The organism is Salipiger marinus, assembly GCF_035481585.1.
GTDB lineage: Bacteria > Pseudomonadota > Alphaproteobacteria > Rhodobacterales > Rhodobacteraceae > Salipiger > Salipiger marinus.
In genome coordinates this window covers 1-108,864 of sequence record NZ_JAYKSL010000009.1, presented here as the reverse complement: position 1 = coordinate 108,864, position 108,864 = coordinate 1, and the positions used below count along the sequence as shown (strand labels likewise).

Annotated in this window: 96 protein-coding genes and 1 tRNA gene; 42 read left to right on the top strand and 55 right to left on the bottom strand. The window is 68.6% G+C overall.

Going from position 1 to position 108,864, the window contains the following annotated elements:
• Positions 1–25 precede the first annotated feature (25 nt).
• Both argC and VK682_RS13590 read right to left on the bottom strand, forming a co-directional pair.
• The gene (argC, locus tag VK682_RS13595; RefSeq protein WP_230795209.1) at positions 26–943 is read right to left on the bottom strand and encodes an N-acetyl-gamma-glutamyl-phosphate reductase; all 918 of its coding nucleotides are present in this window, start codon (positions 941–943) and stop codon (positions 26–28) included.
• Positions 944–1,008: 65 nt separating this feature from the next.
• Positions 1,009–1,782, bottom strand: a complete 774-nt coding sequence (locus VK682_RS13590; RefSeq protein ID WP_089846778.1) for a ZIP family metal transporter — start codon at positions 1,780–1,782, stop codon at positions 1,009–1,011.
• A gap of 124 nt (positions 1,783–1,906) precedes the next feature.
• Here VK682_RS13590 and VK682_RS13585 point away from each other — a divergent pair, with 124 nt between their 5' ends.
• Positions 1,907–3,073 (top strand): alpha-hydroxy acid oxidase, encoded by a 1,167-nt coding sequence (locus VK682_RS13585; RefSeq protein ID WP_089846776.1) that lies wholly within the window; start codon positions 1,907–1,909, stop codon positions 3,071–3,073.
• A 24-nt stretch (positions 3,074–3,097) separates the two neighbouring features.
• On the opposite strand, the gene VK682_RS13580 is transcribed toward VK682_RS13585, so the two are convergent.
• On the bottom strand, positions 3,098–4,237 hold the full coding sequence (locus tag VK682_RS13580; protein WP_230795210.1) for an MFS transporter: 1,140 nt from the start codon (positions 4,235–4,237) through the stop codon (positions 3,098–3,100).
• 168 nt (positions 4,238–4,405) lie between these two features.
• Here VK682_RS13580 and VK682_RS13575 point away from each other — a divergent pair, with 168 nt between their 5' ends.
• Complete coding sequence (locus tag VK682_RS13575; RefSeq protein ID WP_089846772.1) at positions 4,406–5,020, top strand: 50S ribosomal protein L25/general stress protein Ctc; 615 nt, start codon at positions 4,406–4,408, stop codon at positions 5,018–5,020.
• Between the two features lie 57 nt (positions 5,021–5,077).
• On the opposite strand, the gene hmuQ is transcribed toward VK682_RS13575, so the two are convergent.
• Positions 5,078–5,389 (bottom strand): heme-degrading protein HmuQ, encoded by a 312-nt coding sequence (gene hmuQ, locus VK682_RS13570; protein ID WP_089846770.1) that lies wholly within the window; start codon positions 5,387–5,389, stop codon positions 5,078–5,080.
• A gap of 77 nt (positions 5,390–5,466) precedes the next feature.
• Between hmuQ and pth the strand changes: the two genes are divergently transcribed.
• Complete coding sequence (pth, locus tag VK682_RS13565) at positions 5,467–6,171, top strand: aminoacyl-tRNA hydrolase (protein ID WP_230795213.1); 705 nt, start codon at positions 5,467–5,469, stop codon at positions 6,169–6,171.
• Positions 6,172–6,196: 25 nt separating this feature from the next.
• Positions 6,197–6,568, top strand: coding sequence for a DUF2237 family protein (locus VK682_RS13560; RefSeq protein WP_230795214.1), 372 nt, complete (start codon positions 6,197–6,199; stop codon positions 6,566–6,568).
• A 99-nt stretch (positions 6,569–6,667) separates the two neighbouring features.
• Here the strand turns inward: VK682_RS13560 and trpB are convergent, their stop codons facing one another.
• The 4 genes from trpB to VK682_RS13540 all read right to left on the bottom strand — a co-directional run bounded on the left by trpB (position 6,668) and on the right by VK682_RS13540 (position 10,356).
• Entirely contained in the window at positions 6,668–7,888 is a 1,221-nt protein-coding gene (gene trpB / locus VK682_RS13555; protein WP_089846764.1) for a tryptophan synthase subunit beta, read from the bottom strand.
• 125 nt (positions 7,889–8,013) lie between these two features.
• The gene (locus tag VK682_RS13550) at positions 8,014–9,333 is read right to left on the bottom strand and encodes an MATE family efflux transporter (protein WP_230795215.1); all 1,320 of its coding nucleotides are present in this window, start codon (positions 9,331–9,333) and stop codon (positions 8,014–8,016) included.
• A gap of 91 nt (positions 9,334–9,424) precedes the next feature.
• Positions 9,425–9,934: a PaaI family thioesterase gene (locus tag VK682_RS13545; protein WP_089846759.1), complete on the bottom strand. Its 510-nt coding sequence runs from the start codon at positions 9,932–9,934 to the stop codon at positions 9,425–9,427.
• The gene (locus VK682_RS13540; protein ID WP_230795216.1) at positions 9,931–10,356 is read right to left on the bottom strand and encodes a PaaI family thioesterase; all 426 of its coding nucleotides are present in this window, start codon (positions 10,354–10,356) and stop codon (positions 9,931–9,933) included. The genes VK682_RS13545 and VK682_RS13540 overlap by 4 nt, the downstream gene beginning before the upstream one ends.
• Positions 10,357–10,477: 121 nt before the next feature.
• Between VK682_RS13540 and VK682_RS13535 the strand changes: the two genes are divergently transcribed.
• From VK682_RS13535 to trhA, 9 genes are all read left to right on the top strand, one after another.
• A complete protein-coding gene (locus VK682_RS13535; RefSeq protein ID WP_230795217.1) occupies positions 10,478–10,867 on the top strand; it encodes a MerR family transcriptional regulator in 390 nt (129 codons plus the stop codon).
• A gap of 234 nt (positions 10,868–11,101) precedes the next feature.
• Positions 11,102–11,509: a MerR family transcriptional regulator gene (locus VK682_RS13530; RefSeq protein ID WP_089846753.1), complete on the top strand. Its 408-nt coding sequence runs from the start codon at positions 11,102–11,104 to the stop codon at positions 11,507–11,509.
• Positions 11,510–11,569: 60 nt separating this feature from the next.
• Positions 11,570–13,351 (top strand): acyl-CoA dehydrogenase C-terminal domain-containing protein, encoded by a 1,782-nt coding sequence (locus VK682_RS13525; RefSeq protein WP_230795218.1) that lies wholly within the window; start codon positions 11,570–11,572, stop codon positions 13,349–13,351.
• A gap of 50 nt (positions 13,352–13,401) precedes the next feature.
• Positions 13,402–13,614, top strand: coding sequence for a hypothetical protein (locus VK682_RS13520; RefSeq protein ID WP_089846749.1), 213 nt, complete (start codon positions 13,402–13,404; stop codon positions 13,612–13,614).
• A 430-nt stretch (positions 13,615–14,044) separates the two neighbouring features.
• A complete protein-coding gene (locus VK682_RS13515) occupies positions 14,045–14,683 on the top strand; it encodes a glutathione S-transferase family protein (RefSeq protein WP_230795220.1) in 639 nt (212 codons plus the stop codon).
• Positions 14,684–14,851: 168 nt separating this feature from the next.
• Positions 14,852–16,063, top strand: coding sequence for an acetyl-CoA C-acetyltransferase (locus VK682_RS13510; RefSeq protein ID WP_230795221.1), 1,212 nt, complete (start codon positions 14,852–14,854; stop codon positions 16,061–16,063).
• A 2-nt stretch (positions 16,064–16,065) separates the two neighbouring features.
• A complete protein-coding gene (locus VK682_RS13505; RefSeq protein ID WP_089846743.1) occupies positions 16,066–16,491 on the top strand; it encodes a hypothetical protein in 426 nt (141 codons plus the stop codon).
• The gene (locus VK682_RS13500) at positions 16,488–18,677 is read left to right on the top strand and encodes an FAD-dependent oxidoreductase (protein ID WP_230795223.1); all 2,190 of its coding nucleotides are present in this window, start codon (positions 16,488–16,490) and stop codon (positions 18,675–18,677) included. Before VK682_RS13505 ends, VK682_RS13500 begins: the two co-directional genes overlap by 4 nt.
• A 114-nt stretch (positions 18,678–18,791) precedes the next feature.
• Positions 18,792–19,439 (top strand): PAQR family membrane homeostasis protein TrhA, encoded by a 648-nt coding sequence (trhA, locus tag VK682_RS13495; protein WP_230795224.1) that lies wholly within the window; start codon positions 18,792–18,794, stop codon positions 19,437–19,439.
• A 102-nt stretch (positions 19,440–19,541) separates the two neighbouring features.
• Here the strand turns inward: trhA and VK682_RS13490 are convergent, their stop codons facing one another.
• Positions 19,542–20,651: a CaiB/BaiF CoA transferase family protein gene (locus VK682_RS13490; RefSeq protein ID WP_230795225.1), complete on the bottom strand. Its 1,110-nt coding sequence runs from the start codon at positions 20,649–20,651 to the stop codon at positions 19,542–19,544.
• The gene (locus VK682_RS13485) at positions 20,651–21,871 is read right to left on the bottom strand and encodes an acyl-CoA dehydrogenase (RefSeq protein ID WP_230795226.1); all 1,221 of its coding nucleotides are present in this window, start codon (positions 21,869–21,871) and stop codon (positions 20,651–20,653) included. Before VK682_RS13485 ends, VK682_RS13490 begins: the two co-directional genes overlap by 1 nt.
• A 116-nt stretch (positions 21,872–21,987) precedes the next feature.
• Here VK682_RS13485 and VK682_RS13480 point away from each other — a divergent pair, with 116 nt between their 5' ends.
• The gene (locus tag VK682_RS13480) at positions 21,988–22,878 is read left to right on the top strand and encodes a LysR substrate-binding domain-containing protein (RefSeq protein ID WP_230795227.1); all 891 of its coding nucleotides are present in this window, start codon (positions 21,988–21,990) and stop codon (positions 22,876–22,878) included.
• Positions 22,879–23,325: 447 nt separating this feature from the next.
• Here the strand turns inward: VK682_RS13480 and VK682_RS13475 are convergent, their stop codons facing one another.
• Complete coding sequence (locus VK682_RS13475; protein ID WP_230795228.1) at positions 23,326–25,467, bottom strand: hypothetical protein; 2,142 nt, start codon at positions 25,465–25,467, stop codon at positions 23,326–23,328.
• Positions 25,468–25,606: 139 nt separating this feature from the next.
• Here VK682_RS13475 and VK682_RS13470 point away from each other — a divergent pair, with 139 nt between their 5' ends.
• On the top strand, positions 25,607–26,296 hold the full coding sequence (locus VK682_RS13470; RefSeq protein WP_230795229.1) for a thiamine diphosphokinase: 690 nt from the start codon (positions 25,607–25,609) through the stop codon (positions 26,294–26,296).
• On the opposite strand, the gene VK682_RS13465 is transcribed toward VK682_RS13470, so the two are convergent.
• Positions 26,217–27,158, bottom strand: coding sequence for a DMT family transporter (locus VK682_RS13465; protein WP_230795231.1), 942 nt, complete (start codon positions 27,156–27,158; stop codon positions 26,217–26,219). The genes VK682_RS13470 and VK682_RS13465 overlap by 80 nt on opposite strands.
• A gap of 191 nt (positions 27,159–27,349) precedes the next feature.
• Here VK682_RS13465 and secG point away from each other — a divergent pair, with 191 nt between their 5' ends.
• Both secG and VK682_RS13455 read left to right on the top strand, forming a co-directional pair.
• Positions 27,350–27,733: a preprotein translocase subunit SecG gene (gene secG, locus VK682_RS13460; protein ID WP_230795232.1), complete on the top strand. Its 384-nt coding sequence runs from the start codon at positions 27,350–27,352 to the stop codon at positions 27,731–27,733.
• Positions 27,734–27,904: 171 nt separating this feature from the next.
• Positions 27,905–29,548: a CTP synthase gene (locus tag VK682_RS13455; RefSeq protein WP_230795233.1), complete on the top strand. Its 1,644-nt coding sequence runs from the start codon at positions 27,905–27,907 to the stop codon at positions 29,546–29,548.
• 19 nt (positions 29,549–29,567) lie between these two features.
• On the opposite strand, the gene VK682_RS13450 is transcribed toward VK682_RS13455, so the two are convergent.
• On the bottom strand, positions 29,568–32,414 hold the full coding sequence (locus VK682_RS13450) for an FAD-binding and (Fe-S)-binding domain-containing protein (protein WP_230795234.1): 2,847 nt from the start codon (positions 32,412–32,414) through the stop codon (positions 29,568–29,570).
• Between the two features lie 71 nt (positions 32,415–32,485).
• On the opposite strand from VK682_RS13450, the gene VK682_RS13445 reads away from it, so the two are divergent.
• Genes VK682_RS13445 through VK682_RS13435 form a run of 3 tightly spaced genes read left to right on the top strand, consistent with a single transcriptional unit; the run spans position 32,486 to position 35,828 of the window.
• Entirely contained in the window at positions 32,486–33,403 is a 918-nt protein-coding gene (locus VK682_RS13445) for a LysR family transcriptional regulator (protein ID WP_230795235.1), read from the top strand.
• 16 nt (positions 33,404–33,419) lie between these two features.
• Positions 33,420–35,066, top strand: coding sequence for a gamma-glutamyltransferase (ggt, locus tag VK682_RS13440; protein ID WP_230795236.1), 1,647 nt, complete (start codon positions 33,420–33,422; stop codon positions 35,064–35,066).
• 30 nt (positions 35,067–35,096) lie between these two features.
• Positions 35,097–35,828, top strand: a complete 732-nt coding sequence (locus VK682_RS13435) for an SDR family NAD(P)-dependent oxidoreductase (protein ID WP_089846720.1) — start codon at positions 35,097–35,099, stop codon at positions 35,826–35,828.
• A gap of 40 nt (positions 35,829–35,868) precedes the next feature.
• Here VK682_RS13435 and VK682_RS13430 read toward each other — a convergent pair whose 3' ends face one another.
• Complete coding sequence (locus VK682_RS13430; protein WP_230795237.1) at positions 35,869–36,804, bottom strand: 2-hydroxyacid dehydrogenase; 936 nt, start codon at positions 36,802–36,804, stop codon at positions 35,869–35,871.
• 38 nt (positions 36,805–36,842) lie between these two features.
• Between VK682_RS13430 and VK682_RS13425 the strand changes: the two genes are divergently transcribed.
• Positions 36,843–37,757: a LysR family transcriptional regulator gene (locus tag VK682_RS13425; protein ID WP_089846715.1), complete on the top strand. Its 915-nt coding sequence runs from the start codon at positions 36,843–36,845 to the stop codon at positions 37,755–37,757.
• A 2-nt stretch (positions 37,758–37,759) separates the two neighbouring features.
• On the opposite strand, the gene VK682_RS13420 is transcribed toward VK682_RS13425, so the two are convergent.
• From VK682_RS13420 to VK682_RS13360, 13 genes are all read right to left on the bottom strand, one after another.
• A complete protein-coding gene (locus VK682_RS13420) occupies positions 37,760–38,437 on the bottom strand; it encodes an RraA family protein (RefSeq protein WP_089846713.1) in 678 nt (225 codons plus the stop codon).
• A 9-nt stretch (positions 38,438–38,446) separates the two neighbouring features.
• Complete coding sequence (locus tag VK682_RS13415; protein WP_089846711.1) at positions 38,447–39,730, bottom strand: TRAP transporter large permease; 1,284 nt, start codon at positions 39,728–39,730, stop codon at positions 38,447–38,449.
• Positions 39,731–39,732: 2 nt separating this feature from the next.
• The gene (locus tag VK682_RS13410; RefSeq protein WP_230795239.1) at positions 39,733–40,296 is read right to left on the bottom strand and encodes a TRAP transporter small permease; all 564 of its coding nucleotides are present in this window, start codon (positions 40,294–40,296) and stop codon (positions 39,733–39,735) included.
• Entirely contained in the window at positions 40,293–41,294 is a 1,002-nt protein-coding gene (locus tag VK682_RS13405; RefSeq protein ID WP_230795240.1) for a TRAP transporter substrate-binding protein, read from the bottom strand. Before VK682_RS13405 ends, VK682_RS13410 begins: the two co-directional genes overlap by 4 nt.
• A gap of 52 nt (positions 41,295–41,346) precedes the next feature.
• Positions 41,347–42,156: a creatininase family protein gene (locus VK682_RS13400; RefSeq protein WP_230795241.1), complete on the bottom strand. Its 810-nt coding sequence runs from the start codon at positions 42,154–42,156 to the stop codon at positions 41,347–41,349.
• Positions 42,157–42,259: 103 nt separating this feature from the next.
• A complete protein-coding gene (locus tag VK682_RS13395; RefSeq protein WP_324782058.1) occupies positions 42,260–43,576 on the bottom strand; it encodes an NAD(P)/FAD-dependent oxidoreductase in 1,317 nt (438 codons plus the stop codon).
• Complete coding sequence (locus tag VK682_RS13390; RefSeq protein WP_230795243.1) at positions 43,573–44,286, bottom strand: SDR family NAD(P)-dependent oxidoreductase; 714 nt, start codon at positions 44,284–44,286, stop codon at positions 43,573–43,575. The genes VK682_RS13395 and VK682_RS13390 overlap by 4 nt, the downstream gene beginning before the upstream one ends.
• On the bottom strand, positions 44,283–45,284 hold the full coding sequence (locus VK682_RS13385) for an ABC transporter ATP-binding protein (RefSeq protein WP_230795244.1): 1,002 nt from the start codon (positions 45,282–45,284) through the stop codon (positions 44,283–44,285). Before VK682_RS13385 ends, VK682_RS13390 begins: the two co-directional genes overlap by 4 nt.
• On the bottom strand, positions 45,284–47,143 hold the full coding sequence (locus VK682_RS13380) for a dipeptide/oligopeptide/nickel ABC transporter permease/ATP-binding protein (protein WP_230795245.1): 1,860 nt from the start codon (positions 47,141–47,143) through the stop codon (positions 45,284–45,286). Before VK682_RS13380 ends, VK682_RS13385 begins: the two co-directional genes overlap by 1 nt.
• Positions 47,140–48,099, bottom strand: a complete 960-nt coding sequence (locus VK682_RS13375; protein WP_324782057.1) for an ABC transporter permease — start codon at positions 48,097–48,099, stop codon at positions 47,140–47,142. Before VK682_RS13375 ends, VK682_RS13380 begins: the two co-directional genes overlap by 4 nt.
• Before the next feature lie 12 nt (positions 48,100–48,111).
• Complete coding sequence (locus tag VK682_RS13370; RefSeq protein ID WP_324782056.1) at positions 48,112–49,644, bottom strand: ABC transporter substrate-binding protein; 1,533 nt, start codon at positions 49,642–49,644, stop codon at positions 48,112–48,114.
• Positions 49,645–49,710: 66 nt separating this feature from the next.
• On the bottom strand, positions 49,711–51,303 hold the full coding sequence (locus VK682_RS13365; protein ID WP_324782055.1) for a hydantoinase B/oxoprolinase family protein: 1,593 nt from the start codon (positions 51,301–51,303) through the stop codon (positions 49,711–49,713).
• Positions 51,300–53,399, bottom strand: a complete 2,100-nt coding sequence (locus VK682_RS13360; RefSeq protein ID WP_230795249.1) for a hydantoinase/oxoprolinase family protein — start codon at positions 53,397–53,399, stop codon at positions 51,300–51,302. Before VK682_RS13360 ends, VK682_RS13365 begins: the two co-directional genes overlap by 4 nt.
• A gap of 116 nt (positions 53,400–53,515) precedes the next feature.
• On the opposite strand from VK682_RS13360, the gene VK682_RS13355 reads away from it, so the two are divergent.
• The 3 genes from VK682_RS13355 (at position 53,516) to VK682_RS13345 (ending at position 60,647) form a co-directional block, all read left to right on the top strand.
• The gene (locus VK682_RS13355; RefSeq protein WP_230795250.1) at positions 53,516–54,190 is read left to right on the top strand and encodes a GntR family transcriptional regulator; all 675 of its coding nucleotides are present in this window, start codon (positions 53,516–53,518) and stop codon (positions 54,188–54,190) included.
• Positions 54,191–54,660: 470 nt separating this feature from the next.
• A complete protein-coding gene (locus tag VK682_RS13350; RefSeq protein ID WP_230795251.1) occupies positions 54,661–56,391 on the top strand; it encodes an autotransporter assembly complex protein TamA in 1,731 nt (576 codons plus the stop codon).
• Complete coding sequence (locus tag VK682_RS13345; protein WP_324782054.1) at positions 56,388–60,647, top strand: translocation/assembly module TamB domain-containing protein; 4,260 nt, start codon at positions 56,388–56,390, stop codon at positions 60,645–60,647. The genes VK682_RS13350 and VK682_RS13345 overlap by 4 nt, the downstream gene beginning before the upstream one ends.
• A 41-nt stretch (positions 60,648–60,688) precedes the next feature.
• Here the strand turns inward: VK682_RS13345 and VK682_RS13340 are convergent, their stop codons facing one another.
• The 19 genes from VK682_RS13340 to VK682_RS13250 form a co-directional block, all read right to left on the bottom strand.
• Entirely contained in the window at positions 60,689–61,660 is a 972-nt protein-coding gene (locus VK682_RS13340; protein ID WP_230795253.1) for a ketopantoate reductase family protein, read from the bottom strand.
• Entirely contained in the window at positions 61,657–62,289 is a 633-nt protein-coding gene (ureG, locus tag VK682_RS13335; RefSeq protein ID WP_089846685.1) for an urease accessory protein UreG, read from the bottom strand. The genes VK682_RS13340 and ureG overlap by 4 nt, the downstream gene beginning before the upstream one ends.
• A gap of 10 nt (positions 62,290–62,299) precedes the next feature.
• Entirely contained in the window at positions 62,300–62,926 is a 627-nt protein-coding gene (locus VK682_RS13330; protein ID WP_324782082.1) for an urease accessory protein UreF, read from the bottom strand.
• Entirely contained in the window at positions 62,916–63,482 is a 567-nt protein-coding gene (locus VK682_RS13325; protein ID WP_089846681.1) for an urease accessory protein UreE, read from the bottom strand. The genes VK682_RS13330 and VK682_RS13325 overlap by 11 nt, the downstream gene beginning before the upstream one ends.
• 130 nt (positions 63,483–63,612) lie before the next feature.
• Positions 63,613–63,837 (bottom strand): DUF1127 domain-containing protein, encoded by a 225-nt coding sequence (locus tag VK682_RS13320; protein WP_324782053.1) that lies wholly within the window; start codon positions 63,835–63,837, stop codon positions 63,613–63,615.
• A 203-nt stretch (positions 63,838–64,040) separates the two neighbouring features.
• The gene (ureC, locus tag VK682_RS13315) at positions 64,041–65,789 is read right to left on the bottom strand and encodes an urease subunit alpha (protein WP_089846677.1); all 1,749 of its coding nucleotides are present in this window, start codon (positions 65,787–65,789) and stop codon (positions 64,041–64,043) included.
• A 30-nt stretch (positions 65,790–65,819) separates the two neighbouring features.
• Positions 65,820–66,194: a lysozyme inhibitor LprI family protein gene (locus VK682_RS13310; protein WP_324782052.1), complete on the bottom strand. Its 375-nt coding sequence runs from the start codon at positions 66,192–66,194 to the stop codon at positions 65,820–65,822.
• Complete coding sequence (locus VK682_RS13305) at positions 66,194–66,814, bottom strand: hypothetical protein (RefSeq protein ID WP_324782051.1); 621 nt, start codon at positions 66,812–66,814, stop codon at positions 66,194–66,196. Before VK682_RS13305 ends, VK682_RS13310 begins: the two co-directional genes overlap by 1 nt.
• Before the next feature lies 1 nt (position 66,815).
• Positions 66,816–67,121, bottom strand: a complete 306-nt coding sequence (locus tag VK682_RS13300; protein ID WP_131821809.1) for an antifreeze protein — start codon at positions 67,119–67,121, stop codon at positions 66,816–66,818.
• A gap of 88 nt (positions 67,122–67,209) precedes the next feature.
• Positions 67,210–67,515, bottom strand: a complete 306-nt coding sequence (locus tag VK682_RS13295; RefSeq protein ID WP_089846669.1) for an urease subunit beta — start codon at positions 67,513–67,515, stop codon at positions 67,210–67,212.
• Positions 67,516–67,572: 57 nt separating this feature from the next.
• Positions 67,573–67,875 (bottom strand): urease subunit gamma, encoded by a 303-nt coding sequence (locus VK682_RS13290; protein WP_089846667.1) that lies wholly within the window; start codon positions 67,873–67,875, stop codon positions 67,573–67,575.
• A gap of 3 nt (positions 67,876–67,878) precedes the next feature.
• Positions 67,879–68,691, bottom strand: coding sequence for an urease accessory protein UreD (locus VK682_RS13285; protein WP_165616802.1), 813 nt, complete (start codon positions 68,689–68,691; stop codon positions 67,879–67,881).
• Between the two features lie 168 nt (positions 68,692–68,859).
• Positions 68,860–69,351, bottom strand: a complete 492-nt coding sequence (gene tsaA / locus VK682_RS13280) for a tRNA (N6-threonylcarbamoyladenosine(37)-N6)-methyltransferase TrmO (protein ID WP_230795260.1) — start codon at positions 69,349–69,351, stop codon at positions 68,860–68,862.
• Positions 69,352–69,373: 22 nt separating this feature from the next.
• Entirely contained in the window at positions 69,374–69,997 is a 624-nt protein-coding gene (locus VK682_RS13275; protein WP_230795261.1) for a 2-dehydro-3-deoxy-6-phosphogalactonate aldolase, read from the bottom strand.
• Positions 69,998–69,999: 2 nt separating this feature from the next.
• A complete protein-coding gene (locus VK682_RS13270) occupies positions 70,000–70,902 on the bottom strand; it encodes a 2-dehydro-3-deoxygalactonokinase (protein ID WP_230795262.1) in 903 nt (300 codons plus the stop codon).
• Positions 70,903–71,061: 159 nt separating this feature from the next.
• Complete coding sequence (locus VK682_RS13265; protein WP_089846661.1) at positions 71,062–71,817, bottom strand: sulfite exporter TauE/SafE family protein; 756 nt, start codon at positions 71,815–71,817, stop codon at positions 71,062–71,064.
• A gap of 77 nt (positions 71,818–71,894) precedes the next feature.
• Complete coding sequence (locus VK682_RS13260; protein ID WP_324782050.1) at positions 71,895–72,773, bottom strand: transglutaminase family protein; 879 nt, start codon at positions 72,771–72,773, stop codon at positions 71,895–71,897.
• A 3-nt stretch (positions 72,774–72,776) separates the two neighbouring features.
• On the bottom strand, positions 72,777–75,185 hold the full coding sequence (locus tag VK682_RS13255; protein ID WP_089846657.1) for a circularly permuted type 2 ATP-grasp protein: 2,409 nt from the start codon (positions 75,183–75,185) through the stop codon (positions 72,777–72,779).
• Positions 75,186–75,189: 4 nt separating this feature from the next.
• Complete coding sequence (locus tag VK682_RS13250; protein WP_230795264.1) at positions 75,190–78,618, bottom strand: transglutaminase family protein; 3,429 nt, start codon at positions 78,616–78,618, stop codon at positions 75,190–75,192.
• 194 nt (positions 78,619–78,812) lie between these two features.
• On the opposite strand from VK682_RS13250, the gene VK682_RS13245 reads away from it, so the two are divergent.
• Both VK682_RS13245 and VK682_RS13240 read left to right on the top strand, forming a co-directional pair.
• The gene (locus VK682_RS13245; RefSeq protein ID WP_324782049.1) at positions 78,813–81,953 is read left to right on the top strand and encodes a chemotaxis protein CheB; all 3,141 of its coding nucleotides are present in this window, start codon (positions 78,813–78,815) and stop codon (positions 81,951–81,953) included.
• Between the two features lie 102 nt (positions 81,954–82,055).
• Complete coding sequence (locus tag VK682_RS13240; protein ID WP_230795266.1) at positions 82,056–82,727, top strand: hypothetical protein; 672 nt, start codon at positions 82,056–82,058, stop codon at positions 82,725–82,727.
• Positions 82,728–82,815: 88 nt separating this feature from the next.
• Here VK682_RS13240 and VK682_RS13235 read toward each other — a convergent pair.
• A tRNA-Leu gene (locus VK682_RS13235) sits at positions 82,816–82,901 on the bottom strand.
• A 172-nt stretch (positions 82,902–83,073) separates the two neighbouring features.
• Between VK682_RS13235 and lipB the strand changes: the two genes are divergently transcribed.
• Entirely contained in the window at positions 83,074–83,760 is a 687-nt protein-coding gene (lipB, locus tag VK682_RS13230; protein ID WP_230795267.1) for a lipoyl(octanoyl) transferase LipB, read from the top strand.
• A 98-nt stretch (positions 83,761–83,858) separates the two neighbouring features.
• On the opposite strand, the gene VK682_RS13225 is transcribed toward lipB, so the two are convergent.
• Positions 83,859–84,062, bottom strand: a complete 204-nt coding sequence (locus tag VK682_RS13225; protein ID WP_324782048.1) for a hypothetical protein — start codon at positions 84,060–84,062, stop codon at positions 83,859–83,861.
• Between the two features lie 262 nt (positions 84,063–84,324).
• Here VK682_RS13225 and ctaD point away from each other — a divergent pair, with 262 nt between their 5' ends.
• The 3 genes from ctaD to VK682_RS13210 all read left to right on the top strand — a co-directional run bounded on the left by ctaD (position 84,325) and on the right by VK682_RS13210 (position 87,524).
• Positions 84,325–85,998, top strand: coding sequence for a cytochrome c oxidase subunit I (gene ctaD, locus VK682_RS13220; protein WP_324782047.1), 1,674 nt, complete (start codon positions 84,325–84,327; stop codon positions 85,996–85,998).
• Positions 85,999–86,114: 116 nt separating this feature from the next.
• Positions 86,115–86,612, top strand: a complete 498-nt coding sequence (locus tag VK682_RS13215; RefSeq protein ID WP_089846644.1) for a DUF2244 domain-containing protein — start codon at positions 86,115–86,117, stop codon at positions 86,610–86,612.
• 18 nt (positions 86,613–86,630) lie between these two features.
• Entirely contained in the window at positions 86,631–87,524 is an 894-nt protein-coding gene (locus VK682_RS13210) for a hypothetical protein (protein WP_324782046.1), read from the top strand.
• A 5-nt stretch (positions 87,525–87,529) separates the two neighbouring features.
• Here the strand turns inward: VK682_RS13210 and VK682_RS13205 are convergent, their stop codons facing one another.
• On the bottom strand, positions 87,530–87,991 hold the full coding sequence (locus VK682_RS13205) for a GatB/YqeY domain-containing protein (protein ID WP_089846639.1): 462 nt from the start codon (positions 87,989–87,991) through the stop codon (positions 87,530–87,532).
• 195 nt (positions 87,992–88,186) lie between these two features.
• Between VK682_RS13205 and carA the strand changes: the two genes are divergently transcribed.
• Complete coding sequence (carA, locus tag VK682_RS13200; RefSeq protein WP_089846637.1) at positions 88,187–89,338, top strand: glutamine-hydrolyzing carbamoyl-phosphate synthase small subunit; 1,152 nt, start codon at positions 88,187–88,189, stop codon at positions 89,336–89,338.
• 116 nt (positions 89,339–89,454) lie between these two features.
• Positions 89,455–91,332 (top strand): glycosyltransferase family 2 protein, encoded by a 1,878-nt coding sequence (locus VK682_RS13195; RefSeq protein ID WP_230795271.1) that lies wholly within the window; start codon positions 89,455–89,457, stop codon positions 91,330–91,332.
• A 7-nt stretch (positions 91,333–91,339) separates the two neighbouring features.
• On the opposite strand, the gene VK682_RS13190 is transcribed toward VK682_RS13195, so the two are convergent.
• The gene (locus tag VK682_RS13190) at positions 91,340–91,984 is read right to left on the bottom strand and encodes a GntR family transcriptional regulator (RefSeq protein ID WP_230795272.1); all 645 of its coding nucleotides are present in this window, start codon (positions 91,982–91,984) and stop codon (positions 91,340–91,342) included.
• Positions 91,985–92,088: 104 nt separating this feature from the next.
• Between VK682_RS13190 and VK682_RS13185 the strand changes: the two genes are divergently transcribed.
• Positions 92,089–92,733 carry a pyrimidine 5'-nucleotidase gene (locus VK682_RS13185; protein WP_230795273.1) on the top strand — a complete coding sequence of 215 codons (645 nt, stop codon included), beginning with the start codon at positions 92,089–92,091 and terminating at the stop codon, positions 92,731–92,733.
• A 139-nt stretch (positions 92,734–92,872) separates the two neighbouring features.
• Complete coding sequence (locus tag VK682_RS13180; RefSeq protein ID WP_230795274.1) at positions 92,873–94,066, top strand: UbiH/UbiF family hydroxylase; 1,194 nt, start codon at positions 92,873–92,875, stop codon at positions 94,064–94,066.
• 154 nt (positions 94,067–94,220) lie between these two features.
• On the opposite strand, the gene VK682_RS13175 is transcribed toward VK682_RS13180, so the two are convergent.
• The 3 genes from VK682_RS13175 to VK682_RS13165 form a co-directional block, all read right to left on the bottom strand.
• Complete coding sequence (locus VK682_RS13175) at positions 94,221–95,351, bottom strand: aminotransferase class V-fold PLP-dependent enzyme (RefSeq protein WP_324782045.1); 1,131 nt, start codon at positions 95,349–95,351, stop codon at positions 94,221–94,223.
• Positions 95,352–95,463: 112 nt separating this feature from the next.
• Entirely contained in the window at positions 95,464–95,925 is a 462-nt protein-coding gene (locus VK682_RS13170; protein ID WP_165616800.1) for an Lrp/AsnC family transcriptional regulator, read from the bottom strand.
• Complete coding sequence (locus VK682_RS13165; protein ID WP_089846627.1) at positions 95,922–96,377, bottom strand: Lrp/AsnC family transcriptional regulator; 456 nt, start codon at positions 96,375–96,377, stop codon at positions 95,922–95,924. Before VK682_RS13165 ends, VK682_RS13170 begins: the two co-directional genes overlap by 4 nt.
• 127 nt (positions 96,378–96,504) lie before the next feature.
• On the opposite strand from VK682_RS13165, the gene ilvC reads away from it, so the two are divergent.
• Positions 96,505–97,527, top strand: a complete 1,023-nt coding sequence (gene ilvC / locus VK682_RS13160; RefSeq protein ID WP_089846625.1) for a ketol-acid reductoisomerase — start codon at positions 96,505–96,507, stop codon at positions 97,525–97,527.
• Between the two features lie 72 nt (positions 97,528–97,599).
• Here the strand turns inward: ilvC and VK682_RS13155 are convergent, their stop codons facing one another.
• Together VK682_RS13155 and VK682_RS13150 are read right to left on the bottom strand one after the other, a co-directional pair.
• Positions 97,600–97,764 (bottom strand): hypothetical protein, encoded by a 165-nt coding sequence (locus VK682_RS13155; RefSeq protein ID WP_230795277.1) that lies wholly within the window; start codon positions 97,762–97,764, stop codon positions 97,600–97,602.
• A 253-nt stretch (positions 97,765–98,017) separates the two neighbouring features.
• The gene (locus VK682_RS13150) at positions 98,018–99,832 is read right to left on the bottom strand and encodes a serine protease (RefSeq protein WP_230795278.1); all 1,815 of its coding nucleotides are present in this window, start codon (positions 99,830–99,832) and stop codon (positions 98,018–98,020) included.
• Positions 99,833–99,995: 163 nt separating this feature from the next.
• Between VK682_RS13150 and VK682_RS13145 the strand changes: the two genes are divergently transcribed.
• The 7 genes from VK682_RS13145 to VK682_RS13115 form a co-directional block, all read left to right on the top strand.
• Positions 99,996–100,943 (top strand): glycine--tRNA ligase subunit alpha, encoded by a 948-nt coding sequence (locus tag VK682_RS13145; protein ID WP_089846620.1) that lies wholly within the window; start codon positions 99,996–99,998, stop codon positions 100,941–100,943.
• Positions 100,940–101,455: a DUF6446 family protein gene (locus tag VK682_RS13140; protein WP_230795280.1), complete on the top strand. Its 516-nt coding sequence runs from the start codon at positions 100,940–100,942 to the stop codon at positions 101,453–101,455. Before VK682_RS13145 ends, VK682_RS13140 begins: the two co-directional genes overlap by 4 nt.
• A gap of 69 nt (positions 101,456–101,524) precedes the next feature.
• Positions 101,525–103,705 carry a glycine--tRNA ligase subunit beta gene (gene glyS, locus VK682_RS13135; RefSeq protein WP_230795281.1) on the top strand — a complete coding sequence of 727 codons (2,181 nt, stop codon included), beginning with the start codon at positions 101,525–101,527 and terminating at the stop codon, positions 103,703–103,705.
• A 114-nt stretch (positions 103,706–103,819) separates the two neighbouring features.
• Positions 103,820–106,387 (top strand): putative PEP-binding protein, encoded by a 2,568-nt coding sequence (locus VK682_RS13130; protein ID WP_230795282.1) that lies wholly within the window; start codon positions 103,820–103,822, stop codon positions 106,385–106,387.
• Between the two features lie 162 nt (positions 106,388–106,549).
• Positions 106,550–107,185: a cell wall hydrolase gene (locus VK682_RS13125; RefSeq protein ID WP_230795284.1), complete on the top strand. Its 636-nt coding sequence runs from the start codon at positions 106,550–106,552 to the stop codon at positions 107,183–107,185.
• A gap of 93 nt (positions 107,186–107,278) precedes the next feature.
• Positions 107,279–108,211 carry a dihydroneopterin aldolase gene (locus tag VK682_RS13120; RefSeq protein WP_230795285.1) on the top strand — a complete coding sequence of 311 codons (933 nt, stop codon included), beginning with the start codon at positions 107,279–107,281 and terminating at the stop codon, positions 108,209–108,211.
• 52 nt (positions 108,212–108,263) lie between these two features.
• Positions 108,264–108,864 (top strand): dihydropteroate synthase (locus VK682_RS13115; RefSeq protein WP_324782044.1); only part of this gene is annotated, 601 nt, incomplete at its 3' end.

Genomic DNA, 108,864 nt, shown 5'->3' with positions numbered 1-108,864 from the left:
AGGCCCCCCCCCCCCCCCGCCGCTGTCAAAGCCCGGCGCCCTCGTCGACGCCCAGCATGATGTTGAGGTTCTGCACGGCGGCGCCAGAGGCGCCCTTGCCCAGATTGTCCAGCACCGCCAGCAGCACCGCCGACCCGGTCTCCGGATTGCCATGCACCGACAGATCCAGCCGGTTGGTGCCGTTCAGCCGCTGCGGCATCACGCGCGGCTCGTTCTCGGAGGCCGCGACCACCGACACGAAACGCTCGCCCTCATAGGCCGCGCGCAGCGCCGCCTCGGCGCGGGCGAAACCGTCGGGTCCAAGGGCGGGCAGATGCAGCGCCACCGCCATGCCCTGCGCATAGGCGCCGACCGAAGGCACGAAACTTGGCAGCGCCGTCAGCAGCCCGTGCTTGAGGATCTCCGGCAGGTGCTTGTGGCCCTGCGCCGCGGCATAAAGGAACGACCCCGACGCCTCGCCGGATTCATACTCCGCGATCATCGACTTGCCGCCGCCGGTATAGCCCGACACCCCGGAAATCGACAGCGGCTGACCCGCGTCGATGACCCCCGCCGCCACCAATGGCCGGATCAGCGCGATGGCGCAGGTGGACCAGCAGCCGGGGTTCGACACATATTGCGCCCCGGCAATCGCCGCGCGCTGGCCCTGCGCCATTTCGGCAAAGCCGAAGACCCAGCCTTCGGCGACGCGATGCGCGGTGGAGGCATCGATGATCCGGGTGCCATGCGCCCGGGCCAGGTCCACGGTCTCGCGCGCGGCATCGTCGGGCAGGCACAGGATGGCGACCTCGGCCTCGGCCAGCGCCTCGGCGCGCGCGCCCGCATCCTTGCGGCGCGCAGGGTCAACCTGCACCAGCGCGATGTCGGCGCGGCCTTCCAGCCGCTCGCGGATCTGCAGGCCGGTGGTGCCTGCCTCGCCGTCGATAAAAACCTTGTGTGCCATGGGCTTTGCTCCTTGGACCGGGACGCGCCCCGCATAGCAGAGCGCGCACCCGTTGGGAACCGCGCTTAGCCCAGTGTCACGTCCAGAAACATCATCAGGATCAGGCCAAAGATCAGCCCCGTGGTCGCCCGCATCTGATGGCCGTTGCGATGGGTTTCGGGCACGATCTCGTGGCTGATGATATAGAGCATCGCCCCCGCCGCGAAGGTCAGCCCCCAAGGCAGCAGCGCCGCGCTGACCGAAACCGCGATCACCCCCACAAACGCCCCCAGCACCTCGACCATTCCGGTCAGCGCGGTGTAGGCCAGCGCCTTGCGCCGGGAATAGCCCAGACCCACCAGCGCCACCGCCACGGCCAGCCCTTCGGGAATGTCCTGCAGCGAAATCCCGGTCATCACCGATATGCCATTGGCCCGGTCCAGCCCGAAGGCCACGCCGATGGACAGGCCCTCGGGGAAGTTGTGGATGGCGATGGCCAGCACGAAAAGCCAGATCCGCGCAAGCTTTGCCTGATCGGCGCCCCCTTCGGGGCCGGTGCGGAAATGTTCGTGCGGGATCGACGCGTTCAGCCAGCCGACAAAGGCCGCCCCCAGTGCAATGCCCGCCGCCGCGATCCCCGCCGCGATCCAGACCGAGCCGCTGCGCGCCTCAGCCACCTCGATCCCCGGCAGGATCAGCGAGAAATAGGCCGCCGACAGCATCACCCCCGCCGCAAAGCCCAGCATCATGTCCTGCGTGCCCTGCGACATGCGCCGCCCCACCACGGCGGGCAGCGCGCCCAATGTCGTGGCCAGCGCCGCCACCGCGCCGCCGCCTGTGCCCCAGAGGATGTCCAGCATGCCGCCTCCTGCCTGTTTTGCCGCAGCAGACTCCGCTTACGCCGCAGGGGCAAGCGCGGATCATTGCGTCACCGCGCCTCAGGCGGTAAGGAATCCTGACCACATTGCGGAGGACGGACCAAACATGCCCGTAATCACCGAAATCGCGGACCTCAAGCGCCTCTACCGGCGCCGGGTGCCGAAGATGTTCTACGACTACTGCGAATCGGGCAGCTGGACCGAACAGACCTTCCGCGAGAACTGCTCGGATTTCAGCAAGCTTTACCTGCGGCAGCGGGTGGCGATGGACATGACCGGGCGGTCCACCAAAAGCCGGATGATCGGGCAGGACGTGGCGATGCCGGTGGCGCTGGCCCCCGTGGGCATGACGGGGATGCAGCATGCCGATGGCGAGATCCTCGCCGCCCGTGCCGCCGCCCGGTTCGGCGTGCCCTACTGCCTGTCCACCATGTCGATCTGTTCGATCGAGGATGTGGCCGAAAACACCGACAAGCCGTTCTGGATGCAGGTCTACACGCTGAAGGACGACGATTACATGAAGCGCCTGTTCGACCGGGCGAAGGCGGCAAAATGTTCTGCCGCCGTGATCACGGTCGACCTGCAGATTCTGGGCCAGCGCCACAAGGATCTGAAGAACGGCCTGTCCGCCCCGCCCAAGCTGACGCCGAAATCCGTGGCCAACATGATGACCAAGGTGCCATGGGGCCTGGAGATGCTGCAGACCAAGCGGCGGTTCTTCGGCAATATCGTGGGCCATGCCAAGGGCGTGAACGATCCGTCCTCGCTGACCACATGGACCGCGCAAAGCTTCGATCAGGCGCTGGACTGGGACCGCATCCGCGAATTCCGCCGCATGTGGGACGGCCCGCTGATCATCAAGGGCATCATCGACCCGCGCGACGCGCTGGAGGCCTGCAATGTGGGCGCCGATGCCATCGTGGTCAGCAACCATGGCGGGCGGCAGCTGGACGGGGCGCTGAGCTCGATCCGGGCGCTGGCGCCGATCATGGACGCGGTCGGCGACCGCATCGAGGTGCATCTTGATAGCGGCGTGCGCTCGGGGCAGGATGTGCTGAAAGCGGTGGCCATGGGGGCCAAGGGCTGCTGGATCGGGCGCGCCTATATCTACGGGCTGGGCGCCATGGGCGAGGCGGGCGTGACCCGCGCGCTGGAGGTGATCCACAAGGAGCTTGATACCTCCATGGCGCTGTGCGGGCGCACCCAGCTTGACACGGTCGACCGCGACATTCTGATGATCCCCAAGGGGTTTTCCGGCGACTGGGAGGATTGAGCCGGAACCAGTGGTGGCGCGGCCCTAGCGCCGCGCCATCACAGGCAGCAGGACCAGCGGCAGCACCAGCAGCAGCAGCGCCACCGCACCAAAGGCCACGCGCAGGCCAAAGAGTTCCGACAGGCCGCCCATCAGCGGCGGGCCAAGGAAGAACCCGGCATAGCCCACCACCGTCGCGCGCGAAATCGCCCGCGCCCGGGCCGCCGGCTGCAGCCGCACCCCCAGCCACGCATAGGCCATGGGCGCCAGCACCGACACGCCAAGCCCCAGCACCGCAAAGCCCGCCCAGCCCATCAGCGCCGTGGGCGCCAGCGCCGCCAGCACGGCCCCCGCTGCCGCAAGCGTGGCGCCTGCGGCCATGACCCGGCCCACATCCAGCCGCTGCACCAGCCCCTGCCCGGTCAGCCGCCCGATGCCCATGGTCAGCCCCAGCAGCGTCGGCGCCAGCGCGCCGCCCACGGCATCGGCGCCCAGATTGCGCTCCAGATGCAGCGCCGACCAAGCCTCTGTCGCCTGTTCGGACAGAAAGCCCACGCAGATCACCAGACCGGCGGGCAGCACCAGCAGCCATGGCACGGCGGCGGATCCGGCGGGGGCCATCTCGGGCTCGGCGGCGGCCTTGGCGCCGCGCGTCGCCAGCGCCAGCAGCAGCGTGACCGCCCCCGCGCCCAGAAAGATCGCCCAGACCGGCAGGCCCGCGCCGCGCGCGATCCCCGCCGCCAGCGCCGCCCCGGCATAGACCAGCGAATAGCTGGCATGGGCAAGGTTCATCAGCGGACGGCCCGACCGCGCCTCCAGCCCCGCCAGATGCGTGTTCATCGCCACGTCCAGCGTGCCCGCCGCTGCAGCACAGACCAGCATCGCCGCCGCGAACTGCGCGGTGGATCCCGCCAGCCCCGGCAGCGAGAACCCCAGCCCCAGCAGCAGCGCAAAGACCGGCATGGCCTGACGGCCCAGCCGGGCCTCGGCCTGCGGCGCCAGCCACATGGCGGCCACCGCGCCGAAGGTCGCCACCAGCATGGCCGCCCCCAGCGCCCCGTCCGACATGCCCGCCTGCAGCTTCAGCGCGGGCACCACCCCCGCAAAGGCACCCCAGCACACGCCGATGGCGGCAAAGGCGGCAACGGGGCGGCGGATCAGGCGAAGGTCATGCAGCAGGGTCATGGCGCCGACCTTGCACGCCGCGCGCCCCGCGTCCAGAACCCGCGCCCCCGCCCGGCACAGATTCCGCGCGCGGGCTCTTGCCCGACGCGGCGTTTCGGTCTAAGGGGCAGCCTTCATCGCGGGGTGACAGCCTTGGAGGCACCCTGCCCTTATCTGTGGAGAAATAATATGGCTGGTGAGATTCCTGATCTCGAAGCCCTGGAACGGTCGGGGACGGGCAAGGGCGCCGCTCGGCAGGCCCGTCGTGACGGCATGGTTCCGGGGATTGTCTTTGGTGGCGAAAAAGAGCCGCTTGCGATCCAGATCCCGTTCAACGCGCTGCTGAAGCGCCTGAAGGCCGGTCGGTTCAAGTCGACGCTCTTCAACCTGAAGGTCGAAGGCCATGACGACGTGCGCGTGATCTGCCGCGACGTGCAGCGCGACGTGGTGAAGGATCTGCCGACCCATGTCGACCTGATGCGCCTGCGCCGCACCACGCGGATCAACCTGTTCATCCACGTCGATTTCATCAACGAGGACAAGAGCCCCGGCCTGAAGCGCGGCGGCGTGCTGACCGTGGTTCGCCCCGAGGTGGAACTCAACGTGCTGGCAGCCGAGATTCCGGACCACATCACCGTGGATCTGGATGGCCGCAAGATGGGCGACGTCATCCACATCAGCGACGTGACCCTGCCCGAAGGCGTGACGCCCACCGTGGAGCGTGACTTCGTGATCGCCAACATCTCCGCCCCGCGCGGCCTGCTGGCCGATGACGCGGACGAAGAAGAGGCCGCCGAGGAATAATCTTCCCGGTCCGGACGATGTGCACGGCCCCGCCTTGGCGGGGCCGTTTGCATTTGGTCACTCCAGAACCTGCACCGCGTCGAACAGCTCCAGCTCGGGCGGGCCCAGATACATGCCGTCGCTGGACTTGGCGCCGCGATGTGCGGCCCGGAACGCCTCCGACCGGGTCCATGCGGCAAAGCTTTCCTCGTCCGCCCAGACGGTGTGCGAGGCGTAAAGCACGTGATCCCCGCGGTCGGGGCCGCGCAGCAGCGCGAAGCTGCGGAATCCCGGCACGGATTTGAGATGGCTGTCGCGGCTTTTCCACATCTCCTCGAACTCCGCGGCGCGGTCGGGCACCACCCGGAACCGGTTCATGGTCAGATACATGGCCTCTCCTTTGTCTCTGTGTTATCGCCTGTCCCACCCTATCTAGGGCGGTATGGGCGCAGAACGGAGACGCGACAGTGCAGATTCTGGCAGGGCTCGGCAATCCCGGCGGCAAATACGCCCGGACCCGGCACAATATCGGCTTCATGGCTCTGGACCGCATTGCCGAGGATCACGGCTTCACCCCGTGGCGGGCCCGGTTTCAGGGCGAGGTGGCCGAGGGACGGCTGGGACAGGAAAAGGTGCTGCTGCTCAAGCCGCAGACCTTCATGAACAATTCCGGCCAGTCGGTGGGCGAGGCCATGCGCTTTTTCAAGCTGACCCCCGCCGAGATCACCGTCTTTCATGACGAGCTGGATCTGGCCCCCGGCAAATGCCGGGTGAAGACCGGCGGCGGCCATGCGGGCCATAACGGCCTGCGCTCGCTGCATGCCCATATCGGCGAGGCCTATCACCGCGTCCGGCTCGGCATCGGCCATCCCGGCCGCAAGGAGGCGGTGGCGGGCTATGTGCTGCACGACTTCGCCAAGGCCGAAGAAGACTGGCTTGACGATCTGCTGCGCGGCATCTCCGATGGTGCCCCGGCGCTGGCGGCAGGCGATACGGGCCGGTTCCAGAACGCCGTGGCGCTGCGCGTCGCCCCCGCCCGCTCCTCCAAGACCGCCGCCCCGGCCCCCGCCGCGCCTGCCCCCGCCGCCGCGCCGGAACGTCCCGCCCCGCAGGCAGAGCCCGCGCCCGACACCCGCAACCCGCTGCAAAGGCTCGCGGACCGCTTCCGCTAGCGCCGCCCGGCCCAAGGAGACTGCGATGCAGAAATATCCCGCCCACAACGTGATGGGACAGCCGCTTCACCCCTGTTCGGTCGATCCGCTCACCGGCTATTTCCGCGACGGGCACTGCAACAGCTGTGTCGAGGACAGCGGCAGCCACACGGTCTGCGCCGTGATGACCAAGGAATTCCTCGCCTATTCCAAATATGTCGGCAATGACCTCAGCACGGCGCGCCCGGGGCTGCGCTTTCCGGGGCTGAAGCCGGGCGACCAGTGGTGCCTCTGCGCGCTGCGCTTCCTGCAGGCCCATGAAGAAGGCTGCGCCCCGGGCGTGCGGCTCGATTCCACCCATCTCAAGGCGCTGGACGTGGTGCCGCTGGAAATCCTCGAGCTGCACAGGGTCGACTGAGGCCCCCGGCACGCGGCAGCCAGACCGCGCTCCAAACCTCTCCCCCGACATGCCAACGGCCGCCCCAGAGGGCGGCCGCTGCCGGTCAGGCCTGCCGGATCAGCCCAGATCGACGCCCAGATGCTTGGCCACGGCAAAGATGTCCTTGTCGCCCCGCCCGCACATGTTCATGACGATCAGGTGATCCTTGGGCAGGCTCGGTGCGATCTTCGTCACATGCGCCAGCGCATGGCTGGGCTCCAGCGCGGGGATGATGCCTTCGGTGGCGCAGGACAGCTGGAACGCCTCCAGCGCCTCGCGGTCGGTGATCGAGACATATTCCGCCCGGCCCGTGTCATGCAGCCATGCATGTTCCGGCCCGATGCCCGGATAATCCAGCCCCGCCGAGATCGAGAAGCCTTCAAGGATCTGCCCGTCATCGTCCTGCAGCAGATAGGTGCGGTTGCCATGCAGCACGCCGGGGCGCCCGCCGGTCAGGCTGGCGCAATGCTCCATCTTCTCGTTCACGCCCTTGCCGCCCGCCTCGACACCGATGATCCGCACCTCCGGATCGTCAAGGAACGGATAGAACAGGCCCATGGCGTTGGACCCGCCGCCGATCGCCGCCACCAGCGTGTCGGGCAGACGGCCCTCGGCCTCCATCATCTGCTCGCGCGTCTCCTTGCCGATGATCGACTGGAAATCGCGCACCATGGCCGGATAGGGATGCGGCCCCGCCACCGTGCCGATGCAGTAGAAGGTGTCGCGCACATTGGTCACCCAGTCGCGCAGCGCGTCGTTCATCGCATCCTTCAGCGTGCCGCGGCCAGAGGTCACCGGGATCACCTCGGCGCCCAGCAGACGCATGCGGAACACGTTGGGCTGCTGCCGCTCCACGTCATGCGCGCCCATATAGACCACACATTTCAGCCCGAACTTGGCGCAGACCGTGGCGGTCGCCACGCCATGCTGGCCCGCGCCGGTTTCGGCGATGATGCGGGTCTTGCCCATGCGCCGCGCCAGAATGATCTGGCCCAGCACGTTGTTGATCTTGTGCGCGCCGGTATGGTTCAGCTCGTCGCGCTTGAAATAGACCTTGGCGCCGCCCAGCTGCGCGCTCAGCCGCTCGGCATGATAGAGCGGCGAGGGACGGCCCACATAGTGCTTCCAGAGGAAATCCATCTCCGACCAGAAGCTGTCATCGGTCTTGGCACGCTCATACTGCGCCTCAAGCTCCAGAATGAGCGGCATCAGCGTCTCGGACACGAAGCGCCCGCCATAGATGCCGAAGCGGCCCTGCTCGTCCGGGCCCGTCATGAAGGAATTGACCAGATCGTCCATTGCGCCTCTCCTGCGGAAGTTTTCCCTGTCTAATCCACGCAGGGCGTCATTGGCCAGAGCCGAAGCGCCCTGCGCTTCCTTCGGCCCCAAATATCCCGGGGGGTCACAGGGGGGCAGCGCCCCCCTTACGCCATCACCGACCGTTCCAGCGCCGGATAGCGCAGCGCCAGCGTCAGCCCGCGCGCCAGAAACGACACCTGAAAGGCCAGCCACAGCCCGTGATTGCCCAGAGGCGCCAGCGCCAGCGCCAGCACGCCCGCATAGATCAGCGCCGACACCGCCATCATGTTGCGCATGTCCCCCGACCGGGTGGCGCCGATGAAGATGCCGTCGAACATCATCGCCGCCACCTGAAAAAGCGGCGTCAGCATCACCCAGGGCAGATAGGTCAGCGCCATGGCCTGCACCTGCGGATCGGCGCTCATCAGCCGCACCAGCCCCGCGCCGCCCAGCCAGAACACCAGCCCCAGCACCGCCGCCACCACCCCGCACCAGAGCGCCGCGAGCCCCGCGCCGCGCCGCAGCCGCGCCAGATTGCGCGCCCCCACCGCCTGCCCCACCAGCGCCTCGGCGGCGAAGGCGAAGCCGTCCAGCGCATGGGCGGTGATCATCAGGAACTGCAGCAGCACCTGATTGGCGGCCAGCGTCACGTCGCCGAACCGCCCCCCCACCAGCAGGAAGGAGACAAGGATCGCCTCCAGCAGCAGCGAGCGGATCAGGATGTCGCCATTGACCGCCGCCATGTGCCGCAGCCGCCGCGGATCCAGCACCTGCGCGGCGCTCAGGCGGCGCGCCCCCCCAAGCCCCGCCCGGCAGAGCCACAGCCCCATGGCGAGCCCCGACCATTCCGCCACGAAGGTGGCGATGGCCACGCCCTCCACCCCCATGCCGAAGCCCAGCACCAGCGCCAGATCCAGCACCACGTTCACGCCGTTCATCCACAGCTGCAGCACCAGCACCGCCCGCGTGCGCTCCTGCGCGATGAGCCAGCCGGTGATGCCGTAAAGCCCGATGGCGGCGGGCGCCGACCAGACGCGGATGCCCATGTAGCTGCGCGCCATGGCCTCGACCTCGGCGCTGGCGGGCGAGACGGCGAAGGCCGCGCGAAAGATCAGCCCCTGCAGCAGGATCAGCAGCACGCCCCCCGCCAGCCCCAGCAGCAGCGCGCGCAGCAGCAGCGCCTGCACTTCGGTCCGGTCGCCGGTGCCGGCGGCCTGCGCGGTCAGCCCCACCGTGCCCATGCGCAGGAAGCCGAAGGTCCAGTAGATCGCCGACAGCACGATGGCCCCCACCCCCACCGCCGCGATGGGTTCGGGTGCGGGGATCTGGCCCACCACCGCCGTGTCCACCGCGCCAAGGATCGGCACGGTGACATTGGACAGCAGGATCGGCAGCGCGATCTTGAGCACGCGGCCATGGCTCAGGCGGGGATCCGGGGCGGTCATCGGGGGCTCCTCAGGGCGGGGCTGCAGGGGGCTCTGCCCCCAAGCTGCGTGCCGCAGCTTTCCCCCGGAGTTTTTCAGGCAAGATGAAGGGTCAGGTCTGGCCGCGCGGCATCAGGAAATGCGCCACCGCCTGCGCGATGGGGCGGGCGCGGTTGTCCTGCCACGCCTCGGCATGCACGCTGGCATAGCGGCGGCCCTGCCGGGTGACGCGGGCGCGGGCATAGGCATCGCGCGGCAGGCCGGAACGCAGGTAATCCACGGTGAAATCGATGGTCTTGGGCAGGCGCGGCAGCCGCCCCGCCTCCAGCGCGTCAAGCGACAGCGCGCCGCTTTCCAGATCCTCCCAGATCACCGTCCAGCCCAGCGTGATGATCGAGGTGACCTCCAGCAGCGCCGCCGTCACCCCGCCATGCAGCGCGGGCAGATGCGGATTGCCGATCAGCTTGTCATCATAGCTCATCACGGCGGTCAGCTCGTCGCCGCGCCGGTCGAAATTGATGTCCAGAAACCGCACATAGGGCACGCCGCTGGCCAGCGCGCGCAGCGCGGTGTCGCGGCGCTGCTTGACCACCTGCACGGGATCGGGGCGCGGACGGCTCATGCGGAGGGCTCCATGGTGAAGGTGCCGGTGGCGGTGGCGACCGGGCGCCGGGTGTCCTCGTCCAGCGCCACGGCGCGGACAAAGGCCACCGACCGGGTGACGTGGTGGCATTCGGCCTGCGCGGTGATCGCCTGTCCGGGCGTGGCCGCGCGCAGGTAATCGATGCGCAGGCTCATGGTGGCGGTGGCGGCGGGGGCCGCGGGATGGGCCAGCGTCGCCGCCCCGCCGCAGGTGTCCATCAGCGTGGAGACGGCGCCGCCATGGATCACGCCCGTTTCCGGATCGCCCACCAGATCCGCCGACCACGGCATGCGGATTTCCGCGCGCCCCTCGCCGATCGACAGGATTTCCAGCCCCAGCGCGCGGGCCTGCGGGATCTGGTCGATGAAGCTGCGGGCGTGCGCGATCCGGTCGCTGGTCATGGCATGGTCTCCGTTCGGACGGCTCTTTATGGGCCGCGCCCGGTCGGGCTGCAAGCGCCGGGCGGCAAGCATTGCCACCTGCATGTCCCCGCACTAGGGTCTCGCCCGCAAGGAGGACGCGATGAGCGAGACCCGACTGAGCTTCAAGGAGATGTGCGAGCGCTTCGAGGTCACGCCACGGACGCTGCGCTATTACGAGTATATCGAGCTGCTGAGCCCCGCGCGCGAGGGCCGCGCCCGCTGGTATGGCGCGCGCGAGGTGGCGCGGATGACGCTGATCCTGCGCGGGCGCAGGTTCGGCTTTCCGCTGGAGGACATCCGGCAGTGGCTGCTGATCTACGAGCGCGAAGGCAACGAGGCGCAGATGCGTGCCTGGGTCACGATGGCCGATGCGCAGATGGAAGAGCTGCGCAGCCAGCGCCGCCTCATCGACGAGGCGCTGACCGAGCTGGTGGATCTGCGCGACCAGACCGCCGCCTATCTGAAAAAGGCCGACGATTCGAGCAGCTGAGGCGGCCCGAAGCCCTTTGGGGCCGCTGTTCCTGCCGGGATCCGGCGCGCCCCCGTCAATTTGATCAAATCGATCGGAAAGAAAATTCCTGCTCCTTCAGGTGACGCGAAAGGAAGTTACGTAAACTTGCAAGTGACGCCGCGTCCCGATGGTTTGGTCTGAAAATCCCATTGTATGATGGCAGGCAAGACCGCACCTCCCCCTGCAGCTTACGCAGAGTGAGGCACACACCACATGAACCCCGACACCACCATGACCATCCGAGAGATGTGTGATCTTTTCGAAGTCACCCCCCGGACCCTGAGATTCTACGAGCAGAAGGAACTGCTGTTCCCCCTGCGCGACGGCCAGAAGCGGCTTTTTACCCGGCGCGACCGGGCGCGGCTGAAGCTGATCCTGCGCGGCAAGCGCTTCGGCTTCAGCCTTGAGGACATCCGCCAGCTTCTGGAGCTTTATGACACCGGCGAGGGGCAGCAGGTCCAGCTGGCCCGGACCTATGACATCGCACAGGAGCGGCTGGCCGAAATGCAGCGCCAGCGCGACGAGTTGTCCGGTGCCATCGACGAGCTGAAAGAGCAGCTTGCCTGGGCCGAGCGGATGCTGTCCCAGAGCCAGCAGACCCAGCAGCGCAAGGCGGGCTGAGCCGGGGCTGGCAGGGAGGACCGGCAGAGCAAGGACCGGCAGAGGAGAGGAGGAGATCCGATGCCAACCTACAAGGCCCCCGTCGCGGACATGCTTTTTGTCCTGCATGACGTCCTGTCGCTGGGGACGGGGGCCGTTCCGGGCTACGAGGATCTGGACCGCGACACCACGGCGGCCGTTCTCGGCGAGGCGGCCAAGCTGGCGGAAGAGGTGCTGGCCCCGCTGAACCGGACCGGCGACCGGCAGGGCTGCGTGCTGGACAAGGGCATGGTGCGCACGCCCGACGGGTTCCGCGCCGCCTTTGACCAGCTGCGCGCGGGCGGCTGGCCCGCGCTCGACTGCGACCCGGCCTATGGCGGACAGGGCCTGCCCTATCTGCTGGCCACCGCAGTGGGCGAGATGTTTTCCTCCGCCAACATGGCGTTCAACATGTATCAGGGCCTGACCCATGGCGCCTGCTCGGCCATCCATGCCCATGGCACCGAGGCGCAGAAGGCGCTGTATCTGCCCCGGCTGGTGCGCTGCGACTGGACCGGCACCATGAACCTGACCGAGCCGCAATGCGGCACCGATCTGGGCCTGATGCGCACGCGGGCGGATCCGCAGGCCGATGGCAGCTACCGGATCACCGGGCAGAAGATCTTCATCTCTGCCGGGGATCACGATCTGGCCGAAAACGTGGTGCATCTGGTGCTGGCCAAGATCCCCGGCGGCCCGGAGGGCACCAGAGGCGTGTCGCTGTTCATCGTTCCCAAGTTCCTGCCCGACGCGGCGGGACGCCCTGGCGCCCGCAACGCACTGTCGGTGGGCAAGCTGGAAGAGAAGATGGGCATTCACGGCAATGCCACCTGCGTCATGGATTACGACGGCGCCACCGGCTTTCTGCTGGGCGAGGCGCACAAGGGCATGCGCGCCATGTTCACCATGATGAACGAGGCCCGGATCGGCGTGGGGCTGCAGGGCTATGCGCAGGCGGCGGTGGCAAGCCAGGCCGCCGTGGCCTATGCGCGCGAGCGCCTGCAGGGCCGGGCGCCCCGGCGGGCCGCGAATCCGCAGGGCGCCGCCGACCCGCTGATCGTGCATCCCGACATCCGCCGCCTGCTGATGGACCAGAAGAGCTTTGTCGAGGGCGCGCGGGCCTTCACCTTCTGGGGCGCGCAGCTGATCGACGAGGCGGAGCGCCTCCCCGACCCGGCGGCGCAGGGGCTGGTCTCGCTGCTGACGCCGGTGATCAAGGGCTTCCTGACCGATCGCGGCTTCGACGCCACGGTGGCCGCGCAGCAGGTGTTCGGCGGCCATGGCTATATCGAGGACAGCGGCATGCCGCAATTTGTCCGCGATGCCCGCATCGCGATGATCTACGAAGGCACGAATGGCGTGCAGGCGCTGGATCTGGTGAGCCGCAAGCTTGGCGCCGAAGGCGGCAGGCCGATCAGGGCGCTGTTCGACCGCATCGACCGGCTGGTGGCCCCGCAGATAGGCCAGGACGCGGCATGGGATGCGGAGTTCCTGATCCCGCTGCAGACGGCCACGGCGGATCTGCGCGCGGCGGCGCTGTTCTTTCTGGACCATGCCGCCAGCGCCCCTGAGGAGGTGCTGGCCGGCTCCACCGATTTCCTGCATCTCGCGGGGCATGTGGGTTTGGGCTACATGTGGCTGCGCATGGCCCAAGCCGCGCGGGAGGCGCTCGCGGCGGGACGGGGGGATCCGGAGTTCCTGACAGCAAAACTCGCCACGGGGCGGTATTACATGGCCCGCCAACTGCCCCTGACCCGCACCCACCTCGCCCAGATCAAAAGCGGCGCGTCCCCGGTCATGGCACTGGACGCCACGGCCTTCTGATGGAACGATAGTAGCATCCTTTGCCGCCACCGGACCGCCGGAGTGCCCTCATGCCCAGACGTTTCCGACTGACCCGCCGCATTCCGGTCGCCCTGACCGAAGACGCCTACCGTCGGCTCAGAAGTTTTGCAGCCTCCGCCGGTTTGGACGAAGGCGAGGCGCTGTCGTTTCTGTTCGAGAACTTCGACAGCGTCACCGACACGGAGCTGCTGACCCACCGGCTGCGCCTGTTCAACAGCGAGCTGGAAGAACGCAAGCGCTGAAGAGAATAGGCATACGTCCGACCGCAAGCGGAAGAGATGCAACGCATGGGATGTTCAGAGATCAGCGCCCCGGCGCCCCGCCTTGCGAGAGCGGAAGGCCGGGGGTTTCACACCCCCGGACCCCCGTGGAGTTTAGGGGCAAGATGAAAGCGCTGACCGCACATCGGGCCCATCGTCATCCGGGCTGCACTCGGTCGACCCCGCCACCCGGTCAGACCGCCCGGCGGAACACAGGCCGGGCAGCGGGGCTTCACCTTGCACGCCGCTCAACTCTCCAGTCTGCGACGCAGCTACAAATTGCGCGACAAGCCTTTAAGATTCGGTAAAATTCTGCGCTTTTTCTTCATCTTGCCCCTAAACTCCGCGGGGGTGTGGGGGCGCGAAGCCCCCACCGCTGCCCGCGCCACATGCGCAACACAAGGACCGCATCATGACCATGCAACTTTACTGCTTCGGAGAATCCGGCAACGCCTACAAGGCGGCCCTGCCGCTGGCGCTGTCGGGACTGGACTGGACCCCGGTGAAGGTCGATTTCTTTGGCGGCGCGACCCGCGCGCCGGAATACCGCGCCGAGGTCAACGAGATGGGCGAAGTCCCGGTGCTGGTGGACGGGGCGCTGCGGCTGAGCCAGTCCGGCGTGATCCAGTCCTATGTCACCGAAAAATCGGGCCGGTTTGGTGGCGAGACGGCGGAGGAGCGGCGCGAGGTGCTGCGCTGGATGCTCTGGGACAATCACAAGCTCAGCTCTCAGGCCGGGATGACCCGCTTCCTGATGAACTTCCTGCCCGAGGACAAGCGGCCCGCCGAGGTGATCGCCTTCATGCAGGGCCGTCTGCGCGCCGCCTATCAGGTGCTGGACAGCCATCTGGCCGGGCGGGACTGGATCGTCGGCAGCGGCCCCAGCAATGCCGATTTCTCCTGCTGCGGCTATCTGTTCTACCCCGAGCCCTTTGGCTTTGCCCGCGCCGACTGGCCGCAGATCGACCGCTGGCTGTCGGGGATCGAAGCCCTGCCCGGCTGGAAACATCCCTATGACCTGATGCCCGGCTCTCCGGCCGACCGGGCCTGAACCCCGGGGGCGATGGCTGGCGCGGTTCCCTAGGGCGCCGCGCCTGAGCAGGCCGCGACTGGCGCGCAGGTTCCGCTTTACCTGAACGCGCCGTCACGTCACCCTTGATCGAGAGGGGGCTCCGCCGCCACACCGGGGTATCCGCGACCGTCTGAGGGATCCCATGCCATGACCGACGCCTATATCTATGACGCGCTGCGCAGCCCGCGGGGCCGGGGCCGTGCCGACGGGGCGCTGCACGAGGTCACCAGTCTGCGGCTGTCGGCCCTGATGCTGGAGACGCTGGCGCGGCGCAACGGGCTGGACGGTGCGGCGGTGGAAGATGTGATCTGGGGCAATGTCACGCAGGTGGGCGAACAGGGCGGCTGCCTTGCCCGCTCTGCCGTGCTGGCCGCCGGGCTTGACGAGGCCATCCCCGGCCTGTCGATCAACCGCTTCTGCGCCTCGGGGCTGGAGGCGGTGAACCTTGCCGCCAACCAGATCCGTGGCGGCGCGGGGGCGGCCTATATCGCGGGCGGGGTCGAGATGATGAGCCGTGTGGCCATGGGCTCGGACGGGGCCGCCATCGCCGCCGATCCGAGCCTTGCCATGGCCAGCCATTTTGTGCCGCAGGGCATCTCTGCCGACCTCATCGCCACCCGCTACGGGTTTTCCCGCGACGAGGCCGACGCGCTGGCGGTGGAAAGCCAGCGCCGCGCCGCGCAGGCCTGGGCCGAGGGGCGGTTTGCGCGGTCGGTGGTGCCGGTCACCGACATCAACGGCCTGACCCTGCTTGACCACGACGAGGCCCTGCGCCCCGGCACCGACATGGCGGCGCTGTCGCAGCTGAAGCCCGCTTTCCGCGAGATGGGCGAGGCCCTGCCCGGCTTTGATGCCGTGGCCCTGATGAAATACCCCGATCTGGAGCGCATCCACCATATCCACCACGCGGGCAACAGTTCCGGCATCGTGGACGGGGCGGCGGCGGTGCTGGTGGGCTCGCGCGCCTTTGGCGAGGCCCATGGCCTGCGCCCCCGCGCCCGCATCCGCGCCACCGCCAAGATCGGCACCGATCCCACGCTCATGCTGACGGGCCCGGTGCCGGTGACCGAAAAGATCCTGCGCGAGGCGGGGATGACGGTCCGCGACATCGACCTTTTCGAGGTGAACGAGGCGTTTTCCGCCGTGGTGCTGCGTTTTCTGCAGGCCTTCGCGGTCGATCCCGCCCGGGTCAATGTCAATGGCGGCGCCATCGCCATGGGTCATCCGCTGGGCGCCACCGGCGCCATGCTGATCGGCACCCTGCTCGACGAGCTGGAGCGGACCGGCCAGCAGACCGGGCTTGTCACGCTCTGCGTCGCCTCCGGCATGGGGGCCGCCACCATCCTCGAACGGGTCTGACCATGACCGAGGCAGAGTTCCGCGCCTTTCTGGACGACATCTCGGCCTGCTTCACGCGGTTCGATTTCGCCCTGTGGCGGTCGCGGATCCTGCTGCCCTTTTCGCTGGTCACCCGGGACGGCCCGGTGCTGCTGCCCGACGAGGCAGCCTTGGCGCGGAATTTCGAGCTTTATCTCGAGTCCGAACGCATCCTCTGCGTCGACGAGGTGTATCGCCGCCCGATCTCGCTGGAAGACTGCCGCGACGGCACATGGATCGGCACCTATGAAACGCAGCTGCTGTGCCGGGGCCAGCGCGTGACGCCGCCCTATATCTCCTCCGCGCTGATCCATGCCACCCCGGAGGGCTGGCGCATGTCGTCGATCCTCAACGCGCTTGGCCATCACAGCTGGACCGGCACCCATCCCACACGCGAGGGCAAGACATGACCGATTTCACCCTGATCCCCGATGCCGAGGGCGTGGCGCTGATCGTCTGGGACACGCCCGGCAGATCCATGAACGTGATGAGCCTTGACGGCTTTGCCGAGCTTGACGCGCTGATCGCGCAGGCGCTGGCGGATCCCGCCATCCGGGGCATCGTGATCACGTCCGGCAAGCCGGACAGCTTTGCGGGGGGCATGGATCTGGGCGTGATCGCGGCGATGCGCGACGGCGGCGGGGACGACCCCGCGCGTGGGCTGTTCGACGGGGTGATGCGGATCCATGCCGTGCTGCGCCGCATCGAACGCGCCGGAATGGATCCGCGGGGCAAGGGCGGCAAACCCGTCGCCTGCGCCCTGCCCGGCACCGCCCTCGGGCTTGGCTTCGAACTGCCGCTGGCCTGCCACCGCATCTTTGCCGCCGATCAGCCCAAGGCCAAGATCGGGCTGCCAGAGATCAAGGTCGGCATCTTCCCCGGCGCGGGCGGCACCACGCGGCTGGTGCGCAGGCTTGGCGCCATGGCTGCCGCCCCCTATCTGCTGGAGGGCAAGCTGCTGGATCCCGCCCGGGCCAAGGCGGCAGGCCTGATCGACGAGGTGGTCTCCGATCCGGTCGCCGCCGCCCGCGACTGGGTGCTGACGGCCAAGGACGCCGATCTGGTGAAACCGTGGGATCAGAAAGGCTACCGGATGCCCGGCGGCGCGCCCTATCACCCGGCGGGGTTCATGACCTTCGTGGGCGCCTCGGCCATGGTGATGGGCAAGACCAAGGGTGTCTATCCCGCCGCAAAGGCGCTGCTGTCGGCGGTCTATGAAGGCGCGCTGGTGCCGTTCGACACCGCGCTGAAGATCGAGGCGCGCTGGTTCACCCATGTACTGCTCAACCCCTCCTCCACCGCGATGATCCGGTCGCTGTTTCTCAGCAAGCAGGCGCTGGAAAAAGGCGCCAGCCGTCCCGCCCTGCCCGATCAGGCGGTGGCGAAGCTGGGCGTGATCGGCGCGGGCATGATGGGCGCGGGCATCGCGCTGGTCGCGGCACAGGCGGGGATCGAGGTGGTGCTGCTCGACCGCACGCCCGAGGCGGCAGAGAAGGGCCGCGCTTATGCCGCAGCCACGCTCGACAAGGGCATCGCCCGCCGCAGGACCACGCCTGACCAGAAAGACGCCGTGCTGGCCCGCCTCACCACCGGCGCCGATCATGCCCTGCTTGCGGGCTGCGATCTGGTGATCGAGGCGGTGTTCGAGGATCCGCAGATCAAGGCCGAGGTGACGCGCGCCGCCCTCGCCCATCTTGGCCCGGACTGCATCTTCGCCACCAACACTTCGACCCTGCCGATCACCGATCTCGCCCGCGCCTCCGACGCGCCGGAGCGGTTCATCGGCCTCCATTTCTTCTCGCCGGTGGACAAGATGGCACTGGTAGAGATCATCCGGGGCAAGGCCACCGGCGAACATGCCGTGGCCAAGGCGCTGGATTTTGTCCGCCAGATCCGCAAGACCCCGATCGTGGTCAATGACGCGCGGTTCTTCTACGCCAACCGCTGCATCCTGCCCTATCTCAACGAAGGCCTGCGGCTGCTGCGCGAAGGCACGGCCCCCGCCCTGATCGAAAACGCCGCAAAACTGGTCGGCATGCCGCTCGGCCCGCTGCAGCTGGTGGACGAAACCTCCATCGACCTTGGCCTGAAGATCGCCAAGGCCACCCGCGCCGCCTTAGGCGACGCCTATCCCGATGCCGAAGTCGAGGCGGTGCTGGCCCGGATGGCCGAAGCGGGGCGTCTGGGCCGCAAGGCCAAGGCGGGGTTCTACAGCTATGACGAAACCGGCACGCGGCTCGGCCTCTGGGAGGGGCTGGGCCAGCACTGGCCGCTGGCAGACCACCAGCCCGACCTGCAAGAGGTGCAGGAACGGCTGCTCTTCGTGCAGGGGCTGGAAGCGGTGCGCGCGCTGCAGGACGGCGTGCTGACCGACATCCGCGAAGGCGATGTGGGCGCGATCCTTGGCTGGGGCTTCGCGCCATGGTCGGGCGGCCCCTTCGGCTGGCTCGACATGCTGGGCGCGCCCTATGCGGCAGAGCGGTGCGAGGCTCTGGCGGCCCGCCATGGCCCGCGTTTCGCCTGCCCGGCGCTGCTGCGCGACATGGCCGAGGACGGGCGCTGCTTCTACCCCGCCCCGGAGGATCAGGCCGCCTGAGCCCGGCCCGCTCGCGGCGGCTCGCGCGGTTTTGACCGCAGCGCCGCCGCCGCTGGGGCGGGTCTCCGCGTTGGGACGGCAGAGGGCCTTCCGCCCCCGTCAGGACACCCGCCGATGACCCGTTACATCCTGCAGCACAGCCTGCGCGAACAGATCGCCGATGGCGTCCTGCTCGTGCTCGGCGTGGCAGCAGCCATCGCCGGGGTCACCGGCCTTCTGGTCTGGGCCAGCCTCACCGGGCGCGGCGACAGTTTCTGGCCGCTGGCGCTTTACGCGCTGGGGCTGATTGCGTCCTTTTCCCTGTCCGCCGCCTATAACCTCACGCTGCACGCCCCCAGCCGCGCGATCCTGCGCCGCCTCGACCATGCGGCGATCTTCCTGCTGATCGCGGGCACCTATACGCCGCTGGCGCTGCTCGGGCTCGGCGGCTGGCAGGGCACCGCGCTGACACTGGCCACATGGGGGCTGGCCCTGATCGGCCTCGTGATGAAGCTGTGCTTTTTCCCGCGCTGGGACCGGGCGGGGTTCGTGCTCTATCTCGGACAGGGCTGGCTGGGCCTGCTTGCCATCTGGCCGCTGGTCCACAGCCTGCCGCCCCTTGCACTGGCGCTGCTGCTGGCAGGGGGGCTCACCTATACGGTGGGCACGGTCTTCTACCACCGCGACGGGCTGCCCTATGCCCGCGCCATCTGGCACCTGCACGTGCTGGCCGCCGCCGCCGCGCATTACGTCGCGGTGATCCTCGTGACGCAGACGCACTGACCCTTCATCTTGCCCCTAAACTCCGGGGGAGCCTGCGCGCCAGCGCAGGCGGGGGCAGAGCCCCCTCCTACATCTGGTCTGCCTTTCGCAGGCGGGCTCCGGTCAGCCCGCGCCCAGCTTGGGCGCCGCGCGCAAGGGCGCCAGCGGCGTGTCGGAAAACCGGATCGGCGTGCGGAGGCCCGGCACGCCCTCGGCCTCGATCGCCATGCCGCGCGCCACCACCTGCGGATCGGCAAAGACCTGATCCAGCGCGTTGATCGGCCCCGCAGGCACGGTCGCCGCCTCCAGCGCCGCCAGCAGCGCCTCGCGCTCCCAGCCTGCAAGCGCCGTCACCAGCGCCGGGCGCAGCAGATCGCGATGCGCCACCCGCGCCTCGTTGGTCACAAAGCGCGGATCCGTGGCCAGATCCAGCCCCAGCACCCCGCAGAGGCGGGCGAACTGCCCGTCATTGCCCACCGCCAGAATGATCTCGCCGGTTCCGGTCGGCAGCACCTCATAGGGCGCGATATTGGGATGGGCATTGCCCAGACGGCGCGGCGCCCGCCCGGTGGCGAGGTAATTCATGCCCTGATTGGCCAGCACCCCCACCGCCACGTCCAGCAGCGCCATGTCGACCAGCTGGCCGCGCCCGGTGCGCGCCCGCGCGGCCAGCGCCGCCTGAATGCCGATCACCGCATAAAGCCCGGTGAAGATATCGGCAAAGGCCACGCCCACCTTCTGCGGATCGCCCGCCGGATCGCCGGTCAGATCCATCCAGCCCGCCATGCCCTGAATCAGGAAATCATAACCCGCTCGTTCGGCATAGGGCCCGTCCTGCCCGAAGCCGGTGATGGAACAGTAGACCAGCCCCGGATTGACCTCGCGCAGGCTGTCATAATCCAGCCCGTATTTGCGCAGGCCGCCCAGCTTGAAATTCTCGATGACCACATCGGCCCCGGCCACCAGCTCGCGCACCTGCGCCTGACCTTCCGGCGTGCGGAAATCCACCACCACCGACCGCTTGCCGCGATTGGTGGCATGGAAATAGGCCGCAGACCGGTCGCCCTCGCGCTCGATGAAGGGCGGACCCCAGCGCCGCGTGTCATCGCCGTCGGGCGATTCCACCTTGATGACCTCGCAGCCCAGATCGGCCAGCACCTGACCCGCCCAGGGGCCGGCGAGGATACGCGCCAGCTCGATGACGCGCACCCCCTGCATCGGCGGCAGCTGCATCAGAAAAACGCCTGCAGGCCGGTCTGCGCGCGGCCAAGGATCAGCGCATGCACGTCATGCGTGCCCTCGTAGGTGTTCACCGTCTCAAGGTTGGCGGCATGGCGCATCACGCCATATTCGATCTGGATGCCGTTGCCGCCATGCATGTCCCGCGCCATGCGCGCGATATCCAGCGCCTTGCCGCAGTTGTTGCGCTTGATCAGCGACACCATCTCGGGCGCGGCGCGGCCCTCGTCCATCAGCCGACCCACGCGCAGCGCCGCCTGCAGGCCCAGCGTGATCTCGGTCTGCATGTCGGCGAGCTTTTTCTGGTAAAGCTGCGTGCCGGCCAGCGGCTTGTTGAACTGCTTGCGGTCAAGCCCGTAGCTGCGCGCCTGATGCCAGCAGAATTCCGCAGACCCCATCACGCCCCAGGCGATGCCATAGCGCGCGCGGTTCAGACAGCCGAACGGGCCTTTCAGCCCCTCGACATTGGGCAGCAGCGCGTCTTCGCCCACTTCCACATCCTCCATCACGATCTCGCCGGTGATGGAGGCGCGCAGCGACAGCTTGCCGCCGATTTTCGGCGCCGACAGGCCCTTCATGCCCTTTTCCAGCACGAAGCCGCGGATCTTGCCGCCATGCGCCTCGGACTTGGCCCAGACCACGAAGACATCGGCAATGGGCGCGTTCGAGATCCACATCTTGGATCCCTTCAGCACATAGCCGCCCTCGGTCTTGATGGCGCGGGTCTTCATCCCCGCCGGATCGCTGCCCGCATCGGGCTCGGTCAGCCCGAAACAGCCGATCCATTCGCCGGAGGCAAGCTTGGGCAGGTATTTCATCCGCTGCGCCTCGGTGCCATAGGCATAGATCGGATACATCACGAGGCTGGACTGCACCGACATCATCGACCGGTAGCCGCTGTCGACCCGCTCCACCTCGCGCGCGACCAGACCATAGGCCACATAGCCCGCGCCGATGCCGCCATATTCCTCGGGGATGGTTGATCCCAGCAGGCCCAGTTCGCCCATCTCCGCAAAGATGGCGGGGTCGGTTTCCTCGCTCATATAGGCCTGCTGGACGCGCGGCAGCAGCTTCTCCTGCGCGAAGGCAAAGGCGCTGTCGCGGATCATCCGCTCTTCTTCCTCAAGCTGGCTGTCGATCAGAAACGGGTCCTCCCACGAAAAAGAAGAGAGGTCGGGCCGTTCCTTGGGCTTGAGATGCGACAGATCGGTCATGGCAGGCTCCTTGCTGGATTTGCCCGCAGCCTAGCCGCGCGCGCCCTCCGACGGAAACGATTTAATTTGCGCACATCATGCGGAAAACTCATAATCTGCGGCAAGGAGCCCTCGGCATGCGCAAACCCTATACCCCCAGCGTCGGCGAGCTTGACGCCTTTGTCGCCTGCGCCCGGCGCGGCAGCACCACCATGGCCGCCGAAAGCCTGAACCTGACGCAAAGCGCGATCTCCCGCTCGCTGACCGCGCTGGAGGACCGGCTGGGCGTGGCGCTGTTCCTGCGGGTGCGGCAGCGGCTGGTGCTGTCTGCCGCCGGTCACGCCTTTCTGCCACAGGCGGAATCGCTGCTGCAGCAGCTTGATGGCGCGGCCATGGGCATCATGGCCTTTGGCGGGCGCGACACGGTGCTGCGGCTGGCGGTGCTGCCCAGCTTCGCCCGCAGCTGGCTGATCCCGCGGCTGCCGGGATTTGCGCAGGCGGCCCCCGAGACCAGCCTTGATGTCTCTGCCCGGCTTGATCCTGTGGATTTTGCCCGCGACCCGTTCGATCTGGCGCTTATGCGCAGCCAGCATGAAAGTGCCGGAACCCATGCCGAACCCGTGCTGGCCGAGGATCTGGTTGTGGTCGCGGCCCCCGTGCTGATGGCCGGACGCGCCCAGCTGTCAGAGACCGACCTGCTGGATCTGCCGCTGCTGCAGCAGTCGACCCGCCCCACGCTCTGGCTCGACTGGTTCCGCGACAGCGCCACCGATGCCCGGCGCATCCTGCGCGGCGCGCGGTTCGACCATTTCGACATGGTGCTGGATGCGGCGCAGGCGGGTCTGGGCGTGGGTCTGGTGCCAGAGATCGTCGCCCGCCCGGCGCTGGCCGCAGGCACGCTGTGCCTCGCCGCGCCGCGCCGCTTCGCCACCGGCGAAAGCTACGCGCTGATCGTGCCGGAACGCAGCCGCGACATGCCGCAGGTCGATGCCTTCCGCCGCTGGCTTCTCGCCGAAATCGCCCACTGACCCACCGCGCCGACCGCATCCCCTGCTTCTTCTTGGCTGAAATATCCCGGGGGAGTCCGCGGCACGCGGACGGGGGCAGAGCCCCCTCTTGCTTACTTTGTCCGCCTATGGCGGACGGGGGCAGAGCCCCCTCTTGCTTACTTTGTCCGCCTATGGCGGACGGGGGCAGAGCCCCCTCTTGCTTACTTTGTCCGCCTATGGCGGACGGGGGCAGAGCCCCCTTCCCCTGTATTGTCCGCCTGTGGCGGACGGGGGCAGAGCCCCCTCTTGCTTCCTTTGTCCGCCTGTGGCGGACGGGGGCAGAGCCCCCTTCCCCTGTATTGTCCGCCTGTGGCGGACGGGGGCAGCGCCCCCGCTCTCTCCCCCCAACCCGTCCCCCGTCTGCCCACATGACAAAAGCGGCGGAGCCCTGCTCCGCCGCCCTCACCTGTTCGCGCGGCGACTGGGTCAGCCCGCCGCGCGGCTGGGTCTGAAGCTGATGCGCTCGGACACGGTGAAGCGTCCGCCATGGGTCTTCTCGATCTTGCCCTCGCGCAGCAGCTGGCCAAAGCTGCGCAGCCGGTCTTCGCGGCTCGATTCCCGGGCCTCTACCTGACGCACCTTGGTCATCAGCTGCGGGCGCGAGAACTGGTCGCGGCCCTCGACAAAGGACAGATAGGCGGCGGCGGCCTCCAGAAGCTCGGGCAGATCGCGGGCGCCGACGCTGTCGGCATAGGCGGCAAAATCGCCCTCGGGCTCTGCGGCATCCACGGGCAGATCGGCCTCCAGATCGGCCAGCGTCACCCGCCGGGGCCGGGCCGGGGCCTCTGCCGCCACGGGCTCGGGCTCCACCCGCTGTTCGGCCACCAGCTTCAGCGGGGCGGGGCGCAGCGGCTCGGCGGGACGTTCGGTCGGGCTGCCCGACAGCTGCGGGCGGCGCGGGCGCACCGCATTGGCCAGATCCTCGCGATAGGGTTCAAAATCCTCCTCGCTGTCGCGGCGGCGGCCCAGCAGCCGGTCGGCGCGGGTGGCGGCGACGGCGGCGCGCAGATGCGCGATGGCGCTGCGGCGGCGGTTGCCCTCGGGCTCCTGCATCTGGGTGTTGGTCTCGTCCAGAATGCGCGAGGCATCGGTGTCGCCCACGCTCTGCTCGGTCAGCATGACCCGCGCCGGGCTCGACATCTTGACCGCCTTGCGCACGTCGTCATGGGCAAGCTGGTCCAGATCCGCCTCGTCCTCCTCCTCCGCCGTCGCGGCGGCGGGGCCCACGGCTGCCGGAGCGGCAGCGGCAGGGAGCGTCGCGGCGGGGGCATCTTCCCATTCGTCCTCCTCCCACTCGTCCTCGTCCCAGTCCGCGGCTGCGGGCCGGGCGGGCGCGGGCGCGGGCTGCGGCGCGGGCTGCGGCTGAGCGGCCACCGCTGCGGGCGCGCGGGCACGCAGGGGCGCGGGCGCATCGACCATGTCCCAGTCATCCGCGTCGTCATCTTCTTGCCACGCACCGTCCATATCGGCGCGCAGCTCCGCCTTCACGGCGGCAAGCTCGCGGGCAAGCTCGGCCTCGTCTTCGGGGCTGAGGCTGCTTTGCGGGGCGGGCGCGGGCTCTGCCGCCGCCGCCTCGAAGGCGGAGCGCTTGACCTGCACCACGCGCACGCGGCGGGGGGCGGCGGGCTGCGGTGCGGGCGCGGCTTCGGTGGCTTCGGGCGCCACCAGTTCGGCCTCGGGCGCATCAGGCTCGGCGACCAGCGCCGCCTCGGCGGGGGCGGTTTTCTCCGCCAGCGTGCCCAGCAGGGCGGAGACGGAGGCGATGGTGTCCTCGTCTTCGTCCTCGTCGCGCAGCGCCGCCTCGGGTGCCGCACCACCTGCCACCACGGCGCGGATGCGGCTCAGCTTTTCGGCCACGCTCTCGGCACCTGCGGATCTGTGGCCCGTTTCCGGCCCGGCGGAGACATCGCCAAAAAACGCGGCCTCGGCTTCCAGACTGTCATCGCCCGCCGACATCTCCACCGGCATGTCGAGCAGCAGCGGCGCGGGATCGGACAGGACCAGCGGGCGGCTTTCCGGCGCGGCCTGCTCGGCTGCGGCACGCGCCGCGGCGGAGGCGGCCAGCGCCTCTGCCGCCTCTTCGGCGGCAAGCTCTGCGGCCCGGCGTTCCGCCTGTGCCAGCGCCGCCTGCATCTGCGCATCCAGCGCGGACTGGCGGGCGGCCTCTTCGGCACCGTCTTCGGATCCGTCATCCTCTGCAGCATCGGCGGCAAGCTCGGCCTCGGCCACGGCGGGCTCCGGCATCCGCGGGGCGGCGCGCTGGATCGTGGGCCCGGCGGCCAGCGCCGCACTCAGCGCCTGCGCCGAGGAGGCACCCCCCGCCGCCAGCGGACCGCGCAGGGTCAGCGACCCGTCCTCGGTTTCGGCGCGGATCTGCGCCTGCATCAGATCCGCAGCCAGTTCGGGATCGAATTGTGGCGGTTCGGCACCAAAGAACCGGTCTTCCCGAACCACCCCGCGAAAGAAGTGCGTCGTGTCCTTGACCACTGCCAGCGGATCCTCGAACCCTTCCGCGGTACAGGAAAAGGTGCCGTAGGAAACCGTGAGGATCTTGCTTGAACTCGCCATCATCTGCTCACTTTCAATCGCTCTCGTAACTGGTCGTCTACCACGTTTACCAAGACCAAAGCCGACCGAATCTGCGGCGTTCAGGGTATCATTTTGTGACCTGAATGTGGCCTGTTTCCTTTGAGGCGAATAATACCGGATGAAACATAGCATTGTTCACAGTCTGACGCCGGTTCTGCTGGTCGGAGGCGGCGACTGCGCCCCGGACCAGCTGGGCCCGCTGGTCCGCCGGGCGGGTGCGGTGGTGGCGGCGGATGGCGGGGCGGAGGCTTTGTTAAGCTCCGGTCACATTCCCGATGCCGTGATCGGCGACATGGATTCCCTGTCCGACGCGGCGCGGGCGCGCCTGCCTGCGGAGCGGCTGCACGAGATTTCGGAACAGGACAGCACCGATTTCGACAAATGCCTGCGCAGCATCGACGCGCCGCTGGTCTGGGGCGCGGGATTTCTGGGCGCGCGGCTGGATCACCAGCTTGCGGCGATGACCGTTCTGGCCCGCCATCCCGACCGGCGCTGCGTGCTGATCGGGGCGGAGGATGTGGTGATGCTGGCCCCGCCGCGCCTGTCGCTGGATCTGGATCCGGGCACGCGGTTTTCGCTTTATCCGCTGGGTCCGGTCACCGGGCGCAGCACCGGGTTGCGCTGGAACATCGACGGGCTGGCCTTTGCGCCCGACCGGATGACCAGCACCTCCAACGAGGTGGCGGCGCCTCGGGTGGATCTGTGGCTCGACGCGCCGCGCATGCTGCTTATTCTGCCGGTGGCGGCGTTTCCGGAACTGGAACGGGCGCTGGAACGCTCGGACGCGCGGTGGCCCGCTCCCGCATGAGGATGTAAAGCCCCGCCGCCATGATGATGAAGATGCCCAGCGTGGCCAAGCCGTTGGGCAGATCGCCGAAGATGAAGAAGCCAAGTGCCGTGGCGATGGGCAGTTCCAGATATTGCAGCGGCGCCAGCGTGGCCCCCGGCGCGAACCGCAGCGACCATGTCATCAGCAGATGCGCCAGCGTGCCGAAAAGCCCGATGCCAAGGATCATGCCCCAAAGCCCCGGCTCCGGCGGCTGCCAGCCGAAGCCCGGCACGGCGCTGCCGGGCAGCAGCCACAGCACCGGCGCCACGACCGCCATGGCCACCAGCCCCGACACCGCCTGCAGCGAGATGGCATCGACCTCGCGCGCGATCTGGCGCGTCACCAGCATGAAGAAGGCGAAGTTCACCGCCACCCCCAGCGGCAGCAGCGCAGGCCAGCCCACCTCGCGGAAGGCGGGCTGCACCACCATCAGCGTGCCCACGAAGCCCACGGCGCAAGCGGCCATGCGGCGGATGCCCACCTCTTCGCCCAGCAGGTAATGCCCCAGCAGCAGCATCAGGAAGGGCAGCACGAAGGCGATGGCGATGGCATCGGCCAGCGGCAGGTAGCGCAGCGAAAAGAACATCAGCGCCACACCCAGCATGTGCATGGCGGTGCGCAGCAGCGTCAGGCCAAAGACCCGGCGCCGCATCCGCCAGACCCGCCGCGTCAGCACCATCACCGGCAGCAGCACCAATGCCTGAACGGCAAAGCGCAGGAACAGCAGTTCCCCGATCGACACCCGGTCGCTCAGCAGTTTCGCCATGGCATCCCCCATCGGGGCCACGACGCAGAACCCGAGCATCAGCAAGATGCCAAGGAGGGGTCGATCCTGTTGCATAAAAGCCCGCCTTACCTGTTCGGTCGCCTCAACCCACTACCCTAGCCACGTAGGGTCAAAAGGGAATACACTCCTTGCGGGAGGGTCGGACCGGCTTCGCGCCGTGTCGTGCCTTGCCGGGTTGCGTGTGCCGCAGCCTTCGCCTACATAGCCCGGCAACATCCCGAACGCCCGAAAGCCCGAGACGCCCCATGGAAAACGTGATCCTTATCGTCCACCTCCTTCTTGCGCTTTCGCTGATCGGCGTGGTGCTGCTGCAGCGCTCCGAAGGCGGTGGTCTGGGCATGGGGGGCGGTGGCGGTGCCATGAGCGCCCGCGGCGCAGCAACCGCCCTTGGCAAAGTCACATGGATTCTTGCCGCAGCCTTCATCGTGACCTCGATCACGCTGACGGTTCTGGCAGCCAGTGACGCCGCAGGCGTTTCGGTCATGGACCGGCTGAGCGGCAGCGCGCCCGCCTCCGAAACCGGGGATGGCACCGCGCCGCTGGACACCGACTCGCTGCTGCCGCCGCCGCCTTCGGCTGGTGACACGGGCGATGCGGATGCGCCGCTGGTGCCCCGCGCCGCCGACTGAGCCGGAATACGCTCACCAGAGCTTGAGGACCGCTGCCCGGCCGCAACAGCATCTTGCGGTTGGCTGGACAGGGCGGTCCGAATCTTTTATAGGTGGACTCCCGTGATGCTGCGGTCAAATCAGGCCGCGGGTGTCCAATTCATGCAGACAAATCACGGGGTTGCCTTGCCCATGGCACGTTTCATCTTCATCACCGGCGGTGTCGTTTCGTCTCTGGGCAAGGGGCTCGCTTCGGCTGCCCTTGGTGCCCTGCTGCAGGCCCGCGGGTTTTCCGTGCGGCTGCGCAAGCTTGATCCTTACCTGAATGTCGATCCGGGCACGATGAGCCCGTTCGAGCATGGCGAGGTCTTCGTGACCGATGACGGCGCGGAAACCGATCTGGATCTTGGCCATTACGAACGCTTCACCGGCGTGCCCGCGCGGCGCAGCGATTCCATCTCTTCGGGCCGGATCTACATGAACGTGCTCGAAAAGGAGCGGCGCGGCGACTATCTGGGCAAGACCATTCAGGTCATTCCCCACGTCACCGACGAGATCAAGGACTTCATCCGCATCGGCGAGGATGAGGTGGATTTCATGCTCTGCGAAATCGGCGGCACGGTCGGCGACATCGAGGGCCTGCCCTTCTTCGAAGCGATCCGCCAGTTCGCGCAGGACAAGCCGCGCGGCCAGTGCATCTTCATGCATCTGACGCTGCTGCCCTATATCAAGGCCAGCGGAGAGCTGAAGACCAAGCCGACGCAGCATTCGGTCAAGGAACTGCGCAGCATCGGTCTGGCGCCCGACATCCTCGTGTGCCGCTCCGAAGGGCCGATCCCGCAGAAGGAACGCGAAAAGCTCGCGCTGTTCTGCAACGTGCGCCCCGACAGCGTGATCGCGGCGCAGGATCTGTCGTCGATCTATGACGCGCCGCTGGCCTATCACCGCGAAGGGCTCGATCAGGCAGTGCTGGACGCGTTCCAGATCACCCCTGCCCCGCGCCCCAACCTTGCCAAATGGGAAGATGTGTCCGAACGCATCCACAACCCCGAAGGCGAGGTCAATGTCGCCATCGTGGGCAAATACACCCAGCTGGAAGACGCCTACAAATCCATCGCCGAGGCGCTGACCCATGGCGGCATGGCCAACCGGGTCAAGGTCAAGGTCAGCTGGGTCGATGCCGAGCTGTTCGAACGCGAGGATCCTGCCCCCTATCTGGAAGGCTATGATGCCATTCTGGTGCCGGGCGGTTTTGGCGAACGCGGCACCGAGGGCAAGATCAAGGCGGCGCAGTTCGCCCGCGAACACAAGGTGCCCTATCTGGGCATCTGTCTGGGCATGCAGATGGCGGTGATCGAGGCGGCGCGCAATGTCGCGGGCGTGTCCAAGGCCGGGTCCGAGGAATTCGACCACGAAAAGGGCGAAAAGCGCTTCGAGCCGGTGGTCTATCACCTCAAGGAATGGGTGCAGGGCAACCAGCGCGTCAACCGGACCGTCGCCGATGACAAGGGCGGCACCATGCGGCTTGGCGCCTATGACGCGGTGCTGACCGATGGTTCCAAGGTGGCAGGCGTCTATGGCACCACCACCATCGACGAACGCCACCGCCACCGCTACGAGGTCGACATCAAGTATCGCAAGGCGCTGGAAACGGCGGGCCTGTGCTTTTCCGGCATGTCCCCCGATGGCCGCCTGCCCGAGATCGTGGAATGGCCGGATCACCCGTGGTTCATCGGCGTGCAGTTCCACCCCGAACTGAAATCCAAGCCCTTCGATCCGCATCCGCTGTTCAAGGATTTTGTCCGCGCCGCCAAATCGGTGTCGCGTCTGGTCTGAGCCGGGTCTGCCGGGGCCGTCAGAGCGGCCCCAGCAGATCGGCCACATGGCCCAGCGGGTGACGCAGCGTGTCGCCCGACAGCCGCTCCGCCTGACAGCGGCAGGAAAACCCCGTCGCCAGAACCGGCAGATCGGGGCTCATCTGATCCCGCCATGACAGGTCAAAAAGCCTGCGCGACACCGGCTGGTGCCGGGTCTGATGGCCGAACAGCCCCGCCATGCCGCAGCAGCCCGTGGCCGGGGTCTGCAGATCCACCCCCAGCGCCGCGAAGATCCCGGCCCAGTCCGCCGCCGCCTGCGGATCGGCGGTGGCTTCGGTGCAATGCGACAGCAGCCGCGCGCGCCCGGGTTTCGCCTGCGCAAACCGCCGCCCCGCCGCCAGTTCGGCGCGCAGGAACTGCTGCGGCATCAGCACGTCCGGCACGGCAATCCCTTCCCGAGCATATTCCTGCCGCAGCATCAGGCCAAAGGCGGGCTCGAAGGCCACCAGCGGCGCGCCCGTGGCCGCCGCGCGCTGCAAGAGCGCGGCGAGCCGTTCCGCCATGGCGCGAAAGCCGCGCAGATCGCCCGCGCCATGCGCGGCCTTGCCGCCCGGCAGCATCTCCAGCAGCCGGGGCCTGTATCCCAGCGCCGCCAGCCCCGCCACCACATCGCGCTGCACCCGGTCATCAAACAGCGCGGTAAACCAGTCCTGCACAAGGATCACCGTGCCCTCGGGCAAGGGCCCCGACAGATCGCGCGCGCGCAGCCGCAGCGCGCCCGGCTGCGCGGCGGCCAGACGGCGCGGCAGATCGGTGCTGCCGGTCAGGCGTTCGGCCAGCGGCACCAGCGCGGGCCAGACCGGGCGCAAGAGCGGCGCCAGCCGCATCGTCAGCGGGCTTGCGCGTTCGGCGGCCAGCACCAGCCGGTCGGACAGGCTGCGGGCGTGGCGGTCGTGATAATCGGCCAGAAAGGCGCTGCGCATGGCGGGAATGTCCACCTGCACCGGACAGCTGGAGGCGCAGGCCTTGCAGCCCAGACAGGTGTCGAGCACCCCCAGCAGATCCGCCTCGCGCTGCGCCAGATCGGGCGCCCCTTCGGCGCGGGCGCGATGCCAGCCGCGCAGCGCGTCGGCCCGGCCCTTGGGGCTGTGGCGCAGATCGGCGCTGGCCTTGAACGACGGGCACATCGGCGTGGTCGCGGCATAGCTCAGGCATTGCGCATTGCCGTTGCAGCGGAAGGCGCGGGTCAGCGGGTCGCCCTCGGGCGCGTTGAACGGGCGGAAGGGCGTGGTGTCGATGCCAAGGATCGTGCCTTCGCCACCCACCAGCTTGCCCGGATTGTAGCGCCCCTGCGGATCGAATGCGGCCTTGACGCCCTGCAGCGCGGCATAGGCCTCCGCGCCGATCCAGTCGCGCAGATAGGCGCCGCGCACCCCCTTGCCGTGTTCGCCCCAGAAGATGCCGCCATGTTTGCGGGTCAGCGCATAGACCGCATCCGACACCGCCTTCAGCCGGGCGCGGTCGGTGGCGCTGTCGATGTCGAGCGCAGGGCGGATATGCAGGCAGCCCACATCCACATGGCCGTAAAGCCCGAATTCCAGCCCCTGCGTGTGCAGCGTCTCCAGAAAATCATCCAGAAAGGCGGGCAGGTTTTCCGGCGGCACCACGGTATCCTCGACAAAGGCGACGGGCCGCGCCCGCCCCTCGACCTTGCCCAGAAGCCCCACCCCCGCCGAGCGCACCGCCCAGAGCGCGCGGATCTCCTCGGCATCCTGCGCCACATGCACGGCGCCCAGCCCGGGCAGGCCGCGCAGGATCGACAGGCCGTCGGCCATGCGGCGGTCCACCTCGGCGGCGGTGCCGTTGATTTCGATGAACACGAAGGCGACGCGCCCCGCCGCCCCCTCCTGCAGCGCGGGCGGCAGCCGGGTCAGCAGCCCGGCCTGCTGCGCCAGAGCCTGCACACGTTCGTCCATCACCTCTACCGCCGTGGGATCGGCGGCCAGCAGCGGCGTGGCCGAGGCCAGCGCCGCGCGGATGCCATCAAACCCCGCCACGATCAGCCGCTTTTCCGGCTCGATACGCCGCAGCTTGACCCGGATGGCAGAGATCAGCCCCAGCGTGCCTTCGGATCCGGGAAACAGCCGCCACCAGTCGAACCCGCCGCTTTCGGGGCAGGCCCGCTCCAGATCATAGCCGGTGAAGCGGCGGTTGATGCGGGGGGTCGCCGCGATGAAGGCCGCGCGCCCGGCCCGGGCCGCCTGTTCCGCCGCCGCCAGCATCGGCTGCGCCCAGTCCGGGGCGGGATCAAGGCTGCGCAGCAGACCTTCGGGCCGCGCCAGCTCCAGCCCCAGCAGGTTGTCCGAAGTCTTGCCATAGATGCGCGAACCCTTGCCCGAGGCATCGGTGCTGACCATGCCGCCGATGGTGCAGCGCGAGGAGGTGGAGGCCTCCGGCGCGAAGAACCAGCCCGAGGGGCGCAGCCGCGCGTTGAGATCATCCAGCACCATGCCCGGCTGCACCTCGGCCCAGCCTTCGGTCTCGTCCACCGCGATCAGCCCCGCCATATGCCGCCGCGTGTCCACGATCACGCCCGCATTCAGGCTCTGGCCATTGGTGCCGGTGCCGCCGCCGCGCGCCGTCACCGGCATCCGGGCAAAGGCGGGCTGATCCATCACCTGCAGCAGCGTCACCATGTCGGCGGCATCCATGGGCGCCACCACCAGATCCGGCGCGATGCGGTAGACGGAATTGTCGGTGGCCATCGCCTCGCGCAGCGCGCTGTCGCGGCTGACATCGCCCCGGAACCCGGCCCCGGCCAGCGCCGCTTCCAGATCAGAGACCTGCGCCTGCGACATGTGCGGAATTTCGGCATTGTCCTTCATCTGGCGACCTCTGGCTGGTGGACTCTGTTGATTTCTGCCGCATTTTGTCATAAAATCCGAATAACATGAAGATGATTGCGGAAAAACAGAATATAAACTTCCGACATCTGCGCGCCCTGCACGCGGTGGCCGCCGAAGGATCGTTTTCCGCCGCCGCCGAAAGCCTGGGCGTCGTGCCCTCGGCCCTGTCGGAACTGATGCGCCAGCTTGAAGCCTCGGTCGGGGCGCCGCTGTTTGACCGGCGCAGCCGCCCGCCGGTGCTGACGCCGCTCGCGCGGGATTTTCTGGATGACACCACGCCGCTGCTGGACGGGATGGACCGCGCCCTGACCCGGCTGCGGCAGAGCGCCGGGCTGGAAGAGGGCGAGCTTCTGCTTGGCGCTTCGCCCTCGGCCATTTCGGAACTGCTGGCGCCGGTGCTGGCGGAGTTCCTGCGCGGCCGTCCGGGGCTGCGCTGCACCTTGCATGACGACATCGCCGAACGGCTGGCGGGCATGGTGTCGGACGGGCGGCTTGATCTGGCCATCGCCGGGCGGGCGCAGCAGTCCCCCGACCTGCGCCAGCGCGCCATCCTGCGCGATCCGGTGGGGCTGGCCTGCCCGGCGGGCCATGGCTTTGCCGAGGCCGGAGAGGTGGCGCTGGCCGATATTCCGGCGGCAGATCTGATCGGGCTCGACCCCGAAACCGGCACGCAGCACCTGCTGGCCGGATGTGAGGCAATCCCCCGCGCCTTTCTGCAGACCCGGCTGCGGGCGCATTCCACCGTGGCGCAGCTGTGCATGATCCGCGCCGGGCTGGGGCTGGCGCTGCTGCCGCGCAACGCGGTCGCGCTGTTCCGCGATCCGGGCATCGTCTTCGTGCCGGTGGCGGGGCTGGATCTGTGGCGCACGCTGCATCTGCTGGAACCCGCCCGCCGCCCGCTGACCGAAGCCGCCCGCGCCTTTGTCGAGGCGCTGGAAACGACCGTGCCCGCCCTGACCCAGCCCTGACCCAAAGAGGCCTGCCATGTCCCCTGCCCTGCCCTTCACCTGCCGCAAGGCGCCCGCCACCGGATCGGGCGGCATGGTGGTCACCAATCACCCGCTGGGATCCGCCGCAGGCCACGAGATGCTGGCAGCGGGCGGCAATGCCGTGGATGCGGCGGTGGCGGCGCTGCTGGCGCTGACCGTGGTGGAGCCGATGATGGTCGGCATCGCGGGCGGCGGCGTGGCGCATCTGCGCCTGCCCGACGGGCGGCACAAGGTCTATGACTGCCTGTCGCAGGCCGGTGCCGCCGCCACGCCCGACATGTTCCGCCCGGTCTCTGACGCGCTGCCCAATTACATGGAGGCCGAAGGCCGCGCCAATCTGGTCGGCCCCGGCGCCGTGGCAGTGCCGGGCAACCTTGCGGGTTGGTGCGCGATGCAGGCCGAGCATGGCGTGCTGCCCTTTGCCGAGGTCATCGCCCCCGCCATCCGCCATGCCGCCGACGGCTTCCGCATCACCGCCTATCTGACCAGCAACATCGAACGCCATGCCGAGGATCTGGCGCAGGATCCGGGCATGGCGGCGCTGTTCCTGCCCGGCGGCGCCCCGGCACGGCCCGGTCACCGGCTGGTGCAGAGCGCCTATGCCGAAAGCCTGCGGCTGGTGGCGCAGCAGGGCGCGGGCGCGCTGCATGGCGGCAGCTTGGGTCAGGCGCTGGTCGATTTTCTGGGCGCCGCAGGCCATCTGACGCTGGACGACCTGCGCGGCTATACCCCGCGCGAGCGCGAGGCGATCTTTGGCAGCTATCGCGGCTTTGACATCGCCGGGCCGCCGCCGCCCGCCTCCTCGGGGGTGCATGTCGCGCAGATGCTGCACATGCTCGAAGGCTACGATCTGGCCGCCATGGGTTTTGACAGCCCCGAACGGCTGCACCTGCTGGCCGAGGTGATCCGCGTCGGGTTTGAGGACCGCCGCGCCGCGTCCGGGGATCCGGATTTTGTCGACATCCCCGTGGAAAAGCTGATCTCCAAACCCTATGCCGAGGCGTGCCGGGCGCGGCTGCGCGAGGTGGGCGGCGCGGGCGCCGTGGCGCCGGGCTATGAGAGCCGCAACACCACCCATGTCACCGTGGCCGACCGCGACGGCGGCATCGTCTGCGCCACCCACACCATCAACGGGCTTTTCGGTGCGCGCATCATGGTGCCGGGCACCGGCATCATCCCCAACAATTACATGTATAATTTCGACCCGCATCCGGGCAAGGCGCTGTCGGTCGCCCCGGGCAAGCGGGTGCCCACCTCCATGGCGCCGATGATCGTGCTGAGAGACGGCGCCCCCGCCTTTGCGCTGGGTCTGCCGGGCGCGCTGCGCATCTTCCCCTCTGCCCTGCAGGCCATCGTCAACCTGATCGACCATGGCATGACCCCACAGCAGGCGGTGGAGGCGCCCCGGCTCTGGACCGAGGGCGGGCATCTGGAACTGGAGCCCGGCTATGCCCATCACGCCGAGGCGCTGCGCGCGCGCGGCCATGACGTGCAGCTGGTGCCGCATGTGGGCGGCGGCATGAACGCCATCGCCTTTGGGGCCAATGGTGAAATGACGGGCGCCGCCTGCTGGCGCGCTGACGGAACCGTGTCCGTGCTGGGCGGCGGGCTGGCGGAGGCGGGAATTTCCTTCCATATCTGACCCGGGACATCCCCGGAGAGAGAGGCTTCCATGGAGCAGAAGACGCTGTTGCTGACCGGCGCAAGCCGCGGGATCGGACATGCCACGGTCAAGGTGTTTCAGGCGGCGGGCTGGCGGGTCATGACCGTCTCGCGCAGCCCGTTCGACGCGCGCTGCCCGTGGCATGCGGGCAATACCGACCATTTTCAGGGCGATCTGGCCGATCCGGTGGCCCGCGCCGATCTGGTCGCCCGCGTGCGCGAGACGCTGGGCGGTCAGGGGCTGAACGCCATCGTCAACAATGCCGGCATCTCTCCCAAGGGTCCGGCGGGCGAACGCATGGGCATCGCGGGCAGCGATGACGATCTGTGGGCGCAGGTGCTGGCGGTCAACCTTGTGGGGCCTGCCACGCTGATGCGCGACCTGCTGCCAGAGCTGGCGCGCGGGCGCGGCGCCGTGGTCAATGTGGGCTCCATCGTGGGCTCGCGGGTGCATCCCTTCGCGGGCGTGGCCTATGCCTGTTCCAAGGCGGCGCTGGCGGCCCTGACCCGCGAGGCGGCGGCGGAACTGGGGCCGCGCGGCATCCGCGTCAACATGGTGACCCCGGGCGAGATCGAGACGGAAATCCTGTCGCCCGGCACCGAGGACATGGCGCAGATCATCCCGCTGCGCCGTCTGGGCAAGCCTGACGAGGTGGCGCGCGTGGTGCTGTTCCTGTGTTCGGAACAGGCCTCTTACGTCAACGGTGCCTCGATCGACGTGAATGGCGGACAGCATGCCTGAGGCGCGGGGGCGGCACGCCGCCCCCTGCCGATTGCCGGGTTCAGTAACCGCGCACCGCGTCCGCCACATCGGCGCAGGTGCCGGTTTCGGCAAAGGTCCGCAGGTTCTGCGCGATGATCCGCCCGCCGGTCGCCGCATCGATCTGCGAGGCGACATGCGGGGTGACGGTGATGGCGGGATGGCCCCAGAAACCATGATCGGCGGGCAGCGGTTCGATGTGGAACACGTCCAGCGTCGCCTGCTTGATCTGCCCCGACTCCAGTGCGGCCAGCAGATCCTCCTCCACCAGATGCGCGCCGCGCGCGCAGTTGATGACGCAGGCGCCGGGCGCCAGCCGCGCGAAGAGCCCGGCATTCAGGATGCCGCGGGTGCTGTCGGTCAAGGGCAGCAGGTTCACGAGGATCTCGCAGCCGTCCAGAAAGCCCGCCAGCCCCTCGGCCCCGGCAAAACACGCCACCCCCTCGACCTGCTTTTCGGATTTCGACCAGCCGCGCGTGGCAAAGCCCAGTCCCGCCAGCGTGCGCGCGGCCTCGGCGCCAAGATTGCCCAGCCCCATCACGCCCACCACCCGGTTCGGCGCCACCGGCACCACGATGGCGTGCCAGTCGTGATCGCGCTGCGCCTGCAGCTGGCGCGGCATGTCGCGGTGATGGCGCAGCACGTGCAGCGCCACATATTCGCGCATCCGCTGGGTCAGATCCTGCCCCACGGTGCGGATGATCGGCACGCCCTGCGGCAGCTGGTCATCCTCCAGCACATGGTCGATGCCCGCGCCGATGGAGACGATGGCGCGCAGGTTGGGAAACCGCGCCAGATCGCCGCTGCGCGGACGCCAGACCACGGCATGCTCGACCGCGTCCGGATCGGCTGCGGCCTCGGCAAAGGACTGGACCTGCCAGCCGGGCAGCAGATCCTGCAGCATGTCGACCCACCAGCGGGTCTTGTCCTCGGCGGGCAGGTAAACGGCAACGGTCATGGGGCATCCTTTTTAGACAGTAAGAGACAGGGAAGGCGATGAATTTCAAGCAGCTGGAGGCGTTTTACTGGCTGAGCCAGATCCAGAACTACCGCCAGACCGCCGAACGGCTGGGACTGACGCAGCCTGCGGTGTCGGCGCGGATCCAGTCGCTGGAAAACGATCTGGGCAAGGTCCTGATCGACCGCGACGCGCCGGGGTTCCGGCTGACCGATCAGGGGATGGAGGTGGCGGAATTCGCGCTGCAGTTCCTGAACCTGCGCGAGACGATGAATGCCCGCCTGCTGGACAAGCAGAAGCAGCGCCTGTCGCTGGGGCTGGCGGGCATGGCCGCGATCACATGGGGGCCGGATCTGCTGGGCCGGATGCGGGCAGAACAGCCCGAGATCATGCTGGACATCTATGCCGGATCCGACCTGCAGCTGCGCCGCTTCGTCGAGGCGGGCACGCTGGATCTGGCCTTTACCGCCAGCGGAGACCGGGTGGGCGCGCCCGCCTTCACCACGCGCTATCAGGTGGGCTGGGTGGCACGGCCCGACGTGGTCAAAGGCCTGCCGCTGCCGATGACCCCCGAGGCGCTGCGCCGCCTGCCGCTGGTGCTGTATCCAAAGACCTCGCCGATGTTCAATCCGGTGGCCGAATATGTCGACGAGATGCGCAGCCAGCCCGCGCCGCGCCATTACGGCAATTCGCTGGCCACCATCTGCGAGATGCTCCGGCTGGGCTACGGCGCCTCGGCGCTGTCGCTGACCGCGCTGGAACGTGACATCACCGAAGGCCGCCTGATGCAGATCCCCGTGACCGAGCAGATCGCGCCGCTGGACGTGGCCTGCACCCATGTGAACCGCGCCCGGCGCCAGCAGGTCAGCCTTGTGCTTGAACTGGCGCGCGAGGTGGCGCGGGACTGGTGCGCGGCGCATCCGGCCTATACCTCCTTTCACGACGGCGGCTGAGGCTACTGCCCCAGCTTGGCCTCCACCATCTTGGTGGCGCCGGACATCTGGCCCAGATGGGTGCCGCCGGTGATCTTGGCCTCGTTGACGCGGCCACGTTCGGTCTTGGTCTCGCCCTCGGCCAGCACCTCGTCCAGATCCTCGGGGGCAATGAACAGCACGCCGCTGTCATCGGCCAGCACCGCATAGCCCGGCAGCACCGCAGCGCCGCCGATGCTGACCGGCACGTTGAAACCGCCGCCGGAATTGTAAAGCCGTGTCGTCACCGGCGAGGCACCGCGCGACCACATGGCGAAATCCTGTTCGGCGATCTCGGCGGTGTCGGTATGCGGGCCATCGACGCAGCCGCCATCCAGCCCCATCATCGCCGCCATGCGGGTGACGCCGCCACCCCAGCAGGCATATTTGGTGTCGCCCAGCCGGTCGACGGCGAGGAAATAGCCCGGACCCACCGAGCTGAGGCAGTGATGCAGCAGCGTGGAATCAAGCCCCGGAATGGCCAGCGTCGCCACGGTCGAGGCCACGACCTTGCCGGTCAGCACCGGCTGGATCGCGGGCGCGGCAAAGCCGAAATGGTAGAAATGCCCGATGGTCGCGGTTTCGAGCTTTGCCAGACGGTCCAGCTTGTCCTGCGGGATGCGCGCGGGCATCGGGTTCAGCTTGTAGATGAGGTTGGACATCTGTCCCCCTTATTGCTTGCCAAGGATGAGATCGGGAAGGAAGGTCACGGTCTGCGGCACATAGGTGAGCAGGATCAGCACCGCAAAAAGCGGCAGCAGCATCGGCAGCACCGCCAGCGTGACCTTTTCGAACCGCACGCGGCCCACCTCGGCCACGATGTAAAGGCCGATGCCCATGGGCGGGGTCGCGATGCCGATCAGCAGGCCCAGCTGGATGATGATGCCGAAATGCACCCGGTCGATGCCATAGGCGTCGATGAGCGGCAGCAGCGTCGGCACGAGGATCAGCTTGGCGGGCACGCCTTCGACCACGCAGCCGACAAGGATGATGAAGACCAGCAGCAGGGCCAGAAACACGTTGCGGTTTTCGGTCAGCGAGAAGGTCCAGTCGGCCAGCTTCTGCGGCGTCTGGTCGATAGCCAGAAGCCAGCCCATCGCGATGGAAAAGGCGATGATGATCATGATGACCGCCGTCATCATCGCGGTGTCCGACAGCGCGCTGAAGAACTTGCCCAGCGTCAGCTCGCGATACCACACCCCAAGGAAGATGCAGTAAAGACAGGCCAGCACCCCGGCTTCGGTGGCGGTGACAAAGCCGAACATGATGGAGCCAAGGATGATCGCGGGCGCCATCAGCGCGGCAAAGCCATGCTGCGCGGTATGGGCCACCTCGCGCACCGTGGCGCGCGGCTGGGTCGGGAAATCCTGAAATCCGGCGCGCAGGCGCACATAGATCATCAGCGCCAGCCCCACGAGGATCCCCGGCACCAGCCCGGCAAGAAACATCCGTTCGATCGACTGCTGGGCAAGGAAGGCATAGATCACCAGCCCGATGGAGGGCGGGATCAGCGGCCCGATCACCGAGGAGGCGACGGTGATCGCGGCGGCGAAGTCGGGCTTGTAGCCCGCCTCGCGCATGGCCTTGATCTCAATGGCGCCAAGGCCCGCGCAATCGGCCACGGCGGCGCCGGAAATGCCCGCGAAGATCATGGATGACAGGATGTTGACCTGCGCCAGCCCCGCCTTCAGATGCCCGACCAGCGCGTTGGCGAAGGCGAAGATGCGTTCGGTCACGCCGGTGACGTTCATCAGGTTGCCCGCCATGATGAAGAACGGCACGGCGGTCAGCGAGGCCTTGTTGACCCCCTCCAGCATCTGCTGGGGGATGATCTGCAGCGCGTTGGAGAAATCCGAGGTGAGAAAGGTCAGCACCGTCGCCATGCCGATGGCGATGGAGATGGGCACGCGCAGCAGGATCAGCGCGATGAAGCTGCCGATGAGGATCCAGGCCAAGGTCAGATCTCCGGGTGATGGTCGGTGACGTTTTCCGGCATGCCGGCGGCCATCTTGGCCAGATCGAGCAGCGCGGTCAGCAGGATCAGCGCCGCCGAGACGAACAGCGGCACCGACAGCGCAAGCCGCGGCAGTTCCAGCCCGGCGGGCAGGATCGCGCCGTCATAGACCCCGCGCGAGGTGGCGATGACCCGGGGCAGCTGCCACAGCAGCACGCCGGTCACCGACAGGGTGGCCAGATCGCTGACCAGCCGGGTGACGGCCATGCCCATTGGCCCGAACAGCCCCGCGATAAAATCCACGCGCACGTCCTTCAGCCGGGCATAAAGCGCGAAAAAGCCGAAAAAGCTGAGCCAGATGAAAAACACCATGGTCCATGGCCACATCCAGTAGGCGGCAAGCCCCATGGGCCGCAGCACGATGGTGGCCGCCGTCAGCGCCAGCATGATCAGCAGGCAGAGATTGGACAGCCACAGGAACGCGCCGCCCAAGCTCCAGCTTGCCCGGTCCAGCCGGTTCAGAGCCCGCGTCAGCGGGCTCTGGGGGTGATAGTCCTGCGGTGTCACTGGCTGGCCGTCCGGCTGGCCTCGATGGCGTCGATAAAGCCTTCGGGCAACTCGCCCGATGCCGCCATCGCCTCGTAGAAGCCCTGCATCTTTTCCACCAGCGGCGCGGTGTCGAGCACGGTATAGGTGGCGCCCGCCTCTTCCATCCGCGCGATGCTTTCTTCGGCCACGCCGAACATCACCTCCTGCGAATAGGCGCCGGTTTCTTCATAGGCGCGCAAAAGGCCCGCGCGGGTTTCCTCGTCCAGCGCCGCCAGCGCCTCTTCGTTGACCATGAAGCCGATGGACTGCCAGTATTCGTCATGGCGGGTGATGTAGGGGGCCACCTCGTTGAAGCGCATGGATTCCACCAGCGCCACGGGGGAATTCACCGCCTCGACGATGCCCTTGGAAATGCCCTGATAGACTTCGGTCCATGGCAGGGTGATGACCTCGGCGCCCAGATGGTCCCATGTCTCGATGGCGACCTTGTTTTCATGCATGCGGATCTTGATGCCCTCGATATCCGCCGCCGTCTCGACGGGCACGTTGGACACCATCACCCGGAACGGGCCGCGCAGCACCTGCGTGGGATCGCCAAGCGGGCGCACGCCGGACTGTTCGGCGGCGGTGTCGAACCAACCGCTGACCGTGTCCGAAGTCATGAACCGCTGCCAGTGGTCGAAATCGTCAAAGGCGAAGGCCGCCGCGACCCATGCCAGCGCCGGCTCCCATTTCTTCAGATAGCCGAAGCCTTCGGCATAGACCTGCACGATATTGGCCTGAAGCTGTTCAAGGACGGCATCCTCCTTGCCCAGCTGTTCGTTGGGATAAACGTCGATCTTCAGCTCGCCATTGGTGTATTCTTCGGTCAGATCGGCGAATTTTTCAAAGACCTGCCCCTCGGGGCTGTCCACCGGCATCTTGGTGGCCATGCGCCATGTGGTTTCGGCCTGCGCCGCGCTGCCAAGCGCAAGCGCCATGGCGGTGGCAAGGGTCAGTCGGGTCATCGTGGTCATTGGGTGTCTCCCTGATGGAGGTGAGGTGCCGGATTTTCCGGTTCTGTGAGGATCAGTCGTGCAGGCCGCGCGCCACATGTTCGACCACCAGCCCGGCGCCGATGGCGGCAAGGCGGTCGACCAGCACGGCGCCGGTTTCGGCAGAGCAAAGCGTGGGATCGCAGCCATAGGCGCCGGTTTCGGTCGCCTCCAGCGCCTCGATCGGCACCTGAATCTTGGCCCCGTCAAAGGTGATGCTGGAAAAGCCCGAAATGCTCAGCCCCTTCACGGTGCTGCCGGTGGGGGCGGGGCGCACCAGATCGGGGCGCAGCAGGTCGGGGTAGAAATGCAGGCCGACCGAGGTCAGCGGGTCGCCGCCATGGCCGGAGCTGGCCTTGGCCTTGTCGGCGCCGATCAGCCCCGGCAGCTCGCCATAGGCCACCTGCCACAGATACATGGAGGGCACGAACAGCCCCGCCTTCTGCCGCCAGCGCAGCGCCACCTCGGTGATGGCGGGCACGTTGCCGCCATGGCCGTTGACGATCATCAGCTTGCGGATGCCGTGGCGGTCGAGACAGCCGAACATGTCATCCAGAATGCCGCAGAGCGTGGCATGGCTGATCGAGATGCCGCCATGGCTGCTGTCGAAATAATCCTTGCCGCCAAAGGGAATGACTGGCGCCACGAAGGTGGCAACACCTTGGGCGCGGGCCGCCTTGGCGATTTCCAGCGCCATCAGGTCGGCGGCCATGTAATCGCCCATGGGCGCATGGATGCCCTGATCCTCCAGCGAGCCCATGGGCAGCAGCACCACCGCGTCAGAGGTCAGATGCTGGCGGGCCTCTTCGGAGGTCAGTTCGGCCATGCGGATTTTGGGGGTCATGTCGCGCTCCTGCTGTATCGGTCGTGGCGGTCAGTGAAGCGCGCCATGGCGGGGGGCGTCCAATTCAAACGGCTTGTGCCGCGATAGAGAAAATTTGCCCCCCTCATCCGGCGGGGGCGCCGCGTTCGAAACGGGCCAGCCGGAAGGGCGCCGGATCGACCAGCGGCGCGGCGCCGGTGGCCAGTTCCGCCGCAAGCTGGCCCGCGCCGGGACCGATGCCGAACCCGTGCCCCGAACAGCCGGTGGCGATGACCAGACCGGGCAGGCCGGGGGCGTGGTCAAGGATCGGCACGCCATCCGGGGTCACGTCGATGATGCCGCCCCAGCTTTGCGCCACCCGCGCCTGCACAAAGACCGGAAAGACCGCGCGCACCTCGCGCATCGCCTGCCCCAGCGCGTGCTGCTGCGGTTCGGGATCAAGCACCCGGCAGCGTTCGAACGGGGTGACCGCCTCCGCGCTCCAGCGGCGCGGGGTGGTGGCGCCCTGCCACAGCCCGTGATCCAGCGTCAGCGCCAGTTCGTGCCGGTTGCGGCGCAGGCCGGGCAGGAAATCAGGCAGCAGGCGAAAGGCGTCGGGCGTGATCTGCACCGCCGCCCTGCCCCGCCGCGCGAGCGTATAGCCGCCATCCAGCCGGGGCCGCAGGCCGAACGCGCCATTGCCCAAGGCATGACGGGGCCCGCCCGGCAGCGGTCGTGTGGCCAGCACCGAACTGCGCACCCTGAGCTGCGGCAGATCAAGCCCGTGATTGCCGGCAAAAAGCCGCGACCATGCCCCGCCTGCAAGGATCACCGCATCGCAGGCGATGCGCCCGCGTTCGGTGACAACCCCGCTGACACGCCCGGCGGACAGATCAAGCGCCCGCGCGGCGCAGCCAGTCAGCACATGCGCCCCCGCGCGGCGCGCCGCCTCGGCCAGCGCGGGGGCGGCAAGGGCAGGTTCGGCGCGCCCGTCTTCCTCGGTCATCACGGCCTCGGTGTCGCGCAGACGGGCGCCGGGAAACTGCTCTGCAAGCTCGGCCCGGCTGAGCCGCCGCACCGCAAGGCCGAACTGCGCGGCGTCCCGTTCGACAGTCGCCAGCCATGCCAGCTGCCGCGCGCTTTGTCCGGAATAGACGATGCCGCTGCGGCGAAAGCCGGTCTCCTGCCCGATGCGCGCGTTGAGCCCCTGCCAGATCCGCAGGCTTTCGATGCCAAGCGGATATTCCGCCACGGCCCGGCCCATGCGCCGCACCCAGCCCCAGTTGCGGCTGGACTGTTCGCCCGCGATCCGGCCCTTTTCCAGCAGGGCGACGCTGTGGCCCTGCTCGGCGGCCCAAAGTGCCGCCGACACGCCAAGGATGCCGCCGCCGATCACCACCAGATCCACCGCACGTGGCAGGCTGGCATCCCCCGCCACCTCCTGCACGACAGGCCGCGTCATGCGCCCGCCTCGTAACGCCAGTTGACCAGCAGTTCCGGCACGCTGGCGGTGTTGGGCAGCGCCACCACCTCGGCCACCAGATGCGCCAGATCCTCTGGCTGGGTGATCTCGCTGCGTGGCAGGTCGTGGCGCAGCGTCATGTCGGTGGCGACAAAGCCGGGGCAGACGGCGCAGGCGCGCAGGCCCTCGTCCCAGCCCGCGCGCCGCGCCGCATGGGTCAGCGCCACGGCGGCATGTTTGGTCATCTGATAGCCCGCGTTCAGCCCCAGCACCCGCTTGCCCGACAGCGAGGCCAGCACCACCACCCGCCCCCGCCCCGAGCGGCAGAGCGCGGGCAGCGCCGCACGCACCAGCCGGAACGGCGCCTTGACGTTGACGGCCAGAAGCTGCTCCAGCATCTCTTCCATCTCGGCATCGGGCTGCGGCGGATCGGGGCGCAGCTCCAGCGGGCCGCTGATGCCCGCGCTCAGCACCAGCACGTCGAGACGGCCAAACCGCTGCTCTGCGGCCCCGGCCAGCGCGCGGGCGGCGGCGGGGTCGGTGGCGTCATAGCGCACCACCAGCGGATCCAGCGCCGCCAGATCCCCGGGCAGCGCGTCGGGATCGCGCAGCCCCAGCACCAGCTGATGCCCCCGCGCCGCAAGCTCGCGCGCGATGGCGGCGCCGATGCCCCGGCTTGCCCCGGTCAGGACAGCGACGGGGGCGGTCATGCCACGGACTCCGGGCGGGCCTTGATGCAGGCGGCCTGCCAGCCCGGCCCGATCTCGCGGAACTCGGGCACGGCCTCGGCGCAGGCGGCTTCGGCCAGCGGACAGCGGGTGCGGAACGGACAGCCCGAGGGCGGATTGGCGGGGCTGGGCAGTTCCCCGGGCAGCACGTCGAACCCCGCCTCGCGCCTGCGCGGCTGCAGCGAGGGCGTGGCGGTCAGCAGCGCACGGGTATAGGGATGCGCGGGCGTGCCGAACACCTGCGCGGCGGGGCCTTCTTCCACGATACGGCCCAGATACATGACCACGATGCGGGTGCAGAGATGGCGCACCACATGCAGGTCATGGCTGATGAACAGCATGGCAAGATCCAGATCGCGGCGCAGATCCATCAGCAGGTTCACCACCTGCGCCTGAATGGAGACGTCGAGCGCCGAAACCGGCTCGTCGGCCACGATAAAATCCGGGCGGGTCGACAGGGCGCGGGCCACGGCGACGCGCTGGCGCTGGCCGCCGGAAAATTCATGCGGACGGCGCGACGCGGCACTGGCGGGCAGACCGACCTGATCCAGCAGCCGCGCCACCTCGGCGCCGATTTCGGCGGGCGGGACGATGCCATGGATGCGCAGCCCGTCGCCCACCTGCGCGCCGACGCTGCGGCGCGGATCAAGCGAGCCGAAGGGATCCTGAAACACCATCTGCATCCGCCGTGCCAGCCTGCGCCGGTCCGGCCCGCGCACCGTATCAAGGTCGCGCCCGTCAAAGCGCACGGCGCCGGTGGTGGGCGCATCAAGCCCCATCATCATGCGGCCCAGCGTGGACTTGCCGCAGCCCGATTCCCCAACAACGCCCACGGTTTCGCCGCGCGCGATGGCCAGCGTCACGTCGCGCACCGCCCAGATGTCGCGCGCCCGTCCCAGAAGCCCCTGCCGCTGCGGGAAGTTGCGGCCAAGGGCCTGCGCCTCCACCAGCGGGGCGGGGGATGTGCCCAGATCGAACATCAGGTGACCTCCTTCCAGCGGATGCAGCGGGTGCTGCGGCCCTCTGCGGGGGCGCTGGCCACGGGGGCTGCTGCCTCGCAGAGCGGGCGGGCAAAATCGCAGCGCGGCGCGAACCGGCAGCCGGGCGGCATGGCATGGGGCGGCGGCACCGAACCGGGGATCGCCACCAGCCGCTCCGCCCCGCCTTCGGGGACCGAGGCGATGAGCGCGGCGGTATAGGGATGGCGCGGGCGGGCGAACACCTCGGCCACCGGGCCCTGTTCCACCACCTCGCCCGCATACATCACCACGACGCGGTCGGCGATTTCCGCCACCACCGCCAGATCATGGGTGACAAACACCAGCCCCATGCCGGGCGTGTCGCGTTTCAGCTGCAGGAACAGCTGCAGGATCTGCGCCTGAATGGTGGGATCGAGCGCGGTGGTCGGCTCGTCCGCCAGCAGCAGCCGGGGGCTGTTTGCAACCGCCAGCGCGATCATCGCGCGCTGGCGCTGCCCGCCCGACAGTTCATGCGGATAGGCGCGGCAGCGGCGCTCGGGGTCGGGGATGCCCACCTGCCGCAGCAGATCGACGACGCGCGCGGGGATGCCCGCCTCGGGCATGCCCGCCACGCGCAGGGTTTCGGCCAGCTGGTCGCCGATGCGCAGCACCGGGTTCAGCGCGGCGGCGGCATCCTGAAACACCATGGAGATCTCGGTGCTGCGCAGGCGGCGGAAGCCCTCGTCATCAAGCTGCGCCAGATCGACCGTGGTGCCCTCGCGCGTGGTGTAAAACGCCTCTCCGCCGGTGACCGCCAGCCGGTCGGGCAGCAGCCCCATCAGCGCGAGGCTGGTCAGGGTCTTGCCGGAGCCGGATTCACCCACCAGCGCCACGGTCTGCCCGGGCCGCACGGTGACATCGGCGCGGCGCACCAGATCAAGCCCGTGGCGCGGCCCTTCTACCGCGATGGCCAGATCGCGGATCCGCAGCAGCGGCGCGTCGGGGGCGGCAGGCTGCGGCGCGGCGGCCGCCTTCCGCGCGGGGCGGTGCAGCCACAGCGCGCCGCCCGCCGTGATCTGGCGCGGATCCAGCACCGACTGCAGCCGGTCACACAGCAGGTTGAACGACAGGATGGTGCCCGCCAGCGCCAGCGACGGCCAGACCAGCAGCATCGGCGCCACCTCCATCGCGCCGCGCGCGGCGCGGATCATCAGGCCCCAGGATGGTGTGGGCGGCACCACGCCCAGCCCCAGAAAGCTGAGCCCGCTTTCGATCACCATGGCCGAGGCCACCACCAGCGACATCTGCACCAGAAGCGGCGGCAGCACGTTGGGCAGGATGGTGCGGGTCAGGATCGCCAGCGGATGCGCCCCCATGGCGCGCTGCGCGGTGACAAAATCCAGAGAGCGGACCTGCAGCGTCGCGGCATAGACCACGCGGGCATAGTTGGGCGTGTAAAGCAGCGTCAGCGCAAGGATCAGCGGCCCGGTCCCCGCGCCCAGCAGGGTGACCACCAGCAGCGCCAGCAGGAGCGGCGGCAAGCACAGGATCACCTCGGAGGCGCGGACGGTGACCAGTTCCACCACGCCGCGGAAATAGCCGCCGAGCAGGCCCAGCGTGGTGCCCAGCACGGCGGCGGCCAGCGCCGATCCCACCGCGATGAACAGCGAGGCGCGCCCGCCCCAGATCAGCCGCGCCAGCACGTCGCGGCCAAATTCGTCCTGCCCCAGCCAGTGCTCTGCCGAGGGGCCGGAAAAGCGCCCCGGCACATCCATCATCCGGACATCGGCCAAGGGCAGCACCGGGGCCAGCAGCACCACCGCCACCAGAAGCCCCACGAGGATCCCCGGCAGGATCAGCTTGCGCGCGGCCCGGCTCATGACGCCCCCAGCGAGATGCGCGGGTCAAGCAGCGCGTTCACCACATCGACCAGCAGGTTGAGAAAGACGAAGAGCACGGAGATGACCATGACGATGCCCACCACCTCGGGGTAGTCGCGGGCATCGACGGCGGCGACCAGATAGCCTGACAGGCCCGGCCAGTTGAACACGAATTCCACCAGCACCGTGCCGCCGATCAGCGTGCCCATCTCCAGCCCCAGCACGGTCAGCACCGGGATCAGCGCGTTGCGCACCACATGGCGGCGCAGGATCGGCCCGCGGGGCAGGCCCTTGGCCCGGGCGGTGCGCACATAGTCGCGCTGCAGCACCTCCAGCACGGAGGCGCGGGTCATGCGGGTGATGACCGCCCAGACGCTGAGCCCCACCGCCCCCGCAGGCAGGATCAGCAGCTTCAGATGCTGCACCGGATCCTCGGAAAATGGCACGAAGCCGCCTGCGGGCAGCCATTGCAGCTGCTGCGCGAAGATCAGGATGACCACCGAGCCCACCACAAAGACCGGGGTGGACAGCGCCACCGAGGACAGGAGCGAGACAAAGGCATCGATCTTGCCGTCGGCGCGGATCGCCGCATAGGTGCCCAAGGGCACGCCGAACAGCGCGGCAAGGAAGGCGGCGGCAAGGATCACCTCCAGCGTGCGCGGCAGGCGCAGCAGGATCTGTTCCATCACGGGCGCGCCGTCGCGGAACGACCCGCCCAGATCCCCGGTCAGAACCCCGGTGACATGCTCGATATATTGCTGCCAGAGCGGCGCGTTCAGCCCCATCTTCTCGCGCAGCGCCGCCACCGCCTGCGGATCGGCGGCGATGTTGCCCTGACTGAGCAGCAGTTCCGCCGGATCGCCGGGGATCAGGTGCAGCAGCAGGAACACCAGACTGACGACGAGCCAGACCAGAAAGAGCGCGATCAGGCTCCGGTATGCGATGTATCTGAGCATGTCTGGACCGGATCAGCCGAAGAACGTCTCTTCCAGCGTGATGCCGGAATAGAAGGTCAGCTGGCCGGGCATGTTGGTGAAGCCCTCGACGTTCGACTTCATGCCATAGCCCTGCGCGCGCCATGCAAGCCCGGCGATGGGGGCGGTGTCGATGGCCACCTGTTCCATCTCGCGGTAGATGGCGCGGCGTTCCTCGGGATCGAAGGTGGCGCGGCCCTTGGCGAAAAGCGCGCTGATCTCCGGCGTGTCGATGCCATAGCTGCGCACGAAACTTTCGGGCAGCGAGCCGTCGAGCACGTTCACCAGCCCGTCGGGATCGTTGTTGTCGGCGGTGGTGCCCATGACCGCCAGATCATAGCTGCCCTCGTTGCCCTTCTGCACCCGGCTCGACCATTCCGGCAGGTCAAGCTGCGCGTTGATGCCCACCATGGACAGATAGGCCTGACAGACCTCGGCGGTGGACTGGTGCATGCCGTATTGCGCGGTCGACAGCAGCGCGCAGTCGAACCCGTCGGGATAGCCCGCCTCGGCCAGCAGCGCCTGCGCCTTTTCGGGATCATAGGCCCATGCGTCGGCGAATTCGGGATTGTAGAATTCAGACCCTTCGGCAATGGGCAGATGCGCCAGCGCGCCGCCCCGGTTGTAGAAGGCAGCGGCCACGATATCCTCGCGCTTGATGGCATGGGCCACGGCGCGGCGCACCAGCGGGTTGTCGAAGGGCGGGCGGCTGGCGTTGAAGGTCAGATACATGAAGGGACCGTCGACGCTGTCGAGTTTCAGCGCGTCGCTCTCCTCCACCTGCGCCATGGCCTGCCACGGCACATATTCCGACAGATCCACATCGCCGGCTTCCAGCGCGGCGACGCGCAGGTTTTCATCGGCATAGACCGTGGCCTCGATCCCGGCGAGCTTGGGCAGGCCTTCCTTGTAATAGCCGTCAAAGGCCTTGAGGCTCAGCGACACGCCGCGTTCGGTGGACTCCAGCGTGAAGGGGCCCGCGCCGATGGTGGTGTCGCGCGGCTCTCCCTCCTTGAGGATGGGCATGTGATAATGGGCGAACCAGCCGGGCAGCACCGCCAGCGGTTCGGCGGTGACCATGCGCACGGTGCGCTCGTCAGGGGTTTCCACCGCGGTGATCAGCGACAGCTGGCCCTGACGGAAGGCGGCGCTGTCGGGCTTGGCCACCTCGGCCACGGTCCATGCCACATCGGCGGCGGTCACCGGGCTGCCATCGTGCCATGTGGCCTCGCGCAGCTTGAACACCCATGCGCCCTCGTCATCGGCTTCCCAGCTTTCGGCCAGTTCGCCGCGCAGCGCGCCATCGGGGCCGTAGCTGACCAGCCCGCGATGCATCATCAGCTTGATGGTGCCCGCCGCCGTGCCGGTCGAGGCCCATGCGTCAAAGCTGGGCGGGTAGGCGGAGAGCGCAAAGCGCAGCGTGCCGCCCTCCTGCGCATGGAGCCTGCGCGGCCCCAGAAAGGCCAGCGTGCCCGCGGCGGCGGCGGTGGAGGCCAGAAAGCCCCGGCGGTTCAGTCCATTGGTCATGTGATGTCTCCTTGCTGGGTGGGGGCTCTTGTCGGCCCTTGCGGGGGAACGGGATGCGGCGGGCGGCTATTCGGCGGCCAGCGCTGTCTCTTTTGACGGATCCTCCTCGGCGGGGCCGTAGCCGCCGCCACCGGGGGTGATGACCTCCAGCCATTCGCCGGGGCGCAGGCTGCCATGGCCGCGATGGAACGGGGCGGTGCCGGGGCTGGTGACAAAGCCGCCATGCCCGCCCGGACCGCCGCCCAGAAGACCCCAGGACCGCGACAGGTTGCGCGAGATGTCGACGCGGACCATGCACTCTTCGGTGGCGCGATAGACCCGGCGCAGGCCCATGCCGCCACGGAACCGCCCCGCCCCTGCCGATCCGTCCACCAGTTCGTAGCGTTCAAGGATCAGCGGATATTCCACCTCCAGCGCCTCCACCGGCAGGTTGGAGGTGTTGGTGGCATGAACATGGATGCCGTCGAGCCCATCGGCATCGGGGCGGGCGCCGCCACCGCCGCCGATGGTTTCCAGATAGACCCAGTAAAGCCCCTTTTGCGGGCCGCTCTGCCGCGTGCCGGAAAACAGCGCCACGGTGCAGGTGGAATTGGTGCAGGCCGAGACACGGTCGGGCACCGCCTGCGCCAGCGCGCCAAGGATCAGGTCGGCGACGCGCTGGCAGGTCTGCACCCGGCCATTGACCGCCGCCGGATGGGCGCAGCTGACGATGGATCCGTCCGGGGCGGTCACGGTGATGGGCCGCGCCAGCCCCGCATTGGGCAGCACGCTGGGATCGACCACGGATTTCACGATGTAATAGGCGGTGGCCAGCAGTGCTGTGCGCGTCATGTTGATGCCGGAGCGCACCTGCGGCGGTGCTTCGAACTCCAGCGCGATGTCCTCGCCGGTGATTGTCACGGTGACGGCCAGCGGGATGGGCTCGTCAAAATCCAGCGTGTCGAACACATCCTCGAACCGCCAGCACCCGTCCGGCAGGGCTGCAAGCCCCGCGCGCATCTTGCGTTCGGCATAATCCAGCAGCGCCTCGCCCGAGGCCAGCACCGTGTCGACCCCGTGCCGCGCGCAGAGATCCTGAAACCGCTGCACCCCCACCCGGTTCGCCGCCATCTGCGCGCGCAGGTCGGACAGACGCTCGCGCGGCACCTGACAGTTGAGCAGGATCAGATCCTGCACGTCCTTCTGCAGCTCCCCCGCCCGATAGAGCCGGATCGGCGGGATGCGCAGCCCCTCCTGATAGATATGGGCATGGGCGCGGTCGACAAAATCCGAATGATGCGCAAGGTTCACCGTCCATGCGGCCAGCGTGCCGTCGACAAAGATCGGCTCGGCCAGCACGATGTCGGGCAGATGGGTGCCGCCGCCGCAATAGGCGTCATTGCCCACAAACACGTCGCCGGGGCGCATGTCGGCGGGATCGTGGCTGGCCAGCACGAAGGGGATGAAATCCAGAAAGCTGCCCAGATGCACCGGGATATGTTCGGCCTGACACAGCGTCCGGCCCTCGCGGTCGAAGAGTGCCGTGGAACAGTCGCGGCGTTCCTTGATGTTGGTGGAATAGGAGGCGCGCACCAGCGCCTCGCCGGTCTCCTCGACGATCGAGGACAGGGCAGCGCCGATCACCTCCACCGTGATCGGGTCAAGGGCGGGTCGGGTCATCGCGGCAGCTCCAGAATCAGGGTGTCGATCTCGTCCACCCGGGCGGTGACGCCGGGCGGGATCAGCGTGGTGGTGTCCATCTGTTCGACGATGGCAGGCCCGGCAAAGCGCATGCCCGGCGCCAGCAGGTCGCGGGCGTAAAGCTGCGTTTCGGTGAAGGCGCGGGTTTCGGGGAACCAGACTTCGCGGCTGCCGGTGATGGCGCCTGACGCGTCCTCTGCCCCAAGCGGGCGTTCGGGCAGTTCGGCCTTCTGCACCAGTCCCAGCGCCTCGGCCCGGAAGGTGACGCAGAGGATGCGTTCCTCGGGGGCGGCAAAGCCATACATGCGGCGGTGCGCCTCGGTGAAGCCGGCGCGCAGGGTTTCCAGCGTTGTCTCGGTCACCGGACCCTCGGGCACCGGGATGGAGAGTTCGTAATTCTGCCCCTCGTAGCGCATGTCGATGCGGCGGGTCAGGCGGCGCTGGTCGGCGGCGATGGCTTCGGCTTCGAACCAGCCATTCGCTTCGGCCTCGACCCGCGCCAGCGTCTCGGCCAGCGTGGCGCGCTCTGCGCTTTCCAGCGGGGCGAGCCGCGTGGTGGCGAAATCGGCGCGCAGGTCGGTCAGCAGCAGGCCCATGGCGCAGAGGATGCCGGGGCTGCGCGGCACGATCACGGTGGACATGCCCAGTTCCTGCGCCAGCCGCACCGCATGCAGCGGCCCCGCCCCGCCAAAGGCCATCAGCGCGTAATCGCGCGGATCATGGCCGCGCTGGACCGAGATCACCCGGATCGCCTTGGCCATGTTGGCGGTGACAACGGAGATGATGCCCTGCGCCACGTCCATGGCGCCCATCTCCAGCCGGTCGGCCATCTGGCCGATGGCGGCCACCGCCAGATCGCGGTTCACCTTCATCCGGCCATTGAGCAGATGGGTGGGGTTCAGCACCTGCAGCACGATATTGGCATCGGTCACGGTGGGCTCGGTCGCGCCGCGCCCGTAACAGACCGGCCCGGGATCGGCCCCGGCGCTTTCGGGTCCGACCTTCAGCAGCCCGCCGCTGTCGATCGACGCGATGGAGCCGCCCCCCGCCCCCACGGTGTGAATGTCGAGCATCGGCGCCTTGATCGGATAGCCATGCACCACGCTTTCATTGGTCTGCGCGGTCTGCCCGCCCGCCATCAGCGCCACATCCGACGAGGTGCCGCCCATGTCGAAGGTGATGATGTCGGGAAAGCCCGAGCGCTGCCCGATGGCCTGCGCCGCCACCACCCCGGTGGAGGGGCCGGAGAGCACCGCGCGCACCGGGGTTTCCGCCGCCACCTCGAACCGCACCACCCCGCCATTGGACTGGGTCAGATGCGGCGCCACCGGCAGGCCCAGATCGGCAAGCCGCGGCGACAGGCGGCTGATATAGCGGTGCATGATCGGGCCAAGATAGGCATTGACCGTGGCGGTCGACAGCCGTTCGAATTCGCGGAATTCCGGCGCGATTTCATGGCTGGCGCACAGGAACACGCCCGGCAGTTCCTCTGCCAGAATGCGCTTGGCCGTCTGTTCATGGGCCGGGTTGACGAAGGCATACAGGAAACAGACCGCCACCGCCTGCACCCCCGCCTCTGCCAGCGCACGGGCGGCGCGGCGCACCGCGTCCTCGTCCAGCGGCGTGACCACGGCGCCGTCATGGCTCAGCCGTTCGGCCACCTCGAAGCGCAGGTCGCGCGGCACCAGCACCGGCGGCTTGGCGGCAAAGAGGTCGTAAAGATCGGGGCGCTTCTGCCGCCCGATTTCCAGCAGGTCGCGGAACCCGCCGGTGGTCAGCAGCCCGACCTTGGCGCCGCGATGGGTGATGAGCGCATTGGTGGCCACCGTGGTGCCATGGCCCAGATAGGTGATGGCGGCGGCGGGATCGTCCCCTGCCCCCGCTTCCTCGCGCATGCCTTCCTCGACACCCTGCGCGATGCCGCGCGACGGATCATCCGGGGTCGAGGAGACTTTCCACACCGCGATGCGCCCGCTCTGCTGATCGAAAAGGCAGACATCGGTGAAAGTGCCCCCCGAATCGACCCCGACCCGCCAGCGGGCCGCGCCCGTCAGATCCTGTGCGCCATCCATCATGCGACCTTCCTCCCTCTGGAGTCTACCTCGTGTATACAATAAGACCACGTCACCTTTGTCGACCATTTCGTGCCAGATCCCGAAGTGTCGGCCCCAGACCGCCAAGGAGATGCGCAATGACCCGCCCTGTCGAGATCAGGGAAAGCCCCACCGCCCGCGACCGCGCCTATGACGGGATTCGCGCCGGGCTGCTGCAGGGCACCTTCCCGCCCGGCAGCTTCATCGAAGAGGCGCTGGCCTGCGAAGTCACCGGCGTGTCGCGCACCCCGGTGCGCGAGGCGCTGAACCGGCTGGCGGCGGAGGGGTTTCTGGACCTGCATCCGCGCCGCGGCGCCATGGTCAAGCCGCTGACCGGCACTGAACTGCGCGACCTGCACGAGGTGCGGCTGATGGTCGAAAGCCATGCCGTGCGCCGCATCTGCCGCGAGGCGCGCCCGGTTCCCGCCCTGCTGTCGGATCTCTGCGACCAGCACGAGGCGGTGTCGGCGGACAACCTGCTGGCCTGCGTCGATCTGAACCGGCGGTTTCATCAGGCCATCGTGGCGGCGGCGGGCAATACCGTGCTGGTACAGGTTTTCGACAACCTGCAGGCCAACCTCATGCGCATGTCGATGCTGTCGCTGCAGAGCGGGCTGGGCAAGACCGCCCGGATCGAGGCCGAACATCGCGACCTGATCGCCGCGCTGCAGACGCATGACGAGGCGGCGGCGCTGGCGCTTCTGGACCGGCACCTGCAGCCGCTGCCGCAGCTCTTTCGCGGCCTGCCCGGACAGGGACCGGTTCCGGGCTGAGGCGGGCTGCGGCTTGGAACGCATGGTGGCGGTCTCCGGCTTCGGGGCGCGGGGCCCGGAGCGGCCCCGCCTGCCGCGCCATCGGACACCCCCGCCGCCGCCCGCGTCCAATCCAAAACTTTTGTGACAGAGAAGAAATTTCTTATCTTGCGCCGCCCTCCGCCCCGCCAGCGGCGGAATTTATGTCTCCATTCCAGAGCCTTGATCCGCCGCAGGCCCCGCCAGCCCCGGCGCGCGGCCCCGCACGACGCCCGCCGCCAAAGCCCCTCCGCCCACGCCTCTGCCCGCAGCGCGGCAGGTCAGCCGCGACCTTCCGCCCACAGTCGGGACCACGTGCCTTGTCAGAGCTTTCTTGCGCGTCACCTCTGGTCTAAGGTCGCGTCATGCACCTGCGAAAGGACAGACCATTGCCCGTCAGGCACAGATCCCTTGCCCTTGCTGTTGCCCTCGGCCTTGCGGGTGCCCCCGCCGTGGCTTTTGAGGCTCTCAATTTCTCCACTCCCGGTCTGGCGGAGGATCTGCGCGGTCAGATCAAGAGTTTTTCGGCGCTCACCGCGGCCAAGGAAGACGACCGCACCTCGGGGCAGGATATCCTTGCCGCCGCGCTGTCGGATTATGGCATCGTGATCGAGACGCTTTATGCCAACGGCTATTACGCGCCGGTGGTGTCGATCCGGCTGGACGGGCGCGAGGCGTCGGAGATTCCGCTGCTCTCCACCCCTGCCACGGTCGACCGGGTGGATGTGACGATCAATTCCGGCCCGCGCTATCAGTTCGGCACGGCGCGGCTGCAGCCGCTGGCGCCGCGCACCGACCTGCCCGCCGATTTCCGCAGTGGCGAACGCGCCAAATCCACCACCATCACCGACGCCGCGCAGGCGGGCATCGACGGCTGGCGCGATCTGGGCTTTGCCAAGGCCGATCTGGTGCGCGAAAATGTCGTGGCGGTGCATCCCGAACGGCGGGTGGATGTGGATCTGGGCATCGATACCGGCCCGCGCCTGCGCTTCGGACGGCTGAACACCGATGGCGACAGCTATGTGCGCTCTGCCGCGCAGCGCCGCATCGCGGGCCTGCCCGAGGGCGAGATGTTCGACCCCGAGGATGTCGACCGCAGCGTCGACCGGCTGACCCGCACTGGCGCCTTTGCCACCGTGACCCTGCGCGAGGCAGAGGTGCCGAACCCAGACGGCACGCTGGACATGGAGCTGGAGGTCACCGACGCCAAGCCCCGCCGCTTCGGCTTTGGCGCCGAACTAAGCTCGCTTGAAGGCGTGACGCTCAGCACCTTCTGGCTGCACCGCAACCTGCTGGGCGGGGCCGAACGGTTCCGCGTCGATGCCGAAGTGTCCGACATTTCCAACAATACCAACGGGATCGACGCCCGGCTGGGCGCACGGCTGGATGTGCCCGGCGCCATCGGACCCGAGACGGACGCCTTCTTCCGCGGCGAGATCGCGATGGAGCAGGAGCCCGCCTATGATTCCGACAGCGTCGAACTGGGCGCGGGGCTCAGCCGCCGGATCAGCGACACGCTGAGCGCGGAAATCGGGCTGGGCTATCTTTACGCCGAAACCGAGGATGATCTGGGCAAGCGCAGCTTCTCTCTGGTGACGCTGCCGCTGTCGCTGACATGGAACACCCGCGACAGTGACCTTGATCCGCGCAATGGCTGGTATGTGAACGCCGAGGCGACGCCGTTTCTGGACACCGATGGCGATGGCAACGGCGCCCGGCTTTATGCCGATCTGCGCGGCTATTACGCGCTGGGGGAACGCGAGCGCACGGTGCTGGCCGGGCGGCTGCAGATTGGCTCGGTCATCGGCCCCGAGATCGAAGACACCCCGCCGGATTTCCTGTTCTTCTCCGGCGGGGCCGGATCGGTGCGCGGCCAGCCCTATCAGTCGCTGGACGTGAACCTGCGCGACGGCGTCGATGTGGGCGGGCGCAGCTTTGTCGGCCTGTCGGGCGAAATCCGTCAGGACATCGGCGAAAGCCTCGGGCTCGTGGCGTTCGCCGATGCGGGCTATGTCGGCGAGGACAGCATGCCCGATGACGAGGGCAACTGGCATTCCGGCGCGGGGGTCGGGGTGCGCTACAAGACCGGGCTTGGCCCGCTGCGCCTTGATGTGGCCTCCCCGGTGGGGGGCGATACCGGCAAAGGCGTGCAGATCTACCTTGGTATAGGACAGTCCTTTTGAAACGTTTCCTGCTTCTGCTTCTCCTGCCGCTGCTTCTGCTGACGGCGCCGCCCGCCACTGCTCAGGACGAGGAGGGCGGCGGTTTTCTGGAACGGCTGATCGAGGATTCGCTGTCCGGCGAAGGGTTTCAGGTCAGCATCACCGGCTTTCAGGGCGCGCTGAGTTCGCAGGCCTCGCTGGAACGGCTGACCATCGCGGACCAGACCGGGGTCTGGCTGACGCTGGAAAATGCCGTGCTCGACTGGCAGCGCAGCGCCCTGCTGCGCGGACGGCTGGAGGTCAACGAGCTTTCCGCCGAGCGGCTGGTGATCGACCGGCTGCCAGAGGGCGAAGCCACCCCGCCCTCGCCCGAGGCGCGGGGCTTTTCGCTGCCTGACCTGCCGGTGTCGGTGAATATCGGCAGGCTGGCCATAGAACGCGCCGAACTGGGCGCGCCCATCCTTGGCGAGGCGGTGGCGCTGAGCCTTGAGGGATCCGCGCAGCTTGCGGGCGGCGAAGGCACGGTGGATCTGGCGGTGGACCGGCTGGACGGCACGGCGGGATCGCTGCGGCTGGCTGGCAGCTATGGCAATGCCAGCCGCCAGCTGTCGCTGGATGTGGCGCTGGAAGAGGGTCAGGGCGGGCTGATCAGCCGTCTGGCCGGTCTGCCGGGGGCCCCCGCGCTGGCGCTGACGCTGCAGGGCGAAGGCGTCATCGACGATTTTGCCGCGGATCTGCAGCTGGCCACCAATGGCGAGGACCGCTTTGGCGGCACGATCACCCTGCAGGGCAGCGAGGAGAACGGCCACCGCTTTGCCGCCGATCTGACCGGCGACCTGCGCCCGCTGCTGCCGCCCGGACAGACCGAGCTGCTGGGTGCCACGCAAAGCCTGCAGGTGCAGGGGCTGCGCGGGTCTGACGGGCGGCTGTCGCTCGACGTGCTGGAACTGGACACCGCGCAGGTCCGGCTTTCGGGTCAGGCGCGCATCGCCGCCGATGGCTGGCCGGAACTGCTGCAGCTGGACGGGCAGATCGCGGCGCAGGATGGCAGCCCGGTGCAGCTGGTGACCGAGGCGGGCGACACGCGGCTGGACCGCGCCACGCTGACGCTGGACTTTGACGCTGCCCAAGGCGACGCGCTGGTGCTCGACGTGATCGCCGAAGGGCTGGACCGTCCCGATCTGACGCTGGAGCGCGCGGCGCTGACCGGGCGCGGCAGCCTCAGCCGGACCGAAGGCTCCAGCAGCCCCGGCGGCGTGACGCTGGATCTGGACCTGGATGTCAGCGGGCTGGAGTTCACCGATGCAGATCTTGCCGGTGCTGCGGGCGATGCGCTGGCGGGCAGCCTTGCCATCGACTGGCAGGCGGGAGAGCCGCTGTATCTGCGCGATCTCGATCTGACCGGCGCCGGGCTGGCGCTGCGGGGCGATGTCACCGTATCGGGGATTGAGGGCGACACGCTGACCGTCACCCCCGACCTGCAGCTTGATGCAGCCAACATCGCGCGGTTTTCCGGCCTTGTCGGGCGCGATCTGGCGGGCGCCGTGGACGTGGCGCTGTCGGGCGACCTGCAGCCCTTGGCGGGCGGGTTTGATCTGACCGCCGACGGCACCGCGCAGGATCTGGCCGTGGGCATCCCGCAGCTGGACGGGCTGATGCGCGGCGCCATCACCCTGCGCGCCGCCGTGGCGCGGGACGAAACCGGCACCGTGCTGCGCGACCTGGCCATTGACGGGCAGTCGGTGCAGCTGACCGCCGACGCCACGCTGCAGACCGATGCCAGCACCGGGCGCTTCGACATCACGCTGGCCGATCTGGCGCAGGTGCAGGAGGGGCTGAGCGGCCCCGCCACCCTGCGGGGCACGCTGGAGGAAACCGCCGCGCGCTATGCGATCGATTTCACCGCCACCGGCCCCGGCGGGTCCGAGGCGGCGGGCCTTCTGACCGCAGGCAAGACCGAGGCGGGGAGCATCACCGAACTGGGCTTTGACGGCACCGCCTCGGCGGAGCGGCTGGCGGCCTTTGCGCCGCTGGCGGGCCGCGACATCGCGGGCGCCGCACGTTTTGACGGGCAGGCGCGCTATACGCTCGACGGTGGCGCGCTGCTGGCCGAGGGGCGGCTTGATACCGAAGATCTGGCCGTGGGCATCGAGGCGGTGGACCGCATCATCGGCGGCACCGGCCTTGCGCTGGTCGATCTGGACCGCAACGCCGAGGGGCTGCTGACCCTGCGCCGGGCCGAGATCAGCACCCAAGGGCTGGAGGCGACCGCGACGGGCAGCTTTGGCGCGCCGGGCAGCACGCTGGAGTTCACCGCGACCGTGGCTGATGTGGGGCTTGATGCCCCTGCCCGGCTGTCGGGCACGCTGGCAGAGGCGGAAACGCAGTATCGGCTGGATTTCGACGGTGAAGGCCCGGGGGCGGCGAATGCGCAGGGGCTGGTGACGGTGGAAAAGCTGTCCGATGGCAGTCTGGGCCGCGTCGCCTTTGACGGTGCCGCAGGCGTGGACCGGCTTGCCGCCTATCGCCCGCTGACCGGCCAGCCGCTGGCGGGCCGCGTCAGCTTTGACGGGCAGGCCAGCTACAACATCCCCGATGGCAGTCTTTCGGCGCAGGGCAACCTGACCACCCGCGACCTTGCCGCAGGCATCGCCGCCGTCGACCGGCTGATCGGCGGCAGCGGTCGGGCCGTGGTGGATGTGACCCGCGACGCGCAAGGCATGCTGAGCATCCGCCAGCTGGAGGTGCAGACCCCCGAAATCACCGCCACCGCCAGCGGCAGTCTGGGGGCGGCGGGCACCGCCATCACCTATGACGTGGCGCTGCGCGATCTGGGGCTGTTCGTGCCGCAACTTCCGGGCCGCGCCACGGCGCAGGGGCAGCTGTCCTCGCAAGGCAGCGGCCCATGGCAGGTGTCGGGCGATCTGACCGCCCCCGGCGGCACGCAGGCCCGCGTCAGCGGCAGCGTGGCGCAGAGCTTTGGCAGCGCCGATCTGGGCATCACCGGGCAGGTGCCGCTGGCCCTCGCCAACCGCCTGCTGGAACCGAACCTGATCGACGGTCTGGCGCGGCTTGATCTGCAGCTGAACGGGCCGCTGGCCCTGTCCTCGCTGTCAGGCACGGTCACGGTCAACGGCGGCAGCGTGGTGCTGCCCGGTCCCGCGCTCAGCCTGACCGGCGTGGATGTCACCGCCAATCTGGGCGGCGGGCAGGTGCGGCTTGACGCGGGCGGTGCGCTGTCCAGCGGCGGGCGGGTCAGCGCCAGCGGCACCATCGGCATGACCGCGCCCTATACCGCCGATCTGGCGGTGGCGCTGGACAGCCTCGTGCTGCAGGACCGCAGGCTCTATCAGGCGCAGGCGGGCGGGCGGCTGACCGTCACCGGCCCACTGCTGACCGGGCCGCGCGTGGCAGGGGTGGTCGACATCGAACAGGCCGAAATCCGCATCCCCGAAACCGGGCTTGGGCCGGGCAGCCGCAGCTTCGTGCTGACCCATATTCAGGAACCCGCTGCGGCGCGCGAAACCCGCGCCCGGGCCGGGCTGCTGGAACAGGCGCGGGCGCGCAGCGGTCCGGCCTATGTGCTGCCGCTCGACATCACCATCCGCGCGCCCTCGCGCATCTTCATCCGCGGGCGCGGGCTGGATGCCGAACTGGGCGGGCAGCTGCGGCTGTCGGGCACCTCGGCGAATATCGTGCCGGAGGGGCGGTTCGACCTGATCCGCGGGCGGCTCGACATCCTTGGCCAGCGGCTGACGCTTGACCGTGCGGGGCTGAGCCTGACCGGGGATTTCGTGCCGACGCTGGACGTGGCCGCCACCTCGGAACGGGAGGGCACCACCATCACCGTCACCATCACCGGCGAGGCGACCTCGCCCGAGGTGGACTTCTCCTCCGATCCGCCCCGCCCCGAGGAAGAGGTGCTGGCGCTGCTGCTGTTCGGGCAGGACGTGCAGAACATCTCGGCCTTTCAGGCGCTGCGGCTTGCCTCTGCGGTCAATACGCTGGCCGGGCGCGGTGGGTCGGGCATCGTCGACAACCTGCGCATGGGCTTCGGGCTGGACGATCTGGACGTGACCACGGATGAGGACGGCAATGCCGGCCTGCGGCTGGGGAAATACATCTCTGACAATGTCTATACGGATGTGGAGGTGGATTCAGGCGGCGACAGTTCGGTCAACCTGAACATCCAGATCAGCCCCAGCGTGAAGGCCCGTGGCAGCGTCACCTCGGATGGCGATACCGGCGTGGGCGTGTTCTTCGAGCGGGATTACTGACCGACGGCCCCCTCCCCATGGGGAGGGGGCGCGACGCGGGGTCAGAGACCCAGCGCCTTGGCGATGTCTGCCTTCGACACGGCGCCGGGGGCGGCACCTTCGCGCACCAGCCGCGCGGCAAGGTCGGTGAACCACGCATTGGCCGGGGTCGGCACGCCGTGAAGCCGCCCCAGCAGCGCGATCTCGCCATTGAGGTAATCGGTTTCCACCGACCCCGCCCCGCGCGCAAGGCTCTGCGCGGTGGAACTACCAACGCGGGTGACGCCGGGCACTTCGGAGATCTTCATCTTGCCGACGCGGCGCTTCGCGTCGCGGTCCGCCGGATCAACGGCGATCCCCGCCGCTGCCATCACCGCCTCGCCCTCGGCCTTGAGCTTTGCCAGAATCTCCTCGGTGCCCTCGTCCGATCCAAGGGCGGCACCGACGATATTGCCAAGGTTCACCAGCAGCTTGCGATACTTGCTGGCCATCACGTCGCCGCGCACCTCTGACGGCAGGCCCGCCTGCGTCAGCGCCTCGGCCAGCGCCACATCGGCCTTGTCAGTGCCGCCCGGGAAGCGGCCGATGTCCAGCAGGCCGGTGCAGGGCGCGCCATAGGCCACCACCTCGCCCGCCGAGACGAAATCGGCGGGCAGGATCAGCGTGACGCCATGCACATTGGGGAAATAGCGCAGCGCCAGCCGTTCATTGGCAACGCCGTTCTGCAGGCAGAACAGCGGCTGGTCGGTCATCCCCGCCTCGCGCAGCTGCAGCAGCGCCGCTTCGGTGTGCTGGGTCTTGACGCAAAGCAGGATCACGTCATCCGGGCGCAGCCCCGCCTCCTGCGGGCTGGCCGCGACCGGGAAGCGCGCGTGCTGGCTGCCCATGGGCGTGCGCAGGGTCAGCCCGCCCTCGCGCAGGATCTCCAGCTGGCGCCCGCGCGCGATGCCCAGAACCTCCCTTCCGGCATTGGACAGCAGCGTGGCCACGGTGCCGCCAATGGCACCCACTCCAAGAATGACAAAACGGCTCATGCGGCTTCCTCCGACAGGGGCAGCCCGCCGATGCGGGCCAGCAGGTCAATGATCTGGTCGAGCCCCTGCCCGTGGCGCAGGGCGGTGAACACGAAAGGCTTGCCCGCGCGCATCCGCGTGGCGTCACGCTCCATCACCTCCAGCGAGGCGCCGACATAGGGCGCAAGGTCGGTCTTGTTGATGACCAGAATGTCGGATTTGGTGATGGCGGGGCCGCCCTTGCGGGGGATTTCCTCGCCTGCGGCCACGTCGATCACATAGATCGTCACATCCGCCAGTTCCGGGCTAAAGGTGGCGGAAAGGTTGTCGCCGCCGGATTCGATCAGGATCAGGTCCAGATCGGGAAACTGCGCGTTAAGCTCGGCAATCGCGGCAAGGTTGATCGAGGCATCTTCGCGGATCGCGGTATGCGGGCAGCCGCCGGTTTCCACGCCACGGATGCGGTCCAGCGGCAGAACCTGCTGGCGCATCAGCGCCTCGGCATCCTCGCGGGTGTAGATGTCATTGGTGATGACCGCCATGGACAGCCGGTCGCGCAGGGCACGGGCAAGGGCTGCGGTCAGGGTGGTCTTGCCCGCGCCCACCGGGCCGCCAAGCCCCACGCGCAGGGGTCCGTTCGGGGATGTCATGCTGCCTCCGTCATGATCTGAAGATGCGGGAATAGAGCGCCTCGTGGCGCTGGCTGGCAATATCGGCCAGCGGAGAAAACGTGCCGATCCGGGTCAGATCCGCCTCCAGCGCGCGCCGCGCCAGATCCGAACAGAGCGGCGCCAGCGCCCGGATCACCGCCTGCCCCTCGGTCTGGCCCAGCGGCACCAGACGCATGCCCGCCGCCGCCAGATTGGCGGCAAACGCGTGCAGGTAAAGCCGCAGCGTATCCTCCAGCGGCAGGTCCAGCGCCGCCACCACCTGCCCCACCACCACGGGATAGGGCGCGGGGGCCAGTTCGATCTGCCAGAGCGCGGAGACAGCCTTGGCAAAGGCCTCGCCCTGCTTGCCCGTCTCCAGTCGCCGTTCGGCGGAGGGGGCGAGTGCGATGGCCAGATCCGCCACATCCTCCCCCCGTGCGGCGGCGACCAGCAGCAGGGCATCGGACCAGCCCGCGCCTTGTTCCAGCACCACCGCCAGCCAGTCCTGCAGCTGTGCGGCGCTGGTCACCTGCCCCTCCTGCACCAGCGTTTCCAGCCCGTGCGAATAGGCGAAGCTGCCCACCGGAAAGGCCGGTGAAAACAGCTGATGCAGCACCAGCAGCGCGTCAGTGGTCATGCGGATGGTCGTGACCGTGGCTGTGCCCGTGGTCCTGTCCATGGGAATGGCTGTGCGCATGGGCATGGGCATGGGCCTGCACCGGCGCGGGCCCGTGGCTGTGGGAATGGTCATGGCCATGGGTGCGGCCATGGCCATAGGCGCCACCCTCGGGGGTGAAGGGTTCTGTCACCTCGGTCACCTCGGCGCCGATCCGGGCCAGCATGTCGCGGATCACGTGATCGCGCTGGATCAGCAGCCGCGCGGCTTCGATCTGGCAGGGCGTATGACGGTTGCCCACATGCCATGCCAGCCGCGGCAGATCGGCGCCCGACACGGCCAGCAGCGGTTCTGCCGCCGCCAGCACCCGCACGGCGCGGCCATCGCCCAGCAGGAAGGCATCGTCCTGATCCAGACTTTCGGTATGGGCCAGATCCACCAGAAACGCCTCGCCGCTGTCGGCGGTCAGCACCTTGCGGCGCAGGAAACGGTCTTCGTAAGACAGCGTCACGGTCAGCGTGGCGTCTGCGGCATGGCCCTTGCGGGCGATGGCATGGCAGGTGGGAAGCTGGGTCATAAGAACTCCGGTGCGATGACGGCAGGGTGGGACATCGGGCCGGACATGGCAAGGCCACGCTCCGGGGTCAACCGGACCGTGGCCTTGAAAACGCCTGAGGCGCAGCGCGCGAAAGCGCCGGACCGATGGTTTAGAGGTAGAACACGTCGCGGAACACGTGACGCACGATGTCTTCGCGCTTCAGCCCGCGTGCGGCCAGCTGTTCGTCCGACAGGCGCTGCAGCGCTTCGACACGGCGCAGGCGCGGATTTGCTTCGCCGATTGCGACCAGCGCATTGCCGATGGCAGAGAAGAAACGGCCAATAGCCGAGCCGGAGGTGGTGTGGTCGCTTGCACTGGCGGTCAGAAATGCCATGGGAAACCTTCCTTTGTGTTATCAGGTCCCCTCCCTTGACACCTAGGTAAGCCATGCTGCCGTGATCCACAAATGCTGCATCTGCATAACGATCTTTCCACCGGCGCAACGCTTGCAAAATCAACGGCTTTGTGCCCGCGGTTGGAGGCGGGGCCAGACGGCACGCGGCGCAGGCGCGCCCCGGGCCCGGCCCCGCCGCCCGGTCAGAACAGGAAATAGCGCTGCGCCATGGGCAGCACGCGGGCCGGTTCACAGGTCAGAAGCTCGCCATCCGCCCGCACCTCATAGGTTTCGGGGTTCACCTCGATCCGGGGCAGCGCGTCGTTAAGCTTCAGGTCGCGCTTGCCGATGCCACGGGTGTTCTTGACCGCGAGGGTCTGCTTGGCCAGCCCCAGCTTGTCGCGCAGCCCGTCGGCCTGCGCCGCCTCCGACACGAAGGTGACGGCGGAATGTTCCACCGACCGGCCATAGGCGCCCCACATCGGCCGGGAATAGACCGGCTGCGGCGTGGGGATGGAGGCATTGGGATCGCCCATCTGCGCGCAGACGATGGTGCCGCCCATCATCACCATTTCCGGCTTCACCCCGAAAAAGGCGGGCGACCACAGCACCAGATCGGCGCGCTTGCCCTCTTCGATGCTGCCGATATGCTGGCTGACGCCATGGGCGATGGCCGGGTTGATGGTGTATTTGGCGATGTAGCGGCGGACGCGGAAATTGTCGTTGTCGCCGGTCTCGTCCGCCAGCGCGCCGCGCTGTTTCTTCATCTTGTCGGCGGTCTGCCATGTGCGGATGATGACCTCGCCCACCCGGCCCATGGCCTGACTGTCGGAGGCGATGATGGAAAACGCCCCCATGTCATGCAGGATGTCCTCGGCGGCGATGGTCTCGCGGCGGATGCGGCTTTCGGCAAAGGCCACGTCTTCGGGGATGGACTTGTCCAGATGGTGACAGACCATGAGCATGTCCAGATGCTCTTCCAGCGTGTTGACCGTGTAGGGCCGCGTCGGGTTGGTCGAGGAGGGCAGCACGAACTCCTCGCCGCAGATGCGGATGATGTCGGGGGCATGGCCGCCGCCCGCGCCTTCGGTGTGGAAGGCGTGGATGGTGCGCCCCTTCATCGCGGCGACGGTGTTTTCCACAAAGCCGCTTTCGTTCAGCGTGTCGGTGTGGATCATCACCTGCACGTCCCAGTCATCGGCCACCGACAGGCAGTTGTCGATGGTGCCGGGGGTGGTGCCCCAGTCCTCGTGCAGCTTCAGCGAACAGGCGCCGCCCTTGATCTGTTCGATCAGCGCGCCGGGCAGCGCCGCATTGCCCTTGCCCGCAAAGGCGAGGTTCATCGGAAAGGCATCGGCGGCCTGCAGCATCCGGCCCAGATGCCACGGCCCCGGCGTGCAGGTGGTGGCGAGCGTGCCATGGGCGGGGCCGGTGCCGCCGCCAAGCATGGTGGTCAGGCCGGAATGCAGCGCATCCTCGATCTGCTGCGGGCAGATGTAATGGATATGGCTGTCCATGCCGCCCGCCGTCAGGATGCGGCCCTCGCCCGCGATCACCTCGGTGCCGGGGCCGACCACGATGTCGACGCCGGGCTGGGTGTCGGGGTTGCCCGCCTTGCCGATCTTGTGGATGCGCCCGTCGCGCAGCCCGACATCGGCCTTGTAGATGCCGGTCCAGTCCACGATCAGCGCATTGGTGATGACCGTGTCCACCGCCCCTTCGGCGCGGGTGGCCTGAGACTGGCCCATGCCGTCGCGGATCACCTTGCCGCCGCCGAACTTCACCTCCTCGCCATAGACCGGGCCGGGCGCGCCCATGCCCTGCCCCGCGCGTGCGGCGGTCAGGTCACGCTCCACCTCGATGATGAGGTCGGTATCGGCCAGCCGCACCCGGTCGCCGGTGGTGGGGCCATACATGGCGGCGTAATCGCGGCGGGAAATCGTGGCGGGCATGGTCGGTCGGTCCCCTGAAATAAGGTCTGGTCAGTTCGGCAGCAGCGCGCGCAAATCTTCGGTGCGCCGCTGGGTGAGTTTGGTCAGGCAGGTGACCGTGGCGATGCCCTGCATCGAGCCACCTTCATACATCGCGCCTTCGGCGTCGCAGGCGGCATCGCGGAACGGGATCCACAGCCGCTGCGCGTCGCGGATGCCCGTCATGCGTTCGGGGCTGACCCGGCTCTGCAGTTCGGCATAGACGCGGTTCAGTTCGGCATCCGCGCCGTCAAGCTCGCCGCGTGCGCAGGTGCCCATCTCGACGGTGGTGGTGGCATCGGAACAGGCGGCACGGGCCTGCGGGGCCAGCGCCAGCAGGACAAGCCCTGCCAGCACCGCCGTGAGGATTCGGGAGGAGAACGCCATCAGGAGCCGGACCCGCCGTCGCCCTTGGGGGCGGGCTGTGCCTTGGGGCGCGGGCTGCGCGGTTTCGGCGCGGCCCCAGCCGCGCGCGGGCTGCGGGCGCGGACCGGCTTGGCAGGAGCGGCACCTGTCTTGGCCGTGCTCGGCGCCGGAGCCGCCTCTGTCTTTGCAGGCGCGGGTTTGGCCTCCGCCTTGGCGGGGGTTGGCTTGACCTCAGCCTTGGCGGGGGCCGCCGCCTCGGCCTTGGATGTGCTCGGCGCAGGCGCCGCTGCGGGCTTGGCGGGCGCGGGCGCCGCCTCCGCCTTGACGGGCTCAGGCTTGGGCGCGGGCTTGGGTGCCTCCGCCTTGGGTGTCTCTGCGGCGGGCTTGGGCGCTGCGGGCTTCGCCACGGCTGCGGCGGCGGCAGCCACGGTCGGCTTGGCGCGCGGGGTCAGGGCCACCGGGCCGCAGATGCCCATCGACGCCGCAGGCACGGCGGACAGCGCCGAGGCGGGCAGGCTCATGAACAGGCGCTGCTGGCGCAGCCCCATCTCCATCACGACCTGCGCACGGCGCATCTGCTGGCGGTATGCCTCTCCGCCCATGCGGATGAAGGCGGCACTCATGGTCAGGGCCGGGAACATGTCATTTCCTCCTGCTGCCGGTAAGACGCTTGCGGTTCGCCCGCGCCTTGCGCGCGAGCGGGCGGGTGAAGGCGCTGTTGGACGTGTTCCAGTCCCCGCCGGACATCAGCGCCTTCTGCCAGGCGAAAAACGCCTGCGCAAAGGCGGGGGGCTTTTCGGACATCATGCGCGACGCCTCGCCTGCGGGCAGGGTGTGCAGCCCTGCCAGCCCGCTGAGCCGCAGCGCCATGACGGTCTGCACGTCCCAGAGCATCATCGCGTTTTCCATGCCCATCTGCCACAGGCGGAATGGCGACAGGGGGGTCATGACGCGGACCGCGCGGCGGGCTGGCACCGGACCGGAGCCTTGGGACAAAAAGACGGCATTGGACGCATTCTCCTGTGCGGGCGACGCCCTAGAGCGGGCCCATGATCTGCTGGTTGAAGCCATAGACGCGCCGCGCCCCCACAAGGGGAATCAGCTGAACCTCGCGGCGCTGGCCCGGTTCGAACCGCACGGCGGTGCCCGCCGCGATGTCGAGCCGAAGCCCGCGCGCGGCGTCACGGTCAAAATCTAGCGCAGGATTGGTTTCCGCAAAGTGATAATGCGAGCCGACCTGCACCGGGCGGTCGCCGGTATTGGCCACCATCAGCGTCACGGGCTCGCGGCCCTCGTTCAGCCGCAGCTCGCCCGCGGCGGGAAACACCTCTCCGGGGATCATGTCCGGTTCTCCACGGGGGCGGGCGTCAGGGGGGCGGAAATCATCGGCAGGGCTCCTTCAGCGGATCGGGTTGTGCACGGTCACCAGCTTCGTGCCGTCGGGAAAGGTCGCTTCGACCTGCACGTCATGTATCATCTCGGGCACGCCCTCCATGCACTGGTCGGCGCGGATCACCTGCGCGCCCGCCTCCATCATCTCGGCGACGGAGCGGCCATCGCGCGCGCCTTCGACCACCGCATCGGTGATCAGCGCCACCGCTTCGGGATAGTTCAGCTTCACCCCACGGGCGAGGCGTTTGCGGGCCACTTCGGCGGCCATGGCGACAAGAAGCTTGTCCTTTTCGCGGGGGGTCAGTTGCATGTGTCAGATCATCCAGGGTCGTGGAAGGTCTGCGCCGCTCAGACGGCGCAGGATGGGGCAAAGGTGGCGGCGCAGCTCGAACCCGTCAATGGCCAGCATGCGGATCACCACAAGCTCGGGCGTCAGGGCGGACACTCCGGCGCGTTCGGGCAGGATTCCGCGCAAGGCCTCCACCTGTGTGGCGGCACCGGGGGCGGCCAGCACGATTGTGGCCATGGCTTCGGCGCCGTCTGCCACGGCGGGATGGGCGAGACGCGCGGCGGCATCGCCGCCGAGCGCCAGCCGGTCGGCCCAGATCAGGCGCCCGTCGCGGCGGATGTCGATGCGGTCGGTATAGCGCAGGTCGCGCACCCGCTCGCCCATGGCGTGACGGCCAAAGATCAGCGGCTCGCAGAGCAAGAGGCGGGCATCCCCGGCCATGTCCACCGACAGCGCGCGGTCCAGCGCCGCGCCGTCGAAAAAGATCGTCTCCTGCGGCAGCCAGTCCAGCCGCGCGCCCGCACCAAGACGCAGGCGGGTGTCGACCACCCCGGGCTGCCCCGGCAGCGCGCGGTAGATGCGTTCGGCGGCCTGCGTGGTCAGCACCAGATGCGCCTCCGGCAGCGCCTCGGCCTCCAGCGCGAACTGGTCGCCCCCCGTCACCCCGCCCGAGGTGTTGAGCAAGACCGCCTGCAGCGCGGCCTCGGCCCGGGGGAACAGCAGCTTGGTGCTGCCCGACATGTGCAGATCGCCGATGACGCTGCGCCCAGCCCGCGCCCGCGCCGACAGCCGCCCCCTGCCCCGCGCACGCTGTGCGGCGGAAGGCGGAGAGGTCATCAGGGGCGGGTCATAGGGAATGGCGGCGTCCTCCGGCTGCGGGCCGCGGATAGGCCCTGCCCTGCGGCAGAGGCAAGGCTGCGGGCCCCTGTGCCGCGCGGGCGGAGGGCGTCTGCGCATGTTCCGGGCAGGTTTTGCGGAAATGCCAGAAATAAGGGCGCTTTGCGATCACGCGTCCCCGGCAGCGTCGCGCCCGGCAGCATGGGGGCAGTGCAGCGGCTTGAGGTCGATCAGCGGCGTGCCCGACAGGCAGTCGAGCCCGCGCACCACCAGCACCGGACCGTCACGGCGCAGCAGCCGCACGGTGGACAGGCCGATCGGGTTGGGCCGCACCGGCGAGCGCAGCGCGAAGGTGCCTCGCGCCGCGCTGGCATGGCGCGGGCGCTGGGTCAGCAGGTCGCGCCGCGCCTCGTGCAGCCAGTAGAAGACCTGCAGGCGCTCCACCTCCTCCAGCCCGGCGAGCGCGGGCAGCCAGACCGGATCGAGATGGATCAGGCAGTCCGGCCCATGGTCGGGATCGCCCTGACGCGGGCAGTCGGCGCGGGTGGCGAAGGGCGTCTCGATCCGGCCGATGAAGCGCAGCTGCGCATCCCCGGCGGGGGGCAGCGCCACGGCGGTTTCGCCGGGGCGCGGACCGGAGGGATCGGCGGGATCGGTCATGGCGGCGCCCTTTCCGGCGGTCCTAATGCGCGCTGTCGCGTGCGGCCACCGCCGCGTCATAGGCTGCGACCACGTCGCGCGCCCGCGCCGCCAGATCCTCCAGCGACCGGCCCGGCTTGTAAAGCCAGCTGCCGATGCCGAAGCCGGTGACGCCCGCCGCGATCCAGTCGGCCATGTTGTCCGCCTCGACCCCGCCCACGGCGTAGGTGCGGGTGCCCTGCGGCAGAACCGCCTTCATCGCGGCCAGATTGGCGGGCCCCAGCAGCGAGGCGGGGAAGAATTTCAGCCCGTCCGCCCCGGCGCGCAGCGCGGTGAAAGCCTCGGTCGGGGTCAGCACGCCGGGATAGCTGTCCATGCCCGCCGCCTTGGTGGCCATGATGACGCGCTGGTTGGTGTCGGGCGACACCACCATGCGCGCGCCGATGTCGCGCAGGCGCAGCACCTGTTCCGGCGCAAGCACGGTGCCCGCGCCGATCTCTGCCGCGCTGCCATAGGCCGCGACCATGGCGGCGATGCTGTCATAGGGATCGGGAGAATTGAGCGGCACCTCGATCCGGGTCAGCCCGGCCTTGATCAGCGTCTCGGTCACGGCGGGAGCTTCGGCGGGGGTCAGGCCGCGCAGAATGGCGATCAGCTCGCGGGTCATGGTCAGGCCTCCTTGGGGGTGCGGGCGGATTTCAGCCCTTCAAGCGTCATGCGGTCGGCATCGGCGATCAGGACCGGCAGGCCCTGCGCCTCCAGCGCCGTGCGGTAATGGGCGACAAGGCCTGACGCGCCCAGCAGGGCGACGTTCTGGCCCAGCCAGTAGGGTTTGGCGGCGGCAAGTTCCATGCCGATGAGCAGGCCCGAGAGGCGCGCGCGCGCGGCGGCGCCGTCGAGCCCGTGCAGCAGCCCTTCGGCGCGCAGGGTGAACAGATCCCCCGCAAAGCCCGAGGGCCGCGCCATGGCCTGATCGACCCCGGCGGCAAAGGCTGCCTCGTCCCAGCCCTCGGCCAGACCGTGGCGCAGCACCGACTGCCCCGAGAGCAGCGCAAAGATCTCGCCGGTCATGTAGCTGCGGAAGGACACGATCTCTCCGGCGCTGACATGGACCCATTTGCTGTGGGTGCCGGGCAGGCAGATCACCCCGTCAAAGCGCGGGTTGAGCGCCAGAAACCCCGCCACCTGCGTTTCCTCGCCGCGCATCACGTCGGCGGGGCTGTCCTGCGCCACGCCGGGCAGGATGTGCACCGCAAGCCGGGGATCGGTGCCCGGCACGCGCAGCGCCTGCGCAAGCCCGGGCGGGGCGCAGGGGGTGCGGACATAGGGCGCCTCGGCCCAGCCCTGCCGCGCGCCCGCCATGCCGCAGATGATGACGGGAAGCGGCGCGTCGCGCCGGGGCAGATCGCCCAAGAGGCGCAGCAGCACCGGTTCGAACTGCGACGGCGTGAGACGGCCCATGCCTTCGGGGCTTTCGGCGCGGTCAAGCACGGTGCCATCGCCCGCCATCTGCCACAGTCGCAGCTGCGAGGTGCCCCAGTCGACGGCGATCCAGTCGGGTTGCGTGGTCATGGTGCTGCCCTCCCCTGCCATGGCTGCGCATCTGGTATACCGCCCCCTGCGGCGGTGCAAGAGCGGCCCCTTTGCCCATGGGCGGAAGGGGCAGGCAGAGGGGGCGCTGCCCCCGCCCCCTGCGGGGGCTCCCCCGGGATATTTGGGGCCGCTGGAAGCCTAGAGCCAGGCCACGGCGACCTCCTGCAGCAGCTTGAGCGAAAGCAGCAGCAGGGCGAGATTGACGAAGGCGAAGAACAGCCGCTCCGGCAGGATGCGGGTGATGCGGTAGCCCGACCACGCGCCGAAGAGCGCAAGCGGCGCCAGCCAGACGATCTGCGCGAGGCTGTCCCAGCTGACCTGTCCCGCGAGGATATAGGGCGGCAGCTTCATCCAGTTCACGCAGGCGAAAAGGATGGTGGAGGTGCCCGCGAAGGTCATCTTGGGCAGTTTCTGCGGCAGGGTATAGGCCTGAAACGGCGGGCCGCCCGCATGGGAGATGTAGCTGGTGAAGCCCGCCAGCGCGCCCCAGAAGAGGCCGCGCGGCACATCGGCGGCGCGCGGGCGGAAATCGCGCGCCAGCCGCTTGCGCAGCGCGTCCGCAAGATAGCCAAGCCCGATCAGCGCCACCAAGAGCTTGCCCGCCTCGGGCGGCACGCGCGAGACGAAGAAGAAGGCGGCGCCGATGCCCAGCGCCGAGGCCGGGATGAGGATGGCGAGGTTGCGCGCGGAATACTGGCCCCGGAACAGCCAGACGGCATAGAGGTCGGCGAGGATATACATGGGCAGCAGCAGCCCTGCGGCGGCGGCGGGGGTGGTGAAGACCGACAGGATCGGCACGCCCAGCATGGCGATCATCGGCAGGCCGCCCTTGGAGGCGCCGACAAACCACGTGGCCAGCCCCGCCGCGATCCAGAATGCTGCCGAACTTTCCATGCCGTGATCCTTTGCCTCTGCCTGCCCCGGCCCGTCATGCCGTGCCTTGGCGGCGGAGGAAAGCCGCGATCTGGCGGTCAGACCGGGATCACGTCGACCTGATGGGTGGTGCGGTGCCGCCCCGCCGAGCGCAGCGCGCCGCGGATCGGCGCCACATCGGCATAGTCGCGCCCGAAGGCCACGGTGATGTGGTCGCCCCCCGCGGCCATGTCATTGGTGGGATCGATGCCGATCCAGCCCGCATCCGCCCCGCACCACGCCCGCACCCAGGCGTGCATGGCATCGGCGCCTTCCAGACGCGGGCGGCCCTTGGGCGGCAGGGTGCGCAGGAAGCCGGACACATAGCCTGCGGGGATCCCCAGCGCCCGCAGCGCGCAGATCATCACCTGCGCCATGTCCTGACAGACGCCGCGCCGGGCGCGGAAGGCCTGCGCGGGCGGGGTCGCCACGTCGGTGGCGGTGGGATCGAAGGTGAAATGCCCGTGCAGCGCCCGCGACACCGCCTGCACCGCGGCCTGCGCCGACATGTCGGGGCCGACGCAGGCGCGGGCAAAGGCGGCGATGGCGGGATCGGCGGGGATGCGTGGCGAGGCGCCGAGGAAGTGATGCGGGCTCGCCGCGCCGATGTCGCGCAGCGCCGCCACCTGCTGCGCCAGCGCCGGCAGGCCGCAGGACAGATCCAGCGCGCCGCTGTCGAGCGCGCGCCGCACCCGCCCGTCGAAGCGGAAGACGATGCGGGTCAGCCGCGCCTCGTGGGCGATTTCGGTCGTGGCATTGCCGAAAAAATCCGTGTCGTCGCGGCGCCAGCCCGGGGCCGGATCGGCGGTGACCACCCCCGCCAGCAGCTGCTGGCCCGGTTCGGTGCGGGGCAGCATCCGCAGCAGGGTGCGGCTGGCGGCGGCGGGGCTGTCGTAATGGTAGCTGATCTTCAGCGTGATGTCGTAATCCTGCGGCATGGCTCAGCTCAGATACTGCGCGGTAAGCGCGTCGGAGATGGCGGCGAGATCGCGGCGCAGGGCGGCAAGCCGCGCGCCGGTGATCTGGTCGGGGGTGGCGACCGCAAGCCCGGTGCGCGCCAGAAGGATGCGCCGCCCCGCCTCGCCCAAGGGGCCGCGATCAGGCGGCGGCTGCAGGCGCGCCTCCTCCTCCAGCAGCAGATCGAGCTGGAAGCGCAGGCTGCGCGGGTTGTCGGGGTCAAGCGCCAGCAGGTCGATCACCGTGTCGCGGCCCGATTCCACCGAATAGCGGCGGCGATGGGTCATCACGCTGTCGCCCACCTCCACCGCCACGTCGAAGCCACCGCGCGGCGTGTCCCGCGCGGTGAAGGCGGCAAGGGTCGCAGCCATCTGGTCGGCGCGTTCCACCGCGCGGCCGATGGTCAGGAACCGCCAGCCCAGAAAGCGGAACATGTTGTCATGCACCAGCCCGGAAAACCCCGCGATCTTGCGCAGAAGCACGCTCATGGCGCGGGCGGCATCGTCGCCGGGCTGGGCGCGGCCCTGCAGGTCATGGGCGGTGGCGGCCAGATCCGACAGCGCGTTCCAGCCATCGGTGGAGAACCGGTCCCGCACCTTGGCAGCGCAGCCGCGCGAGGCGTCGAAATGCGCCAGAAGCCCGCGCGGCAGCGGATGGGGGGCCGGATCCAGCCCGAAGCCCGCCAGAAACCGCGCCAGATGCGTGACCAGCGGCACGGCGCGGGGGCCGTATTCCTCCAGCCGCAGGTGGTAGGCGCGCAGCTGGCGCACGCCGTTTTCCGCCCGTTCCACATAGCGGCCCAGCCAGTAGAGATTGTCCGCCGCCCGCGCCGGAAGCTGGCCCGGCTGGCGGCGCAGGAACGGGCCCGCCGGGGCCGCGGCCAGCGTTTCGGCCTGCACCGGCTGGTCGGAGGTGACCCAGACATCGGCCACCGCCCCGCCCGCCTGCATGGCAAGGGCGGTGGGATCGCCGCTCTGGCCGATGCGGGCATAGCCGCCGGGCATCACGGTCCAGCCCTCGGCGGTGCGCGCGGCAAAGACCCGGATCACCATGGGGCGCGGGCGCAGCTGGCCCTCGACCATGGCGGGGGTGGTGGACAGCGTCACCGCCTCCTGCCCGACCAGCGTGTCGCCCTCGCGTTCCAGCCAGTCGAGCACCGAGGGCTGGGCCGCGCCACGGAAGCGCCCGCCAAGCGCCGTGGTCGCATCCATGTCGAAGGGCAGCTTGGTGGACTGCGCCGGGCCGATCATCATGCGTTCCAGATTGTCGCGCACATAGGCGCGTTCGCGCGGCTGGCCGCACCACCATGTGGCGATGTTGGGCAGCTTCAGCGGCGCGCCGGTCAGCGCCCGGCAGATGCGCGGCAGGAAGGCCTGCAGGGCCCGCGCCTCCAGCACGCCGGAGCCGAGGCAGTTGACCATGGTCAGCGCGCCTGCCCGCAGCGCCGAGACCATGCCCGGCGTGCCAAGCGCCGAGGTCTCGTCCAGTTCCAGCGGATCGGCGAAGCGGGAATCAAGGCGGCGCCACAGCACCGACACCGGCTCTGCCCCGCCCACGGTGCGCACCGCCAGCGCACCATCGCGCACGATCAGATCCTCGCATTCCAGCAGCATGAAGCCCAGATAGCGGGCGATATAGGCGTGTTCGTAATAGGTGTCGGTGTGCTGGCCGGGGGTCAGGATGCCCACCCGGCTTTCGCTGCCCTGCCGCAGCCCGTTCAGCGCGTCGCGGAAGCCCCGGAAGAACCCGGCCAGCCGTTCGACATTGGCGCCGGGATACACGTCATGGAACACGCGCGAGGTGGCCATGCGGTTTTCCAGCGCGAATCCGGCCCCCGAGGGCGCCTGCGTGCGGTCGCCCAGCACCAGCCACGAGCCGTTCGGGGACCGGCCTACCTCGAAGGCGAGAAAGTGCAGGTAGTGTCCCGAGCGCGGCTTGACCCCCACCAGCGGGCGCAGCCATTCGGGGTTGCGCGCCACCAGATCGGCGGGCAGATGGCCGTCGCGCACCAGCGCGCCGGGGCCGTAAAGATCGGCCATCACCCGTTCCAGCAGTTCCGCGCGCTGGGTGATGCCTTCGGCAAGCTGCGCCCATTCCTGCGCCGCGATCACCACCGGCACATGGCTGAGCGGCCAGTTGCGTTCGGTCGAGCCGTCGCCGGTATACTGGCGGAAATAGACCCCGGTATCGTGCAGATACTGGTCGCCCCGGGCAAAGGCGCGGGCCCGCGTTTCGGGCCCCTGCGCGGCCAGATGGCGGATCAGCGGCGCCCAGACCGGGCGCAGACGGCCATCGCGCTGCAAAAGCTCGTCCGCCACGCCCGGAGGCGGGCGGTAGCCCTGCAGAAACCGCTGCACCGCGTCCGGTGCACTGACCTTCGCGCCGTCCTGCACTGGGTCAGATCCAGCTGGCCCGGCGCAGATCCAGCGTCATCGGGAAATCCGGATGCGGCGCCTCGGGCGCGGGCCAGTAGCTGCCGGGCGTGTGCCCCATCTTTTCGAACCGGGCCAGACGGCGGGCCTCGGCCTCGTTGGAATTGACGGGGAAGGTTTCATAATTGCGCCCGCCGGGATGGGCGACGTGATAGGTGCAGCCGCCCAGCGCGCGGCCCGTCCATGTGTCGAAGATGTCGAAGACCAGCGGCGCGTTGACCGCCAGCGTCGGGTGCAGCGCCTCGGCGGGCTGCCATGCCTTGAAGCGCACGCCACCCACCCGCACGCCCGAGGTGCGGGTCTGCGCCAAGGGCACCGGGCGGCCATTGCAGGCCACGGTGTAGCGCGAGGGGTCGGTGGCGGTCAGTTGCACCTGCATGCGTTCCACGGAGCTGTCGGTATAGCGCACGGTGCCGCCGATGGCGCCGCGTTCGCCCAGAACGTGCCACGGCTCCAGCGCCTGACGCAGTTCAAGGTGGACGCCCTCATACTCGACTTCGCCCGCGAAGGGGAAGCGGAATTCCTTCTGCGCCTCGTACCAGTCCGGGCGGAAGCGGAAGCCGTGATCGTCAAGGTCGCGCAGCACGTCGAGGAAATCTTCCCAGACAAAATGCGGCAGCATGAAACGGTCATGCAGCGTGGTGCCCCAGCGGGTGGGCTTGCCCTGCACCGGCGCCTTCCAGAACCGCGCCAGCAGCGCGCGGATCAGCACCTGCTGGGCAAGGCTCATGCGCGCGTCGGGCGGCATCTCGAAGCCGCGGAATTCCACCAGCCCCAGCCGTCCGGTGGGCCCGTCGGGGGAATAAAGCTTGTCGATGCAGATCTCGGCCCGGTGGGTGTTGCCGGTCACGTCGATCAGGATGTTGCGCAGCAGACGGTCGGTGAGCCATGGCAGCGGCGGCTCGCCCTGCCCCGGCGCGGGGAAATGCGACAGCGCGATCTCCAGCTCGTAAAGGCTGTCATGGCGGGCCTCGTCGATGCGCGGCGCCTGACTGGTCGGCCCGATGAACAGCCCCGAGAACAGGTAGCTGAGCGAGGGATGCCGGATCCAGTGCAGGATCAGCGACCGCATCAGGTCGGGCCGCCGCAGGAACGGGGAATCGTTGGGGGTGAGCCCGCCCACCACCACATGGTTGCCGCCGCCGGTGCCGGTATGGCGCCCGTCGATCATGAACTTGTCCGCCCCCAGACGGCACTGGCGCGCCTCGGCATAGACGGCCTCGGTGATGGCCTTGCAGTCGTCCCAGCTGTGGGCGGGGTGGATGTTGACCTCGATCACGCCGGGATCGGGGGCGACGCGGATCACGTTCAGGCGCGGATCCTGCGGCGGGGTGTAGCCTTCGACATGGATGGGCAGGCCCAGATCTTCCGCCGTGGTCTCGGCGGTGGCGAGCAGGTCGAGGTAATCTTCCAGCGTCTCCACAGGCGGCATGAAGAGGCAAAGCCTGCCGTCACGCGGCTCGATGGCGATGGCGGTGCGCACAGCCCCCCCCGCCGGATCCACGCCCTGCTCCATGAGCCGCGCGCCCGGCTCCTGCGCCTTGGGGGCGCTGACCGGCTGCGCCTGTCCCGGCGTGGTCTCCGGCACCAGCGCCGCCTCTTCGGCCGCCTGCCGCGCACCTTCGGCGGCGATGCGTTCCAGTTCCGCCATCAGCTTCTCGCGCCGCTCCTGCTGCAGCGCGTGGAAATCCGGCAGCGCGCCGCGCGGCATGCCCGGATCGGCGGGGTAGATATAGGGATAGGCCTCTGCCTCCACATGCGGCAGCGCGCCCAGCGGCAGGCGGAAGCCCACCGGGCTGTCCCCGGGCACAAGGAACAGATGGCCGCGCCGCGTGCGCCAGAGTTCGGTCTGCCAGCGCGGTGCTGCGGCGCGGGCCTGCCACATGCGCTGCACCGGCAGCACATAGCCCGCCGCCCGGTCGAGCCCGCGGGTGAACACCCGGGCGATGCGGGCCCGGGTTTCGGGATCCTTCAGCCGCGAATCCTCGGGCGTCACGTTTACCGGCAGGTCGGCCTCGCGCAGGATCCATTCCATCGGATCCTCATAGGCGGGCTGCACATAGGTTTCCGACAGGCCAAGGTTCTGCGCGAAGCGGCTCAGGAACTGCCCGGCCTCTTCGGCGGTGGCGCCGGTCGCGGTTTCGCGCGCCACCAGATCGGGGTTGCGCCATACCGGCTCGCCGTCGCGCCGCCAGTAAAGCGAGAAGGTCCAGCGCGGCAGGGTTTCGCCCGGATACCATTTGCCCTGCCCGTAATGCAGGAACCCGCCCGGGGCGAAACGGTCGCGCAGCCGCCGGATCAGCTGATCGGCCAGCGCGCGCTTCTGCGGCCCCACGGCATCGGTATTCCATTCGCCGGACTGGAAATCGTCGATGGACACGAACGTGGGCTCGCCGCCCATGGTCAGGCGCATGTCCTGCTCTTCGATCACCGCATCCACCTGCTGGCCCAGCGCGTCCAGCGCCTGCCACGCCTCGTCAGAGAAGGGTTTGGTGATGCGCGGATGTTCGGCGACGCGGGTCACGGTCATGTCGAAGTCGAACTCGACCTCGGGCGTGCCCGCCGAGGAATAGCCGCCAGAGATCGGTGCGGCGTTGCGGTAATGCGGGGTGGCCGCCAGCGGGATATGCGATTCCCCGGTCAGAAGCCCAGAGGTGGGATCAAGCCCGATCCAGCCCGCGCCGGGCAGGAACACCTCGCACCATGCGTGCAGGTCGGTGAAATCGTGATCCGTGCCCGCAGGCCCGTCCAGCGCCACCAGATCGGGCCGGAGCTGGATCAGGTAGCCCGAGCAGAACCGCGCGGCAAAGCCCAGATGGCGCAGGATCTGCACCAGCAGCCAGGACGTGTCGCGGCAGGATCCGCGTTCCAGATGCAGCGTCTCGTCCGGGGTCTGCACCCCCGGTTCCAGCCGCACGATATAGCCGATGTCGCGCGCCAGCTGCGCGTTCAGCGCCACAAGGAAATCGACGGTGTTGGTCTTCTTGCGGGCGATGGAGGCGACATAGGCCCTGAGCCGGGGTCCGGCCTCTTCCGGTTTGCGGTAGATGGTCAGATCTTCGGAAAAATCCGCCGGATATTCGAACGGCCAGACCTGCGCGCTGTCATCCACGAAAAAATCGAACGGGTTGTAGACGGTCATGTCCGCAACCAGATCGACCTCGATGCGGAATTCACGCACCGGCTCCGGAAAGACGAAGCGCGACAGCCAGTTGCCATAAGGGTCCTGCTGGTGATTGACGAAATGCCCCCCCGGCGACACCTTCAGCGAATGCGAGATGACGCGGGTGCGCGAATGTGGTGCGGGACGCAGCCGGATGATCTGAGGCCCCAGCGTCACGGGACGGTCGTATTTGTAATGGGTCAGATGGTGGATGCTTGCCGTGATCGCCATGAAAAGGGTCCGCCTGTGATGCCTCGGAAGCAAAAGACCCTCTTGCCCGTGTGATGTAAAGCCTCGCCGCCTGCCCGCCGGTTTCCATGGTCCCGTGCCGCCTATCCGGCAGGCGGCGCCGGGTGCAAAAGCTCTTCGCCGCAGGCCGGGGCTGCGATAGGGTGCGCCGTGGCGTGACAGGGGATGCAGGCGCAATGACCGACAGCGGACAGGGGCCGGTTCTGGTGGGGATCGCCGCCTCGGCAGGCGGGCTCGAGGCCTGCATGACCCTGCTGCGCGCCCTGCCCGCGGGCTGCGGCGGCAGCTTCGTGCTGGCCCAGCACATGGCCCCCGATCACCAGAGCCTGCTGCCCGACCTGCTGGGACGCGACATGCCGCTTGCCGTGCGGGAACTGTCCGGCCCGACCGACCCGCAGCCGGGCTGTCTTTACCTGCCGCCGCCGGGATCGGATGTGGTGCTGGATCAGGGCCGGATTCAGCCCGTGGCGCCACAGGCGCAGGGCACCGCGCCCAAACCCTCTGCCGACCGGCTGTTCCAGTCGCTGGCCGCCGGGCGCGGCGAGGACTGCATCGGCATCGTGCTGTCGGGCACCGGCAGCGACGGCACTTATGGCCTGCTCTCCATCCGCGAGGCGGGCGGGCTGACGCTGGCGCAGGATCCGGCCACCGCGCGCTACGAGGCGATGCCGCATTCGGCGATCCGCAGCGGCGGCGTGGATCTGGTGCTGACCCCGCAGCGGATCGGCGCGCATCTGGCCACGCTGCTGTGCCGTCCGCAGGCCGCGATACCGCTGGATCTGGACCGCACAGAAGGCGGCTCCGGCGCTGAACTCTTCGCGCTGCTGCAGGCCCGGCAGGGGGCGGATTTCCGCGGCTACAAGGACAGCACGCTGACGCGGCGCCTGCAGCGGCGCATGGTGGCCCGCGATGTCGCGGACCTTGGCGCTTATGTGGCGCTCTGCCGGGAGGACGCGGCGGAACTGGACGCGCTGTTCCGGGATCTGCTGATTTCGGTCACGCGGTTTTTCCGCGATCCCGAGGCCTTTGCCGCGCTGGCCGAACAGCTGGACGCGCGCGTGGCGCAGGCCACGCGGCCCGGCGCGCCGCTGCGGCTTTGGGTGCCCGGCTGCGCCACCGGCGAGGAAGCATGGTCGCTGGCCATCCTTGCCGCCGAGGCGCTGGGCGGCCTGCACCAGCTGGACCGCGCAAGGCTGCAGGTCTTTGCCACCGACATCGACGACCGCGCGCTGGATCTGGCGCGGCAGGCCAGCTATCCCGCCTCGGCGCTGGCGCAGATCCCCCCCGCCTATCGCCGCTATTTCGACATGGCCGGAGAGCGGATCACCGTCGGATCGCGGCTGCGCAACGTCGTGACCTTCAGCCACCACAATGTCGTGCAGGATCCTGCCTTTCTGTCGCTGGATCTGGTCAGCCTGCGCAACGTGCTGATCTATTTCGACACCGGGCTGCAGGAACAGGTGCTGTCCCGGCTGCATTACGCGCTGGCCCCGCGCGGCCTGCTGTTTCTGGGCAGCGCCGAAACCACCGGCCCGCTGGACTCGCAGTTCGCCCCCCTGGCCCCCCGGCACCGCATCTTTGCCAAGCGCAGCGGGGCCGTCGCGCCGCGCGCCGCCCTGCCCGGCCCCGCGCAGGCCGATCCCGGCTTTGACGCGCTGGCGCGCGCCGTGGTCCCGCAGGGCTTCCTGTGTGGTGCGGACGGGCGCATCCTCAAGATCTACGGCGATCTTGCCCCCTTCGTGGCGCTGACCGATCCGTTCCACGGCGGCATGACGCTGGCGGCATTGCGGGGGCCACTGGCGGGGGCGGCCACCGCGCTGCTGCATCTGGCGCTGCATGGCGGGCAGCGCCAGACCGGGCTCTGGAAGGATCTGGAGGGGCGCGATTTCGACCGGGTCCGGCTGCGCGCCTATCCCGTCGCCCGCGAGGCCGGGCCGCCGCTCATCCTGTTCGGCGTGGAAACCGGCACCCGCCCCCGCGCCGAAGCGGCACCGCTGGACCGCGCCGCCTATCTGGAGCATCTGGAAACCGAACTCGCCCGCACCCGCGACCGGCTGGCCAGCACCAGCGGCCAGCTGCGCAGCACTGGCGAGACCCTGCAGACGCTGATCGAGGCGCTGCAGGTCGCCAACGAAGACCTGCAATCCGCCAATCAGGAGCTGGAAACCTCGAACGAGGAACTGCAGTCCACCAACGAAGAGCTGATCACTGTCAACGAGGAACTGATCCTGAAATCCGCCGAGCTGCAGCGCATGACCGCCGAACTTGACGGGCTGGTGCGGGAACTGCCGACGGAGACCATGATGCTGGGGCCGGATCTGATGATCCGCCACGCCTCGGAGCGGGCGATCCGCACCTTCCGGCTGCGCCGCGACAGCGCGGGCTTCGGCCATCTCACCCAGTGCCACATGCCGCCCGGCCTGCCCGCGCTGGCCGCGATCTGCACGCAGGCGCTGCGCGAGGGCACGCCGCAGCAGCATCAATACGAAGACCGCGACCAGCTTTACACCGTGACCGTCACGCCGCTGGTCGCGGCGGACGACCCGCCGGTGGGGCTGACCGTGGTGCTGAGCGTGGCGGAGATGCGCTATGACCGGATGCTCAGTCAGGCGATCCGCAGCTTCGGCCCCATCGGCATCTGGCAGGTGGAGATCGGCAAAGGCACCGTGGACTGGTCGGAGGAAACCTTTGTCATCCATGGCATGCAGCCCTCCGGCGCGCCGGTGCCGGTGGAAACCGCCGTCGCCATGTTCCACGAGGATGACCGGCTGATGGTGCGGCAGCTGGCGCAGGCCGCAATCGCCGATGACCGCGACAACAAGTTCCATTTCTTCGCCCGGCTGCGGCGTATCGACGGGCGGATCATCGTGGTGGAAAGCGCAGGCGCCATCATCCGCGACGAGGCCGGGCGCGGTGTCGGTCTGGTGGGTGTGGTCCGCGACTGCACCCGGCACCGCAGCGAGGACATCCTGCTGCGGCAGCTCAACAGCCTGCTGGCTCTGGAAGGGTCGGGCTTCTGGTCCTATACCTTCACCAGCGGGCTCAGCTATTTCAGCCCGCTCGCCTGCGCGCATCTGGGGCTCGACGTGGAAACCGCCCCCCAGCTGGAGGAGATTCTGGCCAGAATCGATCCGCAGGACCGCGCGCACTGCCGCTGGCTGCTGACCGAAGCCCCCTGCGGGACGCCGCTGGTGGCGGAACTGAGCGCAGGCGGCAGGCGGTTCCGGCTCAGCCTCTATGGCAGCCCGGACAGCAGCCAGAGATTCGGCCTGCTGACAGCGATTCCGGACTTGGCGCAGCGCCCGGAAGATGTGTAACCATACGGTGAAGATCGGCGGAGTCATCGTGGGGTTAATCAATCATTAACTTGTTTACCCCAGTCTCGGACCAAAAGGTCCCCCTGCCCGGAAAGGCACATCTTGCAGGTCCAGCGCATCACGACCCCCTCTGATGGCTTTCTTCTGGAAATCTCGCTCAGCCGGGACGAGGTGGCGCGTGTCTGGATGGCGGAGCGGGTGTCGCTGAATTTCTCCGAGGTGCGCCACAGGCTGAGCTTTGCCCAGCCGCTGCCGCTGGACCGCGCCTTCACCCCCGAATTTCAGGACTCCATCGCGCCCTACCTGCCCGAAGGCTTCGACCAGCAGGTGCATGCGGCCAATGCCGCCGTGCTGCAGCTGCCGCATCTGATCCTTGGCGGGGTCAGGGTGCTGTCGCATCTGCCGGTGATGGGGGTGCAGAGGGTCACGCTGCGGTTCAAGCGGGCCTTCGGGGCGCTGCAGTCCTTTCTGCAGCCGCAGCACCGCACCGAGGACATGACGCGGCAGGGGCTCGACAAGACCGCCGCCGAAGCGCTGCTGAGCTTTCTGACCCCGACGCTGGAACTGGCGCAGATCGACCAGCGCGCGCTGCAGGATCCGGAGGTGTGCGATCTGGTCGCGACCCGGCTGGACCGTCTGGCCGAAACCCGTGACGAACTGGCCTTTTTCGCGCATCTGATCCGGCGTTTCGTGGACCAGAACGCGCCCCTGCCCGGCAACACCCACGACGCCCCCGGCACCGCCCGCCAGAAACTGACCGGCCCCGCCTCCTGATCTTCCGGAAATAGCAGCCCCCACAGACGCAAAAGCCCCCGCCATGATCATGGCAGGGCCAAGGCTAGCGCCTCGAGTTTCGGGAAATTGGTGCGGTCGAGAAGACTCGAACTTCCACGGGTGTTACCCCACAGCGACCTCAACGCTGCGCGTCTACCATTCCGCCACGACCGCACTGTCTGGGCTGGTGACGCGCTACCTACAAAAGCCCGCCGGGCTTGTGAAGAGCAAAAGCGCGGGGGCCCGGAAATTTTCCGCCCCCGTCCGGGCCGGGCCGCGCGGACTTGCAGGCGGGGGCTTCAGACGGCATTGATCTTGGCGTGGATCAGGCAGAAGGCGGCGGGCCATGGTGGAGTGGATCACAAGCGAGGGGCTCACGGGGTATCCCGAGGCGGTGGCCTTCATGGAGGCGCGGGCCGAGGCGATTGCCGCGGGGCAGGCCCCCGAGGCGGTCTGGCTGGTGGAGCATCCGCCGCTTTATACCGCAGGCACCTCCGCCCGACCCGAGGATCTGCACAGCCCCGACCGCTTTCCGGTCTTTCCCAGCAAGCGCGGCGGGCAATACACCTATCACGGGCCCGGCCAGCGGGTGGTCTATGTCATGCTCGACGTGGGCGCGCGCGGGCGCGACGTGCGCTGCTTCGTGCGCCAGCTGGAAGCCTGGGTGATCGCGGCGCTGGCGGAGTTCAACGTGACGGGCCATATCCGCGAGGGGCGCGTGGGGGTCTGGGTGGAACGCCCCGACCGGCCCCGCCGCACCGATGGCGGGCTGGCCGAGGACAAGATCGCGGCCATCGGCATCCGGCTGCGCAAATGGGTCAGCTTTCACGGCATCTCGATCAATGTGGAGCCGGATCTGGAGCATTTCAGCGGCATCGTGCCCTGCGGCATCCGGGAGTTCGGCGTGACGAGCCTTGTCGATCTGGGGCTGCCGGTGGGCATGGCCGATCTGGACGTGGCGCTCCGGCGCGGCTTCGATCAGGTCTTTGCCGCAGAAGCCCGCCCCGCCTGCCGGACCGCTGCCGCGGAATGAAGGTCTGACCGGAGCGGCGGTCGGGGTTTGGGGAGAACAGGCCGCTCCGGCCAGAGCACCCGCCGCAAGGGGGACAGTCCCGCGGCAGGATGAGGGGATCAGCGCAGCGTGGCCTGACCCAGAAACACATGCGCGATGATCTGGTCGCGCCGCAGCCCCAGCCCGGCCAGCGCCGCATCATCCAGCGCGCGCAGCGCCGCCACCCGGCCCGCCAGACGGCGCTGGCGCCGGGCGAACGGCGTCTCGAGCGCCCGGAAGAGCCGGGACAGGCGGGACACGTAAGGCAGGCTGAGGCGGCGCATGGCGAACTCTCCGGGGTGGGACATGGGGCGACCATACGCGCCCTGCCCGCCGCGCGCAGGTCAGGAAAACCCGCCCTTCGCGCAGGCCCGCCGCAGCCCGCAAGCCCTGCGCCGGGTGCGACAATAAAGTTTGATCTGGATCAATTGAGTCCGTTGCCGCTGCGACGGTCACATTCTAAAAGGAAAATCGGAACCGAGGGCGCCGCGGTCAGTTTGCGTGCCCCCTTGCGACGCTTTGGACGAGACCAACAGGAGGCACACAATGGCAGACGCCGCCATTCACGGCCACGAGCACGAGGACGACCGCGGGTTCTTCACCCGCTGGTTCATGTCCACGAATCACAAGGATATCGGGATTCTTTACCTGATCACCTCGGCGATCGTGGGCCTGATCTCCGTGGCCTTCACCGTCTACATGCGACTGGAGCTCATGGAGCCCGGCGTGCAGTTCATGTGCATGGAAGGGGCGCGGCTTTTCCCGACCGCCACCGAAAACTGCACCCCCAACGGCCATCTCTGGAACGTCATGATCACCGGACACGGGATCCTGATGATGTTCTTCGTGGTGATCCCGGCGCTGTTCGGCGGCTTTGGCAACTATTTCATGCCGCTGCAGATCGGCGCGCCGGACATGGCCTTCCCGCGGCTGAACAACCTCAGCTACTGGCTGTTCGTCGCAGGCTCGCTGCTGGCCGTGGTCTCGGTCTTCAGCCCCGGCGGCAATGGCCAGCTTGGCTCGGGGATCGGCTGGGTGCTCTATCCGCCGCTCTCGACCACCGAAGGCGGCTTCTCCACCGATCTCGCGATCTTTGCGGTGCACGTCTCGGGCGCCTCGTCGATCCTTGGGGCCATCAACATCATCACCACCTTCCTGAACATGCGCGCCCCCGGCATGACCCTGTTCAAGGTGCCGCTGTTTGCATGGTCGGTCTTCGTGACCGCGTGGCTGATCGTGCTGGCCCTGCCGGTGCTGGCTGGCGCCATCACCATGCTGCTGACCGACCGGAACTTCGGGACCACCTTCTTTGATCCCGCAGGCGGCGGCGACCCCGTGCTGTACCAGCACATCCTGTGGTTCTTCGGCCACCCGGAAGTGTATATCGTGATCCTGCCGGGCTTCGGCATCATCTCCCACGTCATCGCCACCTTCTCGCGCAAGCCGGTCTTCGGCTACCTGCCGATGGTCTGGGCGATCATCGCGATCGGCGCGCTCGGTTTCGTCGTGTGGGCGCACCACATGTACACCGTGGGCATGTCGCTGACCCAGCAGAGCTACTTCATGCTGGCCACGATGGTCATCGCGGTGCCGACCGGGGTCAAGGTGTTCAGCTGGATCGCCACGATGTGGGGCGGCTCCATCGAGTTCAAGACACCGATGCTCTGGGCGATCGGCTTCCTGATCCTGTTCACCATGGGCGGCGTGACCGGCGTGGTGCTCAGCCAGGCAGGCGTCGACCGGGCCTATCACGACACCTATTACGTGGTGGCGCATTTCCACTACGTGATGAGCCTTGGTGCGGTGTTTGCCATCTTCGCGGGGGTCTATTTCTACTTCCCCAAGATGACCGGCAAGATGTATCCCGAATGGGCTGGCAAGCTGCATTTCTACGCCATGTTCATCGGTGCGAACCTGACGTTCTTCCCGCAGCACTTCCTTGGCCGTCAGGGCATGCCGCGCCGCTATATCGACTATCCCGAAGCCTTCGCGCTCTGGAACCACGTGTCGAGCTGGGGCGCGATCATCAGCTTCGCCTCCTTCCTGTTCTTCTTCTGGGTGATGTGGCACTCGCTGCGCAAAGGCGTGGCCTGCACCGCCCCGAACCCGTGGAACGAATACGCGGACACGCTGGAATGGACCCTGCCTTCGCCCCCGCCCGAACACACGTTCGAGCAGCTGCCGAAGCGCGAGGACTGGGATAAGGGCCACGCGCACTGACGCGCTGACCTGACCTGCTGGACCGGCCCCGGAGAGCATCTCCGGGGCCGGTTTCGTTTGAGCCCCTGCGGCATCTTTGCGTTAGACACGCCCGGCGCCAATGATACATTCCGGCCATGCCATATGCTTGGACCACCACGGATCGGACGGCACCGGCGGCAGAGCTGCGGCTCTGGCCGCACCAGTCGCTGTCCGCCAAGGGCTTTGTCACCTTCATCGGCATCTTCTTCTTTCTGGCGCTGTTTCCGATCTATGCCGTGCTGGGCACCGTGCTGCTCTGGGGGCTGCTGCCCTTCATGCTCGCGGCCCTCTGGGCGATCTGGTACGCGCTGCGCCGCAATGAACGCGACCGCCAGATCCTCGAAGTGCTGGAACTCAGCCCCGATCACCTGCGGCTGACCCGCCACAACCCGCGCGGCCCGGCGCAGGACTGGGAGGGCAATCCCTACTGGGTCAGCGTCAGCCTGCATGAAAAAGGCGGCCCCGTGCCCTATTATGTCACGCTGAAAGGCAGCGGGCGCGAGGTTGAGATCGGCGCGTTTCTCAGCGAAGACGAACGCAAGGCGCTTTATGCCGAACTTTCCGACAGGGTGCGGCAGATCGCCCGGCCCTGACCCCGAGACGGAGCGAAGATGGCGCAGGCACAGGCCACCCCGAAATGGAAACGGCGCGTGCTGCGGCTCGCCGCAGCGGTCAGCCCGGCGCTGGCCCTGACCCTTGATCCCGCCCCGTCAGAGGCGGCGGCGCTGGCACGGCGGCAGGCCCCGCCCTCCGCCGCCCCGGCAGAGCAGGTGATCTTTCTGATCCCGCTGGTGGGGCCGCATCACGTCGGCGACTGGCACGCGGTAACCGCGCGGCTTGCCCGCACGCTGGAAAGTTTCCAGCGCCAGAGCGGTAACTGGCAGGCGGTGATCTGCTGTCAGGAGCGCCCGCCCCTGCCCGACGATCCGCGCATCACATGGCTGCCCTTCACCGACCCCACGCCGGGCAATGACAAATGGCGCAAGCTCGCGGCGCTCTGCGATCATCTGCCCGCGCTCACCCGCAAACCCGCCTATGTCATGAGCTTCGATGCCGATGACCTGCTGCGCGACGGCACCGTGGCGGAAATGCTGGACCAGCAGGCGCGCGGCTATCTGGTGGCGCAGGGCTATGTCATGGACCATGCCAGCGGCGAGGTGGCGCTGGCGGGCCCGCCGTCGCTGCGCCAGCCGCTGCGCAAACCGTTCTGGAAACTGTGCGGATCCTGCATGGCGCTGCGCCATGATCCGGATCTGCCGCAAAGCGCGCCTTTCCTCAGGGCGATGACCGCGCATGAACACCGGATGTTTCCGTATCTGGCGCGGCTGGCGGGGCTCGCGCCGGTGGCGCTGCCCCGGCCTGCGGTGCTGTATGTGCTGAACCACGGCGAGAATTTTGGCGCCCGCCGCGGCAGGGTGGGGTTCAAGACCCGGTTCGTGCGCCGATTCGCGCTGCGCGATGCCGCCGAACGGGCGGCGGTGGCGCGGGACTTCCCCGCGCCCTAGGCGCCTCAGCCCGCCAGACGGTCCTTGACCAGCGGCCCCACCGCGCCAAAATCCATGCGGCCCTGATAGCGCGCCTTCAGCACGCCCATCACCCGGCCCATGTCGCGGATGGAATTTGCACCCAGTTCGGCAACGGCGGCATCCACGGCCTTGGTCACCTCCTCCTCGCTCAGCGGCTTGGGCAGGAATTCCTCGATCACCACGATCTCGGCCAGTTCGCGTTCGGCCAGATCCAGCCGCCCGCCTTCTTCATAGGTGCGCGCGCTTTCGCGGCGCTGCTTGACCATCTTGGCAAGGATCGCCAGCAATTCGCTGTCTTCGACCCCGCCTTCCTGTCCTTCGGCGCGGGCGGCAATGTCCCGATCCTTGAACGCGGCAGAGATCAGCCGCAATGTCGACAGCCGATCTGCCGCCTTGTCTCGCATGGCCTGCTTGGTCGCGGCCATGATGCGTTCGCGCAATTCCATCGAAAGGAGTCCCCGGAAGCTGTTCAAGACCTGAGCCTACCGAAAGGCTCAAGGGCGCGCAACTCTGCGCGATATGGAACCAAGTCTTTGATTTTGCTTGACTTCGCGTCACAAATGAGCCCTTGACCCGGCTCCGCCCTGCCCTTAGGTATGGCCCGATTTGCCAACAGCCCCCAAAAGCAGAGGAGTCGCGCCATGTCGCTCGCCACCCCGCAGAAGCCCACCGCCTGCCTCGCCCTCGCCGATGGCACGCTGTTTTACGGCCAGGGGTTCGGCGCCACCGGCCAGGCCCAGGCCGAGCTGTGTTTCAACACCGCCATGTCCGGCTATCAGGAAATCATGACGGACCCGTCTTATGCGGGCCAGATCGTGACCTTCACCTTCCCGCATATCGGCAATACCGGCGTCACCCCCGAGGATGACGAAACCGGCGATCCGGTGGCGGCGGGCATGGTAGTGAAATGGATGCCCACGCAGTCCTCCAACTGGCGGGCCGTGCAGCAGCTGTCCGAATGGCTGGCAGCGCGGGGCCGCATCGCCATCGGCGGCATCGACACCCGGCGGCTGACCCGCGCCATCCGGCAGCAGGGCGCCCCGCATGTGGCACTGGCCCATGACCCCGAGGGCAATTTCGACGTGGAGGCGCTGGTCGCCGCCGCGCGCGCCTTTCCGGGCCTGACCGGTCTTGATCTGGCCAAGGACGTGACCTGCGCGCAGAGCTACCGCTGGGACGAAATGCGGTGGGCCTGGCCTGAAGGCTATGCCCGTCAGACCGCGCCGCGCAAGAAAGTGGTCGCCATCGACTATGGCGCCAAGCGCAACATCCTGCGCTGCCTCGCCTCGGCGGGCTGCGACGTGACCGTGCTGCCCGCCTCCGCCACCAAGGAAGAGGTGCTGGCCCATTCCCCCGACGGCATCTTCCTGTCGAACGGCCCCGGCGATCCCGCCGCCACCGGCGCCTATGCCGTGCCGATGATCCGCGGCCTGCTGGATGACACCGACCTGCCGATGTTCGGCATCTGCCTTGGCCACCAGATGCTGGCGCTGGCGCTTGGCGGCAAGACCATCAAGATGAACCACGGCCATCACGGCGCGAACCACCCCGTCAAGGATGTGGAGACCGGCAAGGTCGAGATCACCTCGATGAACCACGGCTTCGCGGTGGACAGCCAGACTCTGCCCAAAGGCGTTCTGGAAACCCATGTCAGCCTGTTCGACGGGTCGAACTGCGGGATTCGCATGAGCGAGCGCCCGGTGTTCAGCGTGCAGCACCACCCCGAGGCCAGCCCCGGACCGCAGGACAGCTTCTATCTCTTCGAACGGTTCGTGAACAGCATGGGCGCCTGAGCGGGAGCGTGCCGGATTTCCGCACCGCCATGCGGAAAATGGTTAACAACCTGCTCAGATTAAAGCTTTTTTTACCAATCTGAGGTGATCCTCTCCGCAAAGGAAAGGATCACCTCGTGCGTCAGCCGCGCTCTGCCCCCGCCGCGCCGACCGGATCCCCCGGCAGGGGACGGCCCGTGGCCGCGCTGCTGATGGAACAGTGCCGCCTTGCGCCGTCCGCGGCGCTGCGCGCGCTTGGCGAAAGCCGCCGCAGCGGCACCGACATCACCCGCGTCCTGCTGGCAGAAGACACGGTATCCCCCGCAGATCTGCGCGACGCGATGGCCCGGCACTGCGGCGTGCTGGCGCTGGACCGTGCCAGCTGCCCCCCCGATCCGGCGCTGGCGGATCTGCTGCCGCCCGAAACCTGCCTGCGCCTTGCCGCCCTGCCATGGATGCGCGCGGGGGCGACGCTGGTGATCGCCACCGCCCAGCCACAGGGTTTTGCCGCCGTGCTGCAGGCGCTTGCCCCCGATTGCGGCCCCGTCGCCATGGCGCTGGCGCTGGAATCCGACATTCACGCCGAAATCGCGCTGCGTCATGGCGACGACATGGCGCGGGCCGCCGAAGCGCAGGTGCCTGCCGAACTCAGCTGCCGCGACATTTCTGGCGCGACGCCACGGCAGCTTGCGCTGGCGGGCGGGCTGACCCTGACCTGCCTGGCGCTGCTGGTGGTCTGGCCCGTCGCCTTTTTCGGCGCGGCGCTGGCGCTGGCGCTGCTGTCGCTGCTGCTTGCCCAGATCACCAAGGGCGCGGCGCTGCTCGCGGGCTGGCGCCGCAGCGCGCCCGCCGCCCCGGCTTCGGGACCGCTGCCCGAGGTGTCGCTGCTGGTGCCGCTGTTCCGCGAGGAACACATCGCCGACACGCTGGTGCGCCGCCTCAGCCGCCTCGACTATCCGCGCGCCCTGCTCGAGGTGCTGCTGGTGCTGGAGGCGGGGGATGATCTGACCCGGCGCACGCTGGCCCGCACGCCGCTGCCGCCATGGATCCGCACCGTGACCGTGCCCGAAGGCCCTGTCACCACCAAGCCGCGCGCGCTGAACTATGCGCTGCGCTTTGCCCGGGGCCAGATCATCGGCATCTATGACGCCGAGGATTCGCCCAGCCCCGACCAGATCCGCCGCGTCGCGCATCATTTCGAACGGGCCCCGCCGCAGGTCGCCTGCGTGCAGGGGATCCTCGATTTCTACAATCCGCGCGCCAACTGGCTGGCGCGGTGTTTCACCATCGAATACGCCACATGGTTCCGGATCCTGCTGCCCGGTCTGGCCCGTCTCGGCTTTCCGGTCCCGCTCGGCGGCACCACGGTGTTCTTCCGCCGCGAAGCGCTGGACCATGTGGGCGGCTGGGATGCCCATAACGTCACCGAAGATGCCGATCTGGGCGTGCGGCTGGCCCGGTTCGGCTATGTCACCGACCTGCTGGCCACGCCCACCCGCGAAGAGGCCAACAACCGCCCCTGGCCATGGGTGCGGCAGCGCTCGCGCTGGCTCAAGGGCTACATGATGACATGGGCCGTGCACATGCGCCGCCCGCGCCAGCTCTGGCGCGATCTGGGGCCATGGGGCTTTGCGGGCTTCCAGCTGATCTTTGTGCCCGGCCTGCTGCAGGCGCTGCTGGCGCCGGTGCTGTGGTCGTTCTGGCTGGTGCTGGCGGGGCTGCCGCATCCGCTGGCCTCGAGCCTCTCCGCAGGCCAGATGCGGCTGCTGGTCGGCACGTTTCTGACCGCCGAGGCGGTGTCGCTGCTCTGCTCGCTCGCCGCCGTGGCGCGCAGCCCGCATGGCGGGCTGCTGCCGGTGGTGCCGACGCTGTTTCTTTACTATCCGCTGGGAACGCTCGCCGCCTACAAGGCGCTGTGGGAACTGCTGCACCGGCCCTTCTACTGGGACAAGACCATGCATGGCCATTCCGCCCCGGACCATGACGGCGCCGACCTCCCCGAATCCGCGCCCTGACCCGGGCTCAGCCCGGCTGACGGCTGTCCAGCTTCAGCCGGGTGACGAAGGCCATCGAAATATGCTCGCGCAGCGCCTTGTCCGCCGCCGCGCCATCGCGCCGCCCCACCGCATCGACAATCGCCTGATGCTCGGCCAGCGCCACCTCGCCGCGCCCCTCCGCCGCCAGCGAGGTGGTGGCCATCAGCGCCATCGACCGGTGCACCAGATCAAGCTGCTGCACCAGATAGCGGTTGTGCGAGGCGAGATGGATCATCCGGTGGAACCGCCGGTTGGCCCGCGCAAGCGCGCCCGGATCCCCCAGCAGCGCGCGGTCCTCCGTCACCATGTCGCGCAGCACCTGCACCTCCTCGTCGGTGGCATGGCGCGCGGCCAGCCGCGCCGCCAGCCCCTCCAGTTCGGTGCGCACCACGTAAAGCTCGGCCATCTGGTTGTGATCCAGCGAGGCCACGATCAGCGACCGCCCGTCCCGTGCCAGCAGCGACTGCGTCTCCAGCCGCTGCAGCGCCTCGCGGATCGGGGTGCGCGACACGCCGAACCGGTCGGCCAGCTCGCTTTCCACCAGCCGGTCGCCCGGACGGTAGACCCCTTGGTCGATCGCCTCGAGGATCAGCGTGTAGGCGTCCTTGGCGGGCGTCCGGGGATGGGTCATGCGCTGCGGTCTCCTTCAGATATCCCGGCAGGATAGCGGCCCGGGGCGCCCGGGATCAATCCATCCATATTGCCGCGCCGCGCGTCAGGCCATAAGATGATCCCATGGTAAAGCAGCATTTCTCTCATGTCCGGCATTGGGTCTTCGATCTGGACAACACGCTCTATTCTCCCGCGGTGCGGCTCTTCGACCAGATCGAGCGGCGGATGACCGAATTTGTCATGCGGGTCACCGGCCATGCCGAAGCCGAGGCCAGCGCGCTGCGCCTGCGCTACTGGCAGGATCACGGCACCACGCTGGCCGGGCTGATGGCGCATCACGAGGTGGATCCCGACGCCTATCTGGTGGAGGTGCACGACATCTCCTTTGACGCGCTGACCCCGGATCCACATCTGGCCCGGCTGATCACCGCCCTGCCCGGACGCAAGATCGTTTACACCAATGGCAGCGCCCCCTATGCCGCCCGGGTGCTGGAGGCGCGCGGCCTCGAAGCCGCCTTCGACGCGATCTATGGCGTGGAGGATGCGGGCTTCCTGCCCAAGCCGCAGCCCGAGGCCTTTGCCCGGATCTTCGCTCGCGACGGCACCGATGCCGCCACCGCCGCCATGTTCGAGGATGACCCCCGCAACCTCGCCGCCCCGCATGCGCTGGGGATGCGCACCGTGCATGTGGCCCCGGCCCGCGCGCCGGGCGATCACATCCACCACCATACCGACGACCTGCCGGATTTCCTGCGCCGTCTGGGATAGAGCGGGGAGCCCGGCGGCGACCAGACCTGCCGCAAAGGCCGATGGGCAAGAACGCCGCATGTCCAACCCGCCCGCCGCGCCCTAGATAAGGGGACAGGAGTGCCAGCGCGGCGCCGCGCAGATGCCAAGGGAGCAGGCCATGGACCACGACATTCTCATCTCCGGCGGCGGCATTGCCGGGCTCATCGCCACCGCAGCCTTCGGGGCTGCGGGCTTCCGCGTGCTCTGCGTCGATCCCGCGCCCCCCGTCACCACGCGGGAGTCCGAGGGGTCGGATCTGCGCAGCACCGCCTTCCTGCAGCCCGCGCAGGCTTTTCTGGCGCAGGCCGGGCTTTGGGACCGGCTTGCCCCCCATGCCACGCCGCTGCAGGTGATGCGTATCGTGGATGCAGGCGGCGAGTTTCCCGAACCCCGCCTCAGCCGCGATTTCGACGCCGCCGACATTTCGGACCAGCCCTTCGGCTGGAACCTGCCCAACTGGCTGCTGCGCCGCGAGATCGCGGCACATCTGGCCGACCTGCCCGGCGTGACCTTCCGCCCGGGCACCGCCACCACCCGCCTCTTCACCCGCGATGCCTCCGCACGGGTCGGACTGTCCGATGGCAGGAGGGTCGAGGTCCGGCTGGTCATCGCCGCGGACGGGCGCAACTCGCCGATGCGGCAGGCGGCAGGCATCCCCGTCCGCACCACCCGCTTCGGCCAGAAGGCGCTGGCCTTCGCCGTCACCCACCCGCTGCCGCATGACAATGTCTCCACCGAGATCCATCGCAGCGGCGGCCCCTTCACGCTCGTGCCGCTGCCCGATCACGAGGGCCGCCCCTCCTCTGCCGTGGTCTGGATGGAAGAAGGCCCGAAGGCCGAGGCGCTGATGGCCCTGCCCGCCGAGGCGTTCGAGCAGGAGATGTCGCATCGCTCCTGTCACCTTTTCGGCCCGCTCACGCTGGCCTCGCGCCGCACGATCTGGCCGATCATCGCGCAGGAGGCGACGCGGCTGACCGCACAGCGCCTCGCGCTGGTCGCCGAGGCCGCACATGTGGTGCCGCCGATCGGGGCTCAGGGGCTGAACATGTCGCTGGCCGACATGCGGGTGCTGCATGATCTGGCCAGCACCAGCCCGGACCGGCTGGGCGCGCCCGAGATGCTCGATGCCTATTCCCGCGCCCGCCTGCCGGACATCCGCGCCCGCATCGCCGGGATCACCGCGCTGAACCGCGCCTCCATGCTCTCGGCCCCCGCGCTGCGCGACGCCCGCGCCGCGGCGCTGAACCTGCTCTACGGCGCTCCCCCCGTGCGCCGCACTCTCATGCAGCTGGGGCTGGGCGCCAGCAGCTAGCCCCGAACAGAGCCCCCGCCTTCGGTCCCGGCCGCAGCGTCAGGCCTGCCTCCGGCGGGGATATTTGGAGCCAATGGAAGACCTGAGCCGCGCTTCATGTTTCCATTGGCCCCAAATATCCCGGGGGTCCGGGGGCAGCGCCCCCGCCCTTGGCTCAGGACGGCAGAACCTCCGCCAGCACACGCTCGAGCCGCGCCACCGTGCCGTCCACGTCGCGCAGCTTGTCGAGCCCGAAGAGGCCGAGCCGGAAGGTGCAGAACTCCGGGCCCTCGTCGCATTGCAGCGGCACGCCTGCCGCGATCTGCGCACCACCGGAGACAAAAGCGCGGCCGGACTGGATTTCGGGGTCGGTGGTGTAGCTCACCACCACCCCCGGCGCGCCGAAGCCTTCGGCAGCGACCGAGGTCACGCCGCGCGCGGCCAGCAGCGCGCGCACCCGGCGCCCCAGTTCCCATTGCGCTTCCTTGGCCTCCGGAAAGCCGAAGGCGCGGGTTTCCGCCATGGCGTCGCGGAACATCCGCAGCCCGTCGGTGGGCAGGGTCGCGTGATAGGCATGGCCGCCCATCTCGTAGGCGGCCATGATCTGCCGCCATTTCTTCAGATCCAGCGCGAAGCTGTCGGACTGCGTCGTTTCCAGCCGCGCCAGCGCCCGCTCCGACAGCATCACCAGCCCGGCGCAGGGCGTGGCGCTCCAGCCTTTCTGCGGGGCAGAGATCAGCACATCCACCCCGGTCTGCGCCATATCGACCCAGACGCAGCCCGAGGCGATGCAGTCCAGCACCATCAGCGCGCCGACCTCATGCGCGGCCTCGGCCAGTGCGGCGATATAGTCATCGGGCAGGATCACCCCGGCAGAGGTTTCCACATGCGGCGCGAACACCACCTGCGGCGCCTCGGCGCGGATGCGCGCCACCACTTCCTCGATGGGGGCGGGGGCGAAGGGCGCCTGCAGCCCGTTGCCGCTGGGGCGGGCCTTCATCACCGTCACCTCGGCGGCGAGATCCCCGGCCTCGAGGATCTGGCTCCAGCGGAAGGAGAACCAGCCGTTGCGCACTACCAGCACCTTCGCGCCGCGCGCGAACTGCCGGGCCACCGCCTCCATGCCGACGCTGCCGCCCCCCGGCACCAGCGCCACCGCCTCTGCGCCATAGACCTCGCGCAGCCCGGCGGAGATGTCGCGCATCACCTCCTGAAAGGCTGCCGACATGTGGTTCAGCGAGCGGTCGGTGAAGACCACGGAAAATTCGTCCAGCCCCTCGGGGTCGACATCCTTGCGCAGCGCCATGGCGTTCTCCTTGTGCTGAGGGCCGGTTCCTGCCAGCCCCGATGCTGATGGCACAGGGGTATCCGCTCCGGCGGGCGGGTGCAAAGCCTCCAATTGTCTCAGCCCGATTGTCTCAGCCCAGCGGGCCGGGGCGGCGTTCCTCGCTCAGCATCACGTTCGCCTCCACATGGCCGACCCCGGGCAGGGTCATGATCCGGCGCCGCAGCACCCGTTCGAAATCCGGCAGGTCGCGCGCCACCACCCGCAGCCGGTAATCGAAGGCGCCCAGCACATGCTCGACGATCTGCACTTCGGGGATGGCGCTGACCGCGCGTTCAAAATCCTCAAGGCTGACGCGGCCCTTGGTGGCGAGCCGGATGCCCAGAAACACCGTCACGCCGAAGCCCAGCCGTTCCAGATCCAGATCAAGCCGCGCCCGCCGGAACACCCCCGCCGCGCGCAGCCGCTGGATCCGCCGCCAGCAGGCGGGCTGCGACAGGCCAAAGCGGCGCCCCAGCGCGCCAGCGCTCGCCCCCGCATCCTCGGCCAATGCCCGGATCAGCGCGCGGTCGGTCTCGTCCAGCGCCACGCTCACAGCGGCACCGTCTCGTCGGATTTCACCAGCGCCACATGCATCAGCGCCTCGATATCGGCGATATGCGGCAGGGTCAGCAGCCGGGAGCGGTAGACGGTCTGGTAATGGCCCAGATCGCGCGCGATCACCGCCAGCCGCACGTCGATGGATCCCAGAAAGGTCTGGATCTCGATCACCTCCGGCACCTCGCGCGCCGCCGCGATGAAGTCATCGAAGGCGCGCGGCGCGGTCTTGTCCAGCGTCACCCGCAGCGACACCTCCACCTCATAGCCCAGAGCGGGCCAGTGAATCACGCCGCGCGTGCCGCGCAGCACCCCCGCCTCGCGCATCAGCCCCAGTCGCCGGGCAAGGGTCGAGGGCGTGACCCCGGCCCGGTCGGCCAGATCCGCGCCGGGCAGATCCGGGGCCGCCTGATACTGGCGCAGGATGCGCCGGTCCGTGTCATCCAGCATGATTTTTCCGTCTTTCATCACAATGGCGAATGAAATCGCAGCAATCAGGGAAATCCGCAAGAAGAACGCAATCGATCTCGCGCCGCGCTGGCTATGGTGCCCGCCACAACACCGGAAGGAGAGACCCATGCGCGTTTATTATGACCGCGATTGCGACATCAACCTGATCAAGGACAAGAAAGTGGCGATCCTTGGCTATGGCAGCCAGGGCCACGCCCATGCGCTGAACCTGCGCGATTCGGGCGCCCGCAACCTCGTGGTCGCGCTGCGCGAAGGCTCCGCCTCCGCCAAGAAGGCCGAAGCCGAAGGCCTGCAGGTCATGGGCATCGCCGAAGCCGCCGCTTGGTGCGACCTGATCATGTTCACCATGCCCGACGAACTTCAGGCCGAGACCTACAAGAAATACGTGCATGACAACCTGCGCGAAGGCGCGGCCATCGCGTTCGCCCATGGCCTGAACGTGCATTTCGGCCTGATCGAGCCGAAGCCCGGCGTCGACGTCATCATGATGGCGCCCAAGGGCCCCGGCCACACCGTGCGCGGCGAATACACCAAAGGCGGCGGCGTGCCCTGCCTTGTGGCCGTGAACAACGACGCCTCGGGCCGCGCGCTGGAAATCGGCCTGTCCTACTGCTCCGCCATCGGCGGCGGCCGGTCCGGCATCATCGAGACCAACTTCCGCGAAGAATGCGAAACCGACCTCTTCGGCGAACAGGCCGTGCTCTGCGGCGGTCTGGTGGAGCTGATCCGCATGGGCTTCGAGACGCTGGTCGAAGCCGGCTACGCGCCCGAAATGGCCTATTTCGAGTGCCTGCACGAAGTGAAGCTGATCGTGGACCTGATCTACGAAGGCGGCATCGCCAACATGAACTACTCGATCTCGAACACTGCGGAATACGGCGAATACGTCTCCGGCCCGCGCATCCTGCCCTATGACGAAACCAAGGCCCGGATGAAAGCCGTTCTGACCGACATCCAGTCGGGCAAGTTCGTGCGGGACTTCATGCTGGAAAACGCCGTGGGCCAGCCGTCGTTCAAGGCCACCCGCCGCATCAACGACGAGCACCAGATCGAAGCGACCGGCGAAAAGCTGCGCGGCATGATGCCGTGGATCTCTGCCGGCAAGATGGTCGACAAGTCGAAGAACTGATCCGCCTGCTGCGGACAGACCAAAGGCGCGGGAATCCCCCGCGCCTTTTTCATGGGCCGCAGGCCCTGCGCCTCACTCGGGTTTGCGGGCCTCGGCTGCCGCCTTCATCCGCGCCAGCAGCTCTTCCTTGCTGGCCTTGCCGCCGCGCGCGTCCTTGCCCTCGGGCTTGTCGCCCGCCGGCTTGAAGCGCGGCGCATTCTTGGCGGGCTTGCCCGCCCCGGTCTTTCCATAATCCATCTGTCGCTCCTTCGCGCCCGAACCTGCGCTCTCCCCTGCCGCAATTGCGGGTCTGGGGCAAGCGGCAGCACGCGCGCGAGCCTATCACATCTCCGGCTTCTTCTTGGCGAAAATATCCTGGGGGTGAGGGCCGCCCGCGGCCCGAGGGGGCAAAGCCCCCTCAGACTGTAATTTGGGGGCAAAGCCCCCTCAAGCTGTTAATTCGCGGGCAAAGCCCCCTCAGACTTTGGTCCGGGGGCAAAGCCCCCGCGCCTCAGTCCCAGCAGCCGACCATCACCGTCATGGCGCGGGCCACGTCGGTCAGGTCTTCGGGGGCGATCACGCCCTCGCCCGCGCTTTCGCTGCCCCGGATCCCGGCGCTGCGCAGGAAGGCCAGCAGCGCCTCGGCATCGGTGGCAAAGGCCACCTCTTCGGGCAGCTGCCGCGCCGCATCGCCGCGCGGCATCAGCAGGCCCAGCACGGCGCCGCCCGCATCCAGCACCGGCCCGCCCGCATCCCCGGCGGAGGCGGACAGATCAAGCCGCGCCAGCCGCTCCTCGCCGCCGAGCCCCTGCGTTTCCGCCAGCGCGCCAAAGGTCAGCGTGGGCGCGCTCAGCACCCCGCCAAAAGGATATCCCGCCACCGCAACTTCGGAACGCAGCCGCGGCAGGCTGGCACGCAGCCGCGCCACGCCGCGCGGGGCCAGCGCCGCATCGGGGCGCAGCAGCGCCACGCCCAGTGCGTCATCCTGCTGGACCACCCGCGCCACATGGCCGCCATCCAGCGTGACGCGCCCGCAGCCCGCCACCGCCGCGGCAGAGGTCAGCACCGCGCCCTGCCCGTCCACGAAGAACCCCGCCGCCACGTCGCGCGGGCGCCGCACCGGCAGGCCCGAGACCAGATCCAGCGCCTGCCCGTCATCACTGACCTGCGCCGGATCAAGCACGCCGGACAGCCGCTCGAAGCTCGCCTGCATCCGGCCAAGGATCCGGGCGCGGCGCTCCTCGTCGCCTGCGGGCCAGACCAGCGTCCAGCCCTTGATCTGGCCGTCCTGCAGACCAACCTCGGTATGGCTGGTGATGCGGCTGTTGGCGCCGGTCAGCACGAAGCCGTCATTGCGCCGCGACCGCTCGCCGGTCAGCGGCACGATCTCCAGCGTCTGCATGATCTCGTACAGGCCCCAAAGCGTGTCGCGGTCGCCCGGCTCGCTGATCAGCAGCACCTGCGCGCCCTCGACGCCGCCGGACCCAAAGATCACGAAGGGCGACTCGACCCGGTCGCGCGCCACGGCGCCCATGGGCAGGTCGATGGCGATGCCCGCGCGGTCGTCGCGCACCGGCGTCATCTCCATGCCCTCCAGCACGGCGTTGTACTGCCCCAGCAGCCGCTCACGCTGGCGCGTTGTCAGCACGCCCGTCACCTCCAGCCCGTTTTCGCGCTGCCAGTCGGCCATGGCGGCCCGGGTGCCCTGCCCGAAGGCGCCATCGATGGCCGCCGCGTAATGCCCCGACCATTCCAGCGCCACCTGCAGCATCCGGCGGTCTTCGCCGGTCAGGCCCGCCTCGCTGCGGCGGGCCTCGGCGGGGGTTTCGGGATCAAACAGCGGATCTGCCTCTGCTGCCACAGGCGCCTCTGCCGCCTCAGGCGCCTCGGGCAGCGCCGCGGTCTCGCCCAGCGGGGCGGAGGTGACCGGCACCTGCGTCACGCTCTGTGCCACCGGCGCCTCGGTGTCAGAGGTGCCGGAGGACGACCCGAGGCCCGCCCCCACCGGCCAGAACTGCCGCCCGTATTCGCTCTCTCCGGCAAGGTAGGAATCGCCCGGCACCCGGCCCTGCTGGCGCAGGCCGCGCAGCAGATCCGCCGCCTCGGACGGCTCATAGGGGCCAAGCGCGATGCCATACCAGCCGCCGCCAAGGACAAACCCGTTCACATCCGACAGCGCCGAGGCATAGCCCCGCAGGCTGGTTTCGGCTTCGCTCAGGCTCGGCTGCGCCTCGATCTGGATATAGACGCGCGCGCGCTCCTGCGCGGCAGCCCCCTGCGCCAGCACCAATGCCAGCACACCTGCCTTCAGAATGGATCGTAACATACCAGGACTTGCCCCTCAGGCCTCGAATTTCTTTGTTTTGTTCACCGATCTGTTTACCAGACCGACCCGGGGCGTCACCTCAAAAAAGGGTCAGACGGGCGCATTGACCCTTGACGCGCAGCCGCTTAAGCAGACAGCCGACCGCAAGACGGGAGCCCCGGACATGACCCAGACCGCCAAGCCGCGCAGTTTTCAGGAAATCCTCCTGCGACTTCAGACCTATTGGGCGGGCAAAGGCTGCGCCGTGCTGCAGCCCTATGACATGGAGGTGGGCGCGGGCACCTTTCACCCCGCCACCACGCTGCGGGCGCTGGGGTCGCGCGCATGGGCTGCCGCCTATGTGCAGCCCTCGCGCCGCCCCACCGACGGGCGCTATGGCGAAAACCCCAACCGCTTGCAGCATTACTACCAGTTTCAGGTGCTGATCAAACCAAGCCCGCCGGATCTGCAGGCGCTCTATCTGGGCTCGCTGGAGGCCATCGGCATCGACCTTGCCCTGCATGACGTGCGCTTTGTCGAGGATGACTGGGAAAGCCCGACGCTGGGCGCATGGGGGCTTGGCTGGGAGGTCTGGTGCGACGGCATGGAAGTGTCGCAGTTCACCTATTTCCAGCAGGTCGGCGGGCATGACTGCACGCCGGTCTCGGGCGAGCTGACCTATGGTCTGGAACGGCTGGCGATGTATGTGCTGGGCGTGGATCACGTCATGGACATGCCCTTCAACGACCCGCAGTCGCCCATCGCGCTGCGCTATGGCGACGTGTTCCGCCAGACCGAACAGGAATATTCGCGCTGGAATTTCGATCAGGCCGACACCGCGATGCTGCTGGCGCATTTCGAGGATGCCGAGGCCGAATGCGCCCGCATCCTTGACGCGCCCGCCACCGATCCCAAGACCGGGCGCCGCATCGTCATGGCGCATCCCGCCTATGACCAGTGCATCAAGGCCAGCCACCTGTTCAACCTGCTCGACGCGCGCGGCGTGATCTCCGTCACCGAACGGCAGGCCTATATCGGGCGGGTGCGGGCGCTGGCCAAACGCTGCGCCGATGCCTTCGTCACCACCGAAGCGGGCGGCTGGACCGCCGATGCCGCGGACATGCCCGCATGACCGGCAAGATCCTCGGGCTTGGCATCCTTGGCGCGGCGCTGATCTTTGGCGCCGTGGTCTGGTATGCGCAGGTCTATTACTATTACGTCGACATCCCCGCCGAAGAGGCGCAGGTGGCGCTGACACCGCTGGACGGGGGCGCGCCCGAACCCATCGCCACCACCGGGTTTGACGGCATCGACGCCTCCTCCTCGCCGATCCGCTACCGCGCCTGTTTCGACACCGACCTGACGCTGGCCGAGCTTGACGCGCGCTATGAGGGTTACGAGGGCGCCGCCCCCCGCAACGCGCCGTTCTGGTTCACCTGTTTCGACAGCGACAGCATCGGCGAACAGATCGCCGACGGGCGCGCCCGCGTCTTCACCGGGCAGCGCAACATCGAATTCGGCATCGACCGCGTGGTGGCCATCACCGAAGATGGCCGCGGCTATGTCTGGGAAGAAGTCAACGACTGCGGCGACAAGGCCTATGACGGCACCCCGCTGGGCGAGGACTGCCCCCCGCGCGACTGACCCTGCAAACGCTGGACCTCCGCCCTCTGCGGCGGTATCCCGGCCAACGACCTCTGATCTGGTGACCCCATGCCCGACCTGCTGATCGAACTCTTCTCCGAGGAAATCCCCGCCCGCATGCAGCGGCGCGCCGCCGAGGATCTGAAGGCGCTGGTGACGGACGGTCTGGTGGAGGCCGGTCTGACCTATGCCGGGGCCGCCGCCTTTTCCACGCCGCGCCGCCTGACGCTGGCCATCGAGGGGCTGCTGGCCGCCTCCCCCGCCACGCGCGAGGAACGCCGGGGCCCCAAGGCCGACGCGGCGGAAAAGGCCATCGAGGGCTTCCTGCGCGGCGCCGGTGTCACCCGCGAGCAATGCGAGATCCGCGAGGACAAGAAGGGCGCCGTGCTGTTCGCGCTGATCGAAAAGCCCGGCCGCCCCGCGCCCGAGATCGTGGCCGAGGTGCTGGAGCGGGTGATCCGCAGCTTCCCTTGGCCCAAATCCATGCGCTGGGGTGCTGGATCGCTGCGCTGGGTTCGTCCGCTGCACCGCATCCTCTGCGTGCTGACCACCGAAGCGGGCGCCGAGGTGGTGCCGCTGACCGTGGACGGCATCGAGGCGGGCAATGTCACCGAAGGCCACCGCTTCATGGGCGGCGCGCCCTTCACCGTCAGCAGCTTCGAGGATTACGAGGCCAAGCTGAAACGCGCCTTCGTGATCCTGAACCCCGAGGAACGCGCCGAGGCGATCTGGCATGACGCCACCAACCGCGCCTTCGCCTCCGGGCTGGAGGTGGTCGAGGATCGTGGCCTGCTGGCCGAGGTGGCGGGGCTGGTGGAATGGCCCGTGGTGCTGATGGGAGAGATTGGCGCCGATTTCCTGCACCTGCCGCCCGAGGTGCTGCAGACCTCGATGAAAGAGCATCAGAAGTTCTTTTCGGTGAAGAACCCCGCCACCGGGCGGATCGAACGTTTCGTCACCGTGGCCAATATCGAAACCGCCGATCACGGCGCCACCATCCTTGCCGGCAACCGCAAGGTGCTGGCGGCGCGGCTGTCGGATGCGCGGTTCTTCTGGGACAACGACCTGCGCGTGGCGCGCGGGCCGGGGCTGGCCGCATGGACCGACCGGCTGGACAACGTGACCTTCCACAACAAGCTTGGCAGCCAGAAGGCGCGGATCGACCGCATCGCGGCGCTGGCGCGCGAGATCGCCCCCATGGTCGGCGCCGATGCCGATCTGGCAGAGACGGCGGCACGGGTCGCCAAGGCGGATCTCTCCTCCGAGATGGTCTATGAATTCCCCGAACTGCAGGGGCTGATGGGCCGCTACTATGCCGAAGCCGCAGGCCTGCCGACCGAGGTCGCCGCCGCCGCACAGGAGCATTACTCGCCGCTTGGCCCCTCCGACAGCGTGCCCACCGCCCCCGTTTCCGTCGCCGTGGCGCTGGCCGACAAGCTCGACACGCTCACCGGCTTCTGGGCCATCGACGAAAAGCCCACCGGCTCCAAAGACCCCTACGCCCTCCGCCGCGCCGCCCTTGGCGTGATCCGGCTGGTGCTGGCGAACGGGCTGCGACTGCCTCTGGATGGCGCGCTGAGAAACTCGATATATCCCAGCATGATTGCCCGCGATTGGCACGCCGCTTTGGGCGAAAGCAACGCACTGCTTGGCCTGTCTGGTTTCGCCTATTTCGCCGAAAGCAAGAACCAGGAAGACTATTCGCCTGAGATTGCGCAGAAGGCCCAAGACCTCCTCGCCTTCTTCCACGACCGGCTCAAGGTCCATCTGAAGGACGAAGGCATCCGCCATGACGTGATCGACGCCTGCCTTGCCATGCCGGGCAGCGATGATCTGGCGCTGGTGGTGGCGCGGGCGCGGGCGCTGCAGGGCTTCATGGGCTCCGAGGATGGCACCAACCTCGTGCAGGGCTTCAAGCGGGCCAATAACATCCTCACTCAGGCCGAGGAGAAGGACGGGGTCGAATACAGCTTCGGCGCCGATCTCAAGTTCACCGAGACCGAGGAAGAGCGCGCGCTGTTCGCCGCCCTCGACGCCGCAGAGGCGCGGATCGCCCCTGCCATGGCCGCCGAGGATTTTGCCGCCGCCATGTCCGCCATGGCCAGCCTGCGCGCGCCGATCGATGCGTTTTTCACGGCGGTGCAGGTCAATGCCGACAACCAGATCGTGCGGCGCAACCGGCTGAACCTGCTGGCCCGGATCCGCAAGATCTGCCTGCAGGTGGCCGATCTGACCCGGCTGGAAGGCTGAGGCCGCAGGGCCCCTTGCCTTTGTGAGCGTTAACGCCACCTTGACCGCGCAAAGGTGATATTGCGCGGACCCTTTTCCGGGTTATGCTGCACTGCGGAAGAACAGGGGGCACCCATGCCCGATACGCACCGACCCGACATGCTGGCGGATGACCCGCATGTGACGCTCATCACCCCCTCGGCGCCGATCTCGACGCCGACCCATGGCGGGCGGGCAAAATGCCTGCAGCGGCTGGTGCGGCTTGACCTGCCGGTGCCGCGCACTGTCGCGCTCAGCTTTCAGACGGTGCACCGCATCGCCAAGGGCCAGATGCCCGACGTGGCCGCGATCCTGCATCAGTTCCGCCCGGGCGCCCTGCTCTGCGTGCGGCCCTCGTCGGAGGATCCGGACTGGGGCGGGCCGGGTTCGGTGCTGAACATCGGCATGAACGACGCGGCCTTTGTCGAATTTTCCGACCGGATCGGCGCCGATGCCGCCTCCGCGCTCTATATGCGCTTCGTCATGGGCTATGCGATCCATGTGGCGCGACTTGATCCGGACGTGTTCGACGACATCGCCACCACCGGGCAGCAGGGCCTGTCCGACGCGCTGCGCGCCTATGAGGAAGAGGCCGAGGAGCCGTTTCCGCAGGATCCCGCCCGGCAGCTGGCCGAGGTGCTGCGCACCATGGCCCGCGCATGGGAAGGCACCACCGCGCGGCTGCTGCGTCAGGCCAAGGGCGCGCCGGTCGATGCCGGGCTGGGGCTGGTGGTGCAGGAAATGGCGCTGGGTCTGGGTCAGGGCGAATGCGGATCGGGCGTGCTGCAGCTGGTGGATTCCGAAACCGGCCTGCCGCAGATCACCGGGCGCTATCTGAGCCAGAGTCAGGGGCGCGAGGCGCTGAAACACGGCCAGTCGCTGTATCTGGAGCGGGATCCGCGCGGCCCCTCGATGGAAGAACTGGCGCCCGAGGCGTTCGAGCAGCTGAAAGCCCATGCCCGGCTGACGCGGCAGCGCCTGCGCGCCGAAATGCAGATCGAATTCACGCTGGAAAACGGGCGCCTGCACATTCTGGACGGGGTGCGGGTGAAACGCACCTCGCGCGCGGCGCTGCGCATCGCGGTGCAACTGGCCGAGGATGGCGTGATCTCGCGGCAGGAGGCGGTGATGCGGGTCGAACCGCGTGGCCTGTCGGAACTGCTGCACCGCCAGATCGCGCCGGACGCGCAGCGCGACGTGATCGGGCGCGGGGTCGCCGCCTCCCCCGGGGCTGCCACTGGCAAGATCGTGTTCTCCTCCTCCGAGGCGCAGGCGGCGGCGGCGCGGGGCGAACCGTGCATTCTGGTGCGCCGCGAAACCTCGCCCGAGGATGTGCGCGGCATGCATGCCGCCGCCGCCGTGCTGACCGAACGCGGCGGCGTCACCAGCCACGCGGCGGTGATCGGGCGCGGGCTGGGCCTGCCCTGCGTGGTGGGGGCGGCGCGCATGGGCTTTCGCCTGTCGGACCGGGTGCTGCTGTCCGAGGACGGGCGGCGCTTTCGCGAGGGCGACATCCTGACCGTCGACGGCACCTCGGGGCAGGTGCTGGCAGGCGCCCCGCAGATGGTGGAGGCGGCGCTGGACGACGCCTTCCAGACGCTGATGTCCTGGGCCGATGCCGAGCGCGACATCGGCATCCGCGCCAATGCCGACACCCCCGCCGATGCCGCCACCGCCCGGAATTTTGCGGCGCAGGGCATCGGGCTCTGCCGCACCGAACACATGTTCTTCGAGGCGGAGCGCATCACCCCCATGCGCGAGATGATCTTCGCCGACAGCCCCGAGGACCGGAAAACCGCGCTGGCACGGCTGCTGCCGATGCAGCGCGCCGATTTCACCGAACTGTTCCGCATCATGGAAGGCATGCCGGTCTGCATCCGGCTGTTCGATCCGCCGCTGCATGAATTCCTGCCCACCGACCGCGCCGGGCTGCGCGATCTGGCCGAAGCGCTGGATCTGCCCGTCTCCGACGTGACACGGCGGGTGGAAAGCATGGGCGAATACAACCCCATGCTGGGCATGCGCGGCGTCCGGCTGGGCATCGCCATCCCCGAGATTTACGACATGCAGGCCCGCGCCATCTTCGAGGCGACGCTGGATGCCTCCAAGGACGGCGCGCCCGTGGTGCCGGAGATCATGCTGCCGCTGGTCTCGGCCATGCGCGAGGTGGAACTGGTGCGCACCCGCATCGACGCCGTGGCGGCAGCGGTGCGCAACGAGCGCGGGCGGGAATTCGAATATTCGCTGGGGGTGATGGTGGAAACGCCCCGCGCCTGCCTGCGCGCCGACGAGATCGCGCAGCACGCGCATTTCATGTCCTTCGGCACCAATGACCTGACGCAGATGACCTATGGCCTGTCCCGCGACGATGCCGGGCGGTTCATGTCGCATTACGTGCAGCAGGGCGTCTTTCCCGAAGATCCGTTCCACCGGCTGGATGCCGATGGTGTCGGAGAGCTGATCCGCATCGGGGTCGAACGCGGGCGGCGCGGCAATGGCGGCATCATGCTGTCCATCTGCGGCGAGCATGGCGGCGATCCCGAATCGATCGCCTTCTGCCGAGAGGCGGGAATCGACTATGTCAGCTGCTCGCCGTTCCGGGTGCCGGTCGCCCGGCTGGCTGCGGCGCAGCTGGCGATCCGGGACAAGCTTGGCACAACCTGACGCTGAGTAGCGGCGTGAATCCGCCGATTCTGGCTGTATTTGGCCTGTTGTGCGCCCATGCACCGTTTGCCTTCGGGTGGACGGGATGACGACAGTTTTGTAAAAGCGCCCGAGATTTTGGCAGTTCACGGCTGCCAACCCCCACATGCGAGAGACCCGAGAATGCTACGAGCTATTGCCGCAGCCTTGGCGGTGTTTTGTGCCGCCACCCCCCCGGCTTTTGCCGAACGCCCTCAGGCCAGCATTGGCCGCCTGCTGCAGCTGGAACAGCGCAGCCTTGCCTCCCGCTCTGACCAGATGCAGCGGCTTGTCACCCCGGCTTCCGCCGCCAACGGACGCGGCCTGTCCTATGATGCCGGCTGGCTGGCCAGCCAGCCCCGCGCCAGCGGCGGCCCGCAGCTGCACTGTCTGGCGGAGGCGCTGTATTTCGAAGCGCGCGGCGAGACGCTGAAAGGCCAGTTCGCGGTGGCCGAAGTCATCATGAACCGCGTCGACAGCCCGCGCTTTCCCTCCACCGTCTGCGCCGTGGTCAAGCAGGGCACCGGGCGCAAACATGCCTGCCAGTTCAGCTATACCTGCGACGGCCAACCTGAGCAGATCCACGAACCCGCCGCGTGGGAACGGGTTTCCAAGGTGGCGCAGGCGGTGCTGTCCGGCGCGCCGCGCGCCCTGACCAAAGGCGCCACCTTCTACCACACCACCGCCGTCCGGCCGAGCTGGTCGCGCGCCTTTACCCGGACCGCCGAAATCGGCGAGCATCTGTTCTACCGCGCCGCCGTGCGCGTCAGCAGCAACTAGGCGCCGCTTTTGCGGGCAAAGGTGCCGCGGGCGGTCTCGCCCCGGCCTCTGCGGGCTGCTAGAAGGCCGCAAAGCCCAGCCCCGGAGCCGCCCATGGCCGATGAAATCCGCCTTGCCTTTGCCCATCCTGCGGAACGCGCCATCGCCACCGCGGACGAGGCCCCCCGCGACCGCATCTCGCTGCGCGACCATGTGGTCGAGGTCGAGATCGGCGCGTTTCAGGCCGAACGCGGCCATACCCAGCGCGTGCGCTTCAACATCGTGGTGGAGGTGCGGTCTGGCACCGGCCCGCTGGAAGACGATGTCGACCGCATCCTGTCCTATGACAAGGTGACCGAAGCCATCGCGCTGGAACTGGCCGCCGAACGGGTCAACCTGCTGGAAACGCTAGCCGAACGCATCGCCGAACGCATCCTGCTGGAACCGCAGGCCATGCGCGCCTTCGTGCGGATCGAAAAGCTGGACCGGGGCCCCGGCGCGCTGGGGGTGGAGATCGTGCGCGCCGCCCCCGAAGCGCGCCGCGCGGGCGAGGCGGCGGATGCCGCAAGGGCCCGTCCGCATCCGCGCGTGGTCTACCTGTCCAATGCCGCGATCGACGATGCCGCCCTCCCGCGCTGGATCGACGAGGCCAAGGCCGATGGCGCGCCGCTGGTGCTCTGCGTCGACCTGCCCGACGGGCCGCGCCCGCAGGCCGGACACCCGCTGGCGCAGCGCCGCGTCGATCTGCTGGCCATCGAACAGAACGGCTGGCGGCTCGCGGCGCGCGATCCCCGCGCCAAGGTGGTGGCCACCCGCACCGAACTGGACTGGGCGATGCGCAACGGCCAGATCAGCCTCTGGGCGCCGTCCAAGATCGTGCTCGACACACCGCAGGGCAGCCGCGCCCATCCCGAGGCGCCGCTGGATCTGGCGGCGTGGTTCGCGGGCCTGATGGAGGCGCGCGAACTGGTGGTGATCGGCGAAACCCTGCCCGCCGACGCGCCGGTGCCCGCTCGCGCTGTAACAGTCGGAAACACCGCACCCTAGGCGCCCCCGCCCCCCGCTTGCCAAGCGGCGCGCGCTGCGGCACAGCACGGCCATGACCAAACGCTACCGCCCGCTTGTCCGCAGCGACGCCCCCCGCCCCGAGGACGCCCAGCCTCTGGCCGCAGGGCCGCGCTGGTTCACCCATTGCGCCCTGCACCAGCCCGGCCAGCCGCCGCAGCGCGTGCCCGCCCGCGACCTGCCGCCCGAGGTGCTGGCCCGGCTCACCGCGCCGCGCCCGGCGCTGGCGGGGCTCAGCCTTGATGCGCCACGGATCATGGGCATCCTCAACGTCACCCCCGACAGCTTTTCCGATGGCGGGCTTGATGCCTCCGCCGCCGAGGCCGCGGCCCGCGGCCGCGCGCTTCTGGCCGCGGGCGCCGATCTACTGGATATCGGCGCCGAAAGCACCCGCCCCGGCGCCGCCGAAGTGCCGCAGGCCGAAGAACTGGCCCGCCTGCTGCCGGTGCTGGAGGCGCTGCCCGGCGCACCCGTCTCGGTCGACACCCGCAAGGCCGCCGTGGCCCGCGCCGCCGCCCGCGCGGGCGCCGCGCTGATCAACGATGTCTCGGGCCTGTGCTTCGACCCCGACATGGCGCGCAGCGTGGCGGAACTGGGCCTGCCCGTCTGCATCATGCACAGCCGCGGCACGCCCG

What these genes read in the sequence shown, in the direction of transcription:
- VK682_RS13150 (WP_230795278.1), bottom strand. Translation starts at nt 99,832, where the DNA reads ATGTTACGATCCATTCTGAAGGCAGGTGTGCTGGCATTGGTGCTGGCG.
- VK682_RS13360 (WP_230795249.1), bottom strand. Translation starts at nt 53,399, where the DNA reads ATGATGGATGGCGCACAGGATCTGACGGGCGCGGCCCGCTGGCGGGTC.
- VK682_RS13480 (WP_230795227.1), top strand. Translation starts at nt 21,988, where the DNA reads ATGCGCAAACCCTATACCCCCAGCGTCGGCGAGCTTGACGCCTTTGTC.
- VK682_RS13385 (WP_230795244.1), bottom strand. Translation starts at nt 45,284, where the DNA reads ATGTTCGATCTGGGCACATCCCCCGCCCCGCTGGTGGAGGCGCAGGCC.
- VK682_RS13275 (WP_230795261.1), bottom strand. Translation starts at nt 69,997, where the DNA reads ATGACCCGCGAGCTGATCGCCATTCTGCGCGGCCTGACCCCCGCCGAA.
- VK682_RS13560 (WP_230795214.1), top strand. Translation starts at nt 6,197, where the DNA reads ATGCAGAAATATCCCGCCCACAACGTGATGGGACAGCCGCTTCACCCC.
- VK682_RS13520 (WP_089846749.1), top strand. Translation starts at nt 13,402, where the DNA reads ATGCCCAGACGTTTCCGACTGACCCGCCGCATTCCGGTCGCCCTGACC.
- VK682_RS13485 (WP_230795226.1), bottom strand. Translation starts at nt 21,871, where the DNA reads ATGACCGATCTGTCGCATCTCAAGCCCAAGGAACGGCCCGACCTCTCT.
- VK682_RS13505 (WP_089846743.1), top strand. Translation starts at nt 16,066, where the DNA reads ATGACCGAGGCAGAGTTCCGCGCCTTTCTGGACGACATCTCGGCCTGC.
- VK682_RS13215 (WP_089846644.1), top strand. Translation starts at nt 86,115, where the DNA reads ATGCCATATGCTTGGACCACCACGGATCGGACGGCACCGGCGGCAGAG.
- VK682_RS13140 (WP_230795280.1), top strand. Translation starts at nt 100,940, where the DNA reads ATGACCGGCAAGATCCTCGGGCTTGGCATCCTTGGCGCGGCGCTGATC.
- secG (WP_230795232.1), top strand. Translation starts at nt 27,350, where the DNA reads ATGGAAAACGTGATCCTTATCGTCCACCTCCTTCTTGCGCTTTCGCTG.
- ilvC (WP_089846625.1), top strand. Translation starts at nt 96,505, where the DNA reads ATGCGCGTTTATTATGACCGCGATTGCGACATCAACCTGATCAAGGAC.
- VK682_RS13540 (WP_230795216.1), bottom strand. Translation starts at nt 10,356, where the DNA reads ATGACCAGCGACCGGATCGCGCACGCCCGCAGCTTCATCGACCAGATC.
- VK682_RS13330 (WP_324782082.1), bottom strand. Translation starts at nt 62,926, where the DNA reads ATGACCACTGACGCGCTGCTGGTGCTGCATCAGCTGTTTTCACCGGCC.
- hmuQ (WP_089846770.1), bottom strand. Translation starts at nt 5,389, where the DNA reads ATGTATCTGACCATGAACCGGTTCCGGGTGGTGCCCGACCGCGCCGCG.
- argC (WP_230795209.1), bottom strand. Translation starts at nt 943, where the DNA reads ATGGCACACAAGGTTTTTATCGACGGCGAGGCAGGCACCACCGGCCTG.
- glyS (WP_230795281.1), top strand. Translation starts at nt 101,525, where the DNA reads ATGCCCGACCTGCTGATCGAACTCTTCTCCGAGGAAATCCCCGCCCGC.
- VK682_RS13270 (WP_230795262.1), bottom strand. Translation starts at nt 70,902, where the DNA reads ATGACCACGCAACCCGACTGGATCGCCGTCGACTGGGGCACCTCGCAG.
- VK682_RS13475 (WP_230795228.1), bottom strand. Translation starts at nt 25,467, where the DNA reads ATGGCGAGTTCAAGCAAGATCCTCACGGTTTCCTACGGCACCTTTTCC.
- VK682_RS13450 (WP_230795234.1), bottom strand. Translation starts at nt 32,414, where the DNA reads ATGAAGGACAATGCCGAAATTCCGCACATGTCGCAGGCGCAGGTCTCT.
- VK682_RS13365 (WP_324782055.1), bottom strand. Translation starts at nt 51,303, where the DNA reads ATGACCCGACCCGCCCTTGACCCGATCACGGTGGAGGTGATCGGCGCT.
- VK682_RS13225 (WP_324782048.1), bottom strand. Translation starts at nt 84,062, where the DNA reads ATGCGCCGCCTCAGCCTGCCTTACGTGTCCCGCCTGTCCCGGCTCTTC.
- VK682_RS13380 (WP_230795245.1), bottom strand. Translation starts at nt 47,143, where the DNA reads ATGAGCCGGGCCGCGCGCAAGCTGATCCTGCCGGGGATCCTCGTGGGG.
- VK682_RS13285 (WP_165616802.1), bottom strand. Translation starts at nt 68,691, where the DNA reads ATGACCTCTCCGCCTTCCGCCGCACAGCGTGCGCGGGGCAGGGGGCGG.
- VK682_RS13580 (WP_230795210.1), bottom strand. Translation starts at nt 4,237, where the DNA reads ATGACCCTGCTGCATGACCTTCGCCTGATCCGCCGCCCCGTTGCCGCC.
- VK682_RS13125 (WP_230795284.1), top strand. Translation starts at nt 106,550, where the DNA reads ATGCTACGAGCTATTGCCGCAGCCTTGGCGGTGTTTTGTGCCGCCACC.
- VK682_RS13210 (WP_324782046.1), top strand. Translation starts at nt 86,631, where the DNA reads ATGGCGCAGGCACAGGCCACCCCGAAATGGAAACGGCGCGTGCTGCGG.
- VK682_RS13310 (WP_324782052.1), bottom strand. Translation starts at nt 66,194, where the DNA reads ATGGCGTTCTCCTCCCGAATCCTCACGGCGGTGCTGGCAGGGCTTGTC.
- VK682_RS13295 (WP_089846669.1), bottom strand. Translation starts at nt 67,515, where the DNA reads ATGATCCCCGGAGAGGTGTTTCCCGCCGCGGGCGAGCTGCGGCTGAAC.
- ctaD (WP_324782047.1), top strand. Translation starts at nt 84,325, where the DNA reads ATGGCAGACGCCGCCATTCACGGCCACGAGCACGAGGACGACCGCGGG.
- VK682_RS13430 (WP_230795237.1), bottom strand. Translation starts at nt 36,804, where the DNA reads ATGACCGTTGCCGTTTACCTGCCCGCCGAGGACAAGACCCGCTGGTGG.
- ggt (WP_230795236.1), top strand. Translation starts at nt 33,420, where the DNA reads ATGTCCCCTGCCCTGCCCTTCACCTGCCGCAAGGCGCCCGCCACCGGA.
- VK682_RS13165 (WP_089846627.1), bottom strand. Translation starts at nt 96,377, where the DNA reads ATGCTGGATGACACGGACCGGCGCATCCTGCGCCAGTATCAGGCGGCC.
- VK682_RS13320 (WP_324782053.1), bottom strand. Translation starts at nt 63,837, where the DNA reads ATGGCATTTCTGACCGCCAGTGCAAGCGACCACACCACCTCCGGCTCG.
- VK682_RS13530 (WP_089846753.1), top strand. Translation starts at nt 11,102, where the DNA reads ATGAACCCCGACACCACCATGACCATCCGAGAGATGTGTGATCTTTTC.
- VK682_RS13290 (WP_089846667.1), bottom strand. Translation starts at nt 67,875, where the DNA reads ATGCAACTGACCCCCCGCGAAAAGGACAAGCTTCTTGTCGCCATGGCC.
- VK682_RS13305 (WP_324782051.1), bottom strand. Translation starts at nt 66,814, where the DNA reads ATGTTCCCGGCCCTGACCATGAGTGCCGCCTTCATCCGCATGGGCGGA.
- VK682_RS13355 (WP_230795250.1), top strand. Translation starts at nt 53,516, where the DNA reads ATGACCCGCCCTGTCGAGATCAGGGAAAGCCCCACCGCCCGCGACCGC.
- lipB (WP_230795267.1), top strand. Translation starts at nt 83,074, where the DNA reads ATGGTGGAGTGGATCACAAGCGAGGGGCTCACGGGGTATCCCGAGGCG.
- VK682_RS13515 (WP_230795220.1), top strand. Translation starts at nt 14,045, where the DNA reads ATGACCATGCAACTTTACTGCTTCGGAGAATCCGGCAACGCCTACAAG.
- VK682_RS13455 (WP_230795233.1), top strand. Translation starts at nt 27,905, where the DNA reads ATGGCACGTTTCATCTTCATCACCGGCGGTGTCGTTTCGTCTCTGGGC.
- VK682_RS13420 (WP_089846713.1), bottom strand. Translation starts at nt 38,437, where the DNA reads ATGTCCAACCTCATCTACAAGCTGAACCCGATGCCCGCGCGCATCCCG.
- VK682_RS13145 (WP_089846620.1), top strand. Translation starts at nt 99,996, where the DNA reads ATGACCCAGACCGCCAAGCCGCGCAGTTTTCAGGAAATCCTCCTGCGA.
- tsaA (WP_230795260.1), bottom strand. Translation starts at nt 69,351, where the DNA reads ATGACCGATCCCGCCGATCCCTCCGGTCCGCGCCCCGGCGAAACCGCC.
- VK682_RS13185 (WP_230795273.1), top strand. Translation starts at nt 92,089, where the DNA reads ATGGTAAAGCAGCATTTCTCTCATGTCCGGCATTGGGTCTTCGATCTG.
- VK682_RS13300 (WP_131821809.1), bottom strand. Translation starts at nt 67,121, where the DNA reads ATGACCCCCCTGTCGCCATTCCGCCTGTGGCAGATGGGCATGGAAAAC.
- VK682_RS13370 (WP_324782056.1), bottom strand. Translation starts at nt 49,644, where the DNA reads ATGACCAATGGACTGAACCGCCGGGGCTTTCTGGCCTCCACCGCCGCC.
- VK682_RS13340 (WP_230795253.1), bottom strand. Translation starts at nt 61,660, where the DNA reads ATGAGCCGTTTTGTCATTCTTGGAGTGGGTGCCATTGGCGGCACCGTG.
- trhA (WP_230795224.1), top strand. Translation starts at nt 18,792, where the DNA reads ATGACCCGTTACATCCTGCAGCACAGCCTGCGCGAACAGATCGCCGAT.
- VK682_RS13405 (WP_230795240.1), bottom strand. Translation starts at nt 41,294, where the DNA reads ATGACCACGATGACCCGACTGACCCTTGCCACCGCCATGGCGCTTGCG.
- VK682_RS13395 (WP_324782058.1), bottom strand. Translation starts at nt 43,576, where the DNA reads ATGACGCGGCCTGTCGTGCAGGAGGTGGCGGGGGATGCCAGCCTGCCA.
- ureC (WP_089846677.1), bottom strand. Translation starts at nt 65,789, where the DNA reads ATGCCCGCCACGATTTCCCGCCGCGATTACGCCGCCATGTATGGCCCC.
- VK682_RS13545 (WP_089846759.1), bottom strand. Translation starts at nt 9,934, where the DNA reads ATGAGCCGTCCGCGCCCCGATCCCGTGCAGGTGGTCAAGCAGCGCCGC.
- ureG (WP_089846685.1), bottom strand. Translation starts at nt 62,289, where the DNA reads ATGACATCCCCGAACGGACCCCTGCGCGTGGGGCTTGGCGGCCCGGTG.
- VK682_RS13470 (WP_230795229.1), top strand. Translation starts at nt 25,607, where the DNA reads ATGAAACATAGCATTGTTCACAGTCTGACGCCGGTTCTGCTGGTCGGA.
- VK682_RS13250 (WP_230795264.1), bottom strand. Translation starts at nt 78,618, where the DNA reads ATGGCGATCACGGCAAGCATCCACCATCTGACCCATTACAAATACGAC.
- VK682_RS13180 (WP_230795274.1), top strand. Translation starts at nt 92,873, where the DNA reads ATGGACCACGACATTCTCATCTCCGGCGGCGGCATTGCCGGGCTCATC.
- VK682_RS13585 (WP_089846776.1), top strand. Translation starts at nt 1,907, where the DNA reads ATGCCCGTAATCACCGAAATCGCGGACCTCAAGCGCCTCTACCGGCGC.
- VK682_RS13435 (WP_089846720.1), top strand. Translation starts at nt 35,097, where the DNA reads ATGGAGCAGAAGACGCTGTTGCTGACCGGCGCAAGCCGCGGGATCGGA.
- VK682_RS13465 (WP_230795231.1), bottom strand. Translation starts at nt 27,158, where the DNA reads ATGCAACAGGATCGACCCCTCCTTGGCATCTTGCTGATGCTCGGGTTC.
- VK682_RS13205 (WP_089846639.1), bottom strand. Translation starts at nt 87,991, where the DNA reads ATGGAATTGCGCGAACGCATCATGGCCGCGACCAAGCAGGCCATGCGA.
- VK682_RS13130 (WP_230795282.1), top strand. Translation starts at nt 103,820, where the DNA reads ATGCCCGATACGCACCGACCCGACATGCTGGCGGATGACCCGCATGTG.
- VK682_RS13490 (WP_230795225.1), bottom strand. Translation starts at nt 20,651, where the DNA reads ATGCAGCTGCCGCCGATGCAGGGGGTGCGCGTCATCGAGCTGGCGCGT.
- VK682_RS13535 (WP_230795217.1), top strand. Translation starts at nt 10,478, where the DNA reads ATGAGCGAGACCCGACTGAGCTTCAAGGAGATGTGCGAGCGCTTCGAG.
- VK682_RS13245 (WP_324782049.1), top strand. Translation starts at nt 78,813, where the DNA reads ATGACCGACAGCGGACAGGGGCCGGTTCTGGTGGGGATCGCCGCCTCG.
- VK682_RS13325 (WP_089846681.1), bottom strand. Translation starts at nt 63,482, where the DNA reads ATGACCCAGCTTCCCACCTGCCATGCCATCGCCCGCAAGGGCCATGCC.
- trpB (WP_089846764.1), bottom strand. Translation starts at nt 7,888, where the DNA reads ATGGACGATCTGGTCAATTCCTTCATGACGGGCCCGGACGAGCAGGGC.
- VK682_RS13500 (WP_230795223.1), top strand. Translation starts at nt 16,488, where the DNA reads ATGACCGATTTCACCCTGATCCCCGATGCCGAGGGCGTGGCGCTGATC.
- VK682_RS13550 (WP_230795215.1), bottom strand. Translation starts at nt 9,333, where the DNA reads ATGACCGCCCCGGATCCCCGCCTGAGCCATGGCCGCGTGCTCAAGATC.
- VK682_RS13375 (WP_324782057.1), bottom strand. Translation starts at nt 48,099, where the DNA reads ATGCTCAGATACATCGCATACCGGAGCCTGATCGCGCTCTTTCTGGTC.
- VK682_RS13425 (WP_089846715.1), top strand. Translation starts at nt 36,843, where the DNA reads ATGAATTTCAAGCAGCTGGAGGCGTTTTACTGGCTGAGCCAGATCCAG.
- VK682_RS13590 (WP_089846778.1), bottom strand. Translation starts at nt 1,782, where the DNA reads ATGCTGGACATCCTCTGGGGCACAGGCGGCGGCGCGGTGGCGGCGCTG.
- carA (WP_089846637.1), top strand. Translation starts at nt 88,187, where the DNA reads ATGTCGCTCGCCACCCCGCAGAAGCCCACCGCCTGCCTCGCCCTCGCC.
- VK682_RS13575 (WP_089846772.1), top strand. Translation starts at nt 4,406, where the DNA reads ATGGCTGGTGAGATTCCTGATCTCGAAGCCCTGGAACGGTCGGGGACG.
- VK682_RS13190 (WP_230795272.1), bottom strand. Translation starts at nt 91,984, where the DNA reads ATGACCCATCCCCGGACGCCCGCCAAGGACGCCTACACGCTGATCCTC.
- VK682_RS13155 (WP_230795277.1), bottom strand. Translation starts at nt 97,764, where the DNA reads ATGGATTATGGAAAGACCGGGGCGGGCAAGCCCGCCAAGAATGCGCCG.
- VK682_RS13265 (WP_089846661.1), bottom strand. Translation starts at nt 71,817, where the DNA reads ATGGAAAGTTCGGCAGCATTCTGGATCGCGGCGGGGCTGGCCACGTGG.
- VK682_RS13510 (WP_230795221.1), top strand. Translation starts at nt 14,852, where the DNA reads ATGACCGACGCCTATATCTATGACGCGCTGCGCAGCCCGCGGGGCCGG.
- VK682_RS13260 (WP_324782050.1), bottom strand. Translation starts at nt 72,773, where the DNA reads ATGCCGCAGGATTACGACATCACGCTGAAGATCAGCTACCATTACGAC.
- VK682_RS13400 (WP_230795241.1), bottom strand. Translation starts at nt 42,156, where the DNA reads ATGACCCCCAAAATCCGCATGGCCGAACTGACCTCCGAAGAGGCCCGC.
- VK682_RS13390 (WP_230795243.1), bottom strand. Translation starts at nt 44,286, where the DNA reads ATGACCGCCCCCGTCGCTGTCCTGACCGGGGCAAGCCGGGGCATCGGC.
- VK682_RS13445 (WP_230795235.1), top strand. Translation starts at nt 32,486, where the DNA reads ATGATTGCGGAAAAACAGAATATAAACTTCCGACATCTGCGCGCCCTG.
- VK682_RS13525 (WP_230795218.1), top strand. Translation starts at nt 11,570, where the DNA reads ATGCCAACCTACAAGGCCCCCGTCGCGGACATGCTTTTTGTCCTGCAT.
- VK682_RS13175 (WP_324782045.1), bottom strand. Translation starts at nt 95,351, where the DNA reads ATGGCGCTGCGCAAGGATGTCGACCCCGAGGGGCTGGACGAATTTTCC.
- VK682_RS13120 (WP_230795285.1), top strand. Translation starts at nt 107,279, where the DNA reads ATGGCCGATGAAATCCGCCTTGCCTTTGCCCATCCTGCGGAACGCGCC.